Source organism: Arthrobacter sp. V1I7 (assembly GCF_030817015.1).
In the GTDB taxonomy this organism is placed as follows: Bacteria; Actinomycetota; Actinomycetes; order Actinomycetales; family Micrococcaceae; genus Arthrobacter.
In genome coordinates, this window is sequence record NZ_JAUSYS010000001.1 from 1074286 (window position 1) to 1189628 (window position 115343).

A 115343-nucleotide genomic window follows, 5' to 3' on the forward strand; every position below is an offset into this window, starting at 1 on the left:
GGATGTCGGCGCGCAAGGGCACCGCCTTCCACGCCTGGGTGGAGGAGTATTTCGGTGCCGCCGGCATGCTGGACCTCGGCGAGGCGGCCGGCTCGGACGACCATATCGATGAGGCCTACGGGCTGGACGCGATGGTGGAGACGTTCCGCCAGTCGGAGTGGGCCCACCGTGCACCGGCCCATGTCGAGGTGCCGGTCGAGACGCGCATCGGAGATGTGGTGGTCCGCGGCCGGATCGACGCCGTTTTCCGGGACGCGGACGGAGGCTGGGATTTGGTGGACTGGAAGACCGGCCGCCGGCCGGCCGCTAGCCAACTCAAAGTCAAGGCCGTTCAGCTTGCTGTCTACCGGCTGGCCTGGTCCCGGCTCAAGGGCGTTCCGCTGGACGAAGTCCGGGCCGCGTTCTATTACGTGGCGGACAATCAGGTGGTCCGCCCGCACGACCTGGGATCAGCGGAACGGCTCGAGTCAATCGTGGCAGCCGCCCTGGGCCAGGGCGGGCGGACTCAAAGCGGCCGGGCCCAAAGCGGCCGGGCCCAAAGCGGCCGGAAACAGGGCCCCGACACCGGCGGCGCCTAGGGCATCCGGACGGTCACGACTAGCGCGGCTTGGCCTCGACGACGGGCAGCGCGGTAGTCGAGATGTCCTCGGAGATGGTGGCGGCGACCACGGAGATTGACTGCGTCGAGGTGTCCTCGGCGGTGGCGACGGTAGCCTTCGGGGCCTGAACCACCTCGGACGGCTCCTCGGGGGAGTCAGGGCCCGTCGGGCCGGTGCCGTCGGCGGGATCTTCGCGGCCGGCGGCCTGGTCACCGGCCGCAGAATCGGCGGTCTCGCTGGTCCGGCTGGCTGCGGGCGTGTCCTGCGGGGCGTCCTCGCCGTCGGCTGGCCGGGGCTCGCCCTCCGGACTTTCAGAGCCGCCAGCGGCGTCGTCGGCCACGCCGGGCGCGTGGGGCGCGTCAGTGTAGGGCGCGTCAGCGTTGCGGGCGGTCGCGCCGTCCGCAGTTGCGGCGTCGCCAGCCGCGCCGGGCGCGTCAGCGTTGCGGGCGGTCGCGCCGTCCGCGGCAACGGGCACACCGTCGCCTGGCTCGTCAGCACCGCCGATACCACCGTCATTGCCGCTGATCTCGTCGACGGGGATGGGGGTCACCTGGACGGCGGGCATCGCGCTGCTCGACGGAACCGCAGCCAGGCCGGACGCCGGGTCCGGCGCGAGCAGCGTCACTTTGCTCACGGCCGGCACCGGAATGCTCTCGGGGCCCGCAGGCTGGCCCGGGGCGGGCGGGGCCACCGGCTGGGGCAGGGGTTCCACACTGATCGGCTGTCCGCCGTGTTCCGCGACGTCCTCGGCCAGCGCCGTGAGCATCGATTCGGCCTCGTCAATCATGTCCTGGTTCCCCGCGGAGAGACCCTTGACCAGGTACTGGGCCAGCGCGAATTCGGCGGACAGGGCCGCGCGCCGGAGCAGATGGGCGTCGGGGGCGTCCCGCCGGCCGGAGGTGTAGTGCTCCAGGACAGCGTCCACGAAGTCCTGCTCGTTCGAGGCGACCAGCCAGGCCATGTCGTCAGCGGGGTCGCCGATGCGCAGGTCCGTCCAGCCTGTTACTGCGGTCACCCGCTCGCCTTCGACGAGCAGGTTGTCCTCGTGCAGATCGCCATGGACGACGCAGGGGTTGAACCGCCACAGCGACACGTCCTCCAGCGCGTGTTCCCACCGTCGCAGCAGGAGCGGCGGGATCTTGCCGGTGGTTGCCGCCTGGTCCAGCTCATTGAGGCGGCGCTGGCGGAACTCGTTCGGCGTGTAGCTTGGCAGATCGGCGTTGCTGACGAGGGAGCGCGGCAGGTCATGGATGGCGGCCATGGCCGCCCCGATTTCCCGGGCCAGGGCGGCGGATCCTTCGCTGAGGTCCTCGACGGAACGGGTGGAACCGCCCAAGTGCGAGTATACGAACGTGCTCAGCGGGCCCTGCCGGACGGTGCCGGCGACCGTAGGCATCAGGAAGGGGAGCTCGGCGCGGATCGCGGGGGCGAAGGCCCGCAGCACCATGAACTCCGTTTCCAGCCGGGCACTGGCCTCGGCGTGCCGGGGGGATCGGACGCGCCAGCGCTTGCCTTCGGAGTCCAGGAGGAGCGCCGAATCGAAGTCCGCCGGATCGTCAGGCGCAGAGCTAACGGCGGTCGGGGTCAGCCCGGGGACTGCCGCGGTTGCCACAGCTGCCAGTTCGATTGGTTTTCTTCTCACGCTTCCACGGTAGATTGAGCAGCGCCCAGGACTGCGATGCACCACGGCGAGTCTCCAGATCCGGTATAAATAGCATCCGGAAAGCCCGCGTCGGAACCAGTGCGTGTCCGCGGTCACCAAGCCGCGTGACCGCTCCCGCAAACACCCCCTGAAAATGTCAATTGTCAGCGGGAGTCAGTACGGTGGGTACATGAGTCTTGCGGAGCCACCGGCGTCAGGGAACGAACCATGGCCGGGCACGCCAACCCCGCCGGGACCGGGCCTCCTCGCCAACCACCTCCAGGACACCGTTCTCCCGGTGCGCCCCGCACTGATTGACCGTGGATCCGCCGCGCGGATGAAGCCGAATATGCTGGAAGACCTCGTCGCCTCCGGGACCGCCCGGGCCATGGTTCTCTCCGGACGGCAGGCCCTCATCGACGGTGACAGCCTGGTCCTCCTCGACGCGGCCGAACTGGCCGAACACCTGCGGGACACCGACTACGCCCCGGACCAGTTGATCTATCTGGGCGCGGCGCTGCCAGGTTCGGACCTTGAGGCAGGAACGCAGCTGGTCCTCTTCCTGCTGCCACGGCAATTCGAGGTCAAGGCCGAGGAATTCGAAGCGCACATCGCCGGCATCCCCGCAGGGGCACGGTGGGCCGGCTTCCGGGACGTCGCTGCCGGCCTTAACCCTACGGAAACCGCCCTCTTCCTCGAAGCCAGTGCCATCGCCAACTGGCATGCCAGCCACACCTATTGCCCGCGCTGCGGTACCGCCACGCAACCGGAGGCCGGCGGCTGGGTCCGCCGCTGCCCCGCGGACAGTTCCGAACACTACCCGCGCACTGACCCCGCCATCATCGTCACCGTGGTCGGTGCCGACGGCCGGCTACTGCTCGGCGGCGGAGGCCCGCTGGACGCCCGGAACTACTCCACACTGGCCGGTTTCGTTGAACCGGGGGAGTCCCTGGAGCAGGCCGTGGTCCGGGAGATCGGCGAAGAGGTCGGCGTCCGCGTCACCGCCTGCCAGTACCTCGGATCCCAGCCCTGGCCCTTTCCGGCCTCGCTGATGCTCGGGTTCACCGCGACGACCCGGGACGCCACAGCAACGCCCGACGGCATCGAGGTCACCAGGGCGCGCTGGTTCAGCCGGAGCGAACTGCAGGACGCAGTGCTCAGCGGCGAAATCGTCATCTCCAGCCGGCTGTCCATTGCCCGGGCACTCATCGAGCACTGGTACGGCGGCGTCATCCAGGACCGCGTGGACCTTCAATGATGCCCCGATGCACACCCTCAGCGGTTGCGTGGCCCTGCAGTGCCACCGCCCACCCGAAACCCTCCAGCGACTAAGCAGCATGAAGTGACGACAGAGAACGTGAACACCAGGACTTTCCCCGGCCTCCTGCCCGACGCCGAAACCCCTCACGACGCGTCCGCTCAGGCATCTCCCCAGGAACCGGACAACCGTTCCCTGGAGGAGCGCATCCTCGGCGGGCTCGACGCCGAACAGCGCGAGGTCGCGAGCACCCTGAACGGACCGATGTGTGTGCTGGCGGGTGCCGGTACCGGCAAGACCCGTGCCATCACCCACCGGATCGCCTACGGCGTCCATTCAGGCGTCTACAGCCCGCAGCGGCTCCTGGCCGTCACGTTCACCTCGCGGGCCGCGGCCGAAATGCGCAGCAGGCTCCGGGACCTCGGCGTGGGGAACGTCCAGGCCCGCACCTTTCACGCCGCCGCACTCCGTCAGCTGCAGTTCTTCTGGCCCCAGGCCGTCGGCGGCGCGCTGCCGAACCTGCTCGACCACAAGGCGCAGATGATCGCCGAGGCTGCCCGTCGGCTCCGCCTCAGTACCGACCGCGCCTCGATCCGGGACCTCGCCTCCGAAATCGAGTGGGCCAAGGTGTCCATGCTGACTCCGGCCAACTACCTCGAAAATGCGCAGACGCGCGGAAACCCCGGCGGGTTCGACCTGACCGCCGTTGCCCGGGTCTTCCAGTCCTATGAGGACGTCAAGACGGACCGCAACGTGATCGACTTCGAGGATGTGCTGCTGATTACGGTGGGCATCCTGCAGGAGGACCCCAAGGTCGCCGCCACGGTCCGGGAGCAGTACCGGCACTTCGTCGTCGACGAGTACCAGGACGTCTCGCCGCTGCAGCAGCGGCTGCTGGAACTGTGGCTCGGCGGACGCGATGAGCTGTGTGTCGTGGGCGACGCCAGCCAGACCATCTACTCGTTCACCGGCGCCTCCCCGAAGCACCTGCTCGGTTTCAAGGCGATGTACCCGGCAGCCAACGTGGTCAAGCTGATCCGCGACTACCGATCCACGCCACAGGTCGTGAAGCTGGCCAACGAGCTGCTGGCGGGCCGGCGCAGCGGCGGTCCGGTGGCGGACGCGGCCTGGGCCACTCCCCTGCAGCTTGTGGCGCAGCGCCCGGCCGGCCCGGTGCCGCAATTCACCGAGTGCACCGACGACGAGGCGGAGGCCGCCACGGTGGCGGTCAAGGTCCGCGGACTGCTGGACGCCGGCACCCCCGCGAGTCAGATCGCGGTGCTGTTCCGCACCAACGGACAGTCCGAAGCGTACGAACAGGCCCTGGCCTCGGCCGCGATCGGCTACCAGCTGCGCGGCGGTGAGCGCTTCTTTGCCCGCAAGGAAGTCCGTGACGCCATCCTCCAGCTTCGGGCCGCCACCCGGGCGGCCGCTGAGACTGCCGCACCCGAACCGCTCGGCCAGCTGGTCCGCGACATTGTCGCCTCCCTGGGCTACACGGACTCGGCGCCGCACAGCGGCGGCGCTGTGCGGGAGCGCTGGGAATCGCTGGCGGCGCTCGTGGCCCTCGCCGATGAACTCGTGCTCAGCCGCGGCGGACAGTTCACCCTCGCCGACTTCGTCAACGAACTCCAGGAACGCTCCCTCGCACAGCATGCCCCGACCGTCCAGGGCGTGACCCTGGCCTCGCTGCACGCTGCCAAGGGCCTCGAATGGGACGCCGTCTTCCTTGTGGGACTCAGTGAAGGGCTCGTGCCGATCTCGTTCGCGGACACCCCCGAAGCCGTGGACGAGGAACGGCGCCTGCTGTACGTCGGCATCACCCGCGCCAGGGAGCACCTGTTCCTGTCCTGGTCCACCGCGCGGACACCCGGCGGCCGCGCCAACCGCAAGCCGTCCCGTTTCCTGGACGGACTGCGCCCCGACTCCGTTGCCAGCTCCTCCGTCCGCGGCAAAGGTGCGGCGCCACGCCGGAAAGCCGCCGTTCCGGCGTCGTGCCGGGTCTGCGGAAGCATGCTCTCTTCCGGTGCCGAACGCAAGGTGGGACGCTGCAGCCAGTGCCCGCCCAGCTATGAGGAGCAGACCTTCAACGCGCTCCGGCAATGGCGCAAGGACGTGGCCCTCGAGGCGGATGTCCCCGCGTTCGTGGTCTTCACCGACGCGACCCTGACGGCCATCGCCGAGGCCCGCCCCACATCGCTGGAAGAGCTGGCCAAACTCGCCGGGGTGGGCCCGTCGAAGCTGGAGAAGTACGGTGAAGCGGTGCTGGCCGTCCTCGTCGAAAGCACCAGCCTCTGATGGCCGGCGCTTCGGGCCGCCCGGCCGGTAACCGGACCCCCACACCGGCAGCCCTGGCGGCTGTCCCGCTGACCACGCCCGAGGGCGCACCCGTGGAGGTGCGGCGCTCGGCCCGCCGTCGCCGGACGGTTGCCGCCTTCTGGGAAAACGGTACCGCCGTGGTCGCCATACCCGCGTCCTTCACCCGCAATCAGGAGCGTGAGTGGGTGCACCGGATGCTGGAGAAGCTCCGGCTTCAGGGGGAGCGGGGAGCCCCAGCCGCCGGCAAGCGGCGTCCGCGCAGCGATGCCGCCCTGGCCGGCCACGCCGCGGAGCTGTCAGCAAAATACTTCAGCGGCCGCGCCGTGCCGTCGTCGGTCCGCTGGGTCGGCAACCAGAACTCACGGTGGGGATCGGCGACACCCTCGGACGGAAGCATCCGTCTCTCCGACAAGCTCCGTTCCATGCCGCAGTGGGTCATTGACTATGTGCTACTCCACGAACTGGCCCACCTGCTCGTGGCCGGCCACAACGCCGCGTTCTGGCGGCTGTTGGAGGCCTACTCCGACACGGAACGCGCCAAGGCCTTCCTGGAAGGCGTTTCCTTCGCGACCTCGCGCGGCCTCGCGCCGGGCGGCGACTCCGGTGACGGCGGCTGGAATGACACGGACGACGTCGACGACGCGGCCGGGATCGGCTGACGGCAGCAACGTCGGCGGCCACGCCTGGCGCCGGATGCCGAAAAGCCCCGGCGGAAACCGGAGTTCCCACCGGGGCCTGCGAACGCCTCCGCCCGGTCCTGCTGATGGAGGGTTTGCGGGCTGCTAAGACTTGGGGCTTTCGCCGTCTCCGGGATCTTCGTCCGGGCCGCGATCCTGGGACCCGGGTTCTCCGGACTCACCCTCGGCCGGCGAACCGCCCTCGGGTTCGTCGAAGCCGCCGCTCAGCAGTTTCTGCAGCGCGTCGTCCACCTCGGTGTCGGACGCTTCGGCAAGCTGGCGGCGGCCGCTGAAGCCCTGCGGATCGTCCAGGTCCTCCGCGGTGGGAAGCAGATCAGGGTGCTGCCAGATTGCGTCCCGGCCCTCGGCGCCGCGTTCCTCCTTCAGGAAGGCCCACAATGTGGCGGCTTCCCGGAGCCGACGCGGACGAAGCTCCAGGCCGACGAGGGAGGAGAAGGCATGTTCGGCCGGGCCTCCGGTGGCACGGCGCCGCCGGACGGTCTCGCGGAGGGCCCCGGCCGAGGGCAGCAGCTTCTTGGTGGCAGCCCAGGAAAGCTCATCAACCCAGCCCTCCACCAGGGCGAGGGCCGTCTCCAGCTTCTCCAGCGCTTGTTCCTGCGCCGGCGTGCGCTGCGGCATGAAGACACCCTGGGAGAGCGCCTCCTGGATGCCCTCGGGATTGCTGGGGTCCAGCTCCCTGGCGAGCTCCTCGATCCGGGATGTGTCGATGTGGATGCCGCGGGCGTAGGCCTCGATCGCGCCGAGCAGGTGGCCGCGGAGCCAGGGTACCTGCACGAACAGCCGGGCGTGGGCCGCCTCGCGGACGGCCAGGAACAGCCGGATGTCGTTCTCGGGCAGGCCGAGGCCTTCCCCGAATTTCGCCACATTCGAGGGCAGCAGCGCCATTTCGAGGTCCGCCAGGGGAACCCCGATGTCCGTGGAGCTGACGACTTCAGCGGAGAGGGCGCCGATGGCCTGACCCAGCTGCATGCCGAAAATCGCCCCGCCCATGTTCTGCAGCATCGACGAGGCGCCGCCCATCATGGACTTCATCTCTTCGGGCATCTGTTCGGTCATTGCGGAGGAAAGCGCGTTCGCGATGCTGTTGGCGACCGGTTCGGTCAGCCGCTTCCACGTCCCCAGAGTCTCCTCGACCCATTCTGCCCGGGACCATGCCCGGCCGATCAGCCCGGTGGCAGGCAACCCGGTGACCTGGTCGAGCCAGAGCTCGGCGAGGCGCAGGGCCTCGTCGACCTCACGGGTCTGCCGGGCCGTGACGGAGGGGTCGGAACCGCTCGCGGCCACCCGCCGGGCGTTTTCATGCGCGAGCTGCCAGTTGACCGGCCCTTCTGAGGTGGCGCTCATCATCGCCTGGACCTGCGAGAACATCTGGGCGAGGAGATTCGGGTCATCGGGGAGCCCGGCCGCCTTGGCGAGTTCCGCGGGGTCGATATTTCCCATGCCCTGGCCGCCCATCAGGTTCTTCAGCATTTCTGCCAGCGGATCCTTGGGTTCCTCGTCACCATTGGATGGATTGAGTGGGTTGGAGGTCATGATCCCGCCGATCGTCGGTGTGGCTTCTTCTCAACTTCACGGTACCCCGCGGCGAGAGGGGCTGTCTGCCGAAAGTGTGCCCCGTTCGCTCTAGGCAAAGACTCCGTTCGCCGCGCCGTTCCGGCGGGTGAGCGCGTAGTGTTAGAGGCTGGAATATTTGCAGGCGGCAGCCGCCGCTGCGGCGGCGGTGCGCTGTCCACGGGTTCCGCAGGGTCCCGGGCGCCGGCACGGAGAGGTCCTTCTTTGACGATTACCCAGGGCGAGCAGCCCGCCAGCGATCCAGCGGCCGGCCAGGCGCGGGGCCGCAGGGCGTTCCTCGGTGGACCGCGGGGGCCCCGCATCCGCGCGCCCCGCAACAGGGACAAACGGTCCTCCGCCATGCTCGTCTCGGGCCTTCTCGCGCTGGGGCTGGGCATCACTGCGGTGAGCCTGCCCGTCCCGTACGTCGTGGAATCGCCCGGCCCAACGTTCAACACCCTCGGCGATGACAACGGCAAGCCCGTCATCAGCATCACCGGGCATGAAAGTTTTCCCGCCATGGGCAACCTTGACCTCACGACCGTCTACGTCGACGGCGGCCCGAACGGGCCCGTCAGTGTCTTCGAAGCGTTCTCGGCCTGGCTGGACGGCACCAAGGCCGTGCACCCGGAGGAACTGGTCTCTTCCCCAAGGGCGTGACCAAGGAGCAGTCCCAGCAGGAGAGTGCCGTCGCGATGACCACGTCGCAGGAAAATGCCGTCGCCTCGGCGCTCAAGGAACTCAACATCCCGTTCGAGCAGAAGATGCGGGTCGCGGGCGTCCCGGAGGACTCCGCCTCCAGCGGCAAGCTGCAGGAAGGCGATGTGCTCGTCGCCATCAACGACAAGCCGATCACCGCGCTGAGTGTCGTCCAGGCGGAACTTGCCGCGGGCAACGGGGCTCCGGTGACGGTCGCCGTCGACCGGGCGGGCACCCGCATTCCGGTCGCCATCACTCCTGCCAAGGCCGCCACCGGGCGGTTCATCCTCGGCGTGATGCTGCAGTACGAGTTCACGTTCCCCTTCGATGTCAAGATCTCACTCGAAAAGGTCGGCGGTCCCAGCGCAGGGATGATGTTCGCCCTCGGGATCGTTGACAGGGTCACACCCGGGGATCTGACCGGCGGCAAGCACATCGCGGGAACCGGAACCATCACCCCCGACGGTGCCGTCGGCCCGATTGGCGGCGTCGCCCAGAAAATGTACGGCGCCCGGTCCGGCGGGGCCACCCTGTTCCTGGCGCCCTCCGCCAACTGCGATGAGGTGACCGGGCACATTCCGGCCGGTCTGCAGGTGGTCAAGGTGGAGAATCTGGCCGAGGCGAGGAAAGCCGTCGAACTGGCGGCGTCGGGCGCCGACACATCCGGGCTTCCCGCCTGTTCCAGCAACTAGACTGGCACCGGAACTAAGATCCGCTGCCACTCGTGGCACCTATGACGGTATTCCCGCCCTGCCGGCGGGCCGCTGTCGTACAATGCAGCAACAACGTGGCTTGACCCGCACCGACTGATAACTAAACCCGCACCGACTGATAACTAAACCAGCAACTGACGACCAGCTATGAGGTACCGAGTTTGTCCCGTCCCGCCAGCACCGTCCCGCCCGGAAGACCGCAGACACGACGAAGCGCATTGACGCCGACGTTGATCGTCGTTGCCTTGATCGTGGTCGGGTTCATCTTCTTCGCCAATGTCTGGACGGACGTCCTCTGGTACCAGCAGCTTGGCTTCTTCGAAGTCTTCCTGGCCGAAAACCTGGCGCGCATCGCGATCTTCCTGGCCGGCTTTGTCATGATGTTCACCGCGGTGTTCTTCGCCATCCGGATTGCCTACCACGCGCGGCCGGTCTACGCCCCGGATTCGGATATCCGGGACAACCTTAACCGCTACCAGGTCCAGCTGGAGCCCGTCCGCCGCGTCGTCATGGTGGGGCTCCCGGTCCTGTTCGGCCTCTTCGCCGGCAGTGCCGCCGCGAGCCAGTGGCAGAAGGTGCTGCTGTTCCTGAACCAGGAGCCCTTCGGCAAGAACGACCCGCAGTTCGGCATGGACATCAGCTTCTACCTGATGACGCTGCCGTTCTTCGGCTTCATCACCGGCTTCCTGATCAGCGTCACCATTATCGCCGGTCTCGCCGGCATCCTCACGCACTACCTCTACGGCAGCATCCGGATCATGGAACGCGGCATCTTCACCAGCCGGGCCGCCCAGATCCACCTGGCAGTCACCGGTGCGGCGTTCCTGCTGCTGCTCGGCGTGAACTTCTGGCTGGACCGCTTCTCAGCGGTGCAGAATAACGGCGGACGGTGGGCCGGTGCGTTGTACACGGACGTCAACGCCGTCATCCCGACCAAGTCCATCCTGGCCGTCGCCGCGGCCCTCGTCGCCGTGCTCTTCGTCGTCGCTGCCGTGATCGGCAAGTGGCGGCTGCCTGTGATCGGTACCGCGATGCTCGTGATCACCTCGATCCTGGCCGGCGGCGTGTACCCCTGGGTGATCCAGCAGTTCCAGGTCCGTCCCTCGGAGCAGACGCTGGAGAAGCCGTTCATCGAACGCAACATCAACATGACCAGGGACGCCTACGGCCTGGATAAAATCCAGGAAAAGCGGTACAACGCCACGACGAACGCCGCCACGGGCGCCCTGGCGGCGGACGCCGAGACCACCGCCAACATCCGTCTGCTGGACCCGAACCTGATCTCCGATGCGTTCTCGCAGCTGGAGCAGTACCGGCCCTACTATCAGTTCCCCAGCGCCCTGAACGTGGACCGCTATGAGGTGGACGGCAAGATCCAGGACACGGTCATTGCTGTCCGTGAGCTCAACCCCGACGGCCTGGCCACCAATCAGCAGTCCTGGCTGAACCGCCACGTGGTCTACACCCACGGTTACGGCGTTGTTGCCGCCAAGGGCAACAAGTTCACCGCCGACGGCAAGCCGGACTTCCTGCAGGCCGGCATCCCGTCCACCGGTGTGCTCGGCAATGACTCCACGTACCAGCCGCGGATCTACTTCGGCGAAGACTCGCCCGAGTACTCCATCGTCGGCGCTCCGGACGGCGCCCCGCACCGCGAGCAGGACCGCCCGGCCGGCAAGGAAGGGGACGCGGAAACGCAGTACACCTTCACCGGCAACGGCGGCCCCAACGTCGGCACCTTCTTCAACAAGATCCTCTACGCGATCAAGTTCCAGTCCTCGGACCTGCTGCTCTCCGACGGTGTGAACGCCGAATCCCAGGTCCTCTACGACCGCGACCCCCGGGACCGCGTCGAGAAAGTCGCCCCGTACCTGACGGTGGACGGCAACGCGTACCCGGCCGTGGTGGACGGCAGGGTGAAGTGGATCGTGGACGGCTACACCACGAGCCAGTACTACCCATACTCCCAGCAGGAACAGCTGTCCGCGGCCACCACCGACTCGCAGACGACGGCGGGCCGGACCGTGGCTCTGCCGAACAGCTCGGTGAACTACATCCGCAACTCGGTCAAGGCCACGGTGGACGCCTACGACGGCTCCGTGACGCTCTATGCCTGGGACGACCAGGACCCGGTGCTCAAGGCCTGGCAGAACGTCTTCCCGACCTCGCTGAAGCCGTTCTCGGAAATGTCCGGCGCGCTCATGAGCCACGTCCGCTACCCCGAGGACCTGTTCAAGGTCCAGCGCGAACTTCTGGGCCGCTACCACGTCACCCAGCCGGATAACTTCTACACGAACAACGACGCGTGGAGCGTGCCCAACGACCCCACCGTCCAGGACGAGGTCAAGCAGCCGCCGTTCTACATGTCGCTGAAGATGCCTGACCAGGAGAAGCCGGCCTTCCAGCTGACCTCATCCTTCATTCCGCAGGTGGTCAACGGAACCGCCCGCAACGTGCTCTACGGCTTCCTGGCCGCGGACTCCGACGCCGGCAACCAGAAGGGCGTGAAGGCGGAGAGCTACGGCCAGCTGCGGCTCCTGCAGATCCCACCGGAAGCCCAGGTGCCCGGCCCGGGCCAGGCGCAGAACAAGTTCAACTCGGACCCGACGGTCTCGCAGGCACTGAACCTGCTGCGCCAGGGTGCGTCCGCCGTGCTCAACGGCAACCTGCTGACGCTCCCGGTCGGCGGCGGCCTGCTGTACGTCCAGCCCGTCTATCTGCGTTCCACCGGTGAGACCTCCTACCCCACGCTGCAGCGCGTGCTGGTGGCGTTTGGCGACAAGATCGGATTCGCTCCGACGCTGGACGCGGCGCTGAACCAGTTGTTCGGCGGCGATTCGGGCGCCACGGCCGGTGACTCGGCGAACAATGGCCAGACTCCGGCGGTCACCCCGCCGGACGGTGCCGCGCCGCCGGCCACCGGAACCGTTGACGCGAGGGCGGAACTGAAGGCTGCGCTGGACGAAGCCAATGCAGCGATCAGGGCAGGCCAGGAAGCCCTCGCCAGGGGCGACTTCGCGGCTTACGGTGACCAGCAGAGGAGGCTCTCCGCGGCCTTGCAGAAGGCGATCGACGCCGAGGCCAAGCTCGCGGCGGCTCCTGCCCCGGCGCCCGCGGCCACCCCGACGACCGCCCCGACGGCAACCCCGGCCCCCACGCCAAGCAGCTGACCCGAAGGACCTGAACGGCGCCTGAAAGCCGGGCCCTGCTCCACTGGAGTGGGCCCGGCTTTTGCATGCGAGATGCAGATCACGCCACCTCGATTTGGCCTCAAGTTCACCGGCAGGTAGAGTTGATCTTGCGACGCGGGGTGGAGCAGTTCGGTAGCTCGCTGGGCTCATAACCCAGAGGTCACAGGTTCAAATCCTGTCCCCGCAACTGAAGAAGACGGCCCGGAATGCTGGAAACAGTGTTCCGGGCTCTCTGCTTTAAGCCCGGCCCGTGGCTTCCGGACGCCGGACGCCGGGTGCGATGCCGGATGCCGGACGCCGGACGATGCGTGCGGGGCGCCGGGTGCGGTGCCGGGTAGTGGTCGGGAGTCCCGGCAAAGTAGGGTATTGTTGATCAAGCGACGCGGGGTGGAGCAGTTCGGTAGCTCGCTGGGCTCATAACCCAGAGGTCACAGGTTCAAATCCTGTCCCCGCAACTGAAGAAGAATAAGAAAGGCCCGGATCTGACGATCCGGGCCTTTCTTATTGTCCAGAGTCTTATTGTCCCGTGGCAGCCTGTTTGTCCCGATGAACAGTCCGGGCTCAGCCGTCCTCGCCCAACAACGGAGCCTGAATAGTCCAGCTGGGCGTCCAGTCCGGAGAATTCCGGAAGGTAGCGGCGCAGGTAGCGGCCCTCGGCGTCGAACTTCTCTCTTTGCCTGACCGGATTGAATATGCGGAAGTAGGGTGAGGCGCCGGGGCCCGCTACCCTCTGGGGGGCAGCGCCCAGCTCTCCAGGGACTCACTGCCGGCGGCTGTCCGGAGGAGTCCGTGGCCGGTGGCGGGAGCCGCCCGGGGCGTCCAGCGGAAGCCGGGGCCCGCTACCCGTAAAGAGAGGCCTTCCAGAAGGCGTGAAGACCTTGTAGTGCACCGCCAAGCGGACGCACTCCGGGGGAGGCCCCTGCACTGCCCGGCACGGCCCCTGCACAGTACTGCCCGGCACGGCCCGGCACGGCATGGCACGGCAGAGGCCGGGTCCGCTGAACGTTCAGGAGACCCGGCCTCGGTGACCGGCGTGAGGGGCTGGCCGGTGGGCGGGAGGTGGGCGGCAGCTTTGCCGATCGGCCTACAGCTTGTCGAAGTCGGCTTCCTCGACGGTGGATGGGGCCCGTTTGCCCTCGCCGGCGCCAATGGCGGCGGGGGAGCCGCCGGACTTCAGCGCGGCGAGCCGTGCTTCGATCTCGCTCTGCTCGCCGAGATCCTCAAGCGAGTTGAACTGCGCATCCAGGCTGGAGGCGGAGAGCTCCTGCTGGCCCCGGACCTTTGCTTCTTCGCGGCGGATCTTCTCCTCGAAGCGGCCCACCTCCGACGTGGGATCCATGAAGTCGATGCTCTTGAGGGCATCGTGCACCTGGGACTGCGCCGCGGCAGTCTTGGAGCGGGCCACCAGCTGGTTGCGCTTGCTGGTGAGCTCGTTGAGCTTTCCCTTCATCTGGTCGAGGCCGTGCTTGAGCTTGTCCACGACCTCGCTCTGGGAGGCAATGCTCGGCTCGGCGGCCTTCGCTTCGTTCTCCGACGCCATCTGCCGCTGCAGTGCGACCTTGGCGAGATTGTCGAACTTTTCGGCGTCGGTGGCGTCGCCGTTGGCGCGGTACTCGTCGGCCTTGCGGGACGCGGCGAGGGCCTTCCTGCCCCAGTCCTGGGCGTTCTTGATGTCCTCGTTGTAGTCGTCCTGCAGCATGCGCAGATTCCCGATGGTCTGGGCCACCGCGGATTCGGCCTCCGCGATGTTGTTCGTATAGTCCCGGACCATCTGGTCCAGCATCTTCTGCGGATCTTCTGCCTGGTCCAGAAGGGAGTTGATGTTCGCCTTCGCCAGCTGCGCCATGCGGCCGAAAATGGACTGCTTCATGGTGTTACCTTTCGTCCTGCTCAGTGGTTCCCACTGAAATTCAGTGAACAGTGAATGTGTCGCTTCTTTCCGCCGGTCGGAGCGTTCCTGCCGGCGCTTGGTCTGTGAGGGCTAGAAGTCACCGCCGCCGCCGAAGTCGCCGCCCCAGCCTCCGCTGGAGTCGCCGCCGCCGAAGTCGCCGCCGGAGTCGCCGCCGCCGCCGCCCCAGCCGCCGCCACCGCCGCCGTGCAGAATGGAATTGATCAGGATGCCGCCGAGGATGGCGCCGCCCAGGCCGCCGCCTCCACCACCTCCGAACATCCCGCCGCGGCCGTAGCCCTGGCCCTGGTTGGCGTAGCCGCCGAACTGGTCGACGTCGGATTGTGCCTGCTGGGCTGCCTGCGCCGCCAGCGAGTGGGCCTGCTGCGCGTACTGCAGGGCGGTGACCGGGTCATTGCCGGAGATGGATAGGGCATAGTCCAGGTTCCGCTGGGCTTCGGCGAGGCGCGTGCGCGCTTCGGTACCCACGCCGCCACGGCGGGCGGTAATGTAGTCCGACGTCGCGCTGATCTGCGCCTGCGCGGTCATGATGCTCTGCTGCAGCGAGGCCTGCGCCCGACGAGCCTGTTCCTGCTGGTCGCGGATTCCGGTCAGGGCCGTGTCCAGCGACTGGTGTGCCGCTTCCACCCGCTCCAGCGTGGCAATCGGATCGATCTTGCCGCCCTGGATCTCGGCCTTGACCCGGGCCAGAGCGGCTTCCACCGCGGCGACCGGACCGGCAAGCTCCGGGTGCGCCCCGGATTGGATCATCGCGCGGGCCTGTGCCAAATCCTGCGAGGTGTCAACGACGGCGGACTCCAGCCCGTGGCCTGCCTCGTCCAGATTCGCGGCGACCTTGTTGATGGCGTCAATCAGCACGTTCGTCTGGTGCAGGCTCTCTTCCGCCGCCCGGACCGCCACGGCCGCGAGGCTGCCCTCGCCCGCGCTGAGCTTCTCCCGGGCTGTGGTGGAGGCGTTCTGCACGAACTCCAGCCGTTCCTTTGCCTGGCTGATGTTGTCTGCTACCTGTACCAGCGCGCTCTCGGCGTACTTGTTCCGCAGCTCGGTCAGCTGCTGTTCCGCACTGGCGATCTTGGCTTCGGCCTGCGTCGCGCCGGCGCTGACCGCGGCAAGGGCCTGCGGGGCGTTCTTCTCCAGTTCGCGCAGCGAATCGAAGTCGGCTTTCTGCTCCAGGAGGGACGACAGGGCAGCCTCGGAACGGCGGATGATCTCGCCGAGCCAGGTGCGCTGCTGCTCCTCGGTGTCGGGAATGTGGTCGTCGAGCTGCTGCTGCAGTTTGAAGGATTCCGACATGTGGCCCTTGGCATCCTGCAGCGCCCTGGTGAAGTTGCCGACGGCCGCGTCGCCGTACTGCGCCTGCGCGAAGCCGAGTTCCTGTTCGCTGGACTTGATGGCATCGTCCGCCTCGATCAGGAGCGAGCCGCTCTTGCGGCGCAGGTCCTCGACGCTCATGGACGCCAGCGGGTCCGGCTCCGCGCCCTGCGGCCCGGAGTCGGGACCGGCGGCCTGGGCCGCCTTCTTCCGCTTGTTGCGGAAGTACAGATAGGCGCCTACGCCGCCCGCAGCCACGACGCCGGTTCCGACGAGGACGGCGCTGGCTGCGCCGTCCGCGGAGGGAACGTTTCCGGCACCGCCGCCGGCCGCATCGCCAATGGCTGCGGCGGCATCGATGGCCGCCTGCGCGTAGTCACCCTGCCGGAGTTGCGGGTCTACCGCTTTATCCCTGATGTTGTCGCGCTGGGCGTTGGTGATCTTGCTGTTGGACGGCTTGCTCAGCTGGTACTGGCGGGTGTCCGTGGCAACAGTCAGCAGCATGGCGTTCGCACCTAGGCTGGCCTTCTCGGCCACCGCATTCGCCCAGGCAACCCGGTCGGTGGGGTTCTCGAACTTCTTGACGTACACGACGTGGAAAGTCATGGCGTGGTCGGTGCCGAGCTGCCGGATGGCTGCCTCGACGTCCGCCTTCCCGTTGCCGAGCACTCCTGCGGAGTCCACAACCTTCGTGACCGGATCAAGGGCCACCGGATCTTCGGCCAGGGCCGGAGCGGCAGGAAGCGCCAGCAGTCCGGCGACGCCAAGAACAGCGAGGAAACGATTGAACTTAGACCGCATGTGCAACCCTTCACCGCTTCTGCGACCGATTCGGCCGAACCAGTCGTTCTCGAATGCAGCAGCGCCCCCACGCAAATGTGAAGCCGCAGGTCGCTGTGGCGATTCAATTTGATTCTATGGTCCACCCGATTGGCCGTCCACCGGTGGGAATATGCCGCCAGCGAAAAGCGCTGAAAGCTACAGCAACGGGCCGGAGTCGCGGCTGCCCTGCAGGCGTTCAGGAACCTCCCAGCAAATGTCCGCTCTAGCATCAGTGAGAGCGTCCATAGTTAACCCAGACCAGGATGAAAGGAAGAGCCATGACCGAGAACCCAGTGCAGGGTGCGTCACCAGAGAACCGGGAGCCGGCGAAGCCGCACGAGGGCTCTTCGGAGCAGCCGCCGGCCGTGCCCACGCCGGACTCGGCTCACGAAAACCGGACCCTGCGGCCGGACCGAACGGACGATGGCACCCCGCGGCCGGTCTACCCCCAGCGCCAACCGTTCTATGGCGAGCAGTCCGGGCCCACGGGGCCCCAGCAGTACGGCCCGCCGCATCACAGCCAGCCGCAGTACCCGTCCCAGTACGGTCACGCCCAGCACGGCCAGCAGTACACCCAGCCGGCCGGCACGCAGCCCCGGCATGACCCCGCACCCTATGGCCAGCCCCAGTACGCCGCGTCCGCCAACGCCCCCAAGCGCAAGGCCGCCTTCGGCGTTCCCACGCTCGTCGCCAGCATCCTGGCGGCCGGGCTGGTCGGCGGCGGCGTCGTTGCCGGCACAACGCAGCTCCTGGGCGACAACCCTTCGCTTTCCTCACCCAGCACCAACAGCAGCCAGGCCGGCCCCGTCATCGTGAACAACAAGGATGACGTCAACGCCATCACGGCCGCCGCCGTCAAGGCGAGCCCCAGTGTGGTCACAATCAAGGCAACCAGCGGCAGCGAGGGCGGGACCGGTTCCGGGATCATCCTCGACGGTGAAGGCCATGTCCTGACCAATACCCACGTCGTCACACTGGACGGCAAGGTGGCCAACCCCGCCATCGAGGTGCGCACCAGTGACGGCAAGGTCTACTCCGCCAAGATCGTCGGTACCGATCCGCTCTCGGACCTTGCGGTCGTCCAGATCCAGAACGCCTCGGGGCTCGTCCCGGCAACCCTGGGCGACTCCAGCAAGCTCAACGTCGGCGACACCGCCGTCGCGATCGGCTCGCCCCTGGGGCTCACGGGCACGGTCACGGACGGCATCGTCTCCACGCTCAACCGCACCATCAGCGTCGCCTCCTCCGCAGCACCCAAGGACGGCGCCGACGATCCACAGGGCGGCGACCAGGGCTTCCAGTTCGCCCCGCCCGACGGCGGACAAGGCCAAAGCACCGCGAACCAGGGTTCCATCTCCATCAACGTGATCCAGACCGACGCGGCCATCAACCCCGGCAACTCCGGCGGCGCACTGGTCAACACCAAGGGCGAGGTAATCGGCGTCAACGTCGCCATCGCCTCGGCCGGCGGGGACAGTACCGGCAGCGGCAACATCGGCGTCGGCTTCAGTATCCCGATCAACCATGCCAAGCGCGTGGCCCAGGAGATCATCACCAGCGGTAAGGCCACCCACGGCCAGTTCGGCGTCAGCGTGAAGGCCAAGACCGCGGGCACCTCAACCTCGGGGTTCTCGGTCGGGGCGGAAGTCGCCACCGTAGAGCCCGGGTCCGCCGCGGACAAGGCCGGTATCAGGGTCGGTGACGTGGTGACGAAGTTCCAGAACCTCTCCATCAGCGATCCGAACCAACTGACCGCCGCGGTCCGCGAGCAGGCCGCCGGAGCCGCGGTGAAGGTAACCATCCTCCGCAACGGCCAGGAGCAGCAACTCGACGTAACGCTCGGTGCGGCTGCAGAGCAGTAACACTGTCCCTCAGGCCGGGCCGGCACCAGCCGGTGCCGGCCCGGCCTTCTGCGTTCCTCCGGTACCGCACTGACATCGGCGTTAACCCGGGCCGCGTTCAGGCTCATCTATATGGTTAGCTAGGAGCAGCCCGGCATCCCGGGCGTTCCGTGGCCACGACCCCACCCGGCTGGCTGTCCACCCGCATGGAAGGCTGCTGTACACACAGTGGAAGAGACTTTGAAGATCATCGTGCTGGTCAAGCACGTTCCTGACGCCCAGTTCGACCGGCATCTGACCGGCGCCGGCAACACGATTGACCGTTCCGAGAGCATCCTCTCCGAGCTGGACGAATACCCCCTGGAGGCGGCCCTCCAGCTGATCGAGGCCCGCGGCGGAGAAGCGGCCGGCAACAAAGTAATCGCACTCAGCATGGGTCCCGCGGGCGCCGTCAATGCGGTGAAGAAGTCGCTGCAGATCGGCGCGACCGAAGGGGTGCACCTCACTGACGAGGCGCTCGCCGGCTCCGACGCCGCCGCGACTTCGCTGGCCCTCGCCGCGGCCATCCGGCACCTGGAAGCGGACGGCCCGGCCGACCTCATCCTGACCGGTATGGCCTCGACCGACGGGGAAACGTCGCTGGTCCCGGCCCAGCTCGCGGAACGACTGGGCCGGCCGCAGGTCACGTTCGCATCCTCGCTGGAGCTCGACGGCGGCAGGCTCACGGCCCGCCGCGACGGCGGTTCCCATGCGGACACCATCGAGGCCACTCTGCCCGCCCTCGTCTCGGTCACCGACCAGATCAACGACCCCCGGTACCCCAATTTTAAGGGGATCATGGCGGCCAAGAAGAAAACCATCACCACCCTGGCCCTTGCCGACATCGGCGTCGACCCGGCCCAGGTAGGCATGTCCGGTTCCTGGACCGCCGTCGAAACCGCCGAAGCCCGGCCGCCGCGCACCGCGGGCACCATCATCACCGACGAAGGCGACGCCGGCATCAAGCTGGTCGAGTTCCTGGCCGCCCAGAAGCTGCTTTAAGGGGATCATCCGAACATGGCAAAAGTACTGGTATTCATCGACAATCCCGGCCAGGCGCTGAAAAAGCCCAGCCTTGAGCTGCTCACCATCGCCCGGTCCCTCGGCGAACCCGCGGTCGCCCTCAATGGGGAATTGCACGACGACGTCGCGGCTGCCCTGGGCGCCTACGGCGCGCAGGCCCTGTACCGGCCCTCCGCCGCCGACCTCGACGACTACCTCGTGGGTCCCAAGGCGTCTTATCTGGCCGCCGCGGTGCAGACGTCCGGGGCCACTGTTGTCCTGGCTGAGAACTCCGCCGACGGCAAGGAAATCGCGGCCCGGCTGGGCATCAAGCTCGGCGCCGGCGTGATCACGGACGTCGTGGCGGTGGACACCGACGGGACGGCGCACAAGTCAGTGCTCGCCGGTTCCTACATGACCACGGCGAAGGCCACCACGCCGGTGGCCGTGCTCACGGTCAAGGCCAACAGCATCACTCCGGAGCCTGCCGTCACCGGCACGGCACCCGAGGCCGTCATGATCGAGATTCCGGACACGGCCACCGCTGCTTCCGCCCGGATCACGGCGCGCAATGAAAAAGCAGCCAGCGGACGCCCCGACCTTTCCGAGGCACGGATCGTCGTGGCCGGCGGACGTGGCGTGGACGGGAATTTCGGTCCCCTGGAAGACCTTGCGGATGTGCTGGGAGCCGCTGTCGGTGCCTCCCGCGCCGCGACGGATGCGGGGTGGATCGGACACGACGCCCAGATCGGCCAGACGGGCAGGACCGTCTCGCCGCAGCTCTTCATCTCCGCCGGTATCTCCGGCGCCATCCAGCAGAAAGCCGGCATGCAGACGGCCAAGGTGATCGTGGCGGTGAACAAGGACGCCGAATCGCCGGTCTTCGAAATCGCCGACTTCGGCATTGTCGGTGACCTCTTCAAGGTCCTGCCGCAGGCCACCGAGGAAATCAAGAAGCGCAGGGGCTGATTCCTTGAGCACCGATGCCCCTGCGGCGCAAAGCCCGTTCGGCCCGGAGAACTCCCGGATCGGACGGGTGCTTTGTTTCGCCGCGCATCCCGACGATATTGATTTCGGTGCCGCCGGCACCGTTGCCGCCTGGACCGGCGCCGGGGTTGAAGTCAGCTACTGCATCATGACGGACGGCGACGCGGGCGGCTTCGACCCGGAACAGCGGGACGAAATCGTCCGGCTGCGCAACGAGGAGCAGCGCCGTGCCGCCGCGCTGCTCGGTGTGACGGACATCCACTACCTGCACGAGCGTGACGGCTACCTCGAGCCGACCCATGAGGTGATCCGCGAGGTGGTGCGGCTGATCCGTCAGCTGCGGCCCGACGTCGTGCTTGCCATGCACCCCGAACGAAACTGGAACCGGATCCAGAAGAGCCACCCCGACCACCTGGCCGTGGGGGAGACCGTGACCCGGGCGGTGTATCCCGCGCTGGAGAACCCGTTCGCCTACCCGGAGCTCGCCGCGGCCGGCCTCGGGGCCTACAAGCTGCCGTGGCTGTGGCTCTTCGCGGGGCCGGAGGAACGCGAAAACCACTTCGTGGACGTCACCGACCATGTGGACGGCAAGCTCGCGGCCATCCACATCCACGTCAGCCAGCACCCCGACGTCGAGGCGATGGAACGCACCGTGCGGGGCCTGATGGTGCAGACCGCCGAACGCGCCGGGCTGCCTGCCGGCCGCAGTGCTGAGGCGTTCCACGTCGTAACTGTTAATGGTGCAGGGACCATCGCGGGCTTCTAGTGTTGCACCCGGCCTGCCCCTGCCATAAGCTGGCCTCTGTTTAAATCATATTTATTTTTGGAAGGCAGACTTTAATGGCGAAGACTGCGCAGCAACCCGTGCTCGTGATCATGGGTGTTTCGGGTTCAGGCAAGTCAACGGTGGCCGGTCTGGTGGCCGGCCGGCTCGGCTGGGATCTCGCCGAAGGCGATGACCTGCACCCGCCGGCAAACGTGGCCAAAATGCAGGCCGGCCAGCCACTGACCGACGACGACCGCTGGCCGTGGCTGGAATCCATCGCCGAATGGATCCGGGCGCGCACCGCGGCCGGAACCCCCGGGGTGGTGACGTGCTCGGCGCTGAAGAAACGCTACCGGGACGTCCTGCGCGGCGAGGGTGTGGTGTTTGTGTTCCTTGAGGGAAGCAAGGACCGCATTTCGGACCGGCTGGCCTCCCGGCACGGGCACTTCATGCCCCCCGCCCTGCTTGCGTCCCAGTTCGACGCCCTTGAGGCGCCCATGGAGGACGAGAACTTCATCGCCCTGTGTGTTTCCGCGACGCCGGCGGAGGAAGCACAGGAAATTATCGACCGTCTGGGTCTTGAGGCCGGCGACGCCGCCCGGCCGTAGCCGGCGATGCCGCCGGCAGAAGCCCGCACCGCATAAAAAAGCCGCGCAGGCCCTGATCTCCTCCCGGAGTCAGGGCCTGCGCGGCTTTGTTGTGGGTGCTGTTGTCAGTGCTCGGAACCGGGCGGTCCCGGGCTCCAGAGGGGGCTACGCTCCCAGCGGGGCGGCGGCCACCGTCGGCATGGTCGGCGTCGCCGAACCGCCCGCCGGCTCCACCGTGATACCCAGGGACGCGGCAGTGCGGATACCCTTGACGACCGCTGGCCTGGACAGTGCCTCAGCGTCCATGAGGCCCTGCGATACCGGGGCCGAACCGTCCTTCGGGATCAACCACATCTGATAGACCTTGCCCGGCGGCGGCGGCGGGACGTTGTTCATCTTGACTACGACCGCGTCCCTGGACGGGGAGACTGCGAGGGTAGCCGTGCCACCGCCCGCCACGTCGACGGTGGCCTGGCGGACGTCCCCGGCCTGCATCACCTGGTTAAGCGGATCATTCTGGTTCGCCACATAGGCACCGACGCCGACGCCGCCCACGGCGATGACGGCGGCGGCCGCGACGCCCACGAGCCAGGTGCGCATGCCCCGCGGCCGGCGTCGTTCTTCCCGGCGACGGCGGGCCGCACCGAGCTCATCGGTGGCAGGCAGCCCGGCGGGTTCACGGACCGGTGTGTCGGCAACCGGCGCTGCCGACGGCGGCGTGAGGCGGGCCCCCTGCTGCCCCTGACCGGCATTCTGTGCGGGCAAGGCCGCCAGAATGCGGTCCAGGAGTCCGGACGGCGGTTCGGCCTCCGCGGTGAAACTCGCCGCCAGGGTCTCCTGCGCCTGGCGCACCCGTTCGTTGAAGGCGGTGCGCTCTGCGGCCGGGGCCGAGGCGAAGTAGGTCTCAATGGCGGCACGCTCGGCGTCGTCGACCGCATTGAGGGCGTACACCTCCGCGAGGTCCACCGCGCGGCCCGAAGCGAGGTCGGTCGCGATGTCGGCCGCAAAGGCGCCGGGAACGCGTGCGTTGTTGTCCGCATTCATGTCGGTCATCTCAGCTCACCCCCAGACAGGTCTTCAGTCGGATCAGTCCATCGCGGATGCGGGACTTGATGGTGGGCACCGCAGCGTTGAGTCTTTCTGCGACTTCCCGGTATGTGAGACCGCCGTAGTAGGCGAGCCGCACGGATTCCTGCTGCGTGTCCGTCAGCGTTTCGAGGCAGCGGACCACAGCCTCGGCCTCGAGCCGGCTGCCGACCTCGTCGGAGACGGAATCATGATCGATTTCCTGGCTGCTCGCACCGTATCTCGCTTCCCTGTCCGTGGACGACTGGGAGGAGCGGACCTTGTCCACGGCCCGGCGGTGCGAGATGGTCATGAGCCAGGCGAGCGGGCTGCCGGCGTCGGGATTGAATTTCGACGCATTCTGCCAGACCTGGAGGAAAACTTCCTGCGCGGTGTCCTCGCTCAGTTCCGTGTCAATCAGGACCCTGCGGGCCATGCCGTAGACGCGCCGCGAGGTGAGCTGGTAGAACTCCGCGAAGGCGGCCTGGTCACCCTGCGCGATCTGCTCCAGCAAGGAACCCAGCCGACTGTTGACGTCGACTGAGGTGCCTGGGGGAGCGGCGGCCTCGGGATTCGGGGCGTTGGGAGTGTCCATCACCTTCAAGCATAAGGCGCAGGGCACTGACGCCGGGCCAGAATGCTGCGCCTTCGGAGCGTGGCCGCACGTGGCCTGGCGGGCCGGGCGTCTGTCCTCCTGCACCGTCGTCACCTGCAGTTCCTCGCTCCTTTCCCCGTGCCCCCTGCGGCCGCCCTGGGCCGGGCTTCACAGGTGATTCGGCGCGGCGGCATCCCCGGATGGGCAGAAGGGCACCACCTTCCTGCGCGGGGAGAGTGCAGGGGGCGGGCCCGGCCGGGGCGCCTGCCCGGCCGGAGCGGGCCGGGCCGGACCGGGGCCGGTCCGGGCGCCGGGGTACCTGCACGGCTAAATCCTGGCCCCGGCGAAGCCGTTCTGGCGCCACGCCTCGTAGACGGCGATCGAGGCCGCGTTGGCCAGGTTCAGCGAGCGCAGGGCGGGCAGCATCGGCAGACGGACACGGGAAGTCACATGGGGGTCGTTCTTGAGCTCCTCGGAAAGCCCCACGGACTCGGGGCCGAACATCAGGACGTCTCCCGGGCGGTAGCTGATGTCCGTGTAGGAGGTTTCGCCGTCGGAGGTGAAGGCGAAGACCCGCTCCGGCGCCAGTGCCTCCCAGGCGGCGTCAATGTCCCGGTGGACGGTCACGACGGCGAGGTCGTGGTAGTCGAGCCCTGCGCGCCGCAGTTTGGCGTCGGAGAAATCAAAGCCGAGCGGTTCGACGAGGTGCAGCTGGGCTCCGGTAATCGCAGCCAGCCGGATGGCGTTGCCGGTATTGCCGGGGATTTCGGGAGCGTGGAAGAGGATACGGAACACCGTCCCATCCTAGCGAGCCGCTGCCGTCTGGGTGCCGGCTAGTGCATTCCGCGCAGCAGCCGGGCGAGGACGGGTACAGCGACGGTGTTCGGCGCGGGGCCGGAGCCCAGGAACTGCTTGAGCCCGCGGGCCAGGCCGGCCGCATTCACCACCTGGACCGTGTCGTGCGCGCCGGAACGGCGGTGCCGGTCGATGACGGGTTCGTGCAGGTTGCCGTCGGAGCTGTGGACCACCGTCCAGCCAGTGACATTCAGCTCCGGGAAGATGTCCTGCATCCGGCGCACCACCTGGGCCAATTCAGGCGGGGCGATCGAGCGGCCGCCATGCCTCAGGGCGGTGCCGTTCCAGGCATAGGCTCCGGGCGGAAGCAGCATGGAGCCGACAATGGCCATCCGGTAACCGGAGAGGACGACGTGGTCGATGTGGCTGTTGTCCGCCGGTGACTGCAGGCCGTTGATGAGGCGTGCGGCGGGGATGGCGGGGAGGATCTGGCGGCTGATCAGCTGCACGGTTCGCATCTCCCGCTGGATCCTGGCCTCCGCACCGAAAATCCCGCGCTTCCGGGGCAGCCCGTGGACCTGCTGGCGCGCCAGTTCCTCCGGGATCAGCGGGACTTCGCCGGTCTGCGCGTAGTGCTCAAAGGGTGGGACATAGACGGGGGCGTCCGCCGCGGTATTACGCGGCGTATTGGGGCGCCGGACATTGGCGGAAGCACGGCTGCCGGCGGCCGGGGCATCAAAGTGCGCACCCTCATCGTCTGCTGGCATGGTGAAGGCGCCGCGGCGGCTGCCGTAGGAACGGTCGTAGTCGGCCCGGCTCCTGGCGTCGATCAGCGTCTCGTAGGCAAGTGTCACCCGACGAAAGGCGGCGGGGTCGCCACCATGGTCCGGGTGCGCGGTGCGGGCGGCCTTGCGGTACGCCACCTTGATTTCCTTGTCCGTCGCCGTCACCGGGATGCGGAGGACCTGGTAATGCGAGCTGTTCCCCTGGGTCAACCAAGAATCCTTACGTTGATGGCGCCAGCCCTCCTGGACGTCCGGTACGGCCAGCTTAACCGGCTAGGGGAACAACGACCGCGCAGGCCCGGATGGTTCCCGGCGGGGCCTCCCTCGCTCCGGAGGTTGTCCGGGAATCATCCGGGTGGGCAGCAGTGCCTTGGCAGGCGGATATCGGTAGCAGGGTCTACCGGGACTTCCTCTGGGACAGCCGGTTCAGCGCCAGGGCTCCTAGCAGCAGGCCGAAATCGCGAAGGGCCACGTCGAAGAAGGCACCCAGCACGAGCAGATTGACGATGATGCCGAACAGCCAGGCGGCGACCAGCAGCGACCCGAAACGCGGCCGGAACGCCACCGCGAGCCCGGCAACGATTTCCACGACGCCCACGGCATACATGATGGTCTGGGCCGGAAGCGGGATCACGGACGTAGCCACGGGCGCCAGATAGACCGTCCAGTCCGCCAGCAGGTTAGTGAATTTGTCCAGGCCGAACAGGATCGGCGCCACGGTGAAGACCGTCCTCAGCAGCAGGAAGGCCTGCCGTTCCGGTCCCGTGTGCAGCGTCCGGGTGTCGGCGGTTCGGATTGTCGAGGATTCCATTTCGATGCTCCTTCTAAAAGTAGGTAACTTGATTTTAGAACTCCTTGCCGTATTAAACAATGGATCTTGTTTTTAGAGATAGAATGGCCTGGTGAGCACACTTCCCTGGCGGCGCAGGATGGCGGCCGTGGCCTCCCTCGGCGACGAGACACGCAGGAAGTTGTTCGCCTTTGTCGCGTCGGCGGAGGCGCCGGTCAGCCGGAACGACGCCGCCGGAGCCCTTGGCATACCGCGGAGCACGGCGTCGTTCCACCTGGATCGGATGGTGCACGACGGGCTCCTTGCCGTGGAGTTCCGGAAGCTCGGGGGCCGGGAGGGGCCGGGTTCGGGCCGTCCCGCCAAGCTGTACCTGGCCGGAGTCCAGGAAGTGGCCGCCTCCGTACCCGAGCGAAACTATGATCTGGCCGCGGAACTGCTGGTCTCCGCGATCGAGGAGTCGACCGCGGCCGGCGTTCCGGTCCGCGAGGCGCTGGTCCGGTCCGCCTATGCGCGCGGGCAGGCCGCCGCCGGCGGGAAAGGTGCGGCTGCCTTTGCGGAACTGCTCACGGCGGAAGGCTACCGGCCCGAGGACGATGGTGAGGGCGGACTGGTGCTGCTGAACTGCCCGTTCCACCGGATCGCGGCTGGTCATGCGGATGTGGTTTGCGCCATGAACGGCGCCTTCCTGGGCGGAGCCGCCGCAGGATGTGGGGTGGCCCCGGAACGCGTGGAGGCGCTGGCCGTCGAGGAACTCAGGATGAGCGGAGCCGCGCGGCCCGGACAGTGCTGCGCCCGGATCCGGCCGGCCTGAACGCGTAGGGTTCAGGCTACTTTGAGCTTGGCCCGCCCTTTGACCCCGGTCAGCAGGACGCCCATGATCACCATCAGGCCACCCATGACCTGTACCAGGGTCAGCGGCGTCCCCAGAGCCACGGTGATGACGGCGGTGAAGACGACCATCAGGTTGAGGTAGTTTCCGGCCGTGCCCGGCGGGGTGGACCTCAAGGCCAGGTTCCAGAAGAGATAGGCGCCAAGGGACGGGAAGAGGGCAATGTAGGCCAGCGACCAGCCCTCGGCCGGAGTGTCGGGAACCTGTACGTTCAAGGCGAGGGCGAACGGCGCCAGGGTCACGGTTGCCAGCACCACCTGGACGGCGGTGGCCGTGATGGCCGGCACGTCCAGCCGGCGGGCGATGATCGTGTAGAAGCCCCAGACGATGATCGCGCCGATCATCAGGAGCTCGCCGGTGTTCATCGAGAGGCTGAAAAGCCGCCGAAGCTCGCCCCGGGTCAGCACGAGGAGCACGCCCAGCAGGCCGAGGCAAATTCCGAGCCAGCCGAGGCGGGTGGTCTTCTCCCCGAGCAGGACGATCGCCATCACCACGATCAGCGCCGGGTTCGCCGCCGTGATGAGGGTGGCGTTCATGGCGGAGGTGTAGCCGAGTGCCCCGTACAGCAGCAGCGTGTAGCCGCTCATCCCCAGCACACTCAGGACCAGGAGCACCGGCCAGCGGCGCAGCACCGCGCGCCAGTCCGGCTTGTCGATGAACCGGGCCAGGAGCAGCAGCGGCACGGCGGCCAGGGCCCAGCGCCAGAAAGTCAGTTCCAGCGGGGTCATCGAGGCGACGGCGGCCTCGCCGACCACGTAGTTTCCGGACCAGAACAGGGTGGCCAGGACAAGGTAAAGGGACGCTTTCACCCGCTCGAATGTACACGAGCGCCAGGCCTTGCCCGGCGGCTGCGCCCGGAGCCGCCCCGGGTAGAATTGGGCTGTGCCTGTCTACCTCGACCATGCCGCCACCACCACCCTCGCCCCGGAGGCGCTGGCCGCGCTGACGCGCGAGCTGGGCCGCACCGGCAACCCCTCCTCGCTGCACGGATCGGGCCGCCGCGCCCGCCGGACCGTCGAGGACGCGCGGGAAGTGCTGGCCGCGGCCGCCGGGGCCCACCCCTCGGAAGTCATCTTCACCTCCGGCGGGACTGAGTCCGACAATCTTGCGGTCAAGGGCCTGTACTGGGCCCGTCGCGCCGAGAACCCGGCGCGGACGCGCATCCTGTGCTCCGCCGTCGAACACCCCGCGGTGCTGGACACCGTGGAGTGGCTGGAACGGCACGAAGGCGCGACCGTGTGCTGGCTGCCCGTTGACGGCGAGGGCGTCGTGGACCTCGCGGTGCTGCAGGCCGAACTGTCCCGTGATCCGGCATCGATCGCCCTCGTCACGGTCATGTGGGCCAACAACGAAGTCGGCACCATCCAGCCTGTCGGCAGGATTGTGGAACTGGCGCACGCTGCCGGCGTTCCGGTGCACTCCGACGCCGTGCAGGCCTTCGGCTCGGTGCCTGTGGATTTCCGCGGCACCGGCCTTGACGCGATGTCCGTCTCGGGGCACAAGATCGGCGGGCCGGTCGGCGTCGGCGCGCTCCTGCTGGGCCGGGCGGTGAAGCTGACCCCGGTCCAGCACGGCGGGGGACAGGAACGCGACGTCCGCTCCGGGACCCTGGACACTGCCTCGATCGCCGCTTTTGCCGCGGCAGCCGGGGCCGCCGCCGCGAAGCTGCCCGAGGAGACCGTGCGGATCGCCGCGTTGCGGGACCGGCTGATCGACGGCGTCCTGGCGGCGGTGCCGGAGGCGGTGCTGCGCGGCGCCGCTGGGGCGGGACGGCTGCCGGGCAACGCACACTTCACCTTTCCCGGCTGCGAAGGGGACTCCCTGCTCTTCCTGCTGGACCTTGCCGGGGTGGAGTCCTCCACCGGGTCGGCGTGCACGGCGGGCGTCCCGCGCCCCTCCCACGTGCTGCTGGCCATGGGCTTGTCCGAGGATACGGCCAGGGGGGCGCAACGCTTCACCCTGGGGCATTCCTCGAGCGGGGCAGATGTCGACGCGCTGCTGGCGGCCCTGCCCGGCGCGTACCTCCGCGCCCGCCAGGCTGGCATGGCCGGGCACGAATCGAGCATCCAGACCGCCGGAACGCTCGCCCGCCAAGCTGCCCGTCAGGCTGCCGGCAGGAGCTGATCCAGCGGAACGTCCGGATCGGCCAACGTTTCAGGCGCCACCGGGGACTTCGAGGCAATGAGGGCCTTGATCACTTTCTGGGGTTTCGCGGACCGCGGCCAGTTGACGCTCATCCCGGCCACTACCCGGCCATCGCGCTGCCAGAACGCCACGAATTCCTGGGCTTCCAGGGACCCCCGGACCACGGGCGGCCCGGAGACAAGCCTCGGGAATCCGGAGTATTCCATGCTGACGTCGAACTGGTCGGTGTAGAAATACGGGACGGTATCCAGCACGGCGTCCTGACCGAGCATCGCCTTGGCCGCCACTTTGCCGCCGTTCAGCGCATTGGACCAGTGCTCGCTGCGGTGGTGCTCTCCGATGAACGGATGCAGTGCATTGGCGACGTCGCCAGCCGCGAAGATCCCGGGAGCCGCGGTCCGCAGTGCGGCGTCCGTCAGGATCCCGTTGCGCAGCCCGATCCCGGCGGCTTCGGCCAGGGCGACCTCCGGCACCACGCCAACGGCCACGACCACCAGATCCGCGTCAAGGACCTCCCCGGCGTCGGTCAGCACCCCGGTCACCCGTCCCGACCGTCCGCGGACTTCGGCTGCCGACGCCGGAAGCCGGAACCGCACGCCGTGGGCTTCGTGCAGTGAGCGGAAGAAGGAACCCAGCTCCGGCCCGATCGCCGCGGCCAGCGGCACCTCCGCCAATCCCAGCAGGGTGACGGCATTTCCGTAGCTGCTCGCGGCGGCGGCCAGTTCCATCCCGATCCAGCCCGAGCCGATCATCACAATGTTCCGCCCGCCCTCGGCGAAGCGGGCGCGCAGGCGGCGGCTGTCCTCCACTGTCCGGAAGGAGCTGACGCCGTCCAGGTTACCGCCCGGCAGCGGGATGCTCCGTGGCCGCGCTCCGGTCGCGAGCAACAGCGAGGCATACCCCAGCCGGCTGCCGTCCGCCAGGCTTACTGTGCGTGCGGCAGGATCCAGTTGCGTGGCCGATACCCCCAGCCGCAACTCGACGCCGTTCTCGGCGTACCAGCCCTCCGGCACTACCGGAAGGGCGTCGTCCCCGGCCTTGCCCAGCAGATACTCCTTCGACAGCGGCGGACGCAGATACGGGTGATGCCGCTCGCCGGCCAGCAGCACGACCGGGCCGCCGAAGCCCTCCGTCCGGAGGGTCTTCGCCGCGGTGGCACCCGCCAGCCCGCCGCCGACGATCACGATGTTCTCAACTGCCATGTCCGCTCGACCCCCGCCCGTAGGCGCTTCCGTTGTCTAAAACTGTCAATCCTGACTTTAGAAGCACGCGGCGCCACAGTCAAGGTTTTGGGGGAGGAATCGGCGTGGCGATAGAATAGGGCGGCAGGCATTGTGTTAGCTCCGCGGCCCCGACCCGGCCGCCGGCAGCGGTGCCCGCCGAACCCCACATCCCTAAAGAAAGCCAGTATGCGAGTTCTTGCAGCCATGAGCGGCGGCGTTGATTCCGCCGTCGCCGCCGCCCGCGCCGTCGACGCCGGACATGACGTCGTGGGTGTCCACCTGGCGCTGTCGCGGATGCCGGGCACCCTGCGTACCGGCAGCCGCGGCTGTTGCACCATTGAGGACTCCCGCGATGCCTGGCGCGCCTGCGATGTGCTCGGCATCCCGTATTACGTCTGGGACTTCTCTGAACGTTTCAAGGAGGACGTGGTCCAGGACTTCATCGACGAGTACGCCGCCGGACGCACCCCCAACCCCTGCATGCGCTGCAACGAACGGATCAAGTTCGCCGCGCTGCTGGAGAAGGCGATAGCGCTGGGCTTTGATGCCGTCTGCACCGGGCACTACGCCAAGGTGATCACCGACGCGGAAGGCAACCCGGAGCTGCACCGGGCCGCCGACTGGGCAAAGGACCAGAGCTATGTCCTCGGCGTGCTGACCCACGAGCAGCTCAAGCACTCCATGTTCCCGCTGGCTGAGACGCCGTCGAAGGCGGAGGTGCGCGCCGAAGCCGAGCGCCGGGGCCTCTCCGTTGCCCACAAGCCGGACAGCCACGACATCTGCTTTATCCCCGACGGCGACACCGCCGGCTGGCTGGCGGAGAAGATCGAAATGACCACCGGTGACATCGTGGATGAATCCGGCGCGAAGGTCGGCGAGCACCCGGGCGCCAACGCGTTCACGGTGGGCCAGCGCCGCGGCCTGAAGCTGGGCACTCCGGCGGCCGATGGCAAGCCGCGGTTTGTCCTGGAAATCCGGCCGAAGGAAAACAAGGTGGTTGTCGGGCCGGAGGCCCTCCTGGCCATCGACGAAATCCGCGGCATCAAGGTGTCCTGGGCAGGGCTGCCGATTGCCGAAGTCGCCACCGGCGGGGAATTCGACTGCTATGCCCAGGTCCGCGCCCACGGTGACCCCGTGCCCGCGACCGCCCGGATGGAAGCCGCCGGCGGAGCCGGTGCCGGCGATCCCGGAGTCCTCGTGGTCACCCTGACGGAACCGCTGCGCGGCGTCGCGCCCGGCCAGACGGTGGTCCTCTACCAGGGCAGCCGCGTGCTGGGACAGGCGACCATCGACGCCGCACGTTCGCTGCAGCGCGAAGCGCTCTGACAGCCGGGCGCTGAGCCAGGCGCTCGGGCCCGATCCTTCCGCAGGAGCACCGCACATATTCGATGTGCGGTGCTCCTTCCCGATTAACGCGCCCCTCCGGCCGGGCGAAGGCCCTCCGGCAGCCGTTCAACCGGAGGAATTTCTGAAGATAATGAGGACGGACCGTTGTTCGTGTAAATTTTGTGTCTCATCTCACAGGATGTAGCGGTTCACCTGATGGTCTTCTGGTTGAATCTAGGAATGAGGACAGCGGGCGCCCGCCGGGTTTCCCCTTCACCTCCAGGCTCCGCGCGAGTATTCATCGAACAGAAAGTTCACAGATGGCAATGAACAAGAAAGCCCTGCAGAGCGCCATCGCGCTCGCCGGGGTATCGGCCCTCGCACTCACCGCCTGCACCGGCCCTTCCGGTGGCGGGGCGGCTACCGGCAGCGCCGCCGGCGGGGGCACCATTACCTACGGAACCACCGACAAGGTCGTCACCCTCGACCCGGCCGGTTCCTATGACGCCGGATCCTTCCTGGTGATGAACCAGATCTACCCGTTCCTGCTCAATGCGAAGCCCGGTACGGCCGATTCCACTCCCGACATCGCTGAATCCGCGTCCTTCACCAGCCCGACGGAGTACACGGTGAAGCTCAAGTCCGGGCTGAAGTTCGCCAACGGCCACGCACTTACCTCCTCCGATGTGAAGTACTCGATTGACCGTGTCGTCGCGATCGCGGATGACAACGGCCCGGCCTCGCTGCTCGGCAACCTGGCCTCGGTGGAAGCCAGGGATGACACCACGGTGGTCTTCACGCTCAAGGCCGGCAACGACCAGGTCTTTCCCGGTGTCCTGGCCGCCAACTCCGGACCGATCATCGACGAAGAGGTCTTCCCGGCGGACAAGCTGATCAGCGACGACGAAATCGTCAAGGGCAGGCCGTTTGCCGGCCCCTACACGATCGAAAGCTACAAGAAGAATGAACTGGTCAGCCTGAAGGCCAACCCGGACTATCAGGGCCTGCTGGGCAAGCCGGCCAATGACGGCGCCACGATCAAGTACTACGCGGACTCGAACAACCTCAAGCTGGACGTCCAGCAGGGCAACATAGACGTCGCCGGACGCAGCCTGACCGCGACGGACGCCGCGGACCTCGAGAAGGATTCCAAGGTCAAGGTGCACAAGGGCCCCGGCGGCGAGCTGCGCTACATCGTGTTCAACTTCGACACCATGCCCTTCGGTGCCAAGGCGGCCGACGCCGACCCGGCCAAGGCGCTCGCTGTCCGCCAGGCGATGGCCCACCTCGTGGACCGCGACGCGATTGCCACGCAGGTCTACAAGAGCACCTACCTGCCGGCCTACTCCGTCGTTCCCGACGGTTTCGTCGGCGCCATCCAGCCGCTGAAGGAAATGTACGGCGACGGAACCGGCAAGCCCAGCCCCGACAAAGCCAGGAAGGCCTTCGCCGACGCCGGCGTCACGGCTCCGGTCACCATCAAGCTGCAGTACAACCCGGACCACTACGGCAAGTCCTCGGGCGATGAGTACGCCATGATCAAGGAGCAGCTGGAAAAGTCGGGCCTGTTCAAGCTGGAGCTGCAGTCCACCGAGTGGGTCACCTACTCCAAGGACCGTACCGCCGATGCCTACCCGGTGTACCAGCTCGGCTGGTTCCCGGACTACTCCGACGCGGACAACTACCTCACGCCGTTCTTCGCTCCGGGCAACTTTCTGAATAACCACTATGAGAACCCGGCTGTCACGGACCTGATCGGCAAGCAGCTGACCACGGTGGACAAGGCGGAACGTGAAAAGGTGCTCGGCGAGGCCCAGACCGCCGTCGCCAAGGATCTCTCCACGCTGCCGCTGCTGCAGGGCGCCCAGCTGATGGTCGCCGGGAAGGACATCAAGGGCGTCGAATCGACCCTCGATGCCTCCTTCAAGACCCGACTTGGAGTGATTTCCAAGTAGCACCAACGCCCATCGGGTTCCGACCAGCCAGGGAGGCGGGGCGCCTGCACGGCGTCCCGCCTTTCTTGCTGGTGAGAACGACTCCCGAAGCTCACGAGGCCGAAGGAAGCACACATTTAGGTACCAATGACAACACTTATCGAGGCGCCGCCAACAGACGCCGACGGCCTCCTGCCGTCAAAGAAGAAGAAGTCCGGCGGGGGACTGGGCCAATATCTCGTGATCAGGTTCTTCCTGATCTTCCCGACGATTCTCATCCTCGTCACCATGGTGTTCTTCCTGATGCGCATCACCGGCGATCCCATCACCGCGGCCCTGGGCGGCCGGCTCCCGCCGGAGCAGCTCCAGGAGCGGATCACGGCCGCCGGCTACGACCGGCCCATCTTCGTGCAGTACTTCGAATACCTCGGCCAGCTCATCACCGGAAACTTTGGCACCACGCTCTCCGACAACCGCCAGGTCTCCGAAATGCTCGCCACCTACGGCGCCGCCACCCTGGAACTGACCATCAACGCCCTGGTGATAGCCCTGCTCGTGGGGATCCCGCTGGGCATGATCGCCGCGCACCGGCGCGACAAGGCTCCGGATGCCGTGCTGCGCATCTTTGCCATCCTCTGCTACGCCACGCCGGTCTTTTTCGCCGGGCTCCTCTTCAAGCTGACCTTCTCGGTGTGGTTGGGCTGGCTCCCGGTCGCCGGACGCGCGAAAACTTCCACCGAACTCGCCCTGACCTCCCTCCAGGCGCCGAGCGGGGTTTATTGGCTCGACGCGCTCCGCAGCGGGAACATGGCCGCCTTGGGCGATGTGATGGCCCACGCCGTGCTGCCCGCCCTCGCGCTTGGCCTGCTGACCGCCGGCATCTTCCTGCGCCTGGTCCGGACCAACGTGATCGGAACCCTCGGCAGGGACTACGTCGAGGCCGGCCGCTCCCGCGGGGTGAGCGAATTCCGCCTCGTCACCAAGCACGCCTACAAGCCGGCACTGATTCCCATCATCACCGTGATGGGGCTGCAGATCGCCGTGCTGTTGGGCGGGGCGGTGCTGACCGAGACCACGTTCGAGTGGAAGGGGCTGGGCTTCCAGCTGGTCAACTACCTTACGGCACGCGACTTCGTGGCGGTCCAGGGGATTGTGGTCCTCCTCGCCGTGATCGTGGCCGTGACCAACTTCATCGTGGATATTCTCGCCGCGCTGATCGACCCCCGCGTGAGGTACTGATATGAGCATCGAACCCGCCATTGCGGCCGGGAACCGCCGCGCACCGTGGTACCGCCGGCTGCCGGTCGTGTCGCACTTCACCAAGAGCGTGGGCCTGCAGCGGGGCATGCTCGTGGCCGGGCTCGTCCTGACCGCGGCCTTCCTGCTGACCGCGATCTTCGCGCCCCTGATCGCGCCGTACGGGTTTTCCCAGATTTCCGACGCCGACGGCAGCTTCCCGGCGCAGGAGGCCCCCGGCGGCAAGCACCTCTGGGGCACCACCGTCGGCGGCTACGACGTCTTCTCCCGGGTCGTCTGGGGGGCGCAGACCGCCGCCCTGGTGATCGTCGTCGCCGTGGTCATGTCGATCTTCATCGGCGTCATCCTGGGCCTGGTCAGCGGCTACATCGGCGGCTGGCTGGACCGGATCGTCGTCGTGATCGCCGACGCCATCTACGCCTTCCCGCCCCTGCTCGTCGCCATCGTGATGGCGATCGCCATCAGCGGCGGCAGGTCCAGCCTCTGGGGCGGCATCCTCGCGGCGGCGTTTTCCATCACCGTCGTCTTCATCCCGCAGTACCTCCGCGTCATCCGGGCCGAGACCATCCGGCTCAAGGCGGAACCGTTCGTGGAATCGGCGAAGGTCGTGGGCGCCTCCAACATCCGCATCATGAGCCGCCACATCTTCAAAAACGCCACACGGACGCTGCCACTGATCTTCACGCTCAATGCCTCGGAGGCCATCCTGACGCTCGCCGGTCTGGGCTTCCTCGGCTTCGGCATCGAACCGACCTCTGCCGCCGAGTGGGGCTTCGACCTCAACAAGGCTCTTGCTGACACCACCTCCGGCATCTGGTGGACGGGCGTGTTCCCCGGCCTGGCGATTGTGCTCACCGTCCTGGGACTGACGCTGGTCGGGGAAAGCATCAACGACCTCAACGATCCCCGTCTGCGCGGCCGGAAGAGTGCCTCCGCCGGCAAAGCCGCCATGGCGGCCAGCGAAGCAGAAGTGGGAAGTTCATGACCACCAATATCGACGCACACGGCCGCGGCGCCGGGCCCGTCCTGGAGATCGACCACCTCAAGGTCACCTTCGCCACCGACGCCGGGGACGTGTATGCAGTCAAGGACGTCAGCCTGGAGGTCAATCCCGGCGAGGTGGTGGCCATTGTCGGCGAATCCGGCTCAGGCAAAACCGTCACCGCGAAGACGATCCTTGGACTGCTGCCGGAAACGGCGCTCAGCTCCGGAGCGGTACTGATCAACGGCAACAACGTGATCAGCGTCAGCCCGTCAAAACTCCGGGAGATCCGCGGCCGCGACGTCGCCATGGTCTTCCAGGAGCCGTCCACCGCCCTCAACCCGGTCTTCACGGTCGGCTGGCAGATCGCCGAAGGCATCCGCGCCCACGCGGGTCACGGCGGAACCGGGCGGGTCAATGCCAGGGACGCCAAGGCGCGTGCCATCGAGGCCCTCCGCAAGGTCGGCATCCCGGATCCGGAAACCCGGGTCAACTACTATCCGCACCAGTTTTCCGGCGGGCAGAAACAACGCGTCGTGATCGCGGCGGCGCTGGCCCTGAACCCGGGGCTCATCGTCGCTGATGAGCCCACCACCGCCCTGGATGTCACCGTCCAGGCGGAGATCCTGGAGCTGCTGCGTGATCTCCGCGACCGGTACGGCACGTCGATCGTGCTCATTACGCACAACATGGGCGTGGTGGCCGACCTCGCAGACCGCGTGGTCGTGATGTACCAGGGCGACGTTGTCGAAGAGGCAAGCGCCCGGACCCTCTTTGCGGAGCCCCGGCAGGACTACACCAGGAAACTGCTGGCCGCGGTCCCGCACCTCGGCAGGAACTCGGCCTCGGAAGGCCTTGTCGAGCGTGCCCACCAGGGCGGGAAGGTCCTGGTCGAGGCCAGGGATCTGCGCATCGAATACCCCGGCCGGCTGGGCAGCCCGGCGTTCAAGGCCGTCGACGGCGTGGACTTCACGCTCTCCGAGGGTGAAGTGTTCGGCCTGGTGGGTGAGTCCGGCTCCGGCAAGACGACCATCGGCCGGGCCATTGCCGGGCTCAACAAAACCACGGGCGGCAGCCTGTTGGTGCTCGACTACGAGATGCTCCACCTCAAGGAGCGCACCTTCAAGCCGCTGCGCAAGGAGATCGGCTTCGTGTTCCAGGACCCGGCCGCGTCCTTCAACCCGCAGCTGACAATTGGCGACTGCATCGCGGAACCGCTCATCATCCACAGCAAGCCGACCCCGGCGCAGGCCCGCCAGCGGACCCGTGAGCTGCTGGAATCCGTGCAGCTGCCGGCGTCGTACGCCGAGCGGTACCCGCACGAACTCTCCGGCGGCCAGCGGCAGCGGGCCTCGCTGGCGCGTGCGCTGATCCTGAACCCGAAGCTGCTGATCGCCGACGAACCCACGTCGGCCCTGGACGTGTCCGTCCAGGCGAAGGTGCTGGAGCTGTTCAAGGAGATCCAGACCGAGTTCGGATTTGCCTGCCTGTTCATCAGCCACGACCTTGCCGTGGTGGACATCCTGTCCCCCTGGGTGGGAGTGCTTTACAAGGGCAGGATGGTGGAGCAGGGGCTTGGGAACCAGGTGATGGGCAACCCGCAGCACGGCTACACCCGGAAGCTCATCGCATCCCTGCCCGTTCCGGACCCCGATGAGCAGGCCCGGCGCCGGGCGGAGTTCCGCGCCGTACTGCACGGCTGAGACCCCTCCGGCGCTCGCCGGCGGGACATGCCCACCGTCCACGGTGAACGGTGGGCATGTCCCTTGCACGGGCGAACGCGCGTACCAGCAGCCCCGGCAGGACGGCGCTAACAGCAGGAACGATTAGCCCCGGTGCCCCTAGACTGGGTCAATGACCGAGCAGAACCAGACTCATCCCGATGCCGATTCCTATGATCCTGGGGCCAGTTCCCTGGCCGGCCAGGTGGATCCCGCGGTGATGGCGGAACTGTTGTCGATCCGCTCCAGCATCGACAACATCGATGCCACCCTCGTGTACCTGCTGGCGGAACGGTTCAAGGCGACCCAGAAAGTCGGCTTCCTCAAGGCCGCGCACAAGCTTCCCGCAGGGGACCCGGGCCGCGAGAGCGCCCAGATCGCCCGGCTGCGACGGCTCGCCGCCGAGGCGCACCTGGACCCTGCCTTCGCCGAAAAATTCCTGAACTTCATCATCGGCGAGGTCATCCGCCACCACGAAGCGATCGCGGAAGACCATGAGGCGGCCCAGTCGCACGGTTCCGGCCGCACCGCTCCCGCCGGTCCCACGGTTTCCGCGGATGCCTGAGATGGCCGCTTCCACGCCCCCCGGTCCCGGACAGGTCACGGCGACGGCGCTCGGCCCGTGGCCCGGCGAAGACCCGATTGAGGCCGCCCGGATCATCCGCGGTGAACTCGGCAGCCCCCACCTGCCCTTCCTGGCCGAGCTCCCGGACCGCGGCGTCGGCTCGGACGCCCTCGGCCGGACGGCCTCCCTGCTCGTTGAGCTTGCCGTGGACGTCCAGCCCTACGGCTGGCGGATCGTGGACCGGCCAGGCAAGGACCTGATGCGGGCGCGCTCGGCCCTCTCCACCGACATCAACGTCCTCGCCGACGTGGTCGGCGCCGAGGACACCCCCGCCGCGGACCTCAAGATCCAGCTGCGCGGCCCGCTCAGCCTCGCCGCCGGCCTGCACCTGCACAACGGGGAGCGGGCGCTCATCGATTACGGTGCCCGCCGCGACATCGCCTCCTCGCTGGCCGCCGGTGCCGGCAGTTATCTCAAGCGGGTGGCCGCGGCGGCCCCCGGGGCGCGGATCGTGGTGCAGATCGACGAGCCTGAGATCGCGTCCGTCCTGGCCGGCACCATCCCCACGTCCAGCGGTTACCGCACCCTGCGCTCCGTCCCCGGCCAGGAGGCCACCGACTCCTGGCAGCTGCTCATCGAAGCGCTGCGGGCCGCCGGCGCCGTCGAAATCGTCGTCGCGGTCCCGGAAATCGAGGCACCCTTTGACCGGATCCTGGCCTCCGGGGCGGACGGGATCGCCGTCCCGTTGCGCGCCCTGACCTCGCGCCAGTGGGAGCAGCTGGCCGGGGCCGTGGAGGCGGGCAAGCGGCTGTGGGCAGGTGCGCTGGACGTGGGCCCGCCGTCGGCGTCGCTGCCGCGCGTCACCGACACCGTCGACACGGTGTGGCGCCCCTGGCGGCAGCTCGGGCTCCCGGCGTCCACACTGGCCGCACTGCGGGTCACCCCCGCGGAGGGGCTGGAGCGGCACTCGCCGTCGTCCGCGACGGCGGTGCTGACCCGGCTGACCCAGGTCGCGGACGGGCTCAACCAGCTCGCCCTTGGCTAAAGGGCAACCATTGCCGGAATTCAGACCCGGTTTTCCCAGCGGTCCGGCCGGGCACGGTCGGGCAGGTAGCCCGGGGCCGTGCTGCCGCCAGGGTACGCTTCGAGCCGGTAGTCGAAGTGCCCGGCGTAGACCAGGACCAGGCCGAGCTGCGGCTGGATCACCTTGACCTGGATCCGGTGCCTGCCCCGGCCGTTTTCCTGCGGCTCCCACCACTGTTCGGCGTAGGCCCTGGCGTCGAAGGCGCCGGGCAGGGGGATCCGAAGCGGCCCGAGGAACAGCCGCGACGCCTCCGAGACGCCCCGGAGCCGGCCTTCGTCGGTGACGCTGAGGTTGAGGTCCGTTGCGAGCCGGCGGTACCGGCCGACGTAATCGACGAGTCCCCGCCTGCCGCCCGTGTGCTCGAAACTTGTGGTGTCGTGGAACAGCCGCGTGGTGCCGGGGAAGAAGATTTCACGGCGGGCCGTCAGGCTCGGGCGTCCGAACGGATCCAGGTGCGCATGGTTTTCGATCCGGAAGGGGATGCCCTCGCCATACTCCGGGAAGAAGGCCTGTTCCCCGCTCGTGAGGCGCAGCAGTGGGCGCAGCCAGGGCTGCGGGCAACCCGCCACGTCGAAGACGCCCTCGCCGACGCCGAAATGGCCGGATCCCGGGGCGAGTGAGAAGTATTCCTGCAGCTGGGGTTGCAGCCGGGAGAACGCATCCCCCAGGGCAAGCGGATAGATCGGTGTGGTCACGGGAGCCTCCTGCAGGTCCTGGCCGGAATGGTGCCTCTGTGCACAGCATGCAGGACGGCGGCGGCTTGTTCCAGCGGGCCCGAATCCAGGCCGCAGATTCTGCCCCGGACAATGCCCCCGCCATGCCCGGAAATCGCTCAATACGACAAAGCCAATTCAATAGGGGAATATATAATTATGAAGGCACGCATTCTGGTAGTGGACGATGACGAGGCGCTCGCCGAGATGATCGGCATTGTGCTGCGCAACGATGGCTTTGAGCCCGTCTTTTGCGCCGACGGCGGGCAGGCTCTCGAAGTCTTCCGGTCCTCGAAGCCCGATCTCGTGCTGCTCGACCTGATGCTCCCGGGCATGGACGGCATCGAAGTGTGCCGGCAGATCCGTGCCGAGTCGGATGTCCCGATCGTCATGCTGACGGCGAAATCGGACACCTCGGACGTGGTCCGGGGGCTGGAATCCGGCGCGGACGACTATGTACCCAAACCCTTCAAGCCCGCGGAACTCGTGGCCCGGGTCCGGGCCCGGCTCCGGCCCGGCGACCAGAAGGCGCCGGAAACCCTGCGTATCGCGGATGTCACCATCGACGTGGCCGGCCACCTCGTCAGCCGCGGCAGCGAGCGCATCTCGCTCACGCCGCTGGAATTCGACCTCCTGGTGGCGCTGGCCCGCAAGCCGTGGCAGGTCTTCACCCGGGAACTCCTGCTGGAGCAGGTCTGGGGCTACCGCCACGCCGCCGACACGCGGTTGGTCAACGTCCATGTCCAGCGGCTCCGGTCAAAGATCGAACGTGACCCGGAAGCCCCCGAAGTTGTATTGACGGTCCGTGGTGTCGGCTATAAAGCAGGTTCCTGAACCCGCCGACGGCCGGCCCGGGTCAACCTCGGAACACACGCTGTTGGCGCAGGCCGGGCCGGAACAAGCCCGCTCCGAACATGCCAGCCCGGAGCAGACCCGGTCCGAACCCGCCCCCTTGGAACCCGATCATCCGGAAGGCGTTCCCGGGCACCCCGCGGCCGGCGCCCAGCCGGAGCCGGAGCCGAAGCCGGACCCGGAGCCTGGCGACCAGCGCCGTGGTCCGGCGGGTTGGTCCCTGATCCTCTTCCGCACCAGGATCTGGCTTCGCCGCGCCCTGATCATGGCGGTCCGCGTCGCGCGCCTGGTGCGGACCGGGGTCTCCCGGCTGCTGCCGGGCATCCGTTATCTGCTGCGCTCCCTGCACCGCAAATGGCGCCGCTCGATGCAGTTCCGCACGGTGCTCACGACGCTGATGCTCGCCATCAGCTCCTTTGCCGTGGTGGGAGCCTACCTGTCCAACCAGATCGCCAATAATCTTTTCCAGGAACGCCTTGCCCAGGCGGAGTCCGAGACCCGCTACAACGTGAAGCAGGTCCAGGACACCTTCGACGGCGCCCAGGTCACCGACCAGTCCAGCGTCATCACGCTCGTCTATGACACCTTGAACGCGGTCGAGGGCCGCGGATCCGTGATCCAGCGACGGTACGTCTTTGAAGCCATGCCGGAACAGACCAAGCCCCGCAACCGGTGGGTGGAATCCCGGGCCTCGGATCAGCTGACCATCAGCGTCATCCCGCCCGAGCTGCGCAAGGCAGTCCAGGACTCAGGCAAGGAGCAGTTCTGGGCCTCCACGGAATTCCCGGTGGGTACCGGGGACCGTCCCGGCATTGCGGTCGGCAACAAGGTCACCTTCAACGGCACCGTCTACGAGCTCTACCTCATCTACGACCTCAACACGGCACAGAAGACCCTCGACGAGATCCAGAACGTCCTGCTTGCCGGCGGGGCGGCGCTGGTGCTCATGATCGGGGCCGTCGCCTGGTACGTGACCCGCAACGTCGTGAGCCCGGTCAGCCACGCCGCCGTCGTGTCCGAAAAACTTGCCGCCGGGCAACTGCAGGAGCGCATGGTGGTCAAGGGCGAGGACGAGGTGGCGCGGCTGGGCGCTTCGTTCAACCACATGGCGGCCAGCCTGCAGGAGCAGATCACCCAGCTCGCCACCCTCTCCCAGATGCAGCAGCGTTTCGTCTCGGACGTCTCCCACGAGCTGCGTACCCCGCTCACCACCGTGCGGATGGCCGCGGAGGTGCTCTACGATGCGCGGGAGGATTTCGACCCCATCAACAAGCGTTCGGCGGAACTGCTCTACAACCAGGTGGAACGCTTCCAGTCACTGCTGGCGGACCTGCTGGAGATTTCCCGCTTCGACGCCGGGGTGGCAACGCTCGACGCCGAGCCCACCGACATTGTCCAGCTCATCACCCACGTGATCGAAGGCGTGGCACCCGTCGCGGCCGAGTACGGCTCCGAGGTCACCCTCAACGCCCCCGAGGGCAGCATCATCGTGGAGATGGACGACCGCCGGATCGACCGGATCCTGCGCAACCTCATCCTGAATGCCCTGGAACACGGCGAGGGCCGTCCGGTAAACGTGTCCGTGGCAGCCAACGGCACCGCCGTGGCAGTAGCCGTCCGCGACCATGGGATCGGCATGGGCGCGGCCGAGGCCGCCCGCGTCTTCGACCGCTTCTGGCGCGCCGATCCGGCCCGGGCACGGACCACGGGAGGCAGCGGCCTGGGGCTTTCCATTGCCGCCGAGGACACCAAGCTCCACAACGGGTGGCTCCAGGCGTGGGGAGACAAGGGCAACGGGTCCAACTTCCGGCTGACCCTTTCGCTCCGACAGGGCGAGACCATCACCAGGTCGCCGCTCCAGCTGGAACCGGCCGACGTCGGACTGCCCGGTTCCGGACCCCAGCGCACCATGTTGCTGCTGGACCCGTCGCCCGCCCCGGAGAGCAAGGCCTCCGTTCCGGGAGCTGCGCCCCGCGCAGCCGGCGGCAGTGATGACGAAAGGAAGGCGGAGTCATGAGGGGTTCCTCGAACAGACTCACGACGGCGTGCGCCGCCGTGCTGGCCGTCGTCCTGTTGATGCTGACGTCCTGCGCCCAGATCCCGCGCTCCGGGCCGGTCGGCAGGAGCACGGACGAGAGCGCCGGAAACCCCAATAACGCCCCCGTCTTCTTCCCGTCCGCTCCCCGCCCCGGCGCCGGACCCGAGGCCGTGATCGAGGACTTCTACCTGGCCGGCAGCGGTTATGAGGACGACTACGCCGTCGCCCGCCAGTACCTCACCCAGGCCTCCTCCGTCACCTGGAAACCGGACCAGCGGGTCCTCGTGTTCCGGTCGGCCCGGGTGGTGCCCACCGGCGTCGAGAACGTGTTCAACTACGAACTGGACGTGGCTTACTCAGTGGACGCCGACGGCGTCGCCACGCAGCTTCCTCCGGGCACCACGGAGAACATTCCCGCCACCCTGACCCAGGTCGACGGTGAATGGAGGATCGCGGAAATCCCGGATGGCACCGCCATCCCGGAGGAGACGTTCAAAGTCATCTACGGTGCCTACCCGATCTACTTTTACGATCCCACTTTCACTTACGCAGTCCCCGATGTCCGGTGGTTCATCAGGAAGAAGACTGTCAAGTCCATGACCAGCGCCCTCCTCGGCGGACCCGCCCCCTATCTCAAGGGCGCCGTCGTCAGCGCCTTCCCCTCGGGCATCCAGCTGGCCCGGGAGTCAGTACCCGTCGTCTCCGGTGCAGCCCAGGTGGATCTCACCGCCAAGGACCTCGTGGAAGCCTCCAGTGAGGACAGGCTGCGGATGCAGACGCAGCTGGCCTTGACATTCCGGAGCCAGCCCGACGTCATCAACGTTGAACTCCGGGCCGACCAGGACCTCGTCCGGGTCGAGGACAACGGATCCGTGCTGGCGCCGATCCGGGACAAGAACGTCCCGGCCCACCAGATTGCCGTGAGCGACAACGAGCTGGTCCGGTACGAGAACAACAGGATCTCACCGCTTCCGGATATCCAGTCCGTCGCAGCCCTCGGGCCCCGGGCCCCGGCGGAGTCTCCCGTCTCGCAATCGGCGGCATTCCTCAATGCCGACCGGACGACCCTGTACGCCATCGTGCCGGGCCAGGCCGCACGTGCCCTGACCACCCGCGCCACCTTGTCCGGGCCCTCCTTCGACCGCTATGACTGGGTGTGGACCGCCGGTCCGGGAGCCACCGGCGCAACCGAAGTCGTGGCTTACCGGCCCGTCGGAGTGGCCGAAGGGGCGGCCGTGCCGACGGTCTCGCTGGCGCCGGGCTGGCTCGCCGGCCGCACTGTCAGGGAGTTCAGGGTGTCCCGCGAGGGCGCACGGGCGCTCGTTATTTCGGAGCAGAACGGCAAGACCAAGGTCCAGGTGACGGGCATCATCCGGGCCGCCGACGGCACGCCTCGGGACCTGACCGCACCGATGACTCTCCTGACGGCCCGCGATCCGGATCAGGGAGTCTGGATCGACGACACCACGGTGGCCGTTTTGAAGGGCTCCGCGAGCGAAACGGTGATCCCCGAGCTGCTGTCCCTGACGTCCGCGCAACCGGAGCCGCTCGCGCCGTGGCCGGGGCTCACGGCTCTCAGCGCCGGCAACGGCCCGGAGGAGATCTTCGCGCAGTCCGCCGAAGGCATCTTCCAGCGGCTCGGCAACGGCTGGTCGCCCCAGCTCGAGGGTCCGGTCGATCCGGCCTTCCCCGGCTGAACCGAAGCCGCCGGGCAGGCTGTCCACCCGGCGGCTCCACGCAGCTGTCCTGCCCAGCTGACCGCGTGGTGCCACCAACCGCGTTGTGCAACCAACCCTGTGCGACCAACCCTGTTGTGCACATAACGCTGTTGCTTGCTGTCGCCGCCGGCCGGGCCGCGTCAGCCTTGAAGCATGACGAGACACAGGCACAACGGCACGCAGTCCCAGCGGCATGGCCCCGATCTGGACCTGTCCCCGCCTGCATTCCGGGCGTCGAACCATCGAGGTGACTACCCTCGCGGGCCGGCGCGTCTGGCGGACCGGACAGCGGCCGCAGCGGCGGAACTGCTTGCCCTTGCGGCTCCGGTGGGCTGCGTCTGTTGCGGGGCGGAGGATCTGGTGCTCTGTGGCACCTGCGCGCGGCAGATCCGGCTCCTGACCCGGAACCCGTTCCAGGCCGAGGCGCAGGCCCCCGCGCTGATGGACATGGACGGCTCCGTGCTACTTCCGGTAGTTGCCGCCGGCGTCTACCGCGGGGAGCTGGCGCAGGCCGTGCTGTCATTCAAGCGGTACGGCCAGGCGCGGCTCGGTCGCGTGCTGGCGCAGGCGCTCGGCCGAGCCGTAGACGCCGCGGCGGGGGAACCGGCGGGGGTCTGGCTGGTGCCGGTGCCTACGAGCAACGGCGCCTTCCGGAAGCGGGGCTTCAGCCCGGTCCATCTGCTGCTCAAGAGGTTCAGCCGGGACCGTACCTCCGGGGCACCGGAGCGCGACGGTCCTCGGGTCGTTGACGCGCTCCGGAAGTCAGGAGCCCTGCGGAGGGCAGGGTCGTCGCTGGCGCGGCCCCTGACGGCGCCACAGTACGGGTTCCTGGTGCGGTCCCTGTCAGGGTCCCTGGCCGGCGGGCAGAAAGGCCTGGGCCGTGGCGCGCGGTCGCAGCGGGTGCGGGAATCAATGCGGGTCCGGGGCGGCCTCCGGGCTCCGGAGCTGCGCGGGCAGCCCTGCATCATCATCGATGACGTGCTCACCACGGGTGCCACCCTTGCCGAGGCCGCCCGGGCCTTGCAGCTGGCAGGAGCATTGGTCCGGGGTGCCGTGGTCCTCGCTGCGACACGCCCGCCGGTCGCAGCCGACTTCGCAGCCGGTCACCGCGTCGTGTCTGGGAAGGCGGGTGTCAAGGAAAAAAATAAACCAAAAAAAGATGAATAACAGGGGGCTATGAACTAACGTCGGAGATGGGTACCAAGAACAGATGTACCTGTCGATAGCGGCTCGGAAAGGGGCTCGACTGTCAGTCAAAACAGCCCCGGGAAGTGCCGCCGTCGTGTCACCGAAGTCATTTGGAGGGCACCATGGAGTTCATGATCAGCGGACGTAATTTGACGGTCTCAGACCGCTTCCGCGAGTACGCCGACGAGAAGATCTCGAAGATTGCGTCATTGGGGGACAAGGTCCAGAGGGTGGACGCGAAAGTTTCCAAGGAGACCAAGGCCCGCCAGACCGATGAGATGCTCACCGTCGAGCTGACAGTCCTGGGTCGAGGCCCCGTGATCCGGGCCGAAGCCAGCGCCGCAGACAAATTCGCCGCGTTCGATCTCGCCTACAACAAGCTCCTTGAACGCCTGCGCCGGGCGAAGGACCGTAAAAAGGTCCACCACGGCAGGCATACCCCCGTGGCGGTGCGCGAAGCCACGGCGTCGCTGGAGCCGGCCAGCACCAGCGCACCCCTCTACGAGGAAGCGAGCCGCCGCCAGGAGGCCCCGACGACTGAAACGGAGAAGTCGCCGTATGAGGTGGAGAACGACATTCCCGCCGGGGACTCTCCGGTGCTGATCCGTCGGAAGGTTTTCACCGCGGCGTCCCTGACCCTGGACGACGCCGTCGACAACATGGAGCTCGTGGGTCACGATTTCTATCTGTTCGTTGACAAGGAGACCAAGGCACCGTCCGTCGTCTACCGCCGCGAAGGCTGGACTTACGGGGTAATCTCCTTGGACCAGACCTGCGAGCCGGGCGCGACCCCACCGGAAGCAAAGGTCATCGCCTACCGCTCCGAGGATGAGCCCGCCAGAGCCTAGACTGGTGCCGACCATCCAGCGAAGGGACCGACGTGCACGAATCGCTGAGCCTTAACCAGGCCCGGCGGATCGCGCTGGCAGCCCAGGGATTGGATAAGGGACGGCCCGCCGGACCCGTGACCGCACGGGCGGTGGGCCGTACCTTTGCCCGCCTCCACCTGGTCCAGATCGATTCCGTCAACGTGCTGTCCAGGAGCCACTACCTGCCGTTCTTCTCGCGGCTGGGCAACTACGACCGCGGCATTCTGGACCGCATGGCAGGCACGCATCCGCGCCGCATGATGGAGTACTGGGCCCACGAGGCAAGCTTCATCCGCCCCGACCACTTCCAGGACCTCGTGCAGTGGCAGAGCCGGAAATGGGTGGGCGCGCACGCCATGGACCCGGAACTGAGGAGCGGAGTTGCATCGGGGGTACTGCAGGCCCTCGCAGCGGGCAAGCCCCTGACCGCGGCGGAACTCACGGCCCGCATCGGGCACGTTGAGGACCAGCAACAGGACAACTGGGGTTGGAACTGGAACGCCGTCAAGAGGGTCCTGGAGCACCTCTTCGAGGAAGGTCTGGTTTCTGCAGCTTCCCGGACCGAATCCTTTGAGCGCCGCTACACCCTGACCGCCAAGGTCCTGCCCCCGGAACAGGAGGGTGCCGGCCCCGGCGGGCCGGATCCGGCAGCCGCGATGGACCGGCTGGTCGACGCCGCAGCCCAGGCCCACGGGATCGGCACCGTGCGCTGCTTCGCGGACTATTTCCGGGTGCCGCTCAAGGCCGCCGCGGTGTCGGTGGGGAACCTCGTCGAGGCCGGTCGGATACGGCGGGTCGTGGTCACCGGCTGGGAGAAGCCCCTCTACCGGCACGTCGAGGCGAAGCTGCCGCGCGCTGCGACCGGCAGGGCGCTGGTGAGCCCGTTCGACTCTCTGGTCTTTGAACGCCGCCGGCTCGAGGCACTGTTCGGCTTTCACTACCGGATCGAGATCTACACCCCTGAGCCGAAGCGCCGCTTCGGCTACTACGTGCTGCCGTTCCTGCTCCGCGACGGGATCGTGGCCCGGGTAGACCTCAAAGCCGACCGCGCGAACGGCCTTCTCCTGGCGAGAGCCGCCCATGCCGAGCCCGGCGCTCCGGCGGACACCGCCGTCGAACTCGCCGCGGAGCTGCAGCTCATGGCAGAGTGGCTCCAACTGGACCGGGTGGTCGTTTCCCGCACGGGGGATCTGGCGCCCGCCCTCGCGGAAGCCGTCGCCGGGTCAACCACCGCTGTATCCGCTGTGAGGGAACAGGCGTAGCGCCCGTGCGACTCTCCCGTAGACTAAACACGCCAGAATTCGGCAGCTTGAGACTGGGAGCATCTTCACGTGGCATCACTTATTGAAAAACTTCTCCGCACAGGTGACAAAAAAACCCTGCGGCAACTGCGGAACTATGCCGACTCCATTAATGCCCTTGAAAGCTCCTTCAAGACCTTCACGGACGCCGAACTGCGCGAAGAGACCGACAGGCTCCGGGCCCGCCACCTCGACGGCGAAACGCTGGAGGACCTCCTGCCCGAGGCGTTCGCCGCCGTCCGCGAGGCCTCCTCCCGAACCCTCGGCATGCGCCACTTCGATGTCCAGCTGATGGGCGGCGCCGCCCTCCACCTGGGCAACATCGCTGAGATGAAGACCGGTGAGGGCAAGACCCTGGTGGCCACCGCTCCGGCCTACCTCAACGCCCTCGGCGGCAAGGGCGTGCACGTCATCACGGTGAACGACTACCTCGCCGAATACCAGTCCGACCTTATGGGCCGCGTGTACCGTTTCCTGGGCCTGACCAGCGGCTGCATCCTCGCCAACCAGGACCCCGCCGTGCGCCGCGAGCAGTACGCGGCCGACATCACCTACGGCACCAACAACGAATTCGGCTTCGACTACCTGCGAGACAACATGGCGTGGGACAAATCCGAGCTGGTCCAGCGCGGCCACAACTATGCCATCGTCGACGAAGTGGACTCCATCCTCATCGATGAGGCCCGCACGCCGCTCATCATCTCCGGTCCCGCCCAGGGCGACACCAACCGCTGGTACAGCGAGTTCGCCAAGGTCGTGCTGCGGCTCAAGCCCGAGACCGACTACGAGGTCGATGAAAAGAAGCGCACGGTCGGCGTCCTCGAGTCCGGCATCGAAAAGGTGGAGGACTACCTCGGCATCCACAACCTGTACGAGTCGGCCAACACCCCGCTCATCGGCTTCCTGAACAACGCCATCAAGGCCAAGGAACTCTTCAAGCGGGACAAGGACTACGTCATTCTCGACGGCGAAGTCCTGATTGTGGACGAGCATACCGGCCGCATCCTCGCGGGCCGCCGGTATAACGAGGGCATGCACCAGGCCATCGAGGCCAAAGAAGGCGTCGAGATCAAGGCCGAGAACCAGACGCTCGCCACCGTGACGCTGCAGAACTACTTCCGCATGTACGACAAGCTCGCCGGCATGACCGGTACGGCCGAGACCGAAGCCGCCGAGTTCATGAGCACCTACAAGCTCGGCGTTGTCGCCATCCCCACGAACCGCGACATGACCCGCATAGACCAGGCGGACCTCGTCTACAAGAACGAGGCCGTCAAGTTCGATGCCGTTGTGAAGGACATCGCCGAACGGCATGAAAAGGGCCAGCCGGTCCTGGTCGGCACCACCAGCGTCGAGAAGAGCGAGTACCTGTCGCGGCTGCTGGCCAAGGAAGGCGTCCGGCACGAGGTCCTGAACGCCAAGAACCACGCCCGGGAAGCTGCGATCGTTGCCCAGGCGGGCCGCAAGGCAGCCGTCACCGTGGCCACGAACATGGCCGGCCGCGGTACCGACATCATGCTCGGCGGCAACGCCGAATTCACCGCCGTCGCGGAACTCGCGAAGCGCGGCCTGGACCCGGAGGAAAACTCCGAAGACTACGAAGCAGCCTGGCCCGAAGCTTTCGAGGCCGCGAAGCAGGCTGTCAAGGACGAGCATGAGGAAGTCCTCAACCTCGGCGGCCTGTACGTCCTCGGCACCGAACGGCACGAGTCCCGCCGCATCGACAACCAGCTGCGGGGCCGCTCCGGCCGCCAGGGGGACCCGGGCGAATCACGGTTCTACCTGTCGCTGACCGATGACCTGATGCGCCTGTTCAACTCCGGCGCGGCCGAGCGCCTGATGAACAGCTCCGTGCCCGACGACGTCGCGCTGGAATCCAAGCTGGTCTCCCGCGCCATCGCCTCCGCCCAGGGCCAGGTGGAGGGCCGTAACGCCGAACAGCGCAAGAACGTCCTGAAGTACGACGACGTCCTGAACCGCCAGCGCGAAGCCATCTACGGCGACCGTCGCCGGATCCTTGAGGGCGACGACCTCCACGAGAAGGTCCAGTTCTTCCTCGAGGACACCATTACGGCCTTCATCGATGAGGCGACCGCCGAAGGAACGGGCGACGACTGGGACTTCAATCTGCTGTGGTCGAACCTGAAGACCCTGTACCCGGTGAGTGTGACTCCGCGGGATCTGATCGACGAGGCCGGCGGCAAGTCGCGCATCACGGTGGACTTCCTCAAGGACGAGATCCTCTCCGACGCCCGCCTGGTCTATCAGGCGCGGGAAGCGGCGATTGGCGCCGAGAGCATGCGCGAGCTCGAGCGCCGCGTGGTCCTGTCCGTGATCGGACGCAAGTGGCAGGAACACCTCTATGAGATGGACTACCTGAAGGAAGGCATCGGCCTGCGCGCGATGGCCCAACGCGATCCCCTGGTCGAGTACCAGCGCGAGGGCTTTATCATGTTCCAGTCCATGATGGAGGCCATCCGCGAGGAGAGTGTGGGCTTCCTGTTCAATCTGGACGTCGAGGTGACTCCGGCAGAAGATGTCGTCGTGGCGGACGCCGTCGGCCAGCACACGGAGCACCACGAGCCGCAGATCCGCGCTGCCGGACTGCAAGCCCCGGAGAAACCCGCGCAGCTGCAGTACACCGCCCCCGGCGAGGACGGCGCTGCCCAAACCCGGGTCGAGGCCAAGACCTCGGGCCGCTCCGGCAACCCCGCCAAGGCCGCGGTGCAGGATGCCCCGCGCCGCACGAACAAAAAGAAGCGGCGCTAAGCCCGCCGCCTACGGGCAGCCCGCAGCCATGAGAGAGGACCGGAACGGTTGTTCCGGTCCTCTTTCATTTCTCTTTTTCCTCCTTTCCTGTACCCCCGCAGCTCTGTCCGGCTTGGACCACAGTCCTCCGGCAACCCTCGACGTGAATGGGCCCGGCCGCCATCCGACGGCCGGATCAGCCTATTTCCAGCACCGTCACGCGCCAGAGGAGCTGGCTCCGTTCCAGCCGGAGCGCCACGGCCCGGACCCGCAGCTCATCGACCACCACGGCACTTGCCTCATATACGTCTTCTGACACCTTGCAGGCCCTGACCGAGCGCACCGACGGGTTCCGGTGCAGCCGTCCCGCCGTTGGCGAGTTCCCGGACGCCAGCCGCCGTGTCAGGGCCGCCCGATGCTGCAGGGCGGCGAGGCAGCGCTCGTCGAGCCGGCGGGCAAGTTGCTGGGCCGGTCGGGTGCCGGCCAGGACCTCGATCGCGGCCTGGACCGTGCCGCGGCAGATCGTGCAGATTTCCCGGCCCTCGTCCACGAGTTGCAGCGGCATACGGCGTGGCGTCCCTGCGGGGGGCGACGTGTGATCGCGGGCAGTGGCCGGTGCGGCGCTGGCGTCCACCACCCGGAGGGGCGTTCGGGGCGGTGCTGGAGGTGCTGGAGGTGCTGCAAGGGCGCGACCCCCGGTATGTGCGGACATGGTGGTTCCTTTGCTGTTGGCTGTTGCTTGATTTCTGCTGACCTGCGGCGCTGCTGAGTTGTGCTGCTGCGGTGCTGCGGTGTCCGGTTCCTGGCCTCGGCCGTCACTCGCTGGCGGGATGAATGAGGACCTGGCCCGGACGCAGGAGATGGGGGCTCTCGCCGATCACTGCCCGGTTGGCCTGGTACAGCCGGGGCCATTCCCTTGCGATGTCGACGTCCGACGCTAACGGCCCGAGCCGGGCGGCGGCCAGGCTCCAGAGCGAATCCCCGGCCCGGACGGTTACTTCGGCACGCCCGTCTGCGGGCTCCTGCGTTCGGAGCTGCCGCGCCGCGAGCGTGCCGGGCTCCACTGCCGGAACCCCCGGCGTCCAGGGCCGGGTGATGCCGGGGCGCGTGCCGGCGCTGCCCGGCCCGCGAGTGGGCGCGGCACTCGGCGGGGGTGCCGGGGCGGTAAGGACCTGCAGGGGTCGGGGGAGAACCAGACCCTCGGAAGCCGCCGTCGTCGGCGTCCAGACTGCGGAGACAGCCGGGCGAGGTAAGGGATCCGGGCGGGGCGGCGTGGCGGCGGTGGCCGAGGGTGCGCCGAGCAACTGGAATCCGACGGCGGCGAAGGCGAGACGGCGCATGAAAGCCGGGCTGAACTTGGCTGTGACCGTAGCGGCGCCGGTCCTTCCGCTGCGCTCCAGCAGCGCCGAGGCCATCGCGATGGTGAGCGACATGGCCCACCACGTGATCATGATCAGGCCGGTGGTGTTGGCGACGATCCCGAGTTGATCCTCGAATGACAGTGACTGCTGCCGCGCAGCGGAGTAGCGCCAGCGTTGCACCAGGTTGCCTCCGGATCCCGCCAGGGATAAACCCAGCAACAGAATCACGACAGCCATGGCTGCATCAGTTGCCGGCACATGCCGCCGCGCCCCGGATTCCTCGGGCGTAATCTGCCCACGGCCCATGAAGTCCTCCTTTGTGCTTGATAATAGATTTTGATGTACTTTGATACGTTTTGATGTTGTTACCCGAGTGTGATCCTTGGGACCATGATTTGTCTAGGCTGGTGCAGAGCGATGTGGATTGACCCCGAATCACTACCGGCCTACGCTTGCGCCATGCGCTGGGACGCCCTCTTTACGGACTTGGAGGCACAATTGGCCGCCAGCGAGCGGCTGAACCTCGACGCGGAGATCGCGGAGCGGATGCGCACGGAGGCGGCGGGGGTGGAACTCGCGGACAGGCTCCGCGGATCGCTGGGCCTCCGGATCGGCGTCCAGGTCTCGTCAGGATCGTTGTTCGAGGGCACACTGAGTCACGCCGGCAGCCAGGCGCTGGTCCTGCACGACCCGCGCCATCAGGTTCTGATCCCCTACGCGGCAGCCGCCCGGTATGTGGGGCTCTCCCGGCTGGCCGTCGGGGAGTCGTCCAAAGTGCGACAGCGGCTCGGCCTCGCAAGCGCGCTGCGGGGGCTGGCGAGAGACCGGACGCGACTTTCGGTTCTGGCGGTGCGGGGTGCTTGGACGGAAACCAGCTTGCACGGCGTGATCGACAGAGTCGGGCGGGACTACCTGGACCTGGCCGTGACGGAGGACGGGGAAGACCGGCGGCCGTCCAACGTCCGCCAGATGGTCACGATTCCGTTTTCGGCACTGGCGGCCCTCAGGTCAGCCCGGAATGCGGAGGACTAGCGGGCTGTGCCGGCCGATCCGGCCGCGCTGTCTTTCGGGGCCGGATCGGCCTCGGGCCGCTCAGACCGTCTTCGACTTGGCCTCGGCGATCATGCGGCTGGCTTCGGCGTAGCGTTCCTCGATGTATTGCTCGAGCATCTTTTCCTCCACCCGCCATTGGCCTCTGCCGCCGACCTGGATGGCCTTGAGCTCGCCGCTGCGCACCAGCGCATAGGCGGCCGGAGCATTGATCTGGAGCTGCTCGGCAACATCTGCCAGGGTGAGGAATCGGGGCATGATTCCATTTTGCCACCGATGGGTTCGTCTGGTGCAGTTATCCACAATTTGCACCTTTTTGGGTCCGCATCTTCCCGACCGTGTCTGGAGACGTCACAATGATGGTTCCCGGCACCACTGGCCGGACGGTGACAACAGGGGGAGCGACGCATGAGCGTGGGCACGGTGACCGGCGGAGCGCGGCTGAAGAAGCCTTCCTGGAAGGACCCCCGGCTCGTCGTCGGCATCCTGCTGGTGCTCGCCTCGATGGCGGGAGTCATCTCCCTGCTGGGAGCCGCCGACCAGACCGTGGAGGCATATGCCGCGCGGGAGCCGATCACCGTCGGGGAGCGGCTGACGGAGGACAAACTGCACCGGGTCAAGGTCCGGCTCGGCGACCTGGAGCAGCGTTACCTCACGCCGGAGGCCGGCCTGACCGATGGGCTGGTCGCCGTTCAACGGATCGGCAAGGACCAGCTGATCCCGCGCGACAGCCTGGGAGAGCCTGACCTGCTGGACCGCAAGCCTGTGGCGGTCACTATCGATGAAGTCCTTCCTGGTCAGGCTCTGGCGGGCTCGCGGGTGGATGTCTGGGTGGCCCTTCCCGACGCCCGAAACGGTTTCAGCCAGCCCTCCCTGCTACTCCCGGGAGCGGAAATCGCCCAGATCACCCCCGGCAGCACGGCGCTGGGGTCCTCGCGCTCCACGGTCGTGATGGTCCTGGTCAGCGACAGCCAGATGCCGCAATTGCTGGGTGCTCAGGCCAACAAGGCCAAAATCTCCGTGGTCTGGAATCCCGGTGGTACGTCCCGATGAGCATTCCGGTCGTGACGGTAGGTCATTCGAGGGACGACCTGGTCGGCGGGCTGGAGCGCCTCCACGGCCCGGTGTCCATCGTCAGGCGATGCGGTGAGCTCGCGGAACTGCTCGCCGCGTGCCAGAGCGGCCTGGCTCGGGCAGCGGTCGTGGCGGAGGGAAGCCAGGAGCTGACGGCGTCGCTGGTGGACCGGCTGTCCGCAGTCGGGGTGGCTGTCGTGGCACTGACCGACAGCCCGCAGGAGAGGGCCCGATTGCGGGGGATAGGAGTGGCCGCGGAGCTGCCGGGTGTTGACGCCGCCGCTCTCGCCAGCAGCATCATGGGGGCCGTGGCGCAACTGAGCGGGGCTGTGCAGCAGGTGCTTGGGGCGGGCCTTGCCTTTGACGCTGCCGGAGCCGCCCTCGGAGCCGCCGGAGGCGCTGCTGGGCAGGCGCCGCAGCGGCCTGGTACGGGGCAGGTCATCGCCGTCTGGGGTCCGGCCGGTTCGCCGGGCCGGACCCTCGTAGCCGCCAATATCGCCGGCGAACTGGCCGCCACGGGCAAGTCCGTGCTACTGGTTGACGCGGACAGCTATGGCGCGAGCGTCGCAGGCATGCTGGGACTGCTGGATGAAGCGGCGGGGCTGGCACAGGCCTGCAGGCTGGCGGATCAGGGCATGCTGGATGGTGACGCGCTGCGCAGGGTCGCCACCCCGGTGGCGACCAAGGCGGGGACCTTCCTTGTGCTCACCGGGATCACCCGGGCGGACCGCTGGACCGAGCTCCGCGCCGCCGCACTCGGCCTCGTGCTGGACCGGGCGCGTGAGATGGCCGACGTGACGGTCATCGACACCGGTTTCTGCCTGGAGGCCGATGAGGAGCTGAGCTTCGACTCGATCGCTCCCCGCCGGAACGCCGCAACCCTGCGAAGCCTCGAAGTAGCGGACACCGTATTTGCCGTGGGCGCTGCCGACTCCATCGGCGTGCCGCGGCTGGTCCGTGGCCTGGCCCAGCTGGAAGCCGCCGTCCCGCAGGCGACGCCGCGCGTGGTGTTGAACAAGGTCCGTACCGCCGCCGTGGGACGGTCCCCGGAGCGGCAGCTGCGGAACGCATGGGAACGGTACGGGCCGGTGAGCACCCTGTCCGCTTTCCTTCCGGCGGACACGGCAGCAGCCGACGCGGCGCTGTTGGCGGGATCGCTGCTGCTCGAAACGGTACCGGAATCCCCGCTTCGGAGGGCCATCGCGGATTTGGTTTGTGCACCCGCCCAGCGAAAGCGCAGATCCTCTGTATTTTCTTCCACAGCAAAGCTCTGGTCAAAGAGTTAGGCTCGCCATGAGGGCCGCAATGATGCGGCCATGAACTTTTTGATGGAGGCGTTTGTCGATGTCGTCTAGGTCCAACGTGGAGGATCAGCCCGTTTCGATCGGTGCCGGGGAAGGGTATTTCGCGGACTACTACGAGCACCTGGCCGAAGAGGATGCCCGGGCGTACCCGCCGGAGGTGCTGACCGCCAGGGCCGAGACACACCGCCAGGCCGCGGCCAAGCGGCAGCCGGGTGTTCCCAACATCGTCATCGTTGATGAACCCGACTGCAGCGTTGTCTACATCGTCACCGACGATATGCCGTTTCTGGTCGACTCCGTCAACGCGGAACTGGTCCGGCAGAAGTCGCCGATCCACCTGGTGATGCACCCGTTGTTCGTCGTCACCCGGAACCGCGCCACCGGCGAGCTCGTCAAGATTGCCCGGGTTCCTTCGCACCTCGGCTTCTCCAGCGGCGATACCGCTGCGATGCCGAACCTGTCCCACCTGATTGCCGAGGGCGACAATGCCTCGCACATGGAATCGTGGATCGCCGTCGAAATCGACCGGGCGGACGAAGCCAGCCACGCGGAGCTCGTGGCGGGCCTCAGCCGCGTTCTGGCTGGCGTCCGTGCCGCCGTCGAGGACTGGCCGAAGATGCGGGACAAGGCACAAGAGATCGCCCGGGACCTGGACAAAGTCGCCAACCCCGCCCAGATCGTCGAACTGCGCCAGGCCCAGGAACTGCTGCGCTGGCTGGACGACGGGAACTTCACCTTCCTTGGCTACCGCGAATATGACCTCAAAAACGAATCCGGCGAAGACGTCCTCGAACCGCGGGACGAAAGCGGTCTCGGGCTGCTGCGCGGTGGAACAGACACGCCGCACCAGATCCAGCACCTCACCGAAACGGGGCGCAAAAAGGCACGGGAGAAGCGCGCCCTCGTGATCACGAAGGCGAATTCCCGGTCCACGGTGCACCGTCCGGCCTACCTGGACTACATCGGCGTGAAGAGCTTCGATGCGGCCGGGAACGTCAACGGGGAGCGCCGCTTCATCGGGCTGTTTGCCACGACCGCCTATGCAGGCTCCGTCCGCGACATCCCGGTGGTCCGCGAGAAAGTGGCCGCCGTACTGCGCGATGCCGGCTTCCCGCCGGATTCGCACTCCGGCAAGGACCTGCTGGGCATCCTCGAAACATACCCCCGCGACGAGCTGTTCCAGATCGAAATCCCCGATCTGGCCGCCATTGCCACGGGCATCCAGCGGCTGCAGGAACGACGCCGGACCCGGCTGTTCCTCCGACCGGACATCTACGGCCGGTTCATGTCTGCCCTCGTCTATCTTCCCCGGGACCGCTACACCACGAACGTGCGCCTGCGCATCGAAGAGGAGCTGCGGGAGACGTTCAATGCCGTGTCCATCGACTACGAGGCCCGGATGACCGAGTCCGCGCTGGCGCGTCTCTTCTTCCGCATTCGGCTCCCCAAGGGCGCCGACGTCGGCAACATCAGCAGCGACGAGTTGGAGAAGCGTCTCGTCCGGGCCGCACGGTCCTGGAGCGAAGGTATCTCCGAGGTCCTCCATGCCCGGGGGCACGGCATCGGGCACGCCACGAAGGCCGCTGCGGGAGAAACCGCCGCGGCCGGGGAACCCGCCACCGGGGGCGGAACCGCCCCGACGGGAGAACCCGCCGCCCCGGGCGGAACCGCCCCGGAATCCGCGACCGGCGACGCCACCGAGAAGGAACTGGCTGCAATCTGGGCCGAGGCCTTCCCGGCCAGCTACCGGGTCGACTACGAAGTGGAAGATGCCCTGCAGGACATTGCCCGCTTCGAGAAGTACGGTGCGGCCGCCGAACGGGCCGGCGCGGGCGTCCGGGAAGAGCCCGGCGTCCACGTGTACCTTCCGGAGGGTGCCGGCGCCACGCTGGAGGAAGACGCCCGGGTCAAGCTCTACATGCTGGAGCCCAAGAGCCTGAGCCAGATTCTGCCGTACTTCCATAACCTCGGCCTGGAGGTGCTGGACGAACGTCCCTTCGAGATCGAGACGGCGGACCAACGCGACTTCTTCCTGTACGACCTCGGCCTCAAGTACCCGGCCGGGGTGGACCCGCTGACCACTGGCCAGCGGCTCGCCGAGTCCTTCGGCGCGGCCGTGTCCGGTGCCGTGGAATCGGACAGCTTCGACCGGCTGGTGCTGCGCGAAGGCCTGCACTGGCGGCAGGTCGTTGTGTTGCGTGCCTATGCGAAGTACATGCGGCAGATGGGCAACACGAACTCCTTTGAGTTCATGTCGGACACCCTCTTGGGCAATCCGGAGGTGACCCGCGCGCTGAACGCCCTGTTCGCGGCCCGCTTCGATCCCTCGCTGGGCGGAGTGGAAGGCAGGACCAGGCAGGACGCGGTACGGGCCGAACTGGACGCGGCGATCGATCAGGTTGCGACCCTCGACGCCGACCGGGTACTGCGCACCTTCGCGAACCTGATCCAGGCCACGCTGAGGACGAACTACTACCAGAACAAAACCCACGTCAGCTTCAAACTGAATCCCGCCGTCATCGACGGCCTGCCGTTCCCCAGGCCGATGTTCGAGATCTGGGTCTACTCGCCCCGGGTCGAGGGCGTGCACCTCCGCTTCGGCAAGGTGGCGCGCGGCGGGCTGCGCTGGTCGGACCGCCGCGAGGATTTCCGCACCGAAATCCTTGGCCTCGTCAAGGCGCAGACGGTCAAGAACGCCGTGATCGTCCCAACCGGCGCCAAGGGTGGCTTCTATGCGAAGCAGCTGCCGGACCCGGCCGTGGACCGGAGCGCCTGGATGGCCGAAGGGATCGAAAGCTACAAGACCTTCATCCGCGGCCTGCTCGACATCACGGACAACCTCATCACGGGGCCGGACGGCGAGACGCTCGTGCCGCCAGCCGACATCGTGCGCCACGACGACGACGATTCCTACCTTGTGGTGGCAGCCGACAAGGGCACGGCGTCGTTCTCGGACATTGCCAATGGGCTGGCCGCCGAATACGGCTTCTGGCTCGGCGACGCCTTCGCCTCCGGGGGATCGGTCGGATACGACCACAAGGCCATGGGCATCACGGCCCGCGGCGCCTGGGAATCGGTCAAACGCCACTTCAGCGAGCTGGATCTCGACACCCAGTCCGAGCCGTTCACCGTGGTCGGCGTCGGCGACATGTCCGGCGACGTTTTCGGCAACGGCATGCTCCTCTCCAAGCACATCCGCCTGGTGGCGGCCTTCGACCACCGGCACATCTTCCTCGACCCGATCCCGGACGAGGCGGTGTCCTTCGCCGAGCGCCAGCGGCTCTTCGAGCTGCCCCGCTCCTCATGGGACGACTACGACAAGTCGCTCATCAGCGAAGGCGGCGGCGTGTTCGCGCGCCAGGCCAAGTCGATTCCGGTCTCGGCGCAGGTGCGCGAAGCGCTGGGGCTGCCGGACGGCACCACCCGGCTCAGCCCGCCGGAACTGCTCCGCGCGATCCTGCTCGCCCCGGCCGACCTGTTGTACAACGGCGGCATCGGCACCTACGTCAAGGCCAGCACTGAAACGAATGCCGAGGTCGGAGACAAGGCCAACGACGCCATCCGGGTCGACGGCCGCGACCTGCGGGTCAAGGTCGTCGGCGAAGGCGGCAACCTGGGCATGACGCAGCGCGGACGCATCGAGGCGGCGCTCCAGGGCGTCATCCTGAACACGGATGCCATCGACAACTCGGCCGGTGTGGACTGCTCGGACCACGAGGTCAACATCAAGATCTTCGTGGACCGGATGGTGGCCGCGGGGAAGCTTGATCCCGCCGAACGCTCCGAATTCCTGTCCTCGATGACGGACGAAGTGGCACGGCTGGTGCTCCAGGACAACATCGACCAGAACATCCTGCTGCTCAACGACCGCATGCGGGTCTCCGAATGGAGCCCGAGCTACGAGCGCCTGATGGACTGGCTCGAGAAGTCGGCGGACCTCAAGCGCGATCTGGAGGCGCTGCCGACCACGGAGACGCTGAAGGAACGCCTCGAACAGGGGCAGGGGCTGACCTCGCCGGAGCTGTCCGTGCTGGCCGCCTACGCCAAGATCGAGCTCACAACGGCGCTGCGGGACAGTTCACTGTCCGAGGATCCGTGGTTCCGTCAGACGCTCCGGGCGTACTTCCCGAAGCAGTTGCGGGAAAGGTTCGACGCCGAACTGGACACCCACCCGCTGCGCCGGGAAATCATCGCGACCGTGGTGGCTAACGACATGATCAACATGGGCGGCATCACCTTCGCGTTCCGGGCCATGGAGGAGACCTCGGCCACCGAGGCCGCCGTCGCCAGGGCGTTTGTGGCACTCCGGGAGGTGTACGAGCTGGACATCATGGTCGCCGAACTCAATGAGCTGCCGGCATCCTTCCCGACCGAGCACTGGAGCACCGTCCACCTGGACATCCGCCGGCTCCTGGACCGGGCCGTGCGCTGGGTCCTGAGCCAGAGCAACGCGTCCCGGCCCATCGCCGAGATCGTGGGGGAATTCAAGCCCCTGATGGACCCGATGCGCGCACGGCTCCTCGACTACCTGCGTGGCGACGACCGTGCCCGGGTGACCGAATGGCTGGAGAAGGCGCGCAGCTGGGAACTGCCGGAAGACCTCGCCCACCGCTGGGCGGAACTGTTCGAGAGTTTCGTGCTGCTGGACATTGCCAAGATCGTGCACGTCAGCGCGGAGCCCCTGGAGAGCATCGCGCATGTGTACTACACGGTGTTTGACCGCTTCCACGCGGATTCCCTGCTGGAACGAATCACCAAGCTGCCCAGGAATGACCGCTGGCAGGCACTGGCACGCGCGGCCCTGCGCGATGATCTGTACTCAACGGTGTCCGACATGACGATCGCGGTGCTCGGGACGACGCCTCCCGGCGCCACGGCAGAGGAGCGGCTGGCCCTGTGGGAAAGCCAGAATGCCGATCAGCTGGACCGGGCCAGGAACATGTTCGACGAGGTCAACGCCCTCGAAGCCGATGACATGGCCTCCCTGTCGGTAGCATTGAGGCTCTTGAGGTCAATCGTTCGACGCTAACAGCACACTGGTGCTGGCCGCGTCGCAAATGGAGGTGCTGTGGCAATCTTTACGGACCCTATCAGGGAGCATGCTGATTTCGGCCCGGGGGATGCCGAGTGGCTGCACCTCCTGGTCGGCGACTGGCAGATGGTCGCCGACCTGGCATTCGCGGACCTGGCGCTCTGGTTCCCGCACCCCGAGTTCGGCTACGTTGCGCTCGCACACGTCCGCCCCTCCACCACGCATACGGTGTTTCACACCGACTTCGTGGGGGAGGGGATCCGGTCGGACCTGAAACCGCTGGTCGACAAGGCCTGGGAGAGCCACGCGATTGAGCGCTCCAACGAGACCAACTGGAGCAGCGACATGGCCTTGAGGGTCGAGGCCGTGCCGATGGTCCGCAACGGCCGGACGCTCGCCATCGTCACGACCCACATGGATCTTTCCAGCTCCCGCATGCCATCCCGGCTGGAGCTCACTTACCGGCAGTGCGCCTACGACCTGTTGCGGATGGGCACCCTGGGGCTGTGGCCGGACTTTGCCTCGCCCACGGGCTCCCGCCGGGGCGCGCCCCGGGTCGGTGACGGCCTGATCCGGCTCGACGCGGAGGGGATTGTCCAGTACGCCAGCCCCAATGGTGTGTCTGCCTTCCGGCGCCTCGGCGGTGAGTCGCTGGAAGGCCGGAGCCTGGCCGAAGTGACGGCGGGGCTCCTGAAGGACCGGCGCATGGTCGATGAAACGTTGCCCCTGGTGGTCACGGGTCGGATGCCGTGGCGCAGTGAAATCGAATCCCGCGGAGTCAGCCTCTCGCTGCGGGCGATCCCGCTGCGGGACGAGGAGCACCGGTTCGGGGCTCTCGTCCTGTGCCGCGATGTTTCGGAGCTGCGCCGGCGGGAGATGGAACTCGTCACCAAGGACGCCACGATCCGCGAGATCCACCACCGGGTCAAGAACAACCTGCAGACCGTGGCCGCACTGCTGCGGATGCAGTCCCGCCGCATGGTCAGCGATGAGGCCAAGCAGGGGCTCGAACAAGCCATGCGCCGGGTGGCGACGATCGCCCTGGTGCACGAAACACTGTCCCAGGGTCTGACCCAGAGCGTTGATTTCGATGAGCTGATCGGGCGGCAGTTCCGGCTGTCCGCCGAGGTGGCCTCACCGTCCCAGCAGGTAAAGACGCAGCGCTCCGGCCTGTTCGGTGAGCTGCCGAGTGACTTCGCCACCCCGCTGGCCCTTGTGATCAACGAGCTGGTGACGAACGCCGTCGAGCACGGGCTGGAGGGGCGCGCCGGCACCGTCTCGCTGATCGCAGACCGCTCGGAAAGCGAGGACGGCGACGAACTGCTGACCGTGACCGTGGCGGACGACGGTGTGGGCATTCCCGAAACGCCCTATGTGGAAGGCCTGGGCCTGCAGATCGTGCGCACCCTCGTCACGAGTGAGCTGGGTGGAAGCATCCAATGGACAGCACGGGAAGGCGGCGGTACGGCCGTGCAGATTGTCCTGAGCCTGGCCACCAACTAGGCGGGCGCCAGGAGCTGGTCCTGACCGGACACGGGCGGGTCGTCGCCGCCGGAGCGGCGCCGTTCGCCGACGATAATAAAGCAAGGGCCGCAGACCTGAGGTCTGCGGCCCTTGCTTCTGTCCCGCCCGCGGCGGAACGTCCGGCCCGAAGGCGGAAAAATCAGGAGGCGCGGCGGGCGCGTGCTGCGCGGCGCTTCAGGGCACGGCGCTCGTCTTCGCTCATGCCGCCCCAGACACCGGCATCCTGGCCGGATTCGAGCGCCCACTGCAGGCACGTATCCACCACCGGGCAACGCCGGCAGACGCTTTTGGCTTCCTCGATCTGCAGGAGGGCAGGGCCGGTGTTTCCTACCGGGAAGAACAGCTCCGGGTCCTTGTCAAGGCACGCTGCGCGGTTACGCCAATCCATGCTGATCAGTCACTCCATTCCTGGGAACACGTTAAATGCCTTTGTGAAATTATTCACTAGAGGCTTCATAAGAAAAGGGCCCTCTGGGCCCCCTCGGTCATCTGAATTAAGCGTGTCATGTTAACGCTGTGTAAACAAGGGGTAATAGGCTTCTAAATGCCCTGGAATCGTGAGCTATGCATCACATTGGCTGGCGGCGCCTTCGCCTTTAGTCGACTATGTCCGGTACTGTGCCAGTGTGTCAAGACCCCCCGAGAACCCTCCCGCAGCTACCGGACCGGGCATTGACGGCCCGGAAGGCCCGCGCGGCCGGGGCGCCGTGCGGCCGGCGGGCATTGTCGTCTTAGCGGTAATTGTGGCGCTGGAAGCCACCGCCCTGCTGGCGGCTGCCGGTTGGTACGGAAGCCAATTGCTGACCGGTGCCCCTGTTCTCTCCTTCTGGGGCGCGGTATTTACGCTGGGCCTGCTCCTCGCCTTTGCCGTTTGGCTCTTTGCCGTCGCCCGGTTCCTTTTCCGCGGCTACCGGTGGCCTCGTGCCGGAGCCCTCGTGGCCCAGCTGTTCGTCCTCACCATCGGCTTCCCCACCCTGACGGGCGGATACCCCCTGGCGGGCCTGGCCATGCTCGTGCCGGCTGCCGCGGCGATCGTGCTGCTGTTCGACAAGCGGGTCATCGCCTTCGCTTCCAGGCTCGGCGGGGCACCTCCGGCTCTGTAGCCGCATCGGGTTACCTCGCGGCAGCGGGTGCCGCGCTGCCACGGCGGGGTCGGCCAGCTGCACCGCCAGGGCCTGTCCGTCCGAGATCAGCACAGCCCGTCCCGGCGGCGGCATGGCCTCCAGCTCGAACCGGACCCCGAACAGATCGCCGTCCAGCGGGCTTCTGGGGCAGATCAGGATTCCTGCTCCGTGGCGGCGCGCGCACTGCGCGAGTGGGACGCGCTGTTGAAGCATCGGACTGAATCCGGCCGTCAGGACCACCGTCCAGCCGAGACTGTTGAGTCCGAGCAGTTGGCGGTTGCTGTCCTCGGACTGAAGGTCGATGTCGTCGGCCAGCAGCAGTGCCTCGGGATTCAAGGTGCCGGCGCGGGCCCTGGCTTGGAGGCCGGCCCAAAACTCCGCCGGATCCGTGCCCGCCGCGGGCCGCAACCAGCCGCCCGCCGGGGAGTTCAGAGCCGGCAGGGCTGCCAGCAGCCCTGTCTTGCCCGAGCCGGGACCGCCCAGGGCGGCCAGGACGCTGCCCGCCGGGAGGGTGAGCGAGACCGGTCCGAGCTCATCTCCCCCCACGCCGAAGTACAGGCGGACGTGCGCCCCAGGTCCGGGGGCTCCGGGGGCGGGTCCTTCCCGGGCCTCCGCCATTGACCGCCCAGGGGAATCTGTGCCCTGGTGTACCGCCCGGGCAGGCCTGCCGATCCCGGTGATCACTTCGGATACGCGGATCCGCTGCGGCAGGGCCTCGACCCGAAACGGTGCCTGCCGCACCGGCGGCCCGGGACGTGCCGGGAGTCCAAGCGGCGGCGCCCCATACAGCTGAGCGACGTGGGCCGCCGCGGACGAGGTCCCGAGGAAGGGCCCCAGAACGGCCACGCGGCCGGGAAGAACCTCCAGGGCGGGCAGGCGCGGCCAGGCAAGCCGTTCTTCATCCGGGCCTCCGTCGGGAAAGAAGATGCGGTTGGCAATGCCGCCGAAGAGCCGTGACGTGGTCAGGTCCCGTTCGCCGGAGATCAGGACCGCGATTCCTGCCTTGGCGCCGTCGCGGACGATGTCCTGGACCAGGTCTTCGCCGCGGGCCAGCGGGCCGGAGCGGAAGGCCGAGACCCAGGAGCCCCAGCTGCACAGGGCCAGCACCAACCGAGGGCGGGGAATGCCGGGCGCGCCCAGCCGCCGGATCATTTCGCCGGCCAGACGTTCCAGCACCCTGACCGCGCGCCGCAGTTCGTGTGGCCCCACCACGGCCCCGACCCGGGGTGCTGCGATGGTCCGGCCGAATAAACCGGCGGCGTCGAGGATGTAGAGATGCGATTCGTGCTCCGCGGCCAGCAACTGGTCCACGACCAGCGCCAGGGCCGCGTCGACGCCGCCCGCGTCCGGGCCAGTTGCCCCGCCGGCCGCCATGCCGCCCGCAATGCCGCCGCCCGCAACCGTGCCCGCAACTCCACCGACCAGGCCGAGGTGGCCGTGATCGTCCGGGCGCCAGGACAACTCGGCGAGGCGCTGCTGTTCCGGCACATCCAGCCACCCCAGCCGGACGGTGCCGGTCGGGCCGGACACCACGGAATCCGGGCTGGCGGGCGGTGGACTGCCGGCGGAATCCGCGGACGGAAACGGCAGCAGCGCCGGGAGCGTCCCCGCGACCGGCCGGCGTGGCGTGGTGCCGCCGGTGGCTGCCCACAACGTACGGGTGACCCCGGCGAGCGCTGCCGCTTCCTGTGTCTGGGTTGAGGCGGGTCGGTCCGCGTGCGTGCTGTCCCCCGCCGGGGGGCGGACTAGCCACTCTGCGGCTGTCAGTACGGTCACTGTTCGTCCGACGGGCGGGGACCGGTCCGGGGTGAGGGTGGCCGTCTGGAACTCCTGCGGCGCTTCGGTCCCCTTGACCAGGAAGGCACGCCCGGGTGCGGCGATCGGAATGTCCGCCGCGAGCGGGGAATCCATGATGTCGATCGATTCCATCCCGGACTGGACCCGCAGGGCGACGCGGCTTGTGACGTTGGCCCGGATGTCGGCGGTGATTGAGCCCTGCGGGCGTTGGGTGGCCATGATGAGGTGGATTCCCAGTGACCGGCCGATGGCCGCGATTCTCATCAGCTCGGTCAGGGCGCGCGGGGCTTCGTCCACCAGCATCCTGAATTCGTCGATGACGATGATGAGGTGGGGGAGGGCGGGAAGTTCCCGGTCCAGCGAGCGGTACGCGATGAGGTCGCGGGCCTGGGCGGACGCGAGCAGTTCTTCCCTGCGGCGGACCTCGGCCCGCAGCGAAACCAGGGTGCGGTCAACATCCTGGAGCCCGAGGTCGCTGAGCATTCCCACGCAGTGCGGCAGCCCGGTCAGCGGTCCCAGCCCCGAACCGCCCTTGAAGTCCACAAACAGCAGGTTGATGCGGTCCGGCGGGTAGCTTGCAGCCAGGGCGGCGACGATCGTGCGGAGAAACTCAGACTTGCCGGCGCCGGTGGTGCCTGCCACCAGGAGGTGGGGGCCGTCCCGCTCGATGTCCACGCGGACGGTTCCGTTCCTGCCCAGACCGACCGGAACGGGCAGCCCGGCGGTGGCCGCCGCTTGCCCCCAGCGGCGGGCGACCTCGGCGGCTCCGAGCCACAGGAGACCGGCCAGGGCGACGACGGCGGTCAAGTCCGCACGCGGGTCCGTGTGCTGGCTTCCGGACGACCCCAGCCGGCGGCAGATGTTGTCAAACACCGGACCGGGAACAAGGTCAGGGAGGAAGGGGACTTCCGTCCGGCCGCGTCTCAGCCGGGCGGTCCGCCCTCCGAGGACAACGGTGGTGGCGTCAGGCGGACCGGGTTGCGGCGCGCAATGGATCACTTGCCAGCCCTGACTGGCGGCCGCGGCGCTCAGGCCGGCGGCCCCGGAGCTGTCCGGACCGGGCCCGAGGATTGGTCTGTCGGCACCGTCGAGGACAATCAGCACACCGCGGTCGCACCCCGGACCGGGACCGGCGCCGAGCCGGGCGGCAGTTCCGGCCTCGTGGCAGGAAAGCGTTACCCGGGGAAGGAACCGTGCGGCGAGGGGGAGGTTTTCCGGGGGGCCGTGGAGCAGGACATGGGTCCGGTGGGCGGCGGGATAGACGGCCAGCTGCACGAGAAAGGAGCGCACCAGCCCGGCCACAGCGGCAGGCGGGCCGAGGACCGCGGTGACGGCAGCGGCCGGGTCCAGGGTCAGCGGCAACAGGCCGAGCGGTGGTGCGCGGAAACCTGGATCCGCCGGTTCCGGCCGGATGTTGGCCGGTTGCTCGGCAAGCCCCAGCCGCAGCCAGACGGCGCCGGATTTAGCGGCCGGCGGCCCGCTGTCCGGTTCCGGGTGGGCGCTGCACGCGCACAGCTCGGCCGACGACGGCGCGGACCGCCGTCGTCGGTCCCTGTCCTCGCGCATAGCCGCGTCGAGGGCCGCCTTCAGCCCGCGGCGTTGTTTCCGGCCCGCCACGGCCGGGATCAGGAGGGATGCCGCCGAGGCCAGGCTGAAGGCCAGGAACATCCACAGGCCGGTGGTGACAGCCAGGCCGACGCCGATGGCCAGCGGCAGGGCCGCCATCAGCAGCACGGTGGCGCGGCTGCTGCCGGAGCTGCTCGCCGGGCTGGCCAGGGGGAGCGGCTCGGAGACGCTGCGGCCCGCAGCGTCTGACACCCCGGAAGCCGCGGAATCACCGCCGAAGAGGAGGGACATCGTGGAATGGCCGCACCGGATTACCGAGGCGGTGGTCACGACCGCCCGGTGCACACGCTCGCCGTCGACCGTGGTTCCGTTGGCGCTGTGCAGGTCCTCGAGGGTCACCGCCGAGTCCGAGACGTCCAGTTGGGCGTGTTCGCGGGACAGCTCGGCGTCGGGAAGGACGAGGTCCGTCCCGCTGCGCCCGATCCGGAACCGCCCCCGTCCGAGGGGGACGATGATGCCGGCGCCGGGACCGCCGTGTACGGCGAGGAACAACTGCGGAGCAGCAGGAATGCCCCGGCTTGGCCCGGGAAGAACGGGCACCGCGCCGTCGGCCGGCACCGCGCCGTCGGCGGGCACCGCGCCGTCTGCCAGTACCGTCCCGTTCCGCAGCAGCGGACCACCGACGCGCAGGGCCCGGACAGGGAACCCGTCCACGCTCAGCTCACCCGTCCCGTAGCGGCGCGAGATGGCTTCCTGGAGCACGGTGCCGGGGCACTCCGCGGGCACCTCGACGGCGAGTTCGACCGGGCCGGCCGGGAGCGTGGAACCGGGTGCCGGCACCAGCGTGCAGTGCAACATCACCGCAAAGGATCCTTTCTGGAGAGCGGGCTGTACTCCACGTTAGAAGCGGCACCGGGCCGGCGGCCAGGCGCAAACGGGCCATGTGGATAACGCCGGTGCCGGAGCGGCGGGTGGGGTGCCGGGACCGTATCCGCGCGGCCGCCGGAACCCCCGGATCCGGGACCCCCGTCCTCGGTTCCGATCGAGCCTCGGGTAGGCTAGTGCAGCAGACAATGCGCAACATTGGGCTGCCCGCATTCGAACCAGGAGAGTTTGTGACCGCTGACCTCGTCATCGTAGGGTCGGGCTTCTTCGGCCTGACAATCGCAGAACAGGCCGCCACCGAGCTGGGCTTGAAGGTCGTCGTCGTCGACCGCCGCCACCACATCGGCGGCAATGCCTACAGCGAAAAGGAAGAACAGACCGGGATCGAGGTGCACCGCTACGGTGCGCACCTTTTCCACACGTCCAACGAGCGTGTGTGGGAGTACGTGAACCGCTTCACGACCTTCACCAGCTATGTGCACAAGGTGTACGGCGTGCACAAGGGCGAGGTCTACTCGCTGCCGATCAACCTGGCGACAATCAACCAGTTTTTCCGGGCCAACCTCACCCCCGGGCAGGCGCGCGAGCTGATCAAGGAACAGTCCGGCGAACTGGCCGGGACGGATCCGCAGAACCTCAACGACAAGGGCATCCAGCTCATCGGCCGGCCGCTCTACGAGGCGTTCATCAAGCACTACACCGGCAAACAGTGGCAGACGGATCCCAAGGACCTGCCCGCCGGCATCATCTCCCGACTCCCCGTGCGCTACAACTACGACAACAGGTACTTCAACGACAAGTACGAGGGCCTGCCGACCGGGGGCTACACGGCCTGGATCGAGAAAATGGCCGAGCACCCGAACATCGAGGTCCGGTTGAACACGGACTTCTTCGACGAGTCGCACGAGTACAGCAAGAACAAGGTCGTCGGCACCATCCCCGTCATCTACACCGGACCCGTGGACCGCTACTTCGACTACGCCGAGGGCGATCTCTCCTGGCGCACCATCGACTTCGAGGAAGAAGTGCTCGACGTCGGTGATTTCCAGGGAACGTCGGTGGTCAACTACAACGACGCCGACGTGCCCTACACCCGGATCATCGAGCCGCGCCACTTCCATCCGGAACGCGACTACCAGAACGAGAAGACCGTCATCATGCGTGAATTCTCGCGCGCCGCGGAAAAGGGCGACGAGCCCTACTATCCGATCAATACGGCCACGGACCGGGAGCGGCTGCTCAAGTACCGTGACCTGGCGGCCGCCGAGCAGGACGTCCTCTTCGGCGGACGGCTCGGTACCTACAAATACCTGGACATGCACATGGCCATCGGCTCGGCCCTGACCATGTTCGACAATCAGATCCGACCTCATTTCGAAGGCGGCGCCAAACTGGAAAGCGGAGGAGTGGACGCATGAGCGCTGCTATAGAGACAACAAACGGCTTCAACCCGATTCAGCGGGTCATCCTGCCCTCGACGGACCAGACGGACACGGTGCCGCTGTACGTCGATGCCGGCACCGCCAGCGGCATTCGGCTCCGGGAAAACGACGAGTTCGCCCGCACGCCCAAGCTGCTCGAAGACAAGCTCCAGATGTTCAGTTCGGAGAGCCGCGGAGCACACTTCGAAGACCTCCTGGGCCGGCACTCCATGCGGGTGCGCTCCGGCGAGCAGATCTCCTTCGGCACCTACTTCAACGCCTTCCCGGCCAGCTACTGGCGCCGGTGGACCTCGGTGCGGGACGTCCGCCTGGTCGTCGAGACGAGCGGCCCCGGAACGGTCACGGTCTACAAGTCCAACGCCCGCGGATCCGTACAGCGGGTTGACGGCAAGCACGTCGACGGCGAAACCACCTCCACGTTTGACCTTTCGCTCACGCCCTTCGGCGATGGAGGCTGGTACTGGTTCGACCTGGCCGCCAGCACGGGCGAACTGATCCTCAAGAGCGGCCAGTGGGAGACTTCGGGCGGCCCGGCCACCAAGGGCCAGGTCACCCTCGAAATCACCACCATGAACAAGCCCGATTTCTGCCTGAACAACGCCCGGATCCTGGCCGAGAACCCGGACGTCCTTGAGAACGTCAAGGAAATCCTGATCGTGGACCAGGGCACGCAGAAGGTCGAGGATCAGGAGGGCTTTGCCGCCGTCCGGGATGCCCTCGGCGGCAAGCTGCGGATCATCAACCAGGCTAACCTCGGCGGCTCCGGCGGCTTCGCCCGCGGCATGTTCGAGGCGGTGGAGAACGGGAGCGACTATGCTCTGCTGCTTGATGACGACATCGTCGTGGAACCCGAAAGCATCGTGCGGCTGCTGACGTTCGCCGACCACTGCCGCAAGCCCACGATTGTCGGCGGCCACATGTTCGACCTCTACAACCGCAGCATCCTGCACACCTTCGGCGAGGTTGTCGACCCCTACCGGATCGTCCCGGCACTACCCCATGCCGACATGGAGACGCGGCACGATTTCAGCGTCTCGAACCTGCGCCAGACTCCGTGGCTGCACCGCCGGGTGGACGTCGACTACAACGGCTGGTGGATGTGCCTGATCCCGACGAAGGTGATCCGGGAAATCGGGTTGTCGCTGCCGCTGTTCATCAAGTGGGACGACGCGGAATACGGGCTGCGCGCCCGCGAAGCAGGCTTTGCCACGGTGTCACTGCCCGGAGCCGCCGTCTGGCATGTGTCCTGGATAGACAAGGACGACCTCGTCGGCTGGCAGGCCTACTTCCACGCGCGCAACCGGCTGATCACCACCCTGATCCACAGCCCATACCCCAAGGGCGGCCGGGTGCTGCGCGAGTCTGTACAGACCGACGTCAAGCACCTCGTGTCAATGCAGTACTTTACCGAGCACGGGCGCATCGATGCGTTGCGCGATCTCCTGAAGGGCCCGGAGGATCTCCACAAGGTCCTGGGAACCAAGCTGCCGGAGATCAACGCCCTGAAGGCACAGTACCCGGACGCGCAGCTGAAGGAAGACGTGGATGACTTTCCGGCACCGAAGCTGGGTCGCGGACCCATGGGCGGCACCGTCGTGGGGCTGCCCAGCAAGAAGCAGCTGATTCCGTGGGGCATCAAGACGGTCGCGCGCCAGCTCATCAAGGCGCCGGGACCTGAAAGCGCCGAAAGGCCCCAGGGCTACCTGGCCCACCGGGACAACCGCTGGTACCGGGTGGCGCACTACGACAGCGTCGTAGTCACCAACGCGGAGGGCACCGGTGCGTCGTGGTACCAGCGCGACCCGAAGAAGCTGAAGTCGATGTTGACGGAAGCGACCATGTTGCACGCAAAGCTGTTCCGCGAATGGGACAACCTTGCCGGCCAGTACCGCCGCGCCGTGGCAGAGATCAGCTCGATTGACGCGTGGAAGAAGACCTTCGAGGCGCATTCCGGGGATGGCAACTAGATGGCAGGTCAGACCGACCAGCTCGTCAAACCCGGAAGCGGGCGGGGTCTCCTCGACGTCTACGGTGACCGGTTCCTGTTGAAGTTGCTGGTGCGCAAGGAAATCAAGGTGCGCTACCGCGGCTCGGTACTCGGGTTGCTCTGGTCGTACGTCAAGCCGCTCGTGCAGTTCCTGATCTACTTCGTGGCGCTGGGCATCTTCCTCAATCTCCAGCGGGGCACGCCGAACTATGCGATCTATCTGTTCGCCGGCATCGTCCTGGTGAACTTCTTCACGGAGTCGCTCTCGAACGCCACCCGCTCGATCGTGGACAACCGCGACCTGATCCGGAAGATCTACCTGCCGCGGGAACTTTTCCCGGTGTCCACGGTGTGGGTGTCGGCGGCCCATTTCCTGCCCCAGCTGCTGGTGCTGATCGGCGCCTGCCTGGTGGTGGGCTGGACGCCGTCGATCCTGCAACTGGCAGCCGTGGTCCTGATCTTCCTGATGGTCGCGGTGCTCGCGGCCGGCCTGGGCCTGATGTTCGGGGCGATCAATGTCTACTTCCGCGATTCCGAGAACATCGTGGACATGATCGTGATGATCGTGACCTGGGCGTCTCCGGTCCTGTATGTCTGGTCGATGGTCGAACGCGTGATGGGACCGTGGTTCTGGATCTACCAGCTGAACCCGATGACGGTCGCCGTCGAAGTTTTCCACTGGGCCTTCTGGGAACCGACCCTCAAAGCAGACCAGCTCGTGCCCGGCACCATGCCGCCAGACCTGCTGACTCTCTGGCTTCCCGTCGCCATGCTGGTAACGATCGTGGTCCTGTTCCTCGGACAGCTGACGTTCCGCCGGCTCGCCGTCCACTTTGCCCAGGAGCTCTAAGATGACAGCCCACGGACACGTCGCGATCAGCTGCGAAAGCCTCCGGAAGCAGTTCGTTCTGCGTCACACCCGGTCCCTGAAGGAAGCCCTCGTGTGGCTCGTGAAGGGTCGCAAGGGGGACCTGTCAAAGAAATTCCTTGCCCTGAAGGACGTCTCCCTTGAGGTCAAACAGGGCGAGACGGTTGCCCTGCTGGGGCTCAACGGTTCGGGCAAGTCGACCCTCCTGAAGCTGATCTCCGGCGTGCTGCAGCCCGACGGCGGGATGGTGCGCACCAGGGGCCGCGTCGCGGGACTGATCGAGGTCGGCGCCGGCTTCCACCACGACCTCAGCGGACGGGACAACGTCTACCTCAACGGCGCGATCCTCGGCATGACCGAGAAACAGATCGACGAGAAGTTCGACTCGATCGTGGAATTCTCCGAAATCGGGGAGTTCATCGACACGGAGGTGAAGTTCTACTCCTCGGGCATGTACCTCCGGCTCGCGTTCTCCATCGCGGTGCACACCGACCCTGAAGTCTTCCTCATCGACGAGATCCTCGCCGTGGGCGACGAGCCGTTCCAGCGAAAATGCATCGCCAAGATCAAGGAACTCTCGGACAAGGGCAAGACGCTGTTCGTGGTCAGCCACGACCTGGACCTGGTCGCGACCGTCTGTGAACGCGGCGTGCTCCTGGAGCACGGCGAGATCGTCATGGACGGGGAAGTGCACGAGGTCGTCGGCGAACTCCGGCGGAGGTCCGTCTCGCTGTAACGGCGTGGCCGCGTTCCGCCCCGCCAGGGCGTCCGCTAGGCTTGGGCCGAAACGGGGGGTTGAGCCCCGTCCTTGGGGGAGGCGGGAGCAAAGATGGCTGTTGTTGGTTCCAACGAGCGAGGAAACAGGCGCCGGAGGTTCGCCTGGCCGGCATCGCTGAGGTTAGCCACGAAAGCGGCGGCGCTCACGGTCACAGCCGGCATCCTGGCGGCCAGCCTGGCGCAGGGTGCCCTGGCAGCCGACGACACGAAGGACCCTGCACCGACGCAGCAGTCCACCGGCCAGCCCACAGCGGCGACACCGGCAGCGGCGACACCGGCTGCGACGCAGCCGGCCGATGCGTCCGGCACTGCGGCGGCACCGACGCCGGCCGCCACAGACGCCGCACCCGCCACGGACGCCGCACCCGCCACGGACGCCGCACCCGCGCCTGCTACCGCACCCGCGCCGACGGCTGCCCCATCCCGGACCACCATGCCCGCGGTGCCCTCCGCCAAGGCGACGCCTGCAACCCCGGCTCCGGCCGCCACTGCGGCTGAAGCCGGGTTCAATGTGCCCGGGGCAATCGGAGCCGAATACAAGCGCCTGGGCGGTTCCGCCGGAGCCGTCGGGCCGGCAACCGCGAGCCAGGAGTGCGGGCTGGGCGGGGGAGGCTGCCTGCAGACTTTCGCCAACGGCACGATCCTCTGGAGCGCCGCCACCGGCGCCCACCTGCTCGCCGGCGCCATCGAGACCGGCTGGCTGAAGTACGGGGGCTCGAAAAGCTATCTGGGTTACCCCCTCGCGGCCGCCGGCTGCACCGGGGCGCGCCCGGTCTGCCACCAGAAGTTCCAGCGCGGAAGCCTGTACAACGTCCCCGGCACCGGAACCTACCCGGTGTGGGGCGGCATCAACGCCACGTACGAATCCCTTGGCGGCATCAAGGGCTACCTCGGCTACCCCAAGGAAGCAGAGAAGTGCGGCCAGCCCGCTGCCGGCCATTGCATCCAGCACTTCCAGCGCGGCCTGATCTACTACGGTCCCGGCGGTACCTGGCAGATCTGGGGCGCCGTCGGCGCAGCCTACGACAGCCTGGGCGGCCCGGGCAGCTACCTCGGCTACCCCACCGGCGCCGAGAAATGCGGACTTGCGGGCGGGGCCTGCCGGCAGAGTTTCCAGCGGGGATCCGTCTACTTCGCCCCCGGCGCCGGGACCTTCCCGGTCTGGGGCGCCATCAATGCAAAGTACGAGGCCCACAGGGGGAGCAGCGGCTACCTCGGCTACCCCACCGGCGCCGAGAAGTGCGGGCTGCGCGGCGGCGGCTGCTCCCAGTCCTTCCAGCGCGGCAACGTCTACTACGCGGCCGGGGCAGGCACCCAGGCCGTCTGGGGCGGCGTCGGACAGTTTTACTCGGCACGCAAGGCCCAGGACGGCGCCCTCGGCTACCCGACCACGGCCGAGGCCTGCGACCGGAGCGGTTTCTGCAGCCAGTCCTTCCAGTACGGCGTCCTGCAGTGGATTCCCGGAACCGGGGTCCGGTACCGGATCAGCACCGCGGCCTACTGCCCGGCCATCTCCACCGGCGCCGTGAAATACCGTACCGCCGACGCATCACGGGTCACCTTCGCCATCGCCGACGAATACCGCTCCACCCGTATCAACTTCATCACCTGCGTCCGCCAGGCCGACGGCTCCTACGCGAAGGAATGGGGAGCGCTGGGTTCCGCGGGCGAATCGGGCTTCGCCGGCCCCGGTGCCGCTACCGGTCCGACCTGGCAGAAATACTCGCCCACGGGATCCTTCACCGTCACGGAAGCCTTCGGGCTAGGCAACCCGGGGACCGCGCTGGCCTACCGCAAGCTCAATCCCTACTCGCGCTGGGGCGGGCAGCTGAACGGAAACTATAATAAGTATTTCGAGTCCAGCGCCGACGTCTTCCCGGACGAGAACATGTGGTACTTCGCAACACGCCCGTCCCGCGACTATCGCCAGGGTGTCGTCATCAACTACAACCGGCCACCGGATGCGCCGATCAGGATGAACGCAGGTTTCGCCATCTTCCTGCACGGGAACAACGTCCCGACGTGGGGTTGCATCTCGCTCAACGACGGCGACCTCCTGCAGTACCTGCGAACCGCGAATCCCGGAGACCGCTTCGTCATGGGAGTCGCTTATGACATCTTCAACTAGCCACGGCCGCCGGGCCGCCGCCGGAGCCTGCCAGATGGTGCTGCTAGGCAGCCTTTTCCTGGGCGCCTGCACGGCCGCGCCGGGTCCGGCGCCGGACGCAACAGCGTCGGCTCCGACGTCGGCCCCGACGCCGACCGGGACGTCCGGTGTCGCCCCGGGCAGCGAGCCGCTCACCCACGACGGCCGCACGGTGCTGCCGTCGGCCGGGGACGACTGCACGCGCCCTTCAGTAGCAGAGATCCAGCGCGTGCTCGGAGATGCCGGCCAGGGCGCGCAGCCGGCCGACGTGGCGGCATCGTCGAGGGACGGACTCGTCCAGCTCGACTGCACGTTCGCGCTGGCTCCGGCCGGGTCCGGGCAGGCCGCCGACCCGGGGAATTCCTTGATCGTGGCCACCACGACCGCCAGGGACCAGTCCGTTCTCGACCAGCTGGGGCTGCCGCGGCTGATGATGTCGCCCGAGCCGGTTCCCGGACTGGGCAGCAAAGCCTGGTACTCACTCAACCGCCTCACCGACACCACCGAATACGTCCTCGAAGTGTTGGACGGCCTGACTGTCGTGCGGGTCACCCTGGCCCGTCCGGCGGACGCTCCGGCGGTTGCGAATCCGAAAGACAAACTGGCCGCACTGGCCCCGCTCGGCTGATCCGGAGGCAGGACTCTGCTAGCGGCAGGCAGTCACTTCATACAGCCGGGCCGGGCCGTCCGACAGCACGAGCCTCACGGCGAGCGAGTTGTTGAGGTTCTGGAGGCCGGGGAACGGATGGTTCCCGAAGTGGACTTCATTGGAGCCGAAGTCCAGGACGTACCGGACGCCGGTGGCGGCCAGGGCCGCACAGACGGCCGGATCGCGGTCTGCGTCGCGCAGCTTCCGGTTCAGGAGCTCGACGTCGGCCGTGTTGGCGGTGAGGATGTGCTTGGCGGTGGTTTCCCGGTGGGCCAGGGCGTAGGCCAGCGCTCCCCCCGTCCACGGGTTGACGGCAATGGTGGCGTCCGCCGGCACGATCCCATCCAGCCGGTCGATGATGCGCTGCTCGGCGGCCGTGATGAGCAGGGAGTGGTCCGTCTCCCGGTAGTTCTTCTGGGCGGACGCGATCGCGGTCCGCATGGAGGGGACCTGGGCGGCAATAAACGCCGCCACGAGCAGGCCGCTGATAATCCTGAAGGCAAGCCTGCCACGGTTCCCGTCCGGCTGGCGCGCTGTTCCGGCCCGCCGTGAGCCTGCCAGCCTGTCCGTCGTCCGGCGAAGCCAGAGCACCAGGGTATCGACCGCGACGGCGGCGAACGGCAGCGCCGTCAGCGGAAGCAGCGCGGCGATCCTGTTGCTGTCGTTGTACCAGATACCGGTAAGCGCGCTGCGGACATCGCCCTTCAGGGTGCCGGACACGGTGACGTAAAGCACCGCCGTGATGACGAAGCCGGCGAGCATCCAGGTCCTGCCGCCGCGCCGCCAGCACAGGAACAGCCCCAGCAGCATCAGGACGCTGACGCCGACGGCTGCCGGACGGTCAACGGCGCCGTTCGTGACAATATCGAAGACGGCCCCGCGGGGCGTCTGCGGCGGGGGCCAGAAAGCGGCATCCTCCGGAGGGCGGGCGTTCGTCCACAGCACAGGCAGGGCCACGGCCGCGGCGGCCAAGCCGAGCGTCGCGAGAATCCACTGTGTCCGGTGCTCGCGACGCTGGTTGCTGGGCCCGAGATAACTCCGGACGTAGGCCTGCAGCACAATCGGCACCGAGAGGATCACGAGCGACATGAAACCGTTGGGGTGGGCCAGGGCAAGCCCCGGAATGATCAGCAACGGCAAGGCGAACCCGGGCAGGGGCGGCCATTGCAGGTGGCGTGCGACCCGAAACAGCACCGCGACGCTGGCCAGGGCGGCGGGCAGCACGCTGATGGCCAGGAAGTTCGGATAGAGGACCCCGAAATCCAAGGGCAGGATCGGGAACGCCGCAAAGGCCGCGGCCAGGATTCCGGCGGCTCCGACGGCCAATGGCCGGTTGCCTGCCACCGTCCGCGTCAGCATCATGCAGCCCAGCGGCCACACCAGTGCTGCGACCGCCATATTCAGGACGTTGACTGCCGCGGTGATCGGAAGGCCGGTCAGTTGGATCAGGGCCGCGGCCAGGCCATGCCAGGCGGCGGGATAGAAATAGGGCGCTGCATCGCCACTGGTCATCTTCGACATCGTCAACGAGGAGGCGTTGCCGGTGTCGAGGATGTACCGCACGCTGTTGAGGTGGAACACATTGTCGAACGTCTGCGAGAGGTTTTCCGGCGTGATGAACGCAAGGGCCAGTTCGACGAGGATCAGCGCGGCGCCCGCGACAAAGGCCGCGGCAACCCAGCCGCCCGTTCGGTTCCGGGTTGCTTCTGCCCCGGCTGTTCGTGTCCGGGCGAGCAGGTCCGCGAAGGAACTGCGCAGGCTGGTCCCTTCGTGGACCCGCCGTATCGCGAGGACGAGGGCGGTCAGGAGGATGCTGCCGGCCAGGACGGCGGCAGCGGACCAGGGGAGGCCCACAAACGGCAGCAGGACGGCCAGCACGGACGCAATAGAGACCGTGACGGGCGCGGCCAGGGCCGCCGCCGGCAGGCCCCGGAGGCCCAGGGCCACCGTAACCAGACCGCCGGGCAGCAGAAGGAACAAGGCCGCTGCCGCCACGAAGGGGAGCGTTTGCAGCCAGCTCACGATTTTGGCCGCAGGGTAATCACGGCGCGCCGAACAGGCGGCGCGGTGAAAGCGGACACGTCAGATGGTCTGGTCGAGAAGCCCCAGCAGGTACGCCCCGTAGCCGCTCTTGACCAGGGGTTCGGCGCGCTGGCGCAGTTCGTCGTCACTCAGGAAGCCAAGGCGCCAGGAGATCTCCTCGGGGGCCCCGATCTTCAGGCCCTGGCGGTTTTCGACCGTGCGGATGAAGTTGGAGGCGTCGCTGAGGTCGTCAAAGGTGCCGGTGTCCAGCCACGCGGTGCCGCGGGGCAGGATCTCGACCTGCAGCTTGCCCCGTTCCAGGTAGGTGCGGTTGACGTCCGTGATTTCAAGCTCGCCGCGCGGGGAGGGCTTGAGGTTCTTTGCGATCTCGATGACGTCGTTGTCGTAGAAGTACAGGCCGGGAACGGCGTAGTGGCTGCGCGGCTTCTCGGGCTTCTCTTCGAGCGAGAGGGCCTTGCCTGCAGAGTCGAATTCCACGACACCGTAGGCCTTGGGATCCCGCACCCAGTAGCCGAAGACGGCGCCGCCGTCGATGTCGGCGTGCCGGCGCAGCTGGGTGCCCATGCCCTGGCCGTAGAAGATGTTGTCGCCCAGGACCAGCGACACGGTCTCGTTGCCGATGTGCTCGGCCCCCAGGATAAACGCCTGCGCCAGGCCGTCCGGCGAGGGCTGCTGGATATAGGTGAGGTTCACGCCGAACTGGGATCCGTCGCCCAGGAGCCGCTTGAACTGCTCCGCATCATGGGGCGTGGTGATGATGAGGATGTCCCGGATCCCGGCCAGGATCAGCGTTGACAAGGGGTAATAGATCATCGGCTTGTCATAGACGGGTACGAGCTGCTTGCTGATCCCATGGGTGATGGGGTGAAGCCGGGATCCAGTGCCGCCGGCCAAGATTATTCCACGCATGGGCCCAATCCTCCCGTACCGGGGGCCGCGACAGCAAACCAGGGGACGCCCCGGCCGGCCCGGCGTCCGGTCTCCGGCCCGCCCGGCGGGGTTTCCAATACCGCCCCGGCATGGCGGCAGAAGGCCAGAAGGTAGAATTGACGGCTGGACCAACTGATGAAGGAAGCCCGCGATTGAGCGCAGCCGTACTGACACCTAAAGCACTTCCGAGCCCGGACATCGGGAGCCGGCTGGATCCCCGGCGGAACAGCCTGAACCTGATCAGGCTTGTGCTGGCGTTCTCGGTCCTGCTCGCCCACAGCTGGCACATCGTCGGAGACGGGGCGGGCTGGGGTTTCCGCGGCGAAAACCTCGGCGGCTGGGCGGTGGCCGGGTTCTTCGGCATCAGCGGGTACCTCATCACGGCCAGCCGCTTCGGCAACCGGATCGGCCCGTACCTGGTCCACCGTGTCGCCCGGATCTTCCCGGCCTTCATCGTGTGCCTGCTGGTCATGGCCTTCGTGTTCGCCCCGGTTGCCTACGCCTTCCAGCACGGCTCGCTGAGCGGCTTCCTGCAGACCCCGACAACGCCGCTGAACTCCGTGTTCGCGAACCTGTCGCTGCGGATCGTCAGCTACGACATCGCCGGAACACCCGCCGGCGTGCCGTACGCCGGCGCCTGGAACGGCTCGCTCTGGACCCTTTATTTCGAGTTCCTGTGCTACCTGCTGGTGGGGCTGATGGGCTTCCTGCCGATCATGAAGAAAACCCCCTGGCCGGTGATTGCCGCCTTCGCCGGAAGTGTCCTGGTGTGGGCCAACGTGGGTCTGATCAAGCCCTATCTGCAGTCGAACCTGGACTTTGAGCTCGCCGCCCGGCTCGTCCCCTTCTTCCTGGGCGGCGCCGTAGTGCAGGTGCTCAGCCACCGGTTCGGCATCCACAGGATCGCCGGCCCGGCGTCGCTCGGCGTTGCCGCGCTGTCCATCCTCTTCGTGGACGGGTTCGGCGGACAGCTGGCCGCGCCCTTCATCGCCTACGGTCTGCTGTGGATCTCCACCTGGCTGCCCCAGCCCGCCATCGTGGCCCGCCATGACATCTCTTATGGCGCCTACATCTACGCGTTTCCGGTCCAGCAGCTGCTGGCCGTCTTCGGCGCCTACCACTGGGGCGTCTGGTGGTTCACCGTGGCCGCGACCCTCTGCACCATCCCGCTGGCAGCCGCCAGCTGGCTGTTCGTTGAGCGGCCGGTCATGCGGCGGGCCAAGAAGAGCGGCTAAAGCGCGCAGGACCTAACGTTCAGGGCGCGGGCCGGAGATGCCGCGGACACCGTCGGCGATGCCCCGCACCGCGTTGGCCAGGCGGACACGACGGCCAGGGGCCAGGAGCGTGACGAGGGCCAGATGGCGGTAGTCGGCCAGGAATCCCTTGACAGTCCAGAGCGGGAAGCGCCGGGCGTATTGCCGCGCCAGCAGGAGCCGGTTCCGGAACAGGTAGTAGTACCGCCAGTCCGCGGCGGTACGGACGTTCAGCGTCTTAGTGCCGAGCAACAGTTCCTTGCCGAACACGCTGGCCGCGGACTGGCTGCCCAGCGAGTGGTCCAGGGCCGCATCGGCGGCGAGGACGGTCCGGAGGCCCTGGTCCTCGCAGCGGAGGTAGAACTCGCTGTCCACCCCGTCGATGAACAAGGTGCTCTGGAACAGGCCGAGCCGCTCGAGCACCGGGACCGGGATGAGCAGTCCGGACTGGATCGGCTCCCCGCCGAGCTGGACGCCGTTCCGGACCGGCCCGCGGCGGACCGGGATACCCCGCACGGAGCCTGGGGCCACCATGCCCACGGAGACGCCGGCGTGCTGCGCGGCCGTTGCGGCGGAGAGCAGGGCGTCCACGTACCCGGCGTCCAGCAGGGAGTCCTGGTCCATGGTCAGGACGTAGTCGGGCTTCGGTCCGGCCGTGAGGGCCTTCGTGATGCCCGCGTTCAGCGCCGCGGCGATGCCGGAATTCTGGGGCAGCCGCTCAACGAGGCAGCCCTGTTCGGCCAGCCTGGCCAGGATCGGGGCCGGATCCTGGGGGCTGCCGTCGTCGACGACGATGACCGCGTCAACCTGGGCCAGCAGCGCCGCGGCGTTCGCGAGCACACTGTCGGTGGGGTTGAAAAGAGAAACAACGGCGGCAGTCGCAGGCATGCTGGGATCCGTTTCCGTCAGGCAGGCTCGACGCCGGGCTGGGCGTCGATCCAGTTCGCGAGGCGGTCGATGCCCTGGGCAAGGTTGTACTGCGGGGTCCAGCCGAGGACTTCCTTGGCTGCCGTGATGTCGGCCCAGGCGTGGCGGACGTCGCCCTGGCGGTACTGTCCGGTCACGTGCGGCTCCGGCGCGTGGTAGTGCGCCGCGATCAGCTGCGCGGCCGTGCCGATGGTCTGGTACTCACCGGAGCCGATGTCCATCGGCTCGCCCTGGACGGTGGGGGAGACCGCGCCGGCGACGATCGCGGCGGCGACGTCGTCGATCAGGATGAAGTCGCGGCGGACCTCGCCATCCTCGTAGAGCGGGATGGACTTGCCGCCCATGGCCATCCGGCAGAACAGGCTCATGATGCCGGTGTACGGGTTGATCAGGGACTGGCCGGGACCGTAGACGTTCTGCAGCCGCAGAATCACGGTTTCGACGCCGTAGGACTTCGCCCACGCCTGCAGGACGTGTTCCTGGGCCAGCTTCGTGGCACCGTAGACGCTGACCGGCGCGGGAAAGGTCTCGGAGGCTTTCATGGCCAGGGGGGTCGCGCCGGGGAAGTCCCACTGCGCCTGGTCCAGGGTGGCACTGGTGCGCTGGCCCGGGTAGAACGGTTTGCCGCTGGAGTCCCTCCACGCGCCCTCGCCGTAAACGGCGCGGCTGGAGGAGAGCACGATCCGGCGCGGCAGCTTGCCGTGGCGGTTGAGGCCATCGAGCAGCTGGGAGGTGCCGACGACGTTGACGTGCGTATGCCGCGTCGATTCCTCCAGCGACTGGCCCGTTCCGGTCTCGGCGGCCAGGTGGATGACGACGTCGGGGGAGTGCTGGGCGAGCACGTGGTCCCAGGTCACGGCTTCGGCCACGTCGGCCACGATGAGTTCGGCCCGGGTATCGAGTTCGGCGGGCCGTTCACCGGTCGCGTGGATCTGCGGGTGCAGGCTGTCCACCACCACGACGCGGTCGAAGGCGTCCGCGAGCGACGCGGAAATGGCGCAGCCGATGAAGCCGGCGCCGCCGGTGACCAGTACGGTCCCGCCGGGGCGGGCAGGGGTTTCGGGAGCAGTCACAGCGGACCTTTCGTAGCGGGGGAGGTTACTTGCCGAAGGAGTGGCGCACGAGGGCGCTGACGGCTGTGGAATTGCGGGCCAGGAGCGCCTGGGGCAGCAGGGAGGCGGCATGGGCGCGGGAGGTGAGCCTCAGCCTCGCGGAGCGGGCGGCCCGGTGCCAGCCGAGGTCCTCGGCCTGGGCGGCCGCGACAGCGAAGTACTCGCGTTCGCCGGCGAACCGTGAACCGTCGATCAGCTTTGTGGAGGATGCACTGTTGGAGTGCCGGCGGTACTGGAAGCAGACGGCCGGTTCAACCAGCAGCTGGTCGCCCTTGTAGATCATGTCCATGATGAGGGCGAGATCCTGGATGATCGGGAAACCGTCGCGGAAATCGACTTCGCGGATCTTGTCGGTCCGGAAGGCGAGCGAAGGCCAGTACAGCCAGTCCCCGTGCATGAGGTTCGTCGCGATCGCCTCGCCCGAGATGAGTTGATGGCCGCCCCCGCGGGGCCGGATGATCTTTTGCTTGACGGAGTCCGCCAGGGTGGCCACGACCTGGCTCTTCTCGTCAATGACCTGCACGCCGGGCTGGATGATGGCAGCGTCCGGGAACCGCTTGTGGGCGGCCAGGATCACGTCGACGTAGTTCGGCAGGAGGACATCGTCGCAGCCGAGGATCACCAGGACTTCCTGGCTGGCCATGGACACGCAGGTGCGGTAGTTCTCCGTGATGCCGGCGTTGACGTCCTTGCGGATGTACGTGACGCGTTCGTCCTGGATTCCGGCAAGGTACTCGGAAATTTCCAGGCCGGGGTAGGCGTCGTCGACGACGGTCAGCAGCCAGTCCCCGTTCTCCTGGGACAGGACACTTTCGACGGTTTCCTTCATGTAACCGGGGTCGCCCCAGTAGGGGATGAAAATATCGAGGGGCATCTAGGAATCCGAGCTTTCAGTGGGACGGTCGGTGGTCGGTGCAGGGGCGGGGCATCCGGAACGGGGTTCCGGGCCGGCCGCGCTCAGGGAGGACACGCTGGCGCGGCGCTCCAGGGCTTCGAGCTGGGTCCGGAGAATGGCCACTTCCTCCGCGAGGGTCCGGGTTTCGTCCTCAACGACCGAGATCTCCCAGGACAGGTGCAGGCAGACGCCGAGCAGCATCAGGATGCTCAGGGCGAAGAGCAGGTTGGAGGGGACCTGCACGCCCACGTATTCGGCGACGATGTTCAGCAGCCGCGGAAAGGCGGCGAGGACCAGGGTGGCCACGCCGACAACCAGCCAGAGCACGGCGTACTTCTCCCGGAGCTTCTTGCGCCGGAGCATCTCGATGACCAGGGCCACGATGACGAGCGCGAGCAGGAAGGCGGCGAAATTTCCCATCCCTAGGCTCCTGTGTGCTGGGTTGCCGGGACGGTAAGCCGGGTGGGTTTTCTGGTCAGGGCGAAGAGCAGCGCGAACACGGACCTTCCAAGGTAGATTGCGGCCTTGAGCGGGTTGTGGCTCGGCTTGCCGCCCTGGCGCGCGCGCATTTCCACCGGAACCTGGGTGACGGTGCAGCCGGAGCGGATCGCCACGACGAGCGAGTCGATGGTGTCCCCCAGGTATTCGGCCGGATAGTGGTCGAGGTACTGGGCGACGGCCCGCTCGTTGGCGGCCCGGAACCCGCTGGTGACATCCGTCAGCCTGGTTTTGGCAAGGGAGGAGATGACTTTGGCGAGCAGCTGCATGGCCCACTTGCGGGGCCCGGTGACCTTGTATGCCCCGCGGTCAGCGAAGCGGGCACCGATGGAGATGTCCGCGTGCTGCAGGCCGGCAAGTACTTCGTCGATATTCCGGGGATCGTGCTGGCCGTCGGAGTCGACCTGGATCACCTGGACGTAGCCGAGGCGGCGGGCGTACTTGAATCCGGCCCGCATGGCACCCCCGACGCCGAGGTTGAAGGGCAGGTTCAGTACGGTTGCACCGGCGGCCGCGGCCTGCTCCGCCGTCGAGTCCGTGGAACCGTCGTTGACGACCAGCACGTCGTACCGGGCGTTCGTGTCGAGGACCTCCCGCACCGTGCTGCCGACGACGTCGCCTTCATTCCAGGCAGGCATGATGACCAGAACGCGCGGTGAGGGTAGGGGTTCCATATTGTCCAAACTATATCAATTGCCTAAGGGTGCCCCGGTGGCAGCCGCCGTCCCGGGTCGCGCCGTTCACCGCGGGTGTCACCGCAGGCGCCGCTCCAGGTCAGCAGGGATGCGCCCGGTGGTGCCGCGGAGGGCGTCTCTGAATCCGGCAGCGGCGGCTTTGAGGAGGCCCGCCCGTCCGGAGCTGAACGCGAACCGGAGGAGGTGCGCTTTGCATTCCTCGAGCAGGCGCCGCAGCACCCAGCGGGGGTCCTTCAGCAGATAGCGCCGGGTCAGCAGGGTGCCGTTCCGGGCGATGTAATAGACCCGGCTGGGGGAGTGGTAGTTGTAGGAGATGTCGCGCCCCAGGATCTTCAGCGGCCGGCCGAAGAGCCGTCCGGGCTGGCGCTGGCCCAGGTCGTGGACCATGTCGCAGCCCGCCCCGACCAGGACCGCGAGGCCCGCGGTGCGCGTGCGCATGGTGAATTCCGAGTCGACGCCGTCGATGAACAGGTCCTCTTCGAACGGCCCGACATTTTCCACCGTGGAGCGGGGGATCAGGAAGCCGGACTGCATCGGATCGAAGGCATGCACGAACTCGCCGTGCCTGTGCAGCACCGGGATGGGATGGCCGCTGTAAGAGGCGGCGGTGACGAATCCGACCGCGATTCCGGCCGACGTTGCCCGGGCGAAGCCGGTCAGGCCGCGCCGGACGTAGTCGTCCGCCGGCTGGGAATCCTGGTCCAGGGTGAGGAAGAAATCGGGATTCCACCGGGACCTTGCGGCCGCGACGCCGGCGTTCAGGGCGGCGGCGATGCCGGTGTTCTCCGACTGCCGGACGACGGTTGCGCCGGCGTCGGCCAATGCTGCCAGCACCTCTTCGGAGCCGGCCGGGGACCCGTCGTCGACGACGACGACGTGGGACACCTGCTCGAGGAGGGACCGGACGGTGCCGGCCAGGGACGGGTCCGGCCGGTAGGCGGCGACGACGGCCACGACTGTCGGGGTGGGGTCATTCAGCGTCAACGGATTCTCTGCTTTCTTTTACGAGCAGCTTCGACCCCGGGATCAGCAGGGTTCCAAAGAGAATGGCCTCGCTGAGGGCCATGCCCAGGGCTATGCCGGGGGCGTTGCCAGCGGCGCCTGCCCAGATCATGACGGCGATGCCGAAGGCGGCGGAAATGAGGGTCCAGCGCAGCACCAGCTTCTGCTGGCCTGCCGGGATCAGCAGGTTGCGGATGAACGGGGTGCTGGCGCTGAGGAAGAGAAAGGCGAGCCCGTAGTAGAAGCACAGCTCGGTGGTTGCCTGCGCCTTGCCCGCGAACAGGAAACTGCTGACGAACGGTCCGGCCGCGGTCAGGATCGCCGCGCCGAGGACGCCGAGCCCGGCATGGGCCCAGATGGCGGCGAGATGACGGCGCCGGCGCCCGGAAACGCCCCGTTCGATCGTCCATCCCTGGAAGGCGTTGCCGAGGGCCACGACGGTGAACAGCCCGAAGCGGTAGAGCGTGTCCGCCGTCGCCAGGCTCCCGGAGGCTGCCGGCGCGGTGGTGGCCGTGGCAATCGGCGTGGGGGTGGACGCATAGGCGTTGCCCGCAAGGCTGATGCCCGCGGTCCGGCCCTGCGCCGCAAGCTCCCGGAAGGTTCCGCGCAGGTCCCGGGGCAGCCAGCTGCCGCCGGGGGAAAAGGCCCGGTGGAACATCACGAGGGACGCGACGCCGGTGGCCGCCATCAGACCTGTGTAGTACCAAAGCTGGTTGCTGAGCAACAGCAGCGGGACCGCGAGGGCGGTGGCCACAAACCGGGGAACGGTGTCGTAGAGGGCGAGCAGCTTCGGCTGCCCCAGGCCGATGCAGAACCAGGCGGGTGACATCCCGGCGATGGCGACGGCCCAGGCCATCGCGACGGCCTGCCAGCGGAAACCGGGGACGGCAACCAGTGCCGCTACCGCGGCGGCGGCCGGCAGGGTGACGGCAAACAGGACCAGCCGGGTCCGGACGCTGCGCAGATAGACGGCGGCCCGCTCCCCGGCGCCGGCCGCCCGGGCGACGGCAACGGGCCCGTCCACATTCCAGCCCCACATCAGGACCGTGGCGGCGAAGGTGCCGATTGCCTGTCCCGAGATCACGCTGGAGATCCCTGCCCCGCCGACGACGTTTGAGACCACGGGGAGGAGCAGGAGGGGCGTGATCAAGGACAGCAGGGGCAAAACCGTGAACCCGGAAAGTCGAAGCAGTACGGTTTTCATTCGCGCCGGAATCCTTGGTTCAGTAACATCGTCCCCCGATCCTACGGGATTCCCGGGCCCCGACGGGGGTCACCTAGGATGGTGCAGATGACCTGATCCGCCGCCCGCCGCGGCGGAGCGCACCCGCCGACAACGAGAAACCCGAGGCCATGAAAGATCAGAACCAGCAGGCCGAAAGCCCGCTCCGGGCCAGCATCTGCATGGCAACGTACAACGGCTCGCAGTACGTCGAGGAGCAGCTCGAATCGATCCTGGCGCAGCTGGGCCCCGAGGATGAGATCGTGATCGTGGACGACGCATCCACCGATGACACGGTGGCGCGGATCCGGCGCGTGGCCGACCCCAGGATCCGCCTGATCCGGGCCGGCGCCAACCAGGGCTACGTGCGGTCCTTCGAGCAGGCAGTCCTGGCCAGCCGGGGCGGAGCGATCTTCCTGGCCGACCAGGACGATGTCTGGGTCGAGGGCCGGCTGGAGGCCATGCTGGCGGCGCTGGAAACCCACGCCGTCGTGGCGAGCAACTTCGATGTGCTCGGCGGCGGCGCACGGCCCGGGATCCCGCGGCTCCGGGCAGCGGACAGCGGCCGCCACCGGGCCAATCTGTGGGGCATCCTGGTCGGCTACCGCGCCTATTACGGCTGCGGAATGGCCTTCCGCCGGGAAGTCCTCGGCAGCTTCGCCCCGGTGCCCGGCTATCTCACCGAGTCCCACGACCTGTGGCTTGCCATCCTCGGCAACTCCGCCGGGTCGATCGCGCATCTGGACCGGTCAACCCTGCTGCGGCGGCTGCATGACACCAACGCCACCCCGCGCGGCTGGCGCTCGCTCCGCGTCATTCTGTCCGCCCGCGTGGTCCTCCTGCGGCTCATGGCCGAGGCCCGCCGGAGGCTCCGCGCGGCGGCCGGCTCCTGAATTCCCCCGGGGGCGGGACCGGCAGGTCACCGGCGGATCAGAAGTAGGAAATATCCACGGTCCGCCTGGCCAGGCTGTTGGTCAGCTGCCAGCTGTTCCCCCGCACGATGCCGACGGTGGTCAGTTTGTCGCCGTTCCAGTCGCCGGTGACGGGGCGGTCGGTGCCCACGCCGAAGGCGATGAAGTGCGACACGACGGGGGACGTGATGCGGTTGCTGAGCCACCACTCACCATTGCGCCAGACGCCGATGCTGGCCCGTCCATTCCCGTCCCAGTCGCCGATGATCGGCGTGTCCGAGGGGATCCCGAAGCCGGTAAACGCGTTGACCACCGGCCGGTCGATGTTGTAGCTGACCTGGAAGCTGGAGTTCCGCCAGATGCCGATGCTGTCGCGGCCCGCGCCGTTCCAGTCGCCGACCAGCGGTTTGTCGGAGCCGACGCCGAAGGCCACGACCTTGCTGATGGCCATGGTGTTGAGGTCATCAACCAGCCACCACATGCCGTTCCGGAAGATGCCGATTCCGGCCCTGCCGTCGCCGTTCCAGTCGCCGACGACGGGCTGGTCGCCCGGGTTGCCGTAGCCGAAGCAGCGCCGGGGGGCCAGCGGCATCTGGAGGCACCAGAAGCCGTCCTTGAACCAGCCGGTGTAGGACCTGCCGTCACCGCCCCACTTGCCGGTGAGCAGCGTGGCTCCCGGGATCAGGCCGATCGGATAGTTGTCCGGCGTGGAGGCGAGTTTCCGCAACTGGTCGATGGAGCCATTGAAGACGTTCTGGTCGCCGGGGAACGTGGCCTTGACCGTCTGGGCGGCATTGGCGTAGTCATTCGCGTACTGCCAGGCCGTGTACGTTGGCCAGCCGCCGGGTACCAGGGGTGAGCTGGTGTAGTAGGACGCGAGCCAGAGCGGGTTCGTCTGGCTGAATTCGCTGGTGTTGCCCAGGCAGTCGCGCCAGAAGTAGTAGCTCGTGTAGATCATGGCCTGTTTGTTGGTCATCCGGTAGACGGTCCGGGTGAAGTCCCTGACCCAGGTTGCGAGCTGTCCGGGCGTCTTCCCGTAGCACCGGTTGAGGCCCGCGTACGGGTTGTCCTCGATGTCCAGGACGGGCGGCATGGTGATGCCGTCGGCCGACCAGCCGCCGCCGTTGTTGACGAAGTAGGTGGCCTGGGCTGCCCCGCTGGCACCATCCGGCCGGCCGAAATGGTACGCCCCGCGCAGCAGTCCGACGGACGCCGCCCCGGAGTATTGCGCTCCGAACTGGGGGCTCCGGTAGCCGGTCCCTTCGGTGGCCTTGATGTAGGCGAAGCGGGCACCGTTGGCCTTGACGCTGGGCCAGTTCACGCTGCCCTGCCAGGAGCTGACGTCCAGGCCCAGAGGTCGTCCCCGGGTGGCGAAGGGCTGTTCGGAGACCCAGGGCTCGGTGGCCTGCGCCGCGTTCAGCTGTTCGGTAACGGGCTGGGCCGCCGAGCCGGAAGCCGGGTTGAGCCCTGCCCTGCCCATGCGCGCCTGGCCCTGCTCGGGTGCGGCCTGAGCCGCTGCTGCCTCCGCCGCCGCAGCCGGTGCGGGGGCGGCCGGCGCCGCTGAAGCAACCGGAACAGGAGCGGCTTCGGTTGGTGCCGGGGTCCGGGCAGGCGTAACGGGCTCCGGCGTGCCCGGCACGGACTTGGTGGCCGCCGGGTCAGGAGTGCTGACCGCAGCGGCGGGGGATGGGGTGGGTTTGGTGTCCGCGTAGGCGGGATGAGCCAGGGCCAACGCCAGGACAACAGGAAGGGAGAGAGCCGCCGTGGCGCGCAATCTGGAGGAGGTGGTTAGCATCACGATTACTCCGGACGGATCTGGACAGAGGTCAAGATCACCCCCGTATGTGGGGAAAGAGTACCTAATTGCTTCCAGCGTTACCAGTGTGGCCGGTGTTGCAGGAGGTGTGTCGGACGGCGAATGGGACGGTTTTCGCCAGCCCGGTAAGCTGGCTTGATGCAGAAACTCCTCGTCACCGGCGGCGCCGGCTTCATCGGTTCCAATTTTGTCCACTACGTCCTGGCGAACACGGACCATCAGGTCACCGTCCTGGACAAGCTCACCTACGCCGGCAATGTGGAGTCCTTGACCGGCCTTCCCGCGGACCGCTTCCGGCTGGTCGAGGGCGACATCTGCGACGCCGGCGTCGTGGACCGACTGGTCGCCGACGCGGACGTTGTGGTCCACTACGCCGCGGAATCCCACAACGACAACTCGCTGGACGATCCGCGCCCGTTCCTGGACACGAACATCATCGGCACGTACACGCTCATCGAGGCTGCCCGGAAGCACAACAAGCGCTTCCACCACATCTCCACCGACGAGGTCTACGGCGACCTCGAGCTGGACGATCCGGAGCGCTTCACCGAGGACACCCCGTACAACCCGTCCAGTCCGTATTCCTCCACCAAGGCCGGCTCGGACCTGCTGGTCCGCGCCTGGGTACGTTCCTTCGGCCTGCAGGCGACGATCAGCAACTGCTCGAACAACTACGGGCCCTACCAGCACGTGGAGAAGTTCATCCCGCGCCAGATCACCAACGTGATCGACGGGATCCGGCCCAAGCTCTACGGCAAGGGCGAGAACGTCCGCGACTGGATCCACGCCAACGACCACTCCTCCGCCGTCCTGGCGATCATCGACAAGGGCCGGATCGGCGAGACCTACCTGATCGGCGCCGACGGCGAGAAGAACAACAAGGACGTCGTCGAACTGATCCTCAAGCACATGGGCCAGGCCCCGGACGCCTACGACCACGTGGTGGACCGCCCGGGCCACGACATGCGCTACGCGATCGACTCCACGAAGCTCCGCGAGGAGCTCGGCTGGGAGCCCCGGTTCTCCAACTTCGACGCCGGCATCGAGGACACCATCGCCTGGTACCGGAACAACGAGGACTGGTGGCGCCCGCAGAAGGCCGCCACGGAAGCCAAGTACACGGAACAGGGCCAGTAGACGATGTCGATCGAGTTCTCGAAAAAGCTCACCGCGCACGAAACCCCCATTCCCGGCGTCGTCCTCTATGACCTGCCCGTCCACGGCGACAACCGGGGCTGGTTCAAGGAGAACTGGCAGCGGGAAAAGATGGTGGCGCTCGGCCTGCCGGATTTCCGCCCGGTGCAGAACAACATCTCGTTCAACGAAAAGGCCGGGACCACCCGCGGAATCCACGCCGAACCCTGGGACAAATTCATTTCGGTCGCCACCGGACGGATTTTCGGCGCCTGGGTGGACCTGCGCGAGGGCCCCTCGTTCGGTGCAGTCTTCACCGCCGAGCTGGATCCCAGCCAGGCCATCTTCATTCCCCGGGGCGTGGGCAACGCGTTCCAGACGCTGGCGGACACCACCGCCTACACCTATCTGGTCAATGACCACTGGTCCGCCGACGCGCAGGGCCAGTACACCTTCCTGAACCTCGCCGACGAGACCGCGGCGATCGCCTGGCCGATCCCGCTGGAGCAGGCCGAGCTGTCCGACAAGGACAAGGCGCACCCCCGCCTGGCGGACGTTGTCCCGATGCCGGCTAAGAAGACCCTGGTGGTCGGCGCGGACGGCCAGCTCGGCAAGGCGCTGCGGAAACTGTACGACGGCGACGCTTCCGTCGAGTTCGCCGGCCGGAGCGGGTTCGACCTGGCCAGCGAGGATTCCTTCGCCGCGCGGAACTGGAAGAACTACTCGACGGTCATCAATGCGGCGGCCTACACCGCCGTGGACGCGGCGGAGTCGCCCGAAGGCCGGGCCGCGGCCTGGGCCGTCAACGTCACCGCCGTGGCGCGGCTGGCCCGCACCGCCGTCGAGCACGACCTGACGCTTGTCCACGTCTCGTCCGACTACGTCTTCGACGGAACCCGCGGCACGCATCCGGAAACCGAACCTGTCGCGCCTCTCGGCGTGTACGGCCAGACCAAGGCGGCGGGCGACGCCGTCGTCAGCGTTGTTCCCCGGCATTACATCGTGCGGACCAGCTGGGTGATCGGGGAGGGCAACAACTTCGTCCGGACCATGGCTTCGCTTGCGGAACGCGGGATCGAACCGTCCGTCGTCGACGACCAGATCGGGCGCCTGACCTTCACGGAGGACATCGCGGCCGCCATCCGCCACCTGCTGGCGACCGGCGCGGAGTACGGCGTCTACAACCTGAGCAACGACGGCGAGCCGCAGTCCTGGGCGGACATCGCCGCGGACGTCTACGAGCTCTCGGGCAAGCCGCGCGCCGCCGTGACCGGCGTCAGTACCGAGGAGTACTTCAAGGGCAAGTCCGTCTCACCCCGCCCGCTGAACAGCGGCCTGGACCTGAGCAAGATCAAAGCCACCGGATTTCCTGTTCCCAGTGCGGCCGAGCGGCTGAACGAGTACTTCGGCTCCTAGCGGGCCCGCGGTCCTCGAAGCAGGCGCTCAAAAAAGCAGTCCGGCCCACCGCACGCGGTGGACCGGACTGCTTTTTTGTGTCTCTTTTGTTCCCTCAGGGCCAACGGCTGTGATTTGGCGGGGGCCGTTCAGCTCCGGAGCGCCCGGGACGGGCGGAAGCGCGGACGGCGGAACCGCGACAATACTGCCGGGACCCGGACGAACGTCCGGCCGGGATAGAGGTAGCCGAAGAGCATGACGGCCGCGACGATCACCGCGGCGGCGTAGGCCAGGGTCAGGACCTCCCAGCTTCCCGGCGGCTGCCAGCCGGGAACGGTGATCATGGTCTGCCAGTTGCCGGCATCGGGAATGCCGACCACATAACGGCGGAGGACGTAGAGGAAGCCGTACACGTGGGCCACGATGGCGGCCACCAGCAGAAGCCGTGCCAGCGACTCCGAGGACCGGCCCCGCGGGAAGCGCCGGAACCGGAAACACATGCCGGCGGCGATGACGGCGATCAGGAACAGCGGCATGCTGTAGCGGCCCTGCCAGATGAAGCCGACGCTGGACACCAGGGCCGCCTGCATGACGGCGGGAACCAGGACCAGCATGGCGACGGCGGCCAGGAACGCCATCTGTAGGCGCCAATGACGGACCAGGAAGACCAGCAGCAGGACCAGGACCAGCAGCATGCTCCAGAACATGTAGACGGCCTGGGGGAGGGCTGACTCGAGCCAGCCCATCACGCCGATGTATTGGGCCACGTAGTCGAAGCTGCGGTCCAGCATGGTCAGGAAGGCGTTGTAGGGGCGGATTTCGCCCGTCGCGTTGGAGATGCCCGTCGGCGCCTCTCCGGCCGAAGGCGGCGCGTTGAGCATGAGCACGTTCCAGACCAGGCCCAGGGCCACGCCCACCGCAGCCAGTGCAATCGCGAGGACCACTGCCTTGTTGCGGAACAGCGCGGTGAAGTCATTCCAGCGGTAACAGAGGCCCGCGACGATGAAGGCGCAGAGCAGCCAGACGAGGGAGACGCTGCGGGTATTGGCCAGCGCCGCGCAGGAGACCGCCACCGCAATGACAGCGGGCCGGACCACCCTGAGCTGGCCGGAGTTCTCCAGCACCACGAGGAACCCGCAGAACGCGGCCATGGTGGCCGCGACTTCCAGCGAGTTGGGGTTGATGCCGCTGGAGAGGAAGAAGACCATGGGGGTCATCGCCACTGCGGCGGCGGCAATCGGCCACTTGGGGTGCCGCAGGCGGCTCAGGGCGGTAAAGCCGGCCGCGTAGAACGCCGCCGAAATGAGTGCGCTGAAGATCCGCATCGCAAAGATCGCCGGCGCGCCGGACATGACAAGGCTGGGGAACCCGACGATCCAGTAGTACATGGGGTTGTAGAGTCCGGCGGAGGTCACTCCGAGGGTCAGGTAGTTGTCATCGGCGGCGACGTCCGGGGCGCACTCGGCGGTTTTCTCGCGCTGGAAGGTGAAACAGGTCTGCGCCTGCAGGTTGGCGATGTAGGAGGGCACCTGGACGTGCACCCCGTGGCCGAACGAGGTTCCCGGAGCCGGCAGGATCTGTCCCCTCGCCACGGCTGCGGCCTTGACCGTGTGGACGGGTTCGTCGGGGTAGGCCATGAGGGGCGTGGCGAGGGACCAGAGCACCGTGACGGCCGAGAGCAGGAGGAAGATCCGGCCGAAGATGCCCGCGGCGGAACGCGTGCGCTGCGTCTGGTCGGCGGGGGATCCCGGAATGATCCGTGTCATGGCGGCCTTTCGTTGCGCTGCTGCCGGCCGGCGTCCGAACAGCCTGGTCTGGCGGCTCATCGGGCCGCCGTGATTTCTGCGATCCGGCGCCTGGATTGCTCCAATGCGTCCTTGCCTGGGGTCGAGACCCCGGCGAAGTAGCTCGAGTTCCCCTGGCCGCCGTCGCCGAGGACGAATTCGCCCCAGGAGCGGACGAGCCGGGCCAGCGGCTCGTTCTGGTATTCGCTGCAGAAGGCCTGGTACGTCACGGTGGTGAGGCCGTAGCCTGGTGCCGGCGCCTCCGGGGTGGTGAACACCACGCTTCCCCCGGGGCCGGTGGCCGTGGAGCCGGCTGCAATGGACAGGCCCAGGGTGTCTTCGTTGATCCGGACGAAGCCCCGGCCGAAGTCCAGCAGGGCCGTGTCGAAGCGGGTCCCGATGGCGGCCTTGTCCATGAAGGCGATCGAGCCGGCGGTGTCGTCGACCTCATTGCCGAGGTCGGTGTAGCGGGGGACCTCTTCGCCGGCGGTCGACTCGGGCCAGGTGTTCCCGGCGTCTTCCCAGCCGCCGCGCTGGAGGTAGGCCGTGGTGGCGGCGGTCAGCGCCGACTTTTCGGCGGCCCGGAGCGGAACGATTTCCGTGTCCGGCAGGTCGGCCTCCGGGTTGAGGCGTTCGATCTCGGCGTCGTCCCAGGCGGTGATGTCGCCGGAGTAGATGGCGGCGAGGACGTCGGGGGAGAGCTTGAGGTTCTTGACCAAGGGCAGGTTGAAGGCGACGCCGACCGGCACGACGGCGACGGGCACCGAGAAGGCTCCGTCGGGGCCGCAGGACTGCCTGGCCGCCTCGGCGTCGGCGGCGCTCAGCGGACCGTCGACGGCAGCAAAGTGCGCCTGCCCGGCCTGGAGGGCCTTGATGCCGACGCTGGCGCCGTCCGGCGAGAAGCTCAGGGAGGTGTCCGGGAAGTCCTTGACCCAGCCGTTGCGCCAGGCGGCGATGGCCGCGCTCTGGATCCCGGTCCCGACGGCTGTGATGGAGCCACGGATCTGGCTTCCGTCCGAGGCCGGGGAGCAGGCCACCAGTACTGCTGAGGCTGCGGCGAGCGCTGCCAGGGACCTGATGCCGCGGTGTTTCAATGAAAAAAGCCTTTCGGTCGCGGCGTCCGCCCTACTCGGCGACGCCAGCACACGGCGGACCCCCGATCCGCCACAGATAAGACTACTTGGAATTGCCAAAGCGCCGTTCTGCGACAAACCGGGTCCCCATGAGTTTTCCACACAGCATGCTGCAACCTTGTACAACGCCGGACCCTCCCCTAGTTTTAACCCAATTGCCCTGCCTCTGCGGCAGGCTGGCAGTCCTATTGGGGGCCCGCATGGAGGCTGTACGCATTGTTGAGGACGAAGTCCGCGAGCTGATCAGACGCCGCGGACTGGACCCGCTGCGGCAGGCCGGGGAAGTCCGGCGTCTCGTGGAGGCGGCCGTCAGCGATTACGACGAGCGGGCATTGCTGGCGCCGTTGCCGCCGATCGGCCCGCTGGAACCGGCCAGACGATTCGTCTTCGACGCCGTGGCTGGCTTCGGCGCGTTGCAGCCGCTGCTGGACGATCCCGGAATCGAGGAGGTCTGGCTCAACGCACCGCATGAGGTCTATGTGGCCCGCAACGGCGAATCGGAGCTTACCTCCGTCTCCCTCACGGACCAGCAGGTCCGGGACCTGGTCGAGCGGATGCTTAAGAGTTCGGGGCGGCGCCTCGACCTGTCCTCGCCCTTCGTTGATGCCGCCCTTCCCGATGGATCGCGGCTCCACGTCGTGATTCCGGACATCACCCGGCGGTACTGGGCCGTTAACATCCGCAAGTTCATTGTCAAAGCCAGCAGGCTCGAGCACCTGGTGGAGCTGGGAACACTCACGCCGCAGGCGGCACGTTTTCTCGGTGCGGCGGTGGCCAGCGGCCTGAACATCCTGGTGTCCGGCGCGACCCAGGCAGGCAAGACCACGATGCTGAACTGCCTCGCCGCCGGGATCGGCACCCGTGAGCGGGTCATTACGGTGGAGGAAATCTTCGAACTGCAGTTTCCGCTTCGCGACGTTGTGGGTCTGCAGTGCCGGCAACCGAACCTGGAGGGGGAAGGCGAGATTCCCCTGCGCCGGCTCGTCAAGGAAGCCCTGCGCATGCGGCCGGACCGGCTGGTGGTCGGCGAAGTCAGGGAGGCCGAAAGCCTCGACATGCTCATTGCCTTGAATTCCGGGCTGCCCGGGATGTGCACGATCCATGCCAATTCCGCCCACGACGCCGTGACGAAGCTGTGTACGCTCCCGTTGCTGGCCGGGGAGAACATTTCCAGCGCTTTCGTCGTTCCCACCGTGGCCTCGTGTATCGACCTGGTGGTGCACTGCAGCAGGCACGCCAACGGCCGCCGGCAGGTAACGGAGATCCTTTCGCTCGGACGCAGAGTCGAAAACGGCATCATTGAATCCTCCATGGTGTTTGCCCTGGCCGACGGACAGCTTCAGCCGAAAGCCAATTCCATGCCCGCGGTGGAGAAATTCGCGCGGTCCGGGTACGACGTCGCCGCGTTGCTGGAGCCTCGCTGATGGCGCCGCTGCTGGGCGTGCTCGCGGGCGCAGGGCTCCTGCTGATCTGGTGGTCCGCCTGGGAGCAGCCGCCACCGGCCGAGCGTGCCCCCCGCATCCGCCGGCTGGAGGATCTCTTGCTGACGGCGGGGATCGAGAAGGTCACCGGACCGGGTCTGGTGGCAAGCTGTCTCGGTGTCGGAGCTTTTACGATCATCGTCTTCTTCGCGCTGACCCGGTCCTGGCCGATCTCGGGCTGCTTCGGCTTGTTCGGCGCCTGGTTGCCGTTGGCCGTCGTTCGCTGGCGCGCCCGGAAACGTACTGCCGTCCTGCGTCAGCTCTGGCCTGACGTCGTTGACCATCTGCGATCCGCCATCCGCGCCGGCCTGTCGTTGCCCGAGGCTCTCATCCAGCTCGGAGACAACGGCCCTCTGGAGCTCCGGCCCGTATTCCGCGACTTCGGTTCCGATTACCGTTCGGGAGGCCAGTTCGATCCGTCGCTGACCAGGCTGAAGGATCGTCTGGCAGACCCTGTGGCGGACAGAATTGTCGAGGCCCTCCGGCTGACCCGCGAAGTGGGCGGCTCAGACCTGGGCCGCCTGCTGGGAACGCTTGCCGAATTCCTGAGGGAGAGCGCCCGCACCCGCAGCGAATTGGAGGCCCGGCAGTCCTGGACAGTCAATGCAGCCCGCCTCGCGGTCGCCGCGCCGTGGATCGTGCTCGTGCTGTTGGCGAGCAGACCTGAGGCCGTCGCGGCGTACAACACGCCGGCCGGAGCCGGCGTACTGATGGGCGGTCTCGCAGTCTCCCTCATCTCCTATGCCGTCATGCTTCGTATCGGGGCGCTTCCGGAAGATGCGAGGGTCCTGCGATGAGCGGGCTCATGGCCGCCGCCGCAGCTTGCGGAGTGGTCCTCGGCGCCGGACTCTGGCTCGTCCTCGTGAGGCTGCCGTTCATGCGGCCCACCACTTTCACCGAGCGCATCGGGCCCCAGTTGAAGTCACATAACCTGGAATCGCGGCTCCTGCGGCAGGTCCCGCGAAATGTCACGCCGTTCGGTCCACTTGAGCGGATTCTGCGGCCTGTACTCCGTGACGCACTCGCCTCACTGGGCAGGATCAACCCCGGCACCTCGGCCTTGACGCGCCGGCTGGCCCGGGCCGGGACCAACAAGCCGCCGGTTGACTTCCGGGCGGAACAGCTGCTGTGGGGCGCGACCGGCTTTGTCCTGGCTGTCGGCGCGGTGGTGGTTGCAGGCGCCTCCGGGCGGTTCAGCCCCACTGCTGCTGTAGCGATCGTCCTGGGCGGTGCCGGCGGCGGCTACCTGCTGAGGGACTACGTGCTGTCCGTGCAGATCAAGAGGCGGGAAGCCCGCATGGTGGCGGAATTCCCCAGCATCGCCGAACTCATGGCGCTCGCCGTCAGCGCGGGCGAGAGCGCCACCGGCGCCCTGGATCGGGTTTGCCGCACCGCGCGGGGCGAGTTGTCGAAGGAATTCACCCGCGTTCTCGCCGAGACCAGAGCGGGAACTCCGCTGGTCGACGCCCTGCAGGAGTTCTCAGCCAGGACGGATCTGGGACCGCTGATCCGATTCGTGGATGGCATGATCGTGGCCGTCGAACGCGGTACGCCGCTGGCCGACGTGCTGAGGGCGCAGGCGCAGGATGTCAGGGACACCGCGAAACGCGAGCTGATGGAATCGGCCGGAAAAAAGGAAATCGGAATGATGGTGCCGTTGGTCTTTGGCGTATTACCGCTCACGGTCGTCTTTGCCGTGTTCCCTGGTCTGGCTGCCATCAGCCTCGGACTGTAGGTGGAAACAACCCGGATAAAAACAGCTCGGGCCAAACAGCGGCAGGAACAGGACCACGGGCGGACAAAGCTCCGACCACAAACACAAAGGGGACACAGTGAAATTCATCGGTATCCGCACGGCGTTGTCGATCTTCATCTTGAGCACGCTCCTTCGGCGGCCCGCGGCCCCGGCGGGACGAACATACCGGAGTTCCCCTGACCGGGACCACCATGAGCGCGGGGACGTGCCGGGATGGGTGATGATCACCTTGATGTCGGCCGTTCTCGTCGCCGCACTGCTTGCACTCGCGGGGCCGGCACTCGAGGGACTGTTCAACCAGGCAATGGACAAGGTCGGGCAGTAGCGCGTGGCGGTGCCCGGCGAACGCTGGGGCTGCGTCCGGCGGGGCAACGTTCGGCACAAAGCCGAGGAACGAGGCGCGGCCGTGGTGGACTTCGTCCTTGTCGGCGGCCTGCTGACGCTGTTCTTTATGGCCATCATCCAGCTCACCCTGGTCCTCCACGTCCGGAACACCCTGATCGACGCGGCGGCCTCCGGCGCCAGATACGGCACGCTCGCGGACCGCAGCGCCGCGGATGCCGGCGACCGGACGGCCCAGCTGATCGGTGTGGCGCTCAGCCCCGGCTTCGCCAACGAGGTGAGCACGACTGAGACCATCTACCAGGGCATCCCTACGCTGGAGGTGACCGTCCGCGCCCCGCTGCCGGTGATCGGCCTGATCGGGCCGCGCGAAACCCTGGAGGTGAGGGGGCATGCCGCCATCCGGCCCTGACAACGGCTCCGAGCAGGGGAGCGCGGTAGTGGAATTCACCTTTCTGTCCTTGCTGCTGATGGTCCCGCTCGTCTACTTCATCATCACCGTCGGACAGATCCAGGCAGGTTCCTTCGCCGTGGTCGGCGCTGCGGACCAGGCCGCCAAGGTCTTCGTGGCCCAGCCGGACGCCGCGAGCGGCCGGGCCGCCGCGGAACAGGCCGTCCTGCTGGCGCTCGCTGACCACGGGTATGAGCCGGCCAACGCCAGGCTGGACACCAGTTGCCAACCGGCGGACTGCACTGCCGCCGGGTCTGCCGTCACCGCCACCGTCCAGCTCACCGTGCCCCTGCCCTTTGTTCCGTTCAGTGAAGCCCTTCAGCTCAACGCGAGCCAGCTCACCGCCTCGGCGACCCAGCTGGTCGGACGCTTCCGGTGAGCCGCCGGCCCGCGAGTCCCGGACCGGCCGGCAGGCGGCAGCGCCCGCGACGTCCAACACCGAGGGAGGACGGCCAGATGATCGTGCTCATCATCGGCTACGTCCTGCTCGCCCTGCTCCTCGCGACCGTCGTGATGGCGGCTTCCAGCGTCTATCTCGAACACAAGAAGCTGCTCTCGCTGGCCGACGGAGCCTCGGTGGCCGCGGCAGACAGCTTCACCCTGGGCCAGCTCGGCAGCTCCGCGGGAACGCCCACCGCTGTTCTTGACGGACGAAGGGTCAGGAGCGCCGCCGTCGACTATCTGGAGCGCAACGGTGCCTTCACCCGGTTCAACGGCCTCGCCGTCGAGCCCGGAACGGGGAGCCCGGACGGAGCCACCGCCGTCGTGACCCTGGGCGTTGCGGTCCACCCGCCGGTGGTCAACTTCCTGGTCCCCGACGGCATCCGGGTGGAGGCAAGTTCGACGGCGCGCTCGCGGCTGAGCCGCTAGAGTCCCGTCGCCGAGGCCCGCCGGCGCGAGGCCCGCCGGCGCGAAGCCCACCGCCCGCCGGCGCGAAGCCCACCGCCCGCCGGGCGCGAGGCCCCCCGGCGCGAAGCCCACCGCCCGCCGGCGCGAAGCCCACCGCCCGCCGGCGCGAGGCCCCCCGGCGCGAAGCCCACCGCCCGCCGGCGCGAGGCCCGCCGGCTGCCGGGCTATGCCGCCGGCCGCCGCCCGGGTCGGCCGGCCAGCACGGATAGCGTAGGGTTAAAAAACCATGGCTAACATCGATTTTCCCGCAGAAATCCGCGCGCTGCGCGCCACCTACGCCTCCATTGAAAACGTTTCGAATGTCGAGGCGCTGAAGGAAGACATCGCGGAGCTGAGCGAACGCGCGGGCGAGCCCAACCTCTGGGACGACCCCGCCGCCGCCCAGGTGATCACCTCCCGGCTCTCGCACCGCCAGTCCGAACTGGCGCGCCTGGATTCGCTCGTCTCCCGGATCGATGACCTCGAGGTCCTGGTCGAGCTGGGCCAGGACGAGGACGACGCCGCCTCCATGGGCGAGGCTGCCGCGGAGCTGGAATCGATCCGGAAAGCCCTGAAGGACCTCGAAGTGGTCACCCTGCTCTCCGGCGAATTCGATGTCCGCGAAGCCGTGGTCACCATCCGCGCCGGCGCCGGCGGCGTGGACGCCGCCGACTTCGCCGAGATGCTGATGCGGATGTACCTGCGCTGGGCCGAACGCCACGGCTACCCGACCACCATCATGGACACCTCCTACGCCGAAGAGGCCGGGCTGAAATCCGCGACCTTCGAGGTCAAGGCGCCCTACGCCTACGGCACCCTGAGCGTCGAGGCCGGCACCCACCGCCTGGTCCGGATCAGCCCCTTCGACAACCAGGGCCGCCGCCAGACGTCCTTCGCCGCCGTCGAGGTGATCCCGCTGATCGAACAGACCGACTCCATCGACATCCCGGACAACGAAATCCGCGTCGATGTGTTCCGCTCCTCCGGCCCGGGCGGCCAGTCCGTCAACACCACCGACTCCGCCGTGCGCCTGACCCACATCCCCACCGGCACGGTGGTGTCCATGCAGAACGAGAAGTCCCAGCTGCAGAACCGTGCGGCGGCCCTGCGGGTGCTGCAGTCCCGCCTCCTGCTGCTCAAGAAGGAGCAGGAGGACGCCGAAAAGAAGGCGTTCGCCGGCGACGTGAAAGCCTCCTGGGGCGACCAGATGCGCTCCTACGTGCTCAACCCCTACCAGATGGTCAAGGACCTCCGCACCGAACATGAGGTGGGCAATACCTCCGCCGTGTTCGACGGCGAGATCGACGACTTCATCGACGCGGGCATCCGCTGGCGGACCGACAACCGGAACGCCGAGAAGTAGCAGGCTCCGGCTTTAGACCGGGCGGCTCGCCGGCCGGCCGGCCGGCTGGCAGTGTCCCGGCAATCCCGCGACACACCCCGACGCTCCGGCCCAACGGCACTTGCCCGTGCGTATAGTCGAGAAGCCGGAGCTCCCTGCCTCCCCAACGAAAGCCCGCGCACCGGCAGCAGGACTGGCCACGAGCCACGCCCCGCAGGGTACTTAGGGCCATGATCCGATTCGAAAATGTCACCAAGGTCTATGACCAGAAGGCGCGTCCCGCGCTGGATTCGATCAACCTTGAGATCGACCGCGGCGAATTCGCCTTCCTGGTCGGAGCCTCGGGTTCCGGCAAGTCGACCTTCCTCCGGCTGGTCCTCAAGGAGGACCGCGCCTCCGCCGGCGCCGTCTACGTGGCCGGCCAGAACGTGGCGAAGATTTCCAGCTGGCGCGTGCCGCGGCTCCGCCGCGGGATCGGCGTCGTGTTCCAGGACTTCCGGCTGCTGCCGCAAAAGACCGTGTTCGCCAATGTCGCCTTCGCCATGCAGGTCATCGGCAAGAGCCGCAGCGTCATCCGCGACACCGTGCCCGAGGTCCTGAAGACCGTCGGCCTGGAGGGCAAGGAGAACCGCCTGCCGCACGAACTCTCCGGCGGCGAGCAGCAGCGCGTGGCAATCGCGCGCGCCGTCGTCAACCGCCCCGGAATCCTGCTGGCCGATGAGCCCACCGGAAACCTGGACCCCACCACCTCCATGGGCATCATGGGCGTGCTGGACAAGATCAACCAGAACGGCACCACCGTGGTGATGGCCACGCACGACGACGACATCGTCAACGAAATGCGCAAACGCGTCGTCGAGCTGGAGAACGGCGTCGTGATCCGTGACGAGGCCAGGGCCCTCTATACCTCGATGGTCCCGGTCGTGGGACAGTCGCGCCGGCTCCGGGACGCCAGCGGCCGGGACCCCGAACCGGTGACGGGCTCCGTCGCCTCCAGCCGCAGCGGCGCCCGCGCCGAAGCCCGTGCCGCAGGGGAGGGCCAGCTGTGAGGCTCGCGTTCATCCTCGGCGAGATCGGCAGCGGCCTGCGCCGCAACCTGTCCATGGTGGTCTCCGTCATCCTCGTGACCTTCGTGTCGCTGACCTTCGTCGGCGCCGCCGGCATGCTGCAGCTGCAGATCAACCAGATGAAGGGCTACTGGTACGACAAGGTCCAGGTGGCGATCTTCCTCTGCAGTGACGGCTCGACGGCGGCCGGCTGCGCGACCGGCCCGGTCACCCCGGAGCAGCAGGAGAACCTGCGCGCCCTGCTGGAATCGCCCGCGGTGGCCCAGTACGTCAACGACTTCCAGTTCGAGTCCAAGGACGACGCCTACAAGCATTTCAAGGAACAGTTCTCCAATTCCCCGATCGTCGATTCCGTGACGCCGGACCAGCTGCCGGCGTCGTTCCGGATCAACATGAAGGACCCGGAGAAGTACCAGATCATCAGCGAGACCTTCTCCTCGCAGGCCGGCGTGGAGACCGTCATCGACCAGCGCCAGCTGCTGGAACGGCTGTTCTCCGCGATGAACGCCGCCTCCCTCGTGGCGGTCAGCATCGCCGGCGTGATGATCGTCTGCGCGATCCTGCTGATCGCCACCACCATCCGGCTGTCCGCGTTCAGCCGCCGCCGCGAAACCGGCATCATGCGCCTCGTAGGCGCCTCCAAGATGGTGATCCAGCTGCCGTTCATCCTAGAGGGCGTGATCGCGGCCGTGATCGGCGCGGCCCTGGCCTCGGCCACGCTCTGGGCGGTGGCGCAGTTCTTCCTCGGCGACTATCTGTCCCAGCAGTACCCGGACACCGCCTTCATCTCACCCGGCCAGACACTGATCCTGGCCCCGGCCCTGATCGGCACGGGCGTCCTCCTGGCCGGTATCTCCTCACTGATCACCCTCCGCCGTTACCTGAGGGTCTAGCGTGCGCAACGAAACGGAATCCCACATGACCCCGAAGGATCGACGGGCGCGGCGGTTCGGCCAGGCCGGACCGGGTCCGGCCGCAGCCCGCAGCCGCATGATCAGTGCCGCGCTGGCGCTGGTCCTCGCGGCAAGCCTCGGCACCTCGGCACCGGTGGCCTTCGCCGACGAACTCGAAGACCAGCAGGCGGCCCTCCAGGAGGAAGCCGCAAAGGTCCAGCATTCCCTCGAATTCGTCGACGCCCGCATTGCCCAGGCCGCGGGCGACCTGGTCCTCTACCAGGGCCAGCTTCCCGGTGCCCAGCAGGCCCTGCTCGACGCGCAGGGCCGGGTGGCCGGCGCCGTCCGGGAAGTCGAGGCCCTCGCGGCGCGGGTGGACCTCGCGCAGCAGAACAAGGCCAAGATCACCGAGCAGCTGGAGACGGACAAGCAAAAGATCGCGGACACCAAAAAGCTGATCGGGCAGATCGCCACCCAGGCCTACAAGTCCGGCGGCGTGCCGTCCAACCTCTCGCTGTTCTTCGGCTCGAACAACGGCAGCCTGACGGACACGATCGACCTGGCCGACCAGGCGATGCGCAGCCAGAACGCGGCCATGGGCAAGCTCACCCAGCAGAGCGCCACGAACACCAACGCCCAGGCCCGCCTCGAGGCCGTTGAAGCCGAAATCCAGGACCTGAAGGCCAAGGCCGACGCCGCGCTGGCGCGGGAACAGGCCGCCCGCGACGAGGCCGAGGCCAAGAAGGCCCAGGTGGACAAGCTCATCGCGGACACCACCCGGCTCGACGCCGAACTGCAGGCGGCCAAGCCGGGCATCCAGAGCCAGCTGGCCCAGGTCAAGGCCCAGCAGGACGCCGTCGCCGCGGAAATTGTCGAGCGTGACCGGAAGCTGCGCGAGGCCTGGGAGGCCGAGCAGCGGCGTATTGCCGAAGCTGCCGCGGCAGCCGCCCGCACCCGGGGACAGGCAGTCCAGCCGTACGTCCCGCCGGCCCAGGGGCCGCCGTCGGCGTTCGGGCTCCGCAGTCCCTTCGCCGGGACCCGGATCACCTCCGGCTTCGGCTGGCGTGCGACACCGCCGGGCACCGTCGACTTCTACGGCCAGGGCGGCTACATGCACACCGGCATCGACTTCGGCGCCGCCTGCGGCACCCCGGTCTATGCGCCGGTGGCCGGTACCGTCTTCTCGGCGGGCTGGGCCAACGACGGCGGCGGCAACAACGTGAAGATCTCGCACGGCGTCGTCCAGGGCAACTCGCTGACCACGATTTACTACCACAACTCAAGTGTGGTGGTCTCCCGCGGGCAGCAGGTCAGCCAGGGCCAGCTCATCGCCTATTCCGGTACCACCGGAAACTCCACGGGCTGCCACTCGCACTTCGAAACCTGGCTCAACGGCCGAGCCGTCGATCCGATGAACCTGCTCTGATCCGCCGGCAGCGAAGAGCCGCGGGTGGACCGCGGCTCTGCCGTAAACTGGAGGAAAGCCGCGCCGAAGTGGTGGCGGACCCACTGGCCCTTGGCGCGCAGCCGGCCACAACACGAACCAAGGAGTTCTACCGTGCCTAAAGAAAGTGGCCGTAAGGTAGTGGCCACCAACCGCAAGGCCCGGCACGACTACCACATTCTCGACACCTACGAGGCCGGGATCGCCCTGATGGGGACGGAAGTGAAGTCCCTCCGCGAGGGCCATGCCTCCATGGTCGACGGCTTCTGCACCTTCTACAACGACGAGCTGTGGATGGAGGGCATCCACATCCCCGAGTACCACCAGGGGAGCTGGACCAACCATGCCGCCCGCCGGCGTCGGAAGCTGCTGCTGCACCGCGACGAACTGACCAAGATCTCGCACAAGATCCGCGAGTCCGGCTTCACGATCGTTCCGCTCCAGCTGTACTTCCTGGACGGGCGCGCGAAGGTCGAAATCGGCGTCGCCCGCGGCAAGAAGGAATACGACAAGCGCCAGACGCTCCGCGAGCAGCAGGACAAGCGCGAGGCCCTGCGCGTGATGCGCGAACGGAACCGCCGCTGACGCCGGCCCCGCTACCGCCATCCAGGCCCGGGCCAGGCCGGCCGGAACCGGTGGGAATGATTCGGGGGCGGCGTACGTTATGCTTGATAGTCCGGGAAGGAACCGAGGGAATCCGCGAGGAGACCACGAGGCGCCTGGCCGGTTTGATAAAAAAATACGGGGATGATCGGTTTCGACGATGTTAGTCGCGACAGGTGAAGCGGGCCGAGGATGCAGAATTATCTCGTAAACGCTGTCTGCAAACCAATAAGTGCCGAATCAAAACGCACTGACTTCGCTCTTGCTGCCTAAGCAGTAAGACAGTCCGTCAGCCCGAGGTTGCTATTGCCCCGGATCCTGGCGTCATTTAGATAGCCACTGCTGTTTACCCCCGTCATCGGGGTGAACGGGACTCTTAGATGACTGGGCCCGGATCAGCCAGCTGTTTGCAGCGTGGCTGGGGCCGAGAAAATCCAACGCAAACTGCGCCCGGAGAAGCCCTGACAACACGACATCGGACGGGGGTTCAATTCCCCCCATCTCCACAAGAGTTAGCCCCGGAATCCCCGTGATTCCGGGGTTTTCTTTTTGCCTGTTGGCGGTAGCGCCCATTTTGTTGGCGAGAAGCGGCACTGAAAATCGTGGCGGGGCGCGGAACTGTCCCCCGCAAGGAACAGGGCAGGGCCTGATTTATCGTCATCAGTGGATGCTGCTAATCTCGGGCCATGCCCAGAAACTCGCTGGACGTTGACCTTGTGACCATCACTTTCGAGGGAGACGTCCGTCTTACGGTCCTCCAGATCCTCTCGGTGGACCGGCTCCTGGACCACTCAAGTATCGGCCGATACATCGTTGTGTTGAACGGACAGAACAACGCCCAGCTGGAGGCGCTCCTGAAAACCAACACTGAATCCCGCATCGCGCCCGGGTTGGCGGCGAAAATCGACTACGTCAAGGCTCCTACCTTGCTGCCCGGCCACAACTCCAGAGGATGGCGGGGGCAGCAACTCCTCAAGCTCGTAGTGGCGAACCATTTGGCCGCCCGCTATTACTTGTTGCTGGATGCAAAAAACCACTTCGTACACCGAACGCTGGTCCGGGACTTCTTTACCGAGACGGCAATCAAGACTTTCCGTCGAGCTGCGCCCCAGATCTACTACTCCCACATAAAGAAATCGTTCGGCGCCTTCGCTGCAGAGGACCGGGCCGGCGAATACACGGAGTCCGCGATGCCCACCGTCACCCCGTACCTCATGGATGCCGGACTCGTGCGGGGAATGATGTCAGAGCTGGAGTCCAAATACGCCGGCAGGGCTTTTGAAGATCTCTTTGAGAAAGAGCTGTCCGGGACCACCGAGTTCTTCCTCTACTGCGCCTATCTCGTCGCGACCGGCCAGGAGAGCTTGTATGAGGACAGCGCCCCAATGGTAGTCACGCTCTTCACCAAGTGGCCTCAGGACCACAAAGACGTGATGCGGCTGGTCAACTCGGCAATATCCAACAAGGTCGCGATGTTCGGGCTTCATCGCCGGCGTCTTCCCCAGTTGAATGATGAGCAGCGGGACAGCATCGTGAAACTGTGGAACACCGAGCTCTTGACCGCCTACGAGGACCCGGCCTGGTTCATGGAAATCGATCACCCCATGTCGACGCCGTGACTGTGCCTTGTCGAGCTCAAACCAAAGGGCCGGAAGCTTCTGCTTCCGGCCCTTTGGTTCTTCGTGCGGTTGTCGGTCAGCGCTTCCGCGGCCGGCCGCCATGGACCGGCCCGTTGTGAATCAGCGCTTCTTGATGTGCGCCACGGGGTCGGCATGGGTGTCCGCGACGTGCTTGGACTTCTTGACGGCCCGTTTTTCCTTGATCGTCTTGACCGGCTTCTTGGCCTGGTTCTGGTGTGGCGTTTTGTCAGGCATTGCGCCCTCCTAAGGCGGAGGGGCCGGGCGGCCCCGTGCTCTTAAGTTACGCCTCCGGCACCGCGACGTCCACGATGCCCACGAAGCGGCTGCCCACACCCTCGTACTCGCTGCGGACCAGGCCCGCGGCGAGGCCGGGAACCTCATAGGGGGCATGGTAGGAACAGCAGACGTAGGTGAAATCCGGCCACCACTTCTTCGGCCGGGCCGCTTCGGAGAACCCGCAGACGGCGCAGGTCAGCTGGACCCAGACCGGGCGCTTGCCCGTCCGGTTGGCTTTCGACTGGACCAGCCACTGCGGCGGGTTGTCCAGGAGTTCGCCGAGTTCGGCGTCGGAGAGGCGGGAAGGGATGCCGTGACGGTGCGCCATCTCCAGCGGAATATCGAGGATCTGGGCTGCTTCACGTCGGGTAACCATCCTTCAACTTTACGGGAGCGGGGAGCCCGGCGCCGCGCCTCTGCCATGCTGACGTTGGATTGGGCCGGTGCTGGGCAACGGCCCGGGCGGAGCTAACCGGCCAGGGCGAGGCCGAGCGCGGCAGCCGCGAGACCGGCCAGCAGATTGGCGGCGACATTGAGCGCTGCGGCGCGGTAGCGGGTTTCGCTGACCAGCCGCACCGTGGCGGTGGTCCAGGAACTGAAGGTGGTCAGGCCGCCCGCGAGGCCGGCGGCGAGCGCGGTGTGCCATTCGGATCCCAGGCCCAGCCGGTCCGTCACGCCGAGGGAGACGCCGATGAGAAAGGATCCCGCGATGTTCACCGTCAGGGTTGCCCAGGGCCAGTGCGGCCGCGGCCCGGGTCGGTGCGCGAACCAGGAGTCGACGGCGAACCGCAGCAGGGCGCCGGCCACCCCGAAGCCGCCGACCAGCAGCGCGGTGATCATTCAGACACCGGCTCTCAGATCGGCGAGCGCCTTGCCGGTCTTCCAACCGGCCGCGGCGGCCCCGAGTCCCAGCACCAGGGAGAGCCCAAGATAGGCGAGCCAGGTGCCGTGCAATCCGCCGCGGAACTGCTGGTCCACCGAGAAGACGACCGCCGAAAAGGTGGTGAAGGAACCCAGCAGCCCGGGTCCCAGTCCGGCACGGAGCCAGAAGGCGGTCCTGGGCCGCGCGATCCAGAGGGTGGTGAGAGTGGCGAGGACGAAGCTGCCGGCGACGTTGATCACCAGGGTGGTCCACGGTACGTCGCCTGCCGTCTCAGGAAAGGCGAGGCCCGCACCGTAGCGCAGCTCCGTTCCGAGCAGGCCGCCGGCCGCGACGGCCACCCAGGCCCGCCAGTCTGGCAGGCCGGGACGGTTGCCTGTCCTGGCCTCGCCCAGCGTGCCGGGCATTCAGCGCTCTTCGACGCTGCAGCCGGCATGGGCGACCTCGCTGTGGACCCACAGTGCCGAAGCGACCTCCTCGGCGACGTCGACCTCACGGCCGCCGGTGCCGGAGCCGATGCGGACGACCAGCGCACCGCCGAACGGCCGTCGGCCGATGACCTCAATGGCGGCGTCCAGGTCGATTTCCTCGGCGGCAAGGTAGCGCAGCAGCTCGGGGTTCTCGTCGCTGATCCTGGTGATCCGGCCGGTGTGGCCGTCGTCCAGCTCGTTCATCCGGTGGGCCGCCGGCATCAACACCGAGCCGTCAGCGGCAGGGATCGGGTCGCCGTGCGGGTCCCGGACCGGGTTGCCCAGCTTGGCGGCCATGCGTTCAATGAAGGTGTCCGAGACCGCGTGCTCCAGCAGTTCGGCCTCATCGTGGACCTCGTCCCAGCGGTAGCCCAGCTCCTGGACGAGGAAGGTTTCGATCAGCCGGTGACGGCGGACCATCAGCAGGGCCAGCCGGACGCCGTCGGCCGTCAGCGTGATCGCGCTGTAGGGCTGGTGGTCGACCAGGCCCTGGTCCTTGAGCTTGCGGACCATTTCGGAAACCGAGGAATTGGCAACGCCCAGCCGTTGGGCCAGCTGCGAGGAGGTGATGGGCTTGTCCTGCCACTCCGTGAAGGAGTAGATGACCTTGACATAGTCCTCGATGGAGGAGGATGGCGGGCTGGTCTTCACAGCCACAAGCCTACCGTCAGGCAGCCACGGATCAGGCCCGGAGGGCCCGCCAGGTCTGGGTCCGGTAGGGCAGCGGAAGCACCTCGTCGGGGGCGTGGCCCAGGTGCTCGTGCAGGTACCAGCCGAGGTTGGCCAGCACCTTGGCCCGCGTCGCCTCGCCGGCGGCAAGGTAGTAGCTCCGGGACTTTGCCAGGTCCAGAATGTCGGCAGTGGTCACCGGATCTTCCCAGCGGGTCAGGTGGCTCTCGAGGCCGGTGAACTCGGGCCCCAGGGGCGGCTTGAAGTGGGGTTTGTGGACGTCGCCGGCGTGCATGATCCGGGAGAGCCGGTGAACCCACGGAACGGACGTGTCCAGCTGGTTCCAGACCAGCCCCAGGACGCCGTGCGGGCGGAGGATCCGGGCGGTCTCGGTGCTGGCGCGGAGCGGATCGCACCAGTGCCAGGCCTGCGCGACGGTCACCAGGTCGAAGGCTTCCGCGGCCAGCCCCGTGTCTTCGGCGGTGCCTTCGACGGCGGCCACGCCCGGCAGCGTCCGCCGGAGCTGCTCCAGCATGTCGGCGGAAGGGTCGACGGCGACAGTGTGCAGCCCGCGTTCGACCAGGAGGGCCGTGAACTTTCCCGTCCCGGCCCCGATGTCCGCTGCGTCGTTCGCGCCGGCGGGGATCAGCCAGTCTGCCGACTCGCCGGGATAGCCCGGCCGGGCGCGCTCGTAGTGCGCGCCGCCGTCCTGGAAACTCTGCCCGAGCTCCTGGCGTCGCTCGGAGTGCAGTTTAGGGCCACCGTGCAGTTTAGGGCCACTGTGCAGTCTCAGGCCACCGGGTGCCACGTGCGATCTCCTTCGGGCAAGGTCTGGTGGGTACCTTTCGAATGTACCGCATGCGGACCAGCCCGCGTTTCCTGCCTTAGTCCACCTCGGCGCACGGCGCGGCGCCGGCCGTACCCGGGGTGTTCGGTGCCCAGTGCGGGTAGCTGCGGTTGTCATTCGACGGAACCCAGCGGCCCGCGTCGACGACGTAGTCCCAGCCGAGGCCGGTCTGCCGCAGCTCCTGGATTCCGGCCAGGAGCCGCTGCGCGTCCTCGAGCCGCGAGCCGACGCCGAAGCTGGCCCGCAGCGATCCGGAGGGCAGGCCCAGCCGCTTGAGCAGCGGGTGGGCGCAGAACCGGCCGTCGCGCAGGCCGATGCCGTGTTCGGCGGACAGGTACGCGGCCACCAGTCCGGCGTCGTAGCCTTCCACCGAAAAGTTGACGACGCCGATCGTGCCGGCGCCCTGGCCGCGGTCTTCAGCGTCGGTGTCCGCGAAGATCTGGTGCACCGTCACGCCGTCGATCCGTCGAAGGCCCTCGACGAGGAAGGAACGGATTGCGTTCTCGTGGGCGTGCCACTGTGTCTGGTCCAGGGCCGCGATGACCTGGGTGGCCTTGGCCAGGGCGGCGGCGCCGAGGACGTTGGGCGAACCGCCCTCGTGCCGCGCCGGGCCGGTGGTCCAGCTGACGGTGTCGAGCCGGGCGTCGCTGACCGCGCCGCCGCCGGCCAGGTGCGGGGTGCCGGCGTCCAGCCAGTCGGGGCGGCCCACCAGCACGCCGGCACCGAACGGCGCGTAGAGCTTGTGGCCGGAAAAGGCGAGGTAGTCGACGTCGTCGGCGGCGATGTCGATGCGCCGGTGCGGGGGCCAGCTGGGCGGCGTCCACGACGATCCGGGCGCCGTACTCGTGGGCCAGGGCGGCCAGGGCGCGGACCGGCAGGATCTCTCCGGTGACGTTGGAGGCGCCGGTGACGGCGAGCAGGCTGACGCCGCCGTCCGCGAGCTGCCCGCGCAGCTTTTCGAGGGTCTCCGCAATCGTGGGGGCGGCCACGACGCTGCGGTGCGGCACCGTCTGCCATGGCAGCAGGTTGGCGTGGTGTTCGATATCGAGGTAGAGGACCTCGCCGGTGTGCCGGCCGTTTTCGACCGGCAGGCAGCCGGCCAGCAGGTTCAGCGAGTCGGTGGTGTTGCGGGTGAAGATCACGGAGTCGTCGGCACGTCCGCTGACAAACTCACGGACGATGTTGCGGGCGTTCTCGTAGACCGACGTGCTGATCTGCGAGGCGTAGCCGGCGCCGCGGTGGACGCTGGCGTAGTACGGCAGGATCTCGTTCAGGTAGGCCGACACGACGGACAGGGCGGGGGCGGAGGCTCCGTAGTCCAGGTTGGCGTAGCGGACGTGGCCGCCCTGGATCAGCGGCGCCTGGATCTCCGCCCCGGTGACCGCGGCGAGCGGCTGGCCGGCAACGGCGAAGCGGTCGCTGAGTGCCGCCTCCGTCGCGGAGCCGAAACCGGGGGTGGCGGGAAAAGTTGCAGTAGTCATGGGACCTCGCTCGAAAAAGGATCCCGTGCACCGGTGATCCGCGCTTGCCGGGTCCGTTCCGGACCGGCCAGGTCGTCACCCGGGGCACCCCACCGCGAATGGAGGGTTGCCGGCCAGCAAACCGGGGTTTAGCGCTGGCACTCGTGACCTGCTTCGAGCGTAGGACATCCCTGCCGCCGGAGAAAAGGCGGGCAGGAATGTGAAGCGTTTTGTTACGCCCTTTGCATCCCGGGCGGCACCTGGGCCGGTTGCGCAGCGCCGGCTACGGCGACGGGCCTCATCGGGCTGCCGAGCTGAACCGTGAGGCCGAACAAGGCGTCCAAGGCTGCGGCGTATTCGTCCTGACGGCCCTCGGTGGCCAGTTCCCGGGCGCGGACCGCGGGGAGATAGAGCAGACGCCGGACCAGGCGCCGCAGGGCAAAATTCACCTCGTCCGCTGAGGCGCCGCAGCCGTGTTGTTTGCTGACGCGCTCCATTTCGAGGTCGAGGACCCGGTGGATGTGCCGGCGCAGCGCGACGACGGCGGCGTCGACGACCCGGCTCGCCTCCTGTTCCTCGAAGCGCAGCGCGGCCTGCCGGACCAAAGCGCGGGCGAGGCGAAGCACCTCGGCGTCCGCCGGGGGAGCCGCATGCTGTACCGATTCCAGCGTAATGAGTTCAATGCCTGGCAGCTCCGCCACCCGCGGATCGAAATCATGACTGGGGGCGAGATCGATGATGGTGAGCGGACGGGCCGTGTCCGCCCTCCAACGCAGCAGCGAGGCGGAATCGATGCGCGTCCCTGTGCCGCTGCAGCCGATGACGAGGTCCGCACGGGCCACGGCCGATGGCAGCTGCAGGGCCGAAAGGGCGGTCCCTCCCCGGGCAGCGACAAAGGCATCCGCGCGGCCGGATTGGGAAAAAACGGAGATGGCGGAACACTGCCGGCCCCTGAGAATCTCCGCGATACAGGCGGCGTAGGCTCCGGTCCCGAAGAGGACCACGGACACATCGGCCGGGCCCGGCTGACCGGATCCGGCGGCAAGGTCCAGGGCCACGGACGCTATGGACCTGCTGGCACTGCGGAGCGAAGTCTGGGCCCCCACGTCCTTGGCCGTGCGGGAGGCCGCCTGGAACAGCCGGCCCAGACGCCCGCTGACGGTACCCGCAGCCTGGGCATCGGCGAAGGACCGCCGGACCTGGCCGGCGACTTCGCGCTCACCCACGACAACCGAATCCAGGCCGGCTGCAACGGCGAAGAGATGCTCCGTGGCCGACGGACCCTGGACGTGCTCGAAGAGGGAGTCGAGCCGGGAACCGGGCAGGCCGGTGCAGAAGGAGAGAGTGACCAGCACTTCGGCGCGGGCGGTGTCCGCATATGCCGACGACGGGACCTCGCAGTAGATTTCGAAACGGTTGCAGGTGGACAGGACCACGGACCCGGAAATGGCGGCGCTGCTGGCCAGGAGGTGCGGAGCGAGCTCGGCGGAAGCGGCGTGCAGCCGGGCCGCGGATTCGATGTCCAGGTCACGGTACTTCGCGACGAGCACCAGCAGAGCGGGGCAGTCCGCGGAGTTCCGGAGTTCGGGATCCACGGGTAGAAACGTTTCAGGCACGGTTGCTCTCCTCCCAACAGATGCCCCCACTATCTGCAGTCCGGCGGTGAGTCCGCCGCCGTGGACAGCGTCATACAGGAGGCTTGGGGATTCCTTGAGGAGCCGGGCCAGCCGGGGAGCCCGGCCAGGAAAACAACGACGGCGGCTGCCCCGCCCTGGGAGCATCCGCCGTCGGCCGGGGGTTCGGCTTACAGCAGGTCGTCGAGGCCCGGGTTGAGCCGCTTGAGGACCTCCGAGTGCAGGATGGAGTTGGTCGCCAGGGCGTTGCCGCCGAAGGGCCCGTCCTCGCCCTCGAGGGAGGTGAAGCGGCCGCCGGCTTCCGTGACGATCGGGACCAGGGCTGCCATGTCGTACAGGTTCAGTTCCGGCTCGCAGGCGATGTCGACGGCGCCCTCCGCCACCAGGCAGTAGGACCAGAAGTCGCCGTAGGCGCGCGTGCGCCAGACTTCCTCGGTCAGGCCGATGAACTCGTCGAGGTTCCCGCGTTCCTTCCAGCCGCCCAGGCTCGAGTAGGACAGCGAGGCGTCCGAGAGCTCGGAGATGTTGGAGACTTTCAGCCGGGTCGCGGAAGCGAGCGAACGCCCGGTGTAGGCGCCCGCACCCTTGGCCGCCCACCAGCGCTTGCCCAGCGCCGGGGCGCTGACGACGCCGACGACCGGCTCGCCCTCGTCCACGAGGGCGATCAGGGTGGCCCAGACCGGGACACCCCGGACGAAGTTCTTGGTCCCGTCGATCGGGTCGATGATCCAGCGCCGGGAGCCGTGGCCGGAGCTGCCGAATTCCTCGCCGAGGACGGCATCGCGCGGCCGGGAGCGGGACAGCTGGCCGCGGATGGCTTCCTCGGCGGACTTGTCGGCATCGGTGACCGGGGTCAGGTCGGGCTTCGTTTCAATCCGAAGGTCGAGCGCCTTGAAGCGGCTCATGGTCTGGGAATCTACGGAATCTGCCAGTACATGGGCAAGGCGCAGGTCATCGTTATAGCTCGAAGCGGGTTGGCTCATGGTTCCAAGCTACCGCCAAAGCGGGCGGCCCGCCGGGAGGCCACGTTCCCGGAGGCTCAGGAAACGGTGCCGAGTTCCTTGACGTCCTGCGCTTCCATCCGCGGGTCCGTGCCCAGCAGGCGGCGCAGGGAGGCGAGCCGGGCCGGGCCGGACGGTCCCGCATGGCCTGCCGTCACCCAGGCGTCCACGCCGCAGTTGACGGCGCTGGCGTCATGCTTGCAGCCCCGCTCACAGGCGTCGGTGCCGGGCTCGAGGTCCGGGAAGGACCGCAGGATCCGGTCCGGATCCACATGCGCCAGGCCGAAGGAGCGGATACCGGGAGTGTCGATGATCCAGCTGCCGGCCGGCGCCTCGTTGACCTTAAGCGCCAGTGCCGAGGAGGAGGTGTGCCGGCCCCGGCCGGTCACCGCGTTGACGCCGCCGGTGGCGCGCTCGGCACCGGTGAGGGCGTTGACCATGGTGGACTTGCCGACGCCGGAGTGGCCGAGCATGACCGTCACCTTGCCGTCGAGGTGGCCGCGCAGCTGCGACACCGCGTCCTTGTCCAGCCGGGCGGACAGCCCGTCGTCCGAGCGTGCATCGATGCCGGAGGCGGCCGAATCCGCCGTCTTGCTGATGATGACCGGGAAGTCCAGGTGCCGGTAGTTGGCGAGCAGCTCGGCGGGATCCTTGACGTCGGCTTTGGTCACCAGCAGCAGCGGGTCGATGCCGGCGTCGTACGCCGCCACGAGGGCACGGTCGATGAACCCCGTCCGCGGCTCGGGATTGGCGGCCGCCACCACGATCACGAGCTGGTCGGCGTTGGCGACGACGGCGCGTTCGATCGGGTCGGTGTCATCGGCACTGCGCCGCAGCAGCGTCCTGCGGTCCTGGATCTTCACCAGCCGGGCCAGGGTGTCCGGTTCACCGGTGACATCACCCACGAGCGAGACGAAGTCGCCGGCCACCACGGGGTTGCGGCGCAGCTCCCGGGCCCGGGCCGCGATGATGGTCCGCTCCGATCCGGCGCCCTCGTCAACGATGGCGGTGTAACGGCCCCGGTCAACGGTGATGATCCGGCCGGTGACGGCGTCGTCATGGCTGGGACGGTCCTTGGTGCGCGGCCGGGTGCCCTTCTTGTTGGGACGGATCCGGACGTCCGATTCGTCCCAGGAATCAGTGCTGCGGGCCACGGGCGGCGTCCTTCTCCTGGGCGCCGGGCACTGCGGGGTCCGCCGGGCCCGCCTCGTCGGCGCTGCCCTGGGCGAGCATGGCTTCCCAGAGCCGGGGGAAGTCCGGCATGGTCTTGGCCGTGGTGGCGATGTCCTCGACCTCGACGCCGGGTACCGCCAGGCCCAGGATGGCCCCGGCAGTGGCCATCCGGTGGTCGGCATAGCTGTGGACGACACCGCCGTGCAGCGCGGCCGGGCGGATGATGAGCCCGTCGCCGGTTTCCTCGGCGTCCCCGCCGAGGCGGTTGATCTCGGCCACGAGCGCAGCCAGCCGGTCCGTTTCGTGCCCCCGGAGATGGGCAATGCCGCTCAGTCGGGACGGGCCGCTGGCCAGCGCGCACAGGGCCGCGACGGTCGGCGCGAGTTCGCTGGTTTCATCGAAGTCGCCGCCGGTGATCTCCGGGCCGCCGGTGACGGTCAGCATCCCGTCCTCCAATGTGACGGCCGCTCCCATGGTGGTCAGGATGCTCCGCCAGAGATCGCCCACCTGGGTGGTTTCGGCCGGCCAGTTGGGGATCCGCACGGTGCCGCCGGTTGCCAGCGCGGCCGCCAGGAACGGGCCGGCGTTGGAGAGGTCCTGTTCGATCCGGTGGTCGAAGGCACGGATGCTGCCGGGGGAGACAACCCAGTGGTTGGGACGGGAGTCATCGACGTTGACTCCGACCGTGCGCAGCACCGCGACCGTCATGTTGATGTGGTCAAGGCTCGGCACGGGCCTGCCGGGGTGTTCCACGCTCGCGTGTTCAAGGTGGAGGCCCTCCGCGAAACGGGCGCCGGCCAGCAACAGGGCCGAGACGAATTGCGAGGAAGCGCTGGCGTCGATGATGAGATGGCCGCCGCGGACGGTGCCCGTGCCGTGGACGGTGAAAGGCAGGGACGACGCCGCACCGCCGTCCGGCGCCCTGACCTCGACGCCCAGGCCGGCCAGCGCCTCGATGATGGTTCCCATCGGCCGCTTGCGGGCCTGCGGGTCGCCGTCGAACAGCGTCTCACCGCGGCGCAGGGCCGCCACCGGCGGGACGAAGCGCATCACGGTGCCCGCGAGCCCGCAGTCAATGCTGGACGCGGACGCCGGCGCATCCAGGCCGATCGGTGTGATTTCCAGGTCCGGGCCAAAGATGCCGTCGCCGGGAACCTCGGTAATGGTGGCGCC

General features: G+C 67.6%; 92 protein-coding genes, 2 tRNA genes, 1 other RNA gene, 5 pseudogenes and 1 riboswitch (2 of these 101 only partly in view). Of the genes and pseudogenes, 59 read left to right on the forward strand and 41 right to left on the reverse strand.

The window, feature by feature from the left end; all coding sequences use genetic code 11:
- On the forward strand, positions 1 to 578 hold the 3' end of the coding sequence (locus tag QFZ69_RS05125) for an ATP-dependent DNA helicase (RefSeq protein ID WP_306916076.1). The gene continues 3070 nt to the left of window position 1, outside the view; only the last 578 of its 3648 coding nucleotides appear in the window; its start codon lies beyond the left edge, outside the window; its stop codon occupies positions 576 to 578.
- A 421-nt stretch (positions 579 to 999) separates the two neighbouring features.
- On the opposite strand, the pseudogene QFZ69_RS05130 reads toward QFZ69_RS05125, so the two are convergent.
- Positions 1000 to 2241: pseudogene (locus QFZ69_RS05130) on the reverse strand (macrolide 2'-phosphotransferase); the annotation flags it as partial.
- Between the two features lie 190 nt (positions 2242 to 2431).
- On the opposite strand from QFZ69_RS05130, the gene nudC reads away from it, so the two are divergent.
- From nudC to QFZ69_RS05145, 3 genes are all read left to right on the forward strand, one after another.
- Positions 2432 to 3499, forward strand: coding sequence for an NAD(+) diphosphatase (nudC, locus tag QFZ69_RS05135; protein WP_306916078.1), 1068 nt, complete (start codon positions 2432 to 2434; stop codon positions 3497 to 3499).
- Between the two features lie 195 nt (positions 3500 to 3694).
- Positions 3695 to 5797 carry an ATP-dependent DNA helicase UvrD2 gene (locus tag QFZ69_RS05140; RefSeq protein ID WP_306919599.1) on the forward strand — a complete coding sequence of 701 codons (2103 nt, stop codon included), beginning with the start codon at positions 3695 to 3697 and terminating at the stop codon, positions 5795 to 5797.
- Positions 5797 to 6477 carry a M48 family metallopeptidase gene (locus tag QFZ69_RS05145; RefSeq protein WP_306999952.1) on the forward strand — a complete coding sequence of 227 codons (681 nt, stop codon included), beginning with the start codon at positions 5797 to 5799 and terminating at the stop codon, positions 6475 to 6477. The genes QFZ69_RS05140 and QFZ69_RS05145 overlap by 1 nt, the downstream gene beginning before the upstream one ends.
- A gap of 123 nt (positions 6478 to 6600) precedes the next feature.
- On the opposite strand, the gene QFZ69_RS05150 is transcribed toward QFZ69_RS05145, so the two are convergent.
- The gene (locus QFZ69_RS05150; protein WP_306916081.1) at positions 6601 to 8049 is read right to left on the reverse strand and encodes a zinc-dependent metalloprotease; all 1449 of its coding nucleotides are present in this window, start codon (positions 8047 to 8049) and stop codon (positions 6601 to 6603) included.
- Between the two features lie 243 nt (positions 8050 to 8292).
- On the opposite strand from QFZ69_RS05150, the pseudogene QFZ69_RS05155 reads away from it, so the two are divergent.
- From QFZ69_RS05155 to QFZ69_RS05170, 4 genes and pseudogenes are all read left to right on the forward strand, one after another.
- Positions 8293 to 9458, forward strand: a pseudogene (locus QFZ69_RS05155) (PDZ domain-containing protein).
- 182 nt (positions 9459 to 9640) lie between these two features.
- A complete protein-coding gene (locus QFZ69_RS05160; RefSeq protein WP_306916084.1) occupies positions 9641 to 12649 on the forward strand; it encodes a UPF0182 family protein in 3009 nt (1002 codons plus the stop codon).
- Between the two features lie 134 nt (positions 12650 to 12783).
- Positions 12784 to 12857, forward strand: a tRNA-Met gene (locus QFZ69_RS05165).
- 194 nt (positions 12858 to 13051) lie between these two features.
- Positions 13052 to 13125 (forward strand) — tRNA-Met (locus QFZ69_RS05170).
- Here QFZ69_RS05170 and QFZ69_RS23230 read toward each other — a convergent pair.
- From QFZ69_RS23230 to QFZ69_RS05185, 3 genes and pseudogenes are all read right to left on the reverse strand, one after another.
- Positions 13107 to 13403 (reverse strand): annotated as a pseudogene (locus tag QFZ69_RS23230) (FAD-binding domain-containing protein); the annotation flags it as partial. The gene QFZ69_RS05170 and the pseudogene QFZ69_RS23230 sit on opposite strands and share 19 nt — an antisense overlap.
- Before the next feature lie 351 nt (positions 13404 to 13754).
- On the reverse strand, positions 13755 to 14540 hold the full coding sequence (locus QFZ69_RS05180; RefSeq protein ID WP_306916086.1) for a PspA/IM30 family protein: 786 nt from the start codon (positions 14538 to 14540) through the stop codon (positions 13755 to 13757).
- A 111-nt stretch (positions 14541 to 14651) separates the two neighbouring features.
- Positions 14652 to 16691, reverse strand: coding sequence for a TPM domain-containing protein (locus tag QFZ69_RS05185; RefSeq protein WP_306999955.1), 2040 nt, complete (start codon positions 16689 to 16691; stop codon positions 14652 to 14654).
- Between the two features lie 299 nt (positions 16692 to 16990).
- Here QFZ69_RS05185 and QFZ69_RS05190 point away from each other — a divergent pair, with 299 nt between their 5' ends.
- From QFZ69_RS05190 to QFZ69_RS05210, 5 genes are all read left to right on the forward strand, one after another.
- Positions 16991 to 18574 (forward strand): S1C family serine protease, encoded by a 1584-nt coding sequence (locus tag QFZ69_RS05190; RefSeq protein WP_306916089.1) that lies wholly within the window; start codon positions 16991 to 16993, stop codon positions 18572 to 18574.
- Positions 18575 to 18793: 219 nt separating this feature from the next.
- Positions 18794 to 19594 carry an electron transfer flavoprotein subunit beta/FixA family protein gene (locus QFZ69_RS05195; protein WP_306919600.1) on the forward strand — a complete coding sequence of 267 codons (801 nt, stop codon included), beginning with the start codon at positions 18794 to 18796 and terminating at the stop codon, positions 19592 to 19594.
- Between the two features lie 15 nt (positions 19595 to 19609).
- On the forward strand, positions 19610 to 20563 hold the full coding sequence (locus QFZ69_RS05200) for an electron transfer flavoprotein subunit alpha/FixB family protein (protein WP_306916091.1): 954 nt from the start codon (positions 19610 to 19612) through the stop codon (positions 20561 to 20563).
- A 4-nt stretch (positions 20564 to 20567) separates the two neighbouring features.
- A complete protein-coding gene (locus QFZ69_RS05205) occupies positions 20568 to 21347 on the forward strand; it encodes a PIG-L deacetylase family protein (protein WP_306916093.1) in 780 nt (259 codons plus the stop codon).
- 74 nt (positions 21348 to 21421) lie between these two features.
- The gene (locus QFZ69_RS05210; RefSeq protein ID WP_306916095.1) at positions 21422 to 21955 is read left to right on the forward strand and encodes a gluconokinase; all 534 of its coding nucleotides are present in this window, start codon (positions 21422 to 21424) and stop codon (positions 21953 to 21955) included.
- Positions 21956 to 22099: 144 nt separating this feature from the next.
- On the opposite strand, the gene QFZ69_RS05215 is transcribed toward QFZ69_RS05210, so the two are convergent.
- The 5 genes from QFZ69_RS05215 to QFZ69_RS05235 all read right to left on the reverse strand — a co-directional run bounded on the left by QFZ69_RS05215 (position 22100) and on the right by QFZ69_RS05235 (position 25985).
- Positions 22100 to 22987, reverse strand: coding sequence for an anti-sigma factor (locus QFZ69_RS05215; protein ID WP_306916097.1), 888 nt, complete (start codon positions 22985 to 22987; stop codon positions 22100 to 22102).
- Position 22988: 1 nt separating this feature from the next.
- Positions 22989 to 23594: an ECF RNA polymerase sigma factor SigK gene (gene sigK, locus QFZ69_RS05220; protein ID WP_306916099.1), complete on the reverse strand. Its 606-nt coding sequence runs from the start codon at positions 23592 to 23594 to the stop codon at positions 22989 to 22991.
- A 327-nt stretch (positions 23595 to 23921) separates the two neighbouring features.
- Positions 23922 to 24389 (reverse strand): tRNA (cytidine(34)-2'-O)-methyltransferase, encoded by a 468-nt coding sequence (locus QFZ69_RS05225; RefSeq protein ID WP_306916101.1) that lies wholly within the window; start codon positions 24387 to 24389, stop codon positions 23922 to 23924.
- Positions 24390 to 24427: 38 nt separating this feature from the next.
- Positions 24428 to 25384 carry a J domain-containing protein gene (locus QFZ69_RS05230; RefSeq protein ID WP_306916102.1) on the reverse strand — a complete coding sequence of 319 codons (957 nt, stop codon included), beginning with the start codon at positions 25382 to 25384 and terminating at the stop codon, positions 24428 to 24430.
- 187 nt (positions 25385 to 25571) lie between these two features.
- A complete protein-coding gene (locus QFZ69_RS05235) occupies positions 25572 to 25985 on the reverse strand; it encodes a hypothetical protein (protein ID WP_306916104.1) in 414 nt (137 codons plus the stop codon).
- A 91-nt stretch (positions 25986 to 26076) separates the two neighbouring features.
- On the opposite strand from QFZ69_RS05235, the gene QFZ69_RS05240 reads away from it, so the two are divergent.
- On the forward strand, positions 26077 to 26775 hold the full coding sequence (locus QFZ69_RS05240) for a metalloregulator ArsR/SmtB family transcription factor (RefSeq protein ID WP_306916107.1): 699 nt from the start codon (positions 26077 to 26079) through the stop codon (positions 26773 to 26775).
- An 11-nt stretch (positions 26776 to 26786) separates the two neighbouring features.
- On the opposite strand, the gene QFZ69_RS05245 is transcribed toward QFZ69_RS05240, so the two are convergent.
- Positions 26787 to 27662, reverse strand: a complete 876-nt coding sequence (locus QFZ69_RS05245; protein ID WP_306916108.1) for a DMT family transporter — start codon at positions 27660 to 27662, stop codon at positions 26787 to 26789.
- A 73-nt stretch (positions 27663 to 27735) separates the two neighbouring features.
- Between QFZ69_RS05245 and QFZ69_RS05250 the strand changes: the two genes are divergently transcribed.
- Entirely contained in the window at positions 27736 to 28977 is a 1242-nt protein-coding gene (locus QFZ69_RS05250) for a cysteine desulfurase family protein (RefSeq protein ID WP_306916110.1), read from the forward strand.
- On the opposite strand, the gene QFZ69_RS05255 is transcribed toward QFZ69_RS05250, so the two are convergent.
- Positions 28956 to 30200 (reverse strand): NAD(P)/FAD-dependent oxidoreductase, encoded by a 1245-nt coding sequence (locus QFZ69_RS05255; RefSeq protein ID WP_306999957.1) that lies wholly within the window; start codon positions 30198 to 30200, stop codon positions 28956 to 28958. The two genes, QFZ69_RS05250 and QFZ69_RS05255, sit on opposite strands and share 22 nt — an antisense overlap.
- A 207-nt stretch (positions 30201 to 30407) precedes the next feature.
- Between QFZ69_RS05255 and mnmA the strand changes: the two genes are divergently transcribed.
- The 7 genes from mnmA to QFZ69_RS05290 all read left to right on the forward strand — a co-directional run bounded on the left by mnmA (position 30408) and on the right by QFZ69_RS05290 (position 39051).
- Positions 30408 to 31547, forward strand: coding sequence for a tRNA 2-thiouridine(34) synthase MnmA (mnmA, locus tag QFZ69_RS05260; RefSeq protein ID WP_306916115.1), 1140 nt, complete (start codon positions 30408 to 30410; stop codon positions 31545 to 31547).
- Positions 31548 to 31867: 320 nt separating this feature from the next.
- Entirely contained in the window at positions 31868 to 33502 is a 1635-nt protein-coding gene (locus QFZ69_RS05265; protein ID WP_306916117.1) for an ABC transporter substrate-binding protein, read from the forward strand.
- A gap of 126 nt (positions 33503 to 33628) precedes the next feature.
- Positions 33629 to 34720: an ABC transporter permease gene (locus tag QFZ69_RS05270; protein WP_306916119.1), complete on the forward strand. Its 1092-nt coding sequence runs from the start codon at positions 33629 to 33631 to the stop codon at positions 34718 to 34720.
- A gap of 1 nt (position 34721) precedes the next feature.
- On the forward strand, positions 34722 to 35723 hold the full coding sequence (locus QFZ69_RS05275; RefSeq protein WP_306916120.1) for an ABC transporter permease: 1002 nt from the start codon (positions 34722 to 34724) through the stop codon (positions 35721 to 35723).
- Positions 35720 to 37423: an ABC transporter ATP-binding protein gene (locus QFZ69_RS05280; protein WP_306916121.1), complete on the forward strand. Its 1704-nt coding sequence runs from the start codon at positions 35720 to 35722 to the stop codon at positions 37421 to 37423. The genes QFZ69_RS05275 and QFZ69_RS05280 overlap by 4 nt, the downstream gene beginning before the upstream one ends.
- A gap of 151 nt (positions 37424 to 37574) precedes the next feature.
- Positions 37575 to 38006, forward strand: coding sequence for a chorismate mutase (locus QFZ69_RS05285; RefSeq protein WP_306916122.1), 432 nt, complete (start codon positions 37575 to 37577; stop codon positions 38004 to 38006).
- Between the two features lies 1 nt (position 38007).
- Positions 38008 to 39051, forward strand: a complete 1044-nt coding sequence (locus QFZ69_RS05290; RefSeq protein WP_306919601.1) for a hypothetical protein — start codon at positions 38008 to 38010, stop codon at positions 39049 to 39051.
- Positions 39052 to 39071: 20 nt separating this feature from the next.
- Here the strand turns inward: QFZ69_RS05290 and QFZ69_RS05295 are convergent, their stop codons facing one another.
- Positions 39072 to 39785 carry a DUF4166 domain-containing protein gene (locus tag QFZ69_RS05295; RefSeq protein WP_306916123.1) on the reverse strand — a complete coding sequence of 238 codons (714 nt, stop codon included), beginning with the start codon at positions 39783 to 39785 and terminating at the stop codon, positions 39072 to 39074.
- Between the two features lie 177 nt (positions 39786 to 39962).
- Between QFZ69_RS05295 and mtrA the strand changes: the two genes are divergently transcribed.
- From mtrA to secA, 7 genes are all read left to right on the forward strand, one after another.
- Positions 39963 to 40637: an MtrAB system response regulator MtrA gene (gene mtrA / locus QFZ69_RS05300; protein ID WP_306916125.1), complete on the forward strand. Its 675-nt coding sequence runs from the start codon at positions 39963 to 39965 to the stop codon at positions 40635 to 40637.
- Positions 40638 to 40920: 283 nt separating this feature from the next.
- On the forward strand, positions 40921 to 42672 hold the full coding sequence (mtrB, locus tag QFZ69_RS05305) for an MtrAB system histidine kinase MtrB (protein ID WP_306919602.1): 1752 nt from the start codon (positions 40921 to 40923) through the stop codon (positions 42670 to 42672).
- Positions 42669 to 44390 (forward strand): LpqB family beta-propeller domain-containing protein, encoded by a 1722-nt coding sequence (locus QFZ69_RS05310; protein ID WP_306916127.1) that lies wholly within the window; start codon positions 42669 to 42671, stop codon positions 44388 to 44390. Before mtrB ends, QFZ69_RS05310 begins: the two co-directional genes overlap by 4 nt.
- 174 nt (positions 44391 to 44564) lie before the next feature.
- Positions 44565 to 45578, forward strand: a complete 1014-nt coding sequence (locus tag QFZ69_RS05315; RefSeq protein WP_306916130.1) for a ComF family protein — start codon at positions 44565 to 44567, stop codon at positions 45576 to 45578.
- Positions 45579 to 45721: 143 nt separating this feature from the next.
- Positions 45722 to 46447 (forward strand): ribosome hibernation-promoting factor, HPF/YfiA family, encoded by a 726-nt coding sequence (hpf, locus tag QFZ69_RS05320; protein ID WP_306916131.1) that lies wholly within the window; start codon positions 45722 to 45724, stop codon positions 46445 to 46447.
- A gap of 32 nt (positions 46448 to 46479) precedes the next feature.
- Complete coding sequence (locus tag QFZ69_RS05325; protein WP_306999959.1) at positions 46480 to 47730, forward strand: winged helix-turn-helix domain-containing protein; 1251 nt, start codon at positions 46480 to 46482, stop codon at positions 47728 to 47730.
- A 69-nt stretch (positions 47731 to 47799) separates the two neighbouring features.
- Entirely contained in the window at positions 47800 to 50538 is a 2739-nt protein-coding gene (secA, locus tag QFZ69_RS05330; protein ID WP_306999960.1) for a preprotein translocase subunit SecA, read from the forward strand.
- A 175-nt stretch (positions 50539 to 50713) separates the two neighbouring features.
- Here secA and QFZ69_RS05335 read toward each other — a convergent pair whose 3' ends face one another.
- Both QFZ69_RS05335 and QFZ69_RS05340 read right to left on the reverse strand, forming a co-directional pair.
- Positions 50714 to 51229: an Rv3235 family protein gene (locus tag QFZ69_RS05335; protein WP_306999962.1), complete on the reverse strand. Its 516-nt coding sequence runs from the start codon at positions 51227 to 51229 to the stop codon at positions 50714 to 50716.
- A gap of 103 nt (positions 51230 to 51332) precedes the next feature.
- Positions 51333 to 52184 carry a LysM peptidoglycan-binding domain-containing protein gene (locus tag QFZ69_RS05340; RefSeq protein ID WP_306916135.1) on the reverse strand — a complete coding sequence of 284 codons (852 nt, stop codon included), beginning with the start codon at positions 52182 to 52184 and terminating at the stop codon, positions 51333 to 51335.
- 153 nt (positions 52185 to 52337) lie between these two features.
- On the opposite strand from QFZ69_RS05340, the gene QFZ69_RS05345 reads away from it, so the two are divergent.
- Positions 52338 to 52910 (forward strand): hypothetical protein, encoded by a 573-nt coding sequence (locus tag QFZ69_RS05345; protein WP_306916138.1) that lies wholly within the window; start codon positions 52338 to 52340, stop codon positions 52908 to 52910.
- Positions 52911 to 52970: 60 nt separating this feature from the next.
- Here the strand turns inward: QFZ69_RS05345 and QFZ69_RS05350 are convergent, their stop codons facing one another.
- The gene (locus tag QFZ69_RS05350) at positions 52971 to 53186 is read right to left on the reverse strand and encodes a helix-turn-helix domain-containing protein (RefSeq protein ID WP_306916140.1); all 216 of its coding nucleotides are present in this window, start codon (positions 53184 to 53186) and stop codon (positions 52971 to 52973) included.
- 150 nt (positions 53187 to 53336) lie between these two features.
- Between QFZ69_RS05350 and QFZ69_RS05355 the strand changes: the two genes are divergently transcribed.
- From QFZ69_RS05355 to QFZ69_RS05370, 4 genes are read left to right on the forward strand one after another with little or no spacing between them, the layout of a single operon-like run.
- Positions 53337 to 53981: a hypothetical protein gene (locus QFZ69_RS05355; RefSeq protein ID WP_306916142.1), complete on the forward strand. Its 645-nt coding sequence runs from the start codon at positions 53337 to 53339 to the stop codon at positions 53979 to 53981.
- Positions 53978 to 55288, forward strand: coding sequence for a P-loop NTPase (locus QFZ69_RS05360; RefSeq protein ID WP_306916145.1), 1311 nt, complete (start codon positions 53978 to 53980; stop codon positions 55286 to 55288). The genes QFZ69_RS05355 and QFZ69_RS05360 overlap by 4 nt, the downstream gene beginning before the upstream one ends.
- Before the next feature lie 58 nt (positions 55289 to 55346).
- Entirely contained in the window at positions 55347 to 60335 is a 4989-nt protein-coding gene (locus tag QFZ69_RS05365) for an NAD-glutamate dehydrogenase (protein ID WP_306916147.1), read from the forward strand.
- A 39-nt stretch (positions 60336 to 60374) separates the two neighbouring features.
- Complete coding sequence (locus tag QFZ69_RS05370) at positions 60375 to 61841, forward strand: sensor histidine kinase (RefSeq protein WP_306916149.1); 1467 nt, start codon at positions 60375 to 60377, stop codon at positions 61839 to 61841.
- 160 nt (positions 61842 to 62001) lie between these two features.
- On the opposite strand, the gene QFZ69_RS05375 is transcribed toward QFZ69_RS05370, so the two are convergent.
- Positions 62002 to 62250, reverse strand: a complete 249-nt coding sequence (locus tag QFZ69_RS05375) for a WhiB family transcriptional regulator (protein ID WP_003804966.1) — start codon at positions 62248 to 62250, stop codon at positions 62002 to 62004.
- A gap of 238 nt (positions 62251 to 62488) precedes the next feature.
- On the opposite strand from QFZ69_RS05375, the gene QFZ69_RS05380 reads away from it, so the two are divergent.
- On the forward strand, positions 62489 to 62965 hold the full coding sequence (locus QFZ69_RS05380) for a hypothetical protein (RefSeq protein ID WP_373461798.1): 477 nt from the start codon (positions 62489 to 62491) through the stop codon (positions 62963 to 62965).
- A 2028-nt stretch (positions 62966 to 64993) separates the two neighbouring features.
- Here QFZ69_RS05380 and QFZ69_RS05385 read toward each other — a convergent pair.
- Positions 64994 to 67207: pseudogene (locus QFZ69_RS05385) on the reverse strand (FtsK/SpoIIIE domain-containing protein); the annotation flags it as partial.
- A 257-nt stretch (positions 67208 to 67464) separates the two neighbouring features.
- On the opposite strand from QFZ69_RS05385, the gene glf reads away from it, so the two are divergent.
- From glf to QFZ69_RS05415, 6 genes are all read left to right on the forward strand, one after another.
- Entirely contained in the window at positions 67465 to 68652 is a 1188-nt protein-coding gene (glf, locus tag QFZ69_RS05390; RefSeq protein ID WP_306916150.1) for a UDP-galactopyranose mutase, read from the forward strand.
- Positions 68649 to 70643 carry a glycosyltransferase gene (locus tag QFZ69_RS05395; protein WP_306916152.1) on the forward strand — a complete coding sequence of 665 codons (1995 nt, stop codon included), beginning with the start codon at positions 68649 to 68651 and terminating at the stop codon, positions 70641 to 70643. Before glf ends, QFZ69_RS05395 begins: the two co-directional genes overlap by 4 nt.
- Positions 70644 to 71513, forward strand: a complete 870-nt coding sequence (locus QFZ69_RS05400; RefSeq protein WP_306916154.1) for an ABC transporter permease — start codon at positions 70644 to 70646, stop codon at positions 71511 to 71513.
- A 1-nt stretch (position 71514) separates the two neighbouring features.
- Positions 71515 to 72267: an ABC transporter ATP-binding protein gene (locus QFZ69_RS05405; RefSeq protein WP_306916156.1), complete on the forward strand. Its 753-nt coding sequence runs from the start codon at positions 71515 to 71517 to the stop codon at positions 72265 to 72267.
- 93 nt (positions 72268 to 72360) lie between these two features.
- A complete protein-coding gene (locus QFZ69_RS05410) occupies positions 72361 to 74436 on the forward strand; it encodes a L,D-transpeptidase family protein (protein ID WP_306916158.1) in 2076 nt (691 codons plus the stop codon).
- On the forward strand, positions 74420 to 75082 hold the full coding sequence (locus tag QFZ69_RS05415) for a hypothetical protein (protein ID WP_306916160.1): 663 nt from the start codon (positions 74420 to 74422) through the stop codon (positions 75080 to 75082). Before QFZ69_RS05410 ends, QFZ69_RS05415 begins: the two co-directional genes overlap by 17 nt.
- An 18-nt stretch (positions 75083 to 75100) precedes the next feature.
- Here QFZ69_RS05415 and QFZ69_RS05420 read toward each other — a convergent pair whose 3' ends face one another.
- Together QFZ69_RS05420 and rfbA are read right to left on the reverse strand one after the other, a co-directional pair.
- On the reverse strand, positions 75101 to 77125 hold the full coding sequence (locus QFZ69_RS05420; protein ID WP_306916163.1) for a DUF6541 family protein: 2025 nt from the start codon (positions 77123 to 77125) through the stop codon (positions 75101 to 75103).
- Positions 77126 to 77185: 60 nt separating this feature from the next.
- Positions 77186 to 78055: a glucose-1-phosphate thymidylyltransferase RfbA gene (gene rfbA, locus QFZ69_RS05425; protein ID WP_306916164.1), complete on the reverse strand. Its 870-nt coding sequence runs from the start codon at positions 78053 to 78055 to the stop codon at positions 77186 to 77188.
- 173 nt (positions 78056 to 78228) lie between these two features.
- On the opposite strand from rfbA, the gene QFZ69_RS05430 reads away from it, so the two are divergent.
- Entirely contained in the window at positions 78229 to 79311 is a 1083-nt protein-coding gene (locus tag QFZ69_RS05430) for an acyltransferase (RefSeq protein ID WP_306916166.1), read from the forward strand.
- A gap of 12 nt (positions 79312 to 79323) precedes the next feature.
- Here QFZ69_RS05430 and QFZ69_RS05435 read toward each other — a convergent pair whose 3' ends face one another.
- The 7 genes from QFZ69_RS05435 to QFZ69_RS05465 form a co-directional block, all read right to left on the reverse strand.
- Positions 79324 to 80217, reverse strand: a complete 894-nt coding sequence (locus QFZ69_RS05435) for a glycosyltransferase (protein ID WP_306916168.1) — start codon at positions 80215 to 80217, stop codon at positions 79324 to 79326.
- A 17-nt stretch (positions 80218 to 80234) separates the two neighbouring features.
- The gene (locus QFZ69_RS05440) at positions 80235 to 81329 is read right to left on the reverse strand and encodes an NAD(P)-dependent oxidoreductase (protein ID WP_306916169.1); all 1095 of its coding nucleotides are present in this window, start codon (positions 81327 to 81329) and stop codon (positions 80235 to 80237) included.
- A 25-nt stretch (positions 81330 to 81354) separates the two neighbouring features.
- Positions 81355 to 82242 (reverse strand): glycosyltransferase family 2 protein, encoded by an 888-nt coding sequence (locus QFZ69_RS05445; RefSeq protein WP_306916172.1) that lies wholly within the window; start codon positions 82240 to 82242, stop codon positions 81355 to 81357.
- A complete protein-coding gene (locus tag QFZ69_RS05450; protein WP_306916174.1) occupies positions 82243 to 82683 on the reverse strand; it encodes a DUF2304 domain-containing protein in 441 nt (146 codons plus the stop codon).
- A 2-nt stretch (positions 82684 to 82685) separates the two neighbouring features.
- Entirely contained in the window at positions 82686 to 83435 is a 750-nt protein-coding gene (locus tag QFZ69_RS05455) for a glycosyltransferase family 2 protein (RefSeq protein ID WP_306916176.1), read from the reverse strand.
- A gap of 78 nt (positions 83436 to 83513) precedes the next feature.
- The gene (locus QFZ69_RS05460; protein WP_306916178.1) at positions 83514 to 84440 is read right to left on the reverse strand and encodes a glycosyltransferase; all 927 of its coding nucleotides are present in this window, start codon (positions 84438 to 84440) and stop codon (positions 83514 to 83516) included.
- Positions 84427 to 85662 carry a polysaccharide biosynthesis protein gene (locus QFZ69_RS05465; protein WP_306916180.1) on the reverse strand — a complete coding sequence of 412 codons (1236 nt, stop codon included), beginning with the start codon at positions 85660 to 85662 and terminating at the stop codon, positions 84427 to 84429. Before QFZ69_RS05465 ends, QFZ69_RS05460 begins: the two co-directional genes overlap by 14 nt.
- A gap of 149 nt (positions 85663 to 85811) precedes the next feature.
- On the opposite strand from QFZ69_RS05465, the gene QFZ69_RS05470 reads away from it, so the two are divergent.
- Positions 85812 to 86573 (forward strand): glycosyltransferase, encoded by a 762-nt coding sequence (locus tag QFZ69_RS05470; protein ID WP_306916182.1) that lies wholly within the window; start codon positions 85812 to 85814, stop codon positions 86571 to 86573.
- Between the two features lie 37 nt (positions 86574 to 86610).
- Here the strand turns inward: QFZ69_RS05470 and QFZ69_RS05475 are convergent, their stop codons facing one another.
- On the reverse strand, positions 86611 to 88386 hold the full coding sequence (locus tag QFZ69_RS05475) for a GH25 family lysozyme (RefSeq protein WP_306919604.1): 1776 nt from the start codon (positions 88384 to 88386) through the stop codon (positions 86611 to 86613).
- Positions 88387 to 88545: 159 nt separating this feature from the next.
- Here QFZ69_RS05475 and rfbB point away from each other — a divergent pair, with 159 nt between their 5' ends.
- Both rfbB and QFZ69_RS05485 read left to right on the forward strand, forming a co-directional pair.
- On the forward strand, positions 88546 to 89544 hold the full coding sequence (gene rfbB, locus QFZ69_RS05480; protein WP_306916184.1) for a dTDP-glucose 4,6-dehydratase: 999 nt from the start codon (positions 88546 to 88548) through the stop codon (positions 89542 to 89544).
- 3 nt (positions 89545 to 89547) lie between these two features.
- The gene (locus tag QFZ69_RS05485; RefSeq protein WP_306916185.1) at positions 89548 to 90957 is read left to right on the forward strand and encodes a bifunctional dTDP-4-dehydrorhamnose 3,5-epimerase family protein/NAD(P)-dependent oxidoreductase; all 1410 of its coding nucleotides are present in this window, start codon (positions 89548 to 89550) and stop codon (positions 90955 to 90957) included.
- A 128-nt stretch (positions 90958 to 91085) separates the two neighbouring features.
- On the opposite strand, the gene QFZ69_RS05490 is transcribed toward QFZ69_RS05485, so the two are convergent.
- Positions 91086 to 92762, reverse strand: a complete 1677-nt coding sequence (locus tag QFZ69_RS05490; protein ID WP_306916187.1) for a DUF2142 domain-containing protein — start codon at positions 92760 to 92762, stop codon at positions 91086 to 91088.
- Positions 92759 to 93814, reverse strand: a complete 1056-nt coding sequence (locus QFZ69_RS05495; protein WP_306916188.1) for a substrate-binding domain-containing protein — start codon at positions 93812 to 93814, stop codon at positions 92759 to 92761. The genes QFZ69_RS05490 and QFZ69_RS05495 overlap by 4 nt, the downstream gene beginning before the upstream one ends.
- Positions 93815 to 94053: 239 nt before the next feature.
- Between QFZ69_RS05495 and QFZ69_RS05500 the strand changes: the two genes are divergently transcribed.
- From QFZ69_RS05500 to QFZ69_RS05565, 14 genes are all read left to right on the forward strand, one after another.
- Positions 94054 to 95277, forward strand: a complete 1224-nt coding sequence (locus QFZ69_RS05500) for a CpaF family protein (RefSeq protein ID WP_306916190.1) — start codon at positions 94054 to 94056, stop codon at positions 95275 to 95277.
- Positions 95277 to 96131 (forward strand): type II secretion system F family protein, encoded by an 855-nt coding sequence (locus QFZ69_RS05505; RefSeq protein WP_306916192.1) that lies wholly within the window; start codon positions 95277 to 95279, stop codon positions 96129 to 96131. Before QFZ69_RS05500 ends, QFZ69_RS05505 begins: the two co-directional genes overlap by 1 nt.
- Positions 96128 to 97069: a type II secretion system F family protein gene (locus QFZ69_RS05510; protein ID WP_306916194.1), complete on the forward strand. Its 942-nt coding sequence runs from the start codon at positions 96128 to 96130 to the stop codon at positions 97067 to 97069. Before QFZ69_RS05505 ends, QFZ69_RS05510 begins: the two co-directional genes overlap by 4 nt.
- A 97-nt stretch (positions 97070 to 97166) precedes the next feature.
- On the forward strand, positions 97167 to 97415 hold the full coding sequence (locus QFZ69_RS05515; RefSeq protein ID WP_373461800.1) for a hypothetical protein: 249 nt from the start codon (positions 97167 to 97169) through the stop codon (positions 97413 to 97415).
- A gap of 9 nt (positions 97416 to 97424) precedes the next feature.
- Positions 97425 to 97844 carry a TadE/TadG family type IV pilus assembly protein gene (locus tag QFZ69_RS05520; RefSeq protein WP_306916196.1) on the forward strand — a complete coding sequence of 140 codons (420 nt, stop codon included), beginning with the start codon at positions 97425 to 97427 and terminating at the stop codon, positions 97842 to 97844.
- Positions 97825 to 98262, forward strand: coding sequence for a hypothetical protein (locus QFZ69_RS05525; protein ID WP_306999964.1), 438 nt, complete (start codon positions 97825 to 97827; stop codon positions 98260 to 98262). Before QFZ69_RS05520 ends, QFZ69_RS05525 begins: the two co-directional genes overlap by 20 nt.
- A 77-nt stretch (positions 98263 to 98339) precedes the next feature.
- Positions 98340 to 98753 (forward strand): pilus assembly protein TadG-related protein, encoded by a 414-nt coding sequence (locus tag QFZ69_RS05530; RefSeq protein WP_306916199.1) that lies wholly within the window; start codon positions 98340 to 98342, stop codon positions 98751 to 98753.
- 265 nt (positions 98754 to 99018) lie between these two features.
- Entirely contained in the window at positions 99019 to 100134 is a 1116-nt protein-coding gene (prfB, locus tag QFZ69_RS05535; protein ID WP_306916201.1) for a peptide chain release factor 2, read from the forward strand.
- Between the two features lie 209 nt (positions 100135 to 100343).
- Entirely contained in the window at positions 100344 to 101162 is an 819-nt protein-coding gene (gene ftsE / locus QFZ69_RS05540; protein WP_306916203.1) for a cell division ATP-binding protein FtsE, read from the forward strand.
- Complete coding sequence (gene ftsX / locus QFZ69_RS05545; RefSeq protein WP_306916206.1) at positions 101159 to 102073, forward strand: permease-like cell division protein FtsX; 915 nt, start codon at positions 101159 to 101161, stop codon at positions 102071 to 102073. Before ftsE ends, ftsX begins: the two co-directional genes overlap by 4 nt.
- A 25-nt stretch (positions 102074 to 102098) precedes the next feature.
- Positions 102099 to 103499 carry a peptidoglycan DD-metalloendopeptidase family protein gene (locus QFZ69_RS05550; RefSeq protein WP_306916208.1) on the forward strand — a complete coding sequence of 467 codons (1401 nt, stop codon included), beginning with the start codon at positions 102099 to 102101 and terminating at the stop codon, positions 103497 to 103499.
- Between the two features lie 132 nt (positions 103500 to 103631).
- A complete protein-coding gene (gene smpB / locus QFZ69_RS05555; RefSeq protein ID WP_024367797.1) occupies positions 103632 to 104102 on the forward strand; it encodes an SsrA-binding protein SmpB in 471 nt (156 codons plus the stop codon).
- Between the two features lie 158 nt (positions 104103 to 104260).
- Positions 104261 to 104629: a transfer-messenger RNA gene (gene ssrA / locus QFZ69_RS05560) on the forward strand.
- 177 nt (positions 104630 to 104806) lie between these two features.
- Positions 104807 to 105739: a DUF6492 family protein gene (locus QFZ69_RS05565; RefSeq protein ID WP_306916211.1), complete on the forward strand. Its 933-nt coding sequence runs from the start codon at positions 104807 to 104809 to the stop codon at positions 105737 to 105739.
- 120 nt (positions 105740 to 105859) lie between these two features.
- Here QFZ69_RS05565 and QFZ69_RS05570 read toward each other — a convergent pair whose 3' ends face one another.
- The 11 genes and pseudogenes from QFZ69_RS05570 to aroA all read right to left on the reverse strand — a co-directional run.
- Positions 105860 to 105994 (reverse strand): hypothetical protein, encoded by a 135-nt coding sequence (locus QFZ69_RS05570; RefSeq protein WP_306916213.1) that lies wholly within the window; start codon positions 105992 to 105994, stop codon positions 105860 to 105862.
- Between the two features lie 46 nt (positions 105995 to 106040).
- Positions 106041 to 106412 (reverse strand): hypothetical protein, encoded by a 372-nt coding sequence (locus tag QFZ69_RS05575; protein ID WP_306916215.1) that lies wholly within the window; start codon positions 106410 to 106412, stop codon positions 106041 to 106043.
- A 92-nt stretch (positions 106413 to 106504) separates the two neighbouring features.
- Entirely contained in the window at positions 106505 to 106876 is a 372-nt protein-coding gene (locus QFZ69_RS05580; RefSeq protein ID WP_306916216.1) for a CrcB family protein, read from the reverse strand.
- Positions 106877 to 107323 (reverse strand): CrcB family protein, encoded by a 447-nt coding sequence (locus QFZ69_RS05585; RefSeq protein WP_306916218.1) that lies wholly within the window; start codon positions 107321 to 107323, stop codon positions 106877 to 106879. It lies immediately after the preceding gene.
- A complete protein-coding gene (locus QFZ69_RS05590; protein WP_306916220.1) occupies positions 107324 to 108037 on the reverse strand; it encodes a metal-dependent transcriptional regulator in 714 nt (237 codons plus the stop codon).
- Positions 108038 to 108068: 31 nt separating this feature from the next.
- On the reverse strand, positions 108069 to 108863 hold the full coding sequence (locus QFZ69_RS05595) for a class I SAM-dependent methyltransferase (protein WP_306916222.1): 795 nt from the start codon (positions 108861 to 108863) through the stop codon (positions 108069 to 108071).
- 76 nt (positions 108864 to 108939) lie between these two features.
- A pseudogene (locus QFZ69_RS05600) lies at positions 108940 to 110383 on the reverse strand (aminotransferase class V-fold PLP-dependent enzyme).
- A 35-nt stretch (positions 110384 to 110418) separates the two neighbouring features.
- Positions 110419 to 110532, reverse strand: a riboswitch (SAM riboswitch).
- Between the two features lie 63 nt (positions 110533 to 110595).
- A complete protein-coding gene (locus QFZ69_RS05605) occupies positions 110596 to 111978 on the reverse strand; it encodes a glutamyl-tRNA reductase (protein WP_306916227.1) in 1383 nt (460 codons plus the stop codon).
- Positions 111979 to 112166: 188 nt separating this feature from the next.
- Entirely contained in the window at positions 112167 to 112979 is an 813-nt protein-coding gene (gene hisN / locus QFZ69_RS05610; RefSeq protein ID WP_264354456.1) for a histidinol-phosphatase, read from the reverse strand.
- Between the two features lie 56 nt (positions 112980 to 113035).
- Positions 113036 to 114151, reverse strand: coding sequence for a ribosome small subunit-dependent GTPase A (locus tag QFZ69_RS05615; RefSeq protein WP_306916229.1), 1116 nt, complete (start codon positions 114149 to 114151; stop codon positions 113036 to 113038).
- Positions 114135 to 115343: the 3' portion of a 3-phosphoshikimate 1-carboxyvinyltransferase gene (aroA, locus tag QFZ69_RS05620; protein ID WP_306916231.1), read on the reverse strand. Its footprint extends 234 nt past the window's final position; only the last 1209 of its 1443 coding nucleotides appear in the window; the start codon falls outside the window, past its right edge; it ends in the stop codon at positions 114135 to 114137. The genes QFZ69_RS05615 and aroA overlap by 17 nt, the downstream gene beginning before the upstream one ends.

Bases quoted from the DNA above. Each gene is read 5' to 3' on its own strand.
- ftsE (WP_306916203.1), top strand. From the start codon at position 100,344: ATGATCCGATTCGAAAATGTCACCAAGGTCTATGACCAGAAGGCGCGT.
- sigK (WP_306916099.1), bottom strand. From the start codon at position 23,594: ATGGACACTCCCAACGCCCCGAATCCCGAGGCCGCCGCTCCCCCAGGC.
- QFZ69_RS05485 (WP_306916185.1), top strand. From the start codon at position 89,548: ATGTCGATCGAGTTCTCGAAAAAGCTCACCGCGCACGAAACCCCCATT.
- QFZ69_RS05255 (WP_306999957.1), bottom strand. From the start codon at position 30,200: ATGGCAGTTGAGAACATCGTGATCGTCGGCGGCGGGCTGGCGGGTGCC.
- rfbA (WP_306916164.1), bottom strand. From the start codon at position 78,055: ATGCGTGGAATAATCTTGGCCGGCGGCACTGGATCCCGGCTTCACCCC.
- QFZ69_RS05445 (WP_306916172.1), bottom strand. From the start codon at position 82,242: ATGCCCCTCGATATTTTCATCCCCTACTGGGGCGACCCCGGTTACATG.
- QFZ69_RS05345 (WP_306916138.1), top strand. From the start codon at position 52,338: ATGCGCTGGGACGCCCTCTTTACGGACTTGGAGGCACAATTGGCCGCC.
- QFZ69_RS05150 (WP_306916081.1), bottom strand. From the start codon at position 8,049: ATGACCTCCAACCCACTCAATCCATCCAATGGTGACGAGGAACCCAAG.
- QFZ69_RS05335 (WP_306999962.1), bottom strand. From the start codon at position 51,229: ATGTCCGCACATACCGGGGGTCGCGCCCTTGCAGCACCTCCAGCACCT.
- QFZ69_RS05355 (WP_306916142.1), top strand. From the start codon at position 53,337: ATGAGCGTGGGCACGGTGACCGGCGGAGCGCGGCTGAAGAAGCCTTCC.
- QFZ69_RS05585 (WP_306916218.1), bottom strand. From the start codon at position 107,323: ATGCCCGGCACGCTGGGCGAGGCCAGGACAGGCAACCGTCCCGGCCTG.
- QFZ69_RS05180 (WP_306916086.1), bottom strand. From the start codon at position 14,540: ATGAAGCAGTCCATTTTCGGCCGCATGGCGCAGCTGGCGAAGGCGAAC.
- QFZ69_RS05280 (WP_306916121.1), top strand. From the start codon at position 35,720: ATGACCACCAATATCGACGCACACGGCCGCGGCGCCGGGCCCGTCCTG.
- QFZ69_RS05510 (WP_306916194.1), top strand. From the start codon at position 96,128: ATGAGCGGGCTCATGGCCGCCGCCGCAGCTTGCGGAGTGGTCCTCGGC.
- QFZ69_RS05530 (WP_306916199.1), top strand. From the start codon at position 98,340: ATGATCGTGCTCATCATCGGCTACGTCCTGCTCGCCCTGCTCCTCGCG.
- hisN (WP_264354456.1), bottom strand. From the start codon at position 112,979: ATGAGCCAACCCGCTTCGAGCTATAACGATGACCTGCGCCTTGCCCAT.
- QFZ69_RS05550 (WP_306916208.1), top strand. From the start codon at position 102,099: ATGACCCCGAAGGATCGACGGGCGCGGCGGTTCGGCCAGGCCGGACCG.
- QFZ69_RS05575 (WP_306916215.1), bottom strand. From the start codon at position 106,412: ATGGTTACCCGACGTGAAGCAGCCCAGATCCTCGATATTCCGCTGGAG.
- QFZ69_RS05235 (WP_306916104.1), bottom strand. From the start codon at position 25,985: ATGGAATCCTCGACAATCCGAACCGCCGACACCCGGACGCTGCACACG.
- QFZ69_RS05265 (WP_306916117.1), top strand. From the start codon at position 31,868: ATGGCAATGAACAAGAAAGCCCTGCAGAGCGCCATCGCGCTCGCCGGG.
- QFZ69_RS05350 (WP_306916140.1), bottom strand. From the start codon at position 53,186: ATGCCCCGATTCCTCACCCTGGCAGATGTTGCCGAGCAGCTCCAGATC.
- QFZ69_RS05410 (WP_306916158.1), top strand. From the start codon at position 72,361: ATGGCTGTTGTTGGTTCCAACGAGCGAGGAAACAGGCGCCGGAGGTTC.
- QFZ69_RS05310 (WP_306916127.1), top strand. From the start codon at position 42,669: ATGAGGGGTTCCTCGAACAGACTCACGACGGCGTGCGCCGCCGTGCTG.
- QFZ69_RS05580 (WP_306916216.1), bottom strand. From the start codon at position 106,876: ATGATCACCGCGCTGCTGGTCGGCGGCTTCGGGGTGGCCGGCGCCCTG.
- QFZ69_RS05340 (WP_306916135.1), bottom strand. From the start codon at position 52,184: ATGGGCCGTGGGCAGATTACGCCCGAGGAATCCGGGGCGCGGCGGCAT.
- QFZ69_RS05525 (WP_306999964.1), top strand. From the start codon at position 97,825: ATGCCGCCATCCGGCCCTGACAACGGCTCCGAGCAGGGGAGCGCGGTA.
- QFZ69_RS05375 (WP_003804966.1), bottom strand. From the start codon at position 62,250: ATGGATTGGCGTAACCGCGCAGCGTGCCTTGACAAGGACCCGGAGCTG.
- QFZ69_RS05400 (WP_306916154.1), top strand. From the start codon at position 70,644: ATGGCAGGTCAGACCGACCAGCTCGTCAAACCCGGAAGCGGGCGGGGT.
- nudC (WP_306916078.1), top strand. From the start codon at position 2,432: ATGAGTCTTGCGGAGCCACCGGCGTCAGGGAACGAACCATGGCCGGGC.
- QFZ69_RS05470 (WP_306916182.1), top strand. From the start codon at position 85,812: ATGAAAGATCAGAACCAGCAGGCCGAAAGCCCGCTCCGGGCCAGCATC.
- hpf (WP_306916131.1), top strand. From the start codon at position 45,722: ATGGAGTTCATGATCAGCGGACGTAATTTGACGGTCTCAGACCGCTTC.
- QFZ69_RS05450 (WP_306916174.1), bottom strand. From the start codon at position 82,683: ATGGGAAATTTCGCCGCCTTCCTGCTCGCGCTCGTCATCGTGGCCCTG.
- QFZ69_RS05490 (WP_306916187.1), bottom strand. From the start codon at position 92,762: ATGAGCCGCCAGACCAGGCTGTTCGGACGCCGGCCGGCAGCAGCGCAA.
- QFZ69_RS05190 (WP_306916089.1), top strand. From the start codon at position 16,991: ATGACCGAGAACCCAGTGCAGGGTGCGTCACCAGAGAACCGGGAGCCG.
- QFZ69_RS05465 (WP_306916180.1), bottom strand. From the start codon at position 85,662: ATGAAAACCGTACTGCTTCGACTTTCCGGGTTCACGGTTTTGCCCCTG.
- QFZ69_RS05565 (WP_306916211.1), top strand. From the start codon at position 104,807: ATGCCCAGAAACTCGCTGGACGTTGACCTTGTGACCATCACTTTCGAG.
- QFZ69_RS05415 (WP_306916160.1), top strand. From the start codon at position 74,420: ATGACATCTTCAACTAGCCACGGCCGCCGGGCCGCCGCCGGAGCCTGC.
- QFZ69_RS05395 (WP_306916152.1), top strand. From the start codon at position 68,649: ATGAGCGCTGCTATAGAGACAACAAACGGCTTCAACCCGATTCAGCGG.
- prfB (WP_306916201.1), top strand. From the start codon at position 99,019: ATGGCTAACATCGATTTTCCCGCAGAAATCCGCGCGCTGCGCGCCACC.
- QFZ69_RS05145 (WP_306999952.1), top strand. From the start codon at position 5,797: ATGGCCGGCGCTTCGGGCCGCCCGGCCGGTAACCGGACCCCCACACCG.
- mnmA (WP_306916115.1), top strand. From the start codon at position 30,408: ATGCGAGTTCTTGCAGCCATGAGCGGCGGCGTTGATTCCGCCGTCGCC.
- QFZ69_RS05290 (WP_306919601.1), top strand. From the start codon at position 38,008: ATGGCCGCTTCCACGCCCCCCGGTCCCGGACAGGTCACGGCGACGGCG.
- QFZ69_RS05285 (WP_306916122.1), top strand. From the start codon at position 37,575: ATGACCGAGCAGAACCAGACTCATCCCGATGCCGATTCCTATGATCCT.
- QFZ69_RS05570 (WP_306916213.1), bottom strand. From the start codon at position 105,994: ATGCCTGACAAAACGCCACACCAGAACCAGGCCAAGAAGCCGGTCAAG.
- QFZ69_RS05275 (WP_306916120.1), top strand. From the start codon at position 34,722: ATGAGCATCGAACCCGCCATTGCGGCCGGGAACCGCCGCGCACCGTGG.
- QFZ69_RS05505 (WP_306916192.1), top strand. From the start codon at position 95,277: ATGGCGCCGCTGCTGGGCGTGCTCGCGGGCGCAGGGCTCCTGCTGATC.
- QFZ69_RS05365 (WP_306916147.1), top strand. From the start codon at position 55,347: ATGTCGTCTAGGTCCAACGTGGAGGATCAGCCCGTTTCGATCGGTGCC.
- QFZ69_RS05210 (WP_306916095.1), top strand. From the start codon at position 21,422: ATGGCGAAGACTGCGCAGCAACCCGTGCTCGTGATCATGGGTGTTTCG.
- QFZ69_RS05455 (WP_306916176.1), bottom strand. From the start codon at position 83,435: ATGGAACCCCTACCCTCACCGCGCGTTCTGGTCATCATGCCTGCCTGG.
- QFZ69_RS05435 (WP_306916168.1), bottom strand. From the start codon at position 80,217: ATGCCTGCGACTGCCGCCGTTGTTTCTCTTTTCAACCCCACCGACAGT.
- QFZ69_RS05475 (WP_306919604.1), bottom strand. From the start codon at position 88,386: ATGCTAACCACCTCCTCCAGATTGCGCGCCACGGCGGCTCTCTCCCTT.
- QFZ69_RS05405 (WP_306916156.1), top strand. From the start codon at position 71,515: ATGACAGCCCACGGACACGTCGCGATCAGCTGCGAAAGCCTCCGGAAG.
- QFZ69_RS05360 (WP_306916145.1), top strand. From the start codon at position 53,978: ATGAGCATTCCGGTCGTGACGGTAGGTCATTCGAGGGACGACCTGGTC.
- QFZ69_RS05315 (WP_306916130.1), top strand. From the start codon at position 44,565: ATGACGAGACACAGGCACAACGGCACGCAGTCCCAGCGGCATGGCCCC.
- mtrA (WP_306916125.1), top strand. From the start codon at position 39,963: ATGAAGGCACGCATTCTGGTAGTGGACGATGACGAGGCGCTCGCCGAG.
- QFZ69_RS05215 (WP_306916097.1), bottom strand. From the start codon at position 22,987: ATGACCGACATGAATGCGGACAACAACGCACGCGTTCCCGGCGCCTTT.
- QFZ69_RS05185 (WP_306999955.1), bottom strand. From the start codon at position 16,691: ATGCGGTCTAAGTTCAATCGTTTCCTCGCTGTTCTTGGCGTCGCCGGA.
- QFZ69_RS05200 (WP_306916091.1), top strand. From the start codon at position 19,610: ATGGCAAAAGTACTGGTATTCATCGACAATCCCGGCCAGGCGCTGAAA.
- mtrB (WP_306919602.1), top strand. From the start codon at position 40,921: ATGGCGGTCCGCGTCGCGCGCCTGGTGCGGACCGGGGTCTCCCGGCTG.
- QFZ69_RS05500 (WP_306916190.1), top strand. From the start codon at position 94,054: ATGGAGGCTGTACGCATTGTTGAGGACGAAGTCCGCGAGCTGATCAGA.
- rfbB (WP_306916184.1), top strand. From the start codon at position 88,546: ATGCAGAAACTCCTCGTCACCGGCGGCGCCGGCTTCATCGGTTCCAAT.
- QFZ69_RS05270 (WP_306916119.1), top strand. From the start codon at position 33,629: ATGACAACACTTATCGAGGCGCCGCCAACAGACGCCGACGGCCTCCTG.